Origin of the sequence: Dehalobacter sp. CP, assembly GCF_047652685.1 — a bacterium.
GTDB lineage: Bacteria > Bacillota > Desulfitobacteriia > Desulfitobacteriales > Syntrophobotulaceae > Dehalobacter.
In genome coordinates this window covers 2,367,454-2,482,796 of the sequence record NZ_CP157399.1, presented here as the reverse complement: position 1 = coordinate 2,482,796, position 115,343 = coordinate 2,367,454, and the positions used below count along the sequence as shown (strand labels likewise).

The window sequence follows — 115,343 nt, the reverse complement described above, 5'->3', positions numbered from 1 at the left end:
GGGACATGTCCGCAATTATTCGATCGTTGATGTGATTGCCCGCTTCAAAAGGATGCAGGGCTATGATGTGCTGCACCCGATTGGCTGGGATGCCTTCGGCCTTCCCGCTGAAAATGCCGCGATCAAGCATCAGACACCGCCGGCAGAGTGGACCTGGAAAAATATTGCGAACATGAAGCGACAGCTTCAGGAGATGGGTATTTCCTACGATTGGGACAGAGAAGTTGCAACCTGCCACCCCGAGTATTACCGCTGGACACAATGGATTTTTAATCAGTTCTATCAACATGGTTTGGTCTATAAGAAGAAGGCCGCTGTAAACTGGTGCCCGTCCTGCGCGACAGTGTTGGCGAACGAACAGGTCGTGGACGGCGCCTGCGAGCGCTGCGATACACCTGTTACCAAAAAAGATCTGGAACAATGGTTTTTCAAAATTACGGATTATTCGGAGCAGCTCTTAAATGACTTGGATAAGCTTACAGGCTGGCCGGAAAAAGTAAAAACCATGCAGCGCAACTGGATTGGCCGTTCTGAAGGGGCCGAAGCTAGATTTAAAATTGAAGGCACCACGGATATGATCACTGTATTCACGACCAGAGTCGATACGATTTTTGGCGTGAGCTATGTGGTTCTTGCCCCGGAACATCCGCTGGTTACACAGCTCGTCAAAGGAACACAGTATGAACAAGGCGTGCTCGCTTTTATCGAGAAGATGAAAGGCTTGAACGAAATTGCGAGAACCTCATCGGAAGCAGAAAAAGAAGGTATGTTTATCGGAAACTACTGCATCAACCCATTAAGCGGAGAGAGGATCCCGATCTGGATTGCCAATTACGTTCTTCTCGAATATGGAACCGGAGCTGTTATGGGGGTTCCGGGACATGATGAAAGAGATTTTGCCTTTGCCGGGAAGTACGGTCTGCCGATCGCGAGAGTCATTCTTGATCCTAAAGTTTCCACTGCAGATAAAGATATGCCGATGAAAGAAGCGTATATTGAAGACGGGACCATGGTCAACTCCCTTGATTTTGACGGACTGGATAACCGGATGGCCTGGGACAGGATGGCTGCCAAACTGGAAAAGCTGCAGCTTGGTGAGCGTAAAATCAATTACCGCCTTAGAGACTGGCTGATTTCCCGTCAGCGCTATTGGGGTGCGCCTATTCCGATGATTTACTGTGATACGTGCGGCGTTGTGCCTGTGCCGGATGACCAGCTGCCGGTGCTGCTGCCTGATGATGTCGTGTTCAAGGCCGGTGAAAACCCGCTGACCACTTCCCAGAGCTTTGTGCAAACAACTTGTACGAAGTGCGGAGGCCCTGCCAGAAGAGAAACCGATACGATGGACACCTTCATGTGCTCTTCGTGGTACTATCTGAGGTATTGTGACCCGCGGAATCCGGATAAGGCTTTTGACGAAAAAAACGCTGCCAAATGGATGAACGTCGACCAGTATGTCGGCGGTGTCGAGCATGCGATCCTGCATCTGCTCTATTCACGCTTTTTTACTAAAGCCCTGAGAGATTTTGGCTACCTCCAGGTGGATGAGCCATTTGCGAATCTGCTTACCCAGGGAATGGTCTGCATGGACGGTTCCAAGATGTCCAAATCCAAAGGAAATGTCGTCAGCCCTGAGGAGATCATCGGCAAATATGGTGCAGACACGGCTAGAATGTTCATTCTGTTTGCTGCCCCGCCTGAACGGGATCTGGAGTGGAGCGAACAGGGTGTTGAAGGTTGCTACCGCTTTTTAAACCGTGTCTGGCGGCTTATTGTCCAGTATCAAGCTGCTCTGGCTTCTGCAGGAAATGGCAGTGCTACACGTGAATCCTTCGCGGAGCTCGATGCCAAAGCCAAACAAATGCGTTTTACCACGCACAGTACCATCAGGAAAGTTACCAATGATGTCGGCAGCAGATTTAATTTCAATACCGCGATCAGCTCCATTATGGAATTGGTTAACGCGCTTTACCTATATAAAGAAGAAAAAGATGCCAACCTGGCCGTTGCCAGAGAAGGCATTGAAACACTGCTGAAGCTCTTGGCACCGTTTGCGCCACATATCGCCGAAGAGCTCTGGGCAGAACTTGGAAACACCGAAAGCATTCATAAACAGGCTTGGCCCATTGAAGATGAGACGGCGCTGATCGAAGAGGAGATCACGATTATTCTCCAGGTAAACGGAAAAGTTCGCGACAAGGTTCAGGTCCCAGCCGAAATTTCTAAAGAGGGACTGGAAAAGATGATTCTGTCTTCAGAAAAAGTCAAACAGCACCTTGAAGGAAAAACCGTCATCAAAGTGATCACGGTTCCGGGTAAACTGGTGAATATCGTTGTGAGGTAAGACGGTTTAAGAAAATAGCTGTTCAAGAGGGACAGACAAGCCTTCAAAATATAGAGACTTGACCGTATCGTTGCTCTGATAAACGCGGTATTCCCTGATATCCTGTTCGGCAAAGCAGTATAAATACACTTCTCTGCGCCAGGGATTCACAATCCAATATTCCAATATACCGGCCTGCAGATATAAACTTAGTTTTTTCAGCAGGTCTTTTTTTTGTGTTGAATCGGACAATACTTCAAGAACCAGGGTAGGTACGCCGGTATACCTGCCTTTTTCATTGATATTTTCAGTATCGCAAATCACAATCATATCAGGCTGGACAACATTTTTATTGTCACTGACTGAAAGGGTTACGTCGAACGGAGAAGTCAGCGGACGGCATTTCTTGCCTTTGAAATAGTTGTACAGGACATTGGATATTTCCATGATGATGCACTGGTGGTCATAAGTAGGAGAAGCCAAAAGGTAGACCTCTCCGTCAATATACTCGTAGCGATTTTCACTTGATTCAGAGAGCATTAAAAAGTCTTCATACGTGATCTTTTCTTGGCCCCAGGAATAGCTTTCAGCTCTTTCAGCAACGACTGAAACATCTTTTCCGGGCTCCTCATAGCGTCTAACGACTACTGTTTTTTTGCCGTTTTTCGTGATAATAATGTCTTCAAACCAGGCTAGCTTCAGATAGCGGCCAAAATTATTCTGGGCTTCAGTTGAGGTAATTTCCATTAGAGCACCTCCACATTAGCTAATATAAAAAATTAGCTAATGCAATTGTAACATATTTACCAATTGTGTCAAATTTAAATATACAGTTAAAACCAGCCACGATTCGAATAGAGAATCGTGGCTGGTTTGCCACGGAAAATGACACACGAAGTGCCTGGTGTCAACACGTTAGGGATAACAAAGTGTTCAACTGGCCTAATGCTGCGGTGCAATTCAGAAGATCAGAATGAGGAATTAATAATAAGGGTATGGCCTGTAAGGCCCGTACGGGTAAGGGCCATAAGCATAACGGGAGCCGTAGGCCAGGCCTGCCCCGTAAGCAAAAGGAATACTCAGTGCTAAAGCGGCTATAGCCAGGAACGGAAGAAACAGAAATCCCGGGTTATTGGAATGAAACAGAATACCGTCCTGACGGACTTCAACAATTTGTCCGTGGTAGGTTTTACCGTCAAAGAGACTTACTGTGGCCTGATTCCCTGCATAAGGAGCAACAAGTTCATAATTCAGATGGGTTCCTCTAAATAATGTCATTGGGAGCGAGAGCACCTCCTTGTAAAAATTTGCCAGTTTCGGCTGATATATTCTATGTTTTGGAATAGAAATGGGAACATTCTCATGATCAGGTTTAAAGTTTAAGCGCGCTGATTAACTTGGAAACGGCAAAAAAATGTGATCCACACAAAGGAATTTGGAAGTAAATGGAGAATAATGGAAAAAGAGGGGGGTATGGACGTTTGGAGAAAAAGCTGAGGCTGCTTTGGTGGGGCATTTTGGGTGTATTACTGGTTCTGGCCGTTGTGAAACTGTTTTTGCCAGTAAACAGCCCGGTTGAAGTTAATCAGGCAGAAGAAAACAGGGAGATTGTGGTTTATATTTCGGGTGCAGTTGTGCATCCCGGTCTTTTGCGCCTCCCTTTGAATGCCAGGTTGGATGATGCGCTGCAGGCAGCGGAATTGACAGGTGAAGCTGACCTTGAAGTATTGAATCCTGCCCAAAAGCTCAAGGATGGACAAAAAATAATTGTGGCCTCAAAGAGTACCGGGACGGGTCAATTAACCGGAAATGAGGTCCAAAATAAGACTCAAAATAAGACCGAGAACAGCGTAGCTCAGTCGGCGGGTACAACAGACGGATTATCGACAAAAGTCAATATCAATACCGCAGGTATTAATGAACTGGATACTATTCCGGGGATCGGTCCGGCCTTAGCCCAGCGAATTATTGATTATCGTACGGAAAACGGGTGGTTCTCCGCACCGGAAGAGATTCAAAATGTTTCGGGGATCGGTTCAAAGACCTATGAGAAAATGGAGAAGTATATCTCTGTCGGTCCGTAACGTGATAAAACAGTATGTCTGAGGCAAGTCTGTGGGCCACAATATCCGCGTGCCATGAAGGACACAATCCGCAAATAGCCGCGCTGCGTTATCCTGCTCCGCTCATAGCGGAACTGCAGCTCTCAGACTGATCATAGGGTGTTTGCATACTAAAATGAAAAAAAGGTCATGAAGGGGCATGAAAGCGTCATGAAAGATAAACTGGTCAGTCAGGCTATAGCTGTGCTGACAGGTGGATTGCTGGCCGTTCAAAGTGAAAAAGAAGCAAGAATATTCATATTGGCCATCTGCTTGCTTTTAGTCATAGGAATCGTGGTTATCTGGAAACCACTCGATTTTTTTGGCAGGGCTTCCAAACCTGAAGCGGTACTGCTGGCCTGCGGGCTTTTAACAGGTTTTTTGTATGGGATGCCGGCAGAGAACAATATCGCTTCTCCGCTGCTTATAGAAAGAATTGAGATACAGGGCAGACTATCGGATTGGCGGATTGATGATAAGACCGGTCAGGGGATTTTCATCCTGGAAGATGTTTATCCCGGAACGGAAGAACGCTTGGGGGAAAAATACAGTTTTCGTGTTTACCCCGAAGAAGATGGGGTGTATATGAAGGGATGGGATCGGGTTAAGCCCGGAGACACCATCTTGGTCACAGCCAGGCTGGAGCATCCCAAACCTCCGGGAACAGAGGGCGAATTTGACCTTCCGCTTTATTATGCTGTAAGAGGCTTAAGTGGCACGATTACAGCCTTCGGGGAAGCTGATGTACTGGAGGAAGGTGTTCCGGGTTTTACCTGAAGGATACGTCAGCATGTACATGATATTCTGACTGCGTCCTGGCCGGAGCAAGCCGGTATTCTTGAAGGAATTTTGTTTGGGGATTCCAGCGGGATCTCTGCGAAAACACTGGAGATGTACAAGGCCGCAGGAGTCATGCATGTTTTTGCGGCTTCGGGATCTAATGTGGCCTTTGTGATGGCCCTGGCATGGCTGTCTCTGTTTGGCCTGCCCCGGAAAGCCAGGATTGTCGCAACGATTGGGGTTATCTTGTGTTATGCAGTCTTATGCAGCGGTAATCCGCCTATCTTAAGGGCAACCATTTTAGGAACCTCAGTCTTGATCGGCCGCTTAGGCAGTGGAAAGATGTCGCCGCTTAGATGGCTTCTCTTTGCTGCGTTGATTCTTTATTTATGGAATCCTTTATTTTTGCGTGATATAGGCTTTCAGCTTTCCTTTGCTGCTACTTGGGGAATGCTGGTTCTATCACCCCAGTTGATGAAAAATGCCTGGTTCGGCAGGCTGCCTGAATTACTGAGACTACCTGCAGCAGTATCATTTGGCGCTCAGATTGCCGTGATACCCATTATGACGAATGTTTTTCACAAACTGTCTTTGGCTGGGCTGATCACCAATATATGTATCCTTTTTATGCTCGGCGCGGTTCTGCAGATCGGGCTTATTGGAACGGTATTATCTTTTGTTCCGGGTATCCCATCCATTTTTTTTCAAGCTGCAGTATGGCTGCTTGAGATCTCTGACCATATATTGACGCTGATTGCATCTTTCCCCTGGGCCTATTTTTGGGTATTGAATCCCGGCATGATCTTCTGGATAGCCTGGTATGCACTTTTGGCAGGGGTGTTATTCGGTACGGAAAGAATAAAATTTATTTGGAGCGTACAGATCAGAAGACTCAGATCAGCTGCGAAGAGATTACGATTACTGCCCTGCCTGAGCAGAATAGGTGACACACTCAAGCCTGGTAAGAACGAAAATAAGCCGCACCATACGAAGCCGGGATATTTTAATCTGTGGGCTGCAAAGTTCCTGGATTCTACAAAACAACTAAGTTCTGCGAAACTGTTAAGTTTTATTAAATTTAGATATGTCTTCGCTTTGCTTATGATGATGCTGCTCTGGCACCCCTGGTCGGCCGGCAAGGCCCTGGAAATTTCGTTTATTGATGTGGGCCAAGGGGACTGTATCCTGATTCAGACGGCCCGAGAGAACCTGCTTGTCGATACCGGTCCCCGTAAGGAGAACTACAATGCAGCAGAAAAAATTGTGCTTCCTTATCTGATGGAAAAAAGAATAGGTAAATTGGCTTTTCTTTTTATCACGCACGAGGATGCTGATCATTTGGGAGGGGCGCAATATCTGCTGGCTAATTTGCCTGTGGCAGAAGTCGCAGTTCCCGAAGCGGGTGATAGAATAACAAATGAAGAATGGCAGTCGGGAATTCCGGCGGAATATTTCCGGAATTACAAAAAGTTTGTAACCCTCAAGGCAGGAGACCGTATCCACTTCTTTTCCGGGTTGCAGATCGAGATCATGGCCCCGGTCGAAGAAATAAAGAACACCGGAGCTGACCCAAATAATAATTCTTTGGTTTTGCAGCTGGAATATCTCGGATGGAAAATTCTGCTTACAGGGGACATGGAAGTAGAAGAAATGGAATCTATATTAGACAGAGGGGCTGACTGGAATTCGGATTTTATAAAAATTCCGCATCATGGCGGAAAAGGCTCACTGGATACAGCCTGGTTTGACAGAACCAATCCCCGGGCGGTGTTTGTTTCTGTAGGCAAAAACAGCTTTGGCCATCCTTCCCGGGAAGTTATCAGCTATTGGGACCAAAGAGGTGTACCCGTATATCGGACAGATATGGACGGTACAATACAATTAATCATCAATAAAAAGGGCTGTAAGATAACGACAGGCAGGTAAACTACTCATTTCTTTTTTATGTAAATTTATGCTATAATCAACAACTGAATGAATAATTCATACGTTGAAAAGGAGTTATCGATCATGGAAAAACCGATTGTGACGATTGAAATGGCCAACGGGGATGTCATGAAGGCCGAACTTTACCCTGAAATAGCCCCGAATACTGTCAATAATTTTATCTCATTAATTAAGAAGGGCTTCTATGACGGTCTGATTTTTCACAGAGTCATTCCTGGTTTTATGATTCAGGGAGGATGCCCGCAGGGTTCGGGAATGGGCAATCCAGGCTACAGTATCAAAGGAGAATTTTCCGGCAACGGCTTCATTAATGATCTGAAGCATAGCCGCGGAGTCCTGTCAATGGCCCGCTCCAGAATGGCAGATTCAGCTGGTTCTCAGTTCTTTATCATGGTTAATGATGCACCTCATCTAGACGGCCAATATGCAGCTTTCGGCAAGGTGATCGAAGGCATGGAATCTGTCGATCATATTGTATCTGTCGAAAGTAACTATCAGGACAGGCCCAATCAGGAACAGGTAATGAAAAGCGTAACCGTCGACACCAAAGGTGTAGATTACGCTGAACCGGAAACCGTCTAAATATTTTCGGTCTGAAACATTAAATTTGTCCAGTAAAGACTTAATTTTAATACGGAAATACAAAAAAATATCAAAGAACATGAATAAAAAGAGGAAGTGCATGGAAATAATACCAAATGAACATCTCTTTTCTCCTCCTCTTTCTTTCCCCTTCATCCGTTGAGGGGGACTTTTTTTGTTGTAAGATCCCAATGATCTTTGGTTGAAAAGTTATTTGTTCTGCGTTATAGTAGAGATAATTCAAAATAATTACTAAATAGGTCATTTTGTGAAGAGAGAGGAAGATATTTCTATGGATCTTGCAGAAAACCATGTAAAAAGCTATGAAGAAATCTTGGAAGCCTACGTGATGGTATTAGCCAATTTAAAAGAAATAATGCAGGAAGACGTTATGGTGCTGATTACGAATAGGACGGACGCGCTCTGTCACTACTCCGGCTATAAACTTAATACGAAGGTGGATTCAAGTTTTAAGGTTAGTGATCACCCTCACCTTGTTGAAGCGATGAGAACAGGTAAAATCAGATCGGATATTATGTCCAAAGAGAGATACGGTATCCCGTTTGCGTCATTCACATACCCAATTAAAGCACCCGATGGAGAAATCATTGGTTGTGTCGGAATCGGTAAAAGCCTAGAAAAAGAGGGCAGAGTTGAAGAAATTTCTCAAGGTTTAGCAGCAACGCTTCAGCAAGCAAACGCCGGATTGCAGGAAGTTGCCTCAGGATCACAAGGGCTTTCTTTCAAAATCAGCAATGTGGTAAAATCCGCAAATGAATCCGCCGTGAAAATTAAAGAAATTAATAAGGTCATTAGCGCCATTTCTGATATATCCTCACATTCTAACCTGCTGGGTTTGAATGCCGCAATTGAAGCGGCCCGCGCAGGAGAACAGGGAAGAGGCTTTGCGGTGGTTGCGGAAGAAATGCGTAAACTTGCCGCCCAAAGTAACGACTCAGCTAAAATGGTTAACGAAATACTTACTCAGATGAGAGAATCTATTGAAGGCATTATCAACGAAATCAACCAAATTGGCGGTATTGCTGAAAATCAGGCAGCAGCAACACAGGAAATCACCGCTGCAATCGAGGAAGTAAGTGAAAACTCACAAAACTTGGTTGAATTATCAAAAATAACCTTTGATTACAAATAAGAGAATTTCTTCTTAACTTCAAGGAGAAAATAGGATATGACATTAGATATAATCAAACATGATATAGAGAACCATGGTATTCCCTCCGTTTATCTCTGGTACGGCGAGGACCGTTATTCTCTCACCGAGGCTTTGAAACTACTGAAAAATTATTATCTGCTGGATGATCCTTCCGGCAGCAATACAGAACTTCTTAACGGAAAAGAACAAACCCGGGAAGAAATGATCCAGGCTGCCAATATGACAGCCTTTTTTTCCGGAAAACTAGTGGTTGTTGACGATCTTTCATATTTCAGTACGGGCAGGACCAAAGGCACTTCCGAACCGGAAAAAAGCACCGAAGAAACAGAACGATCCGATTCAGGGAGAGAAAGCGACCCGGATATCTTGCTGGAATACTGTCTGAACCCTAATCCGTCCACTTGCCTGGTTCTGATATCGGAAAAAGTAAACAAAGGCAGAAAACTGTTTAAGGAAATCAATAAAAACGGGAAAACAGTGGAATTTGCTTTTCCGAGGGGCCAGTCGGAATGGATGGCCTGGCTGCAAAAAGAAGCGCTTCAAAACGGGAAGAACCTGAGTGTTCCCGTCGCTTCGTTTCTTCTGGAATGGGCTGGTCACCAGACGGGGGCGCTCAGTCAGGAACTGGCCAAATTAGCTCTATATACCGGAGAAAAACAAAACATAGAAATTGAAGATATCCGGAAAATAAGTTTGCCGATGATCGAGACGACGGTCTTTGCGATGTTGGATGCCATCGCGGCAGAGAATACCAAAGACGCATTGGCCAGGCTTAGCGAAGTGCTCAGTCAGGAACATTACCTCAAGGTGCATACCATGATTGTCCGCCATATCCGGCTGTTGCTGGCAGCGAGCATTTGGCGGGCCCGCAAGGGCACAGTCAATGATTTTATGGGCACTGCAGGAATCAGGACATTCTTTGAAGGAAATAAACTCTTTCAGCAAGCGGGCTCTTTTTCAGCCAACAGATTGGCTGAGGCCATGGAAGATTGTCTTCAGACTGAGCTGGCGTTAAAAAGCAGCGGAGGGAACCCTCAGCTGCTACTGGAAATAATGGTTATACGATTATGTAAGAAATAACGTAATCATAAAAAGAGGATGCCTCAGGGTTCTGAGATATCCTCTCTAATGTCTATGGAGCGTGAAGCGTTTAAATAGCCTTCACGGATGCTGCGACGTCCATGGAGGGACTCGTGCAGCGTTGCTTAGCTGGCTTTATTACTCAAAGCCTGAAATTTTTTGGCCATTCTGGATTTTTTGCGAGCTGCTTTGTTTTTGTGGATCAAACCTTTGGCAGCAGCTTTATCAAGTGCACGGGAAGCCTTTTGCAGAGCTTCAACAGCATTTTCAGGATTATTGTTTACAGCTTCCTCAAAACGACGAATAGCGGTTCGTAAGGAAGATCTGGCAGCAGTATTCTTGGCATTCTGTAATTTGCTTAGTTGGACCCTCTTGATTGCTGATTTAATATTTGGCATACAGTCACCCCCTTCGAAACATCTAACTACCGCACGTTTTTTAGACAAAAGTTATTTTATCATATTTTAGCAATACTATGCAACTAAATTCTAAAAAAAGAATAACCCGCCTTTACGGATTACCATGTCAACCCTAAATCTTATACCATCCTGAAATATATTTTACTTTTTTACTATAGTGATACAGAACAAATAGGTACAGAACAAATATATTTCTAATTGACGAATCTCAAAACTCTGTGATAATATAGATTCAAATCAATAACATTATTGTATAAAAGTAATGATGGGGTAAAGTAAACGGTATGAGCTTTCCAGGGAGGAAACGTCTTAGACTGAAAGCGTTTCTATCGCATTGATCGTTGAAGGTTCACCCCTGAACTTCCGGACTGAAACCTTTGGGTAAGTAGGCCTGGACGGAGGCTCCCACCGTTAAAAGGGAGGGGGTATAAGGAAGAATAAAGTCCCGTACCTACTGAAAAGTGGGGTCTGCTTAGACCCAAATAGGGTGGTACCGCGAAGCACTTTCGTCCCTTCAGGGATGAGAAGTGTTTTTTTAGTTGGCTGCAAGGAGCGGCTAGCAAGGCCACGGATGTCCACGGACCACACCTAAGTTTCAGCAGGGAAAGATTTCTTTATTCGTACTCTTAAGAGAGGGCTGGAGTGATCCGGCTAACTGGGGTGGTACCGCGGAAGGCCACAGCTTTCGTCCCGGCGAAGGCTGTGGCTTGTTGTTTTCTGGTGTATCAGAAAAATATGAATGTAGGAGTGAAGGATGATGAAAAGAAAGTTCAAAGGTTTCACAGGGAGTATGGTAGTAGCTTTATTATTGGCGGTCAGCCTGATATTGGGGGGCTGCAGCTCCGGGAAGAGCAGTACGGCAGGCAGTGAGACAGCAGAACCTTACAAAGTGGGTGCGGTTCTCGATATCAGCGGGACTTCCTCTTCTTTGGGCACACCTGAACGCGATACACTGTTGATGATGGTGGACAAAATCAATGCCGAAGGCGGTATTCAAGGCCATCCGATTGAACTGATCATTGAGGACAATAAAAGTGATGAGACTGAGGCTGTACTTGCTGCGAATAAGCTGATCGAAAAAGGCGTCCTTGCAGTTTTAGGCGGCAGCTCCAGCGGAACCTCGATGGCCATCATTAAAACTGTCCAGGATGCGCAAACTCCGATGATTTCTCTGGCAGCAGCCAGCAGCATCGTTGAACCGGTTGCTGAAAGACAATGGGTATTTAAAACAGCCCAGAGCGATATTGTCATGATCAATAAAATCATGGAATATCTCAAGAAGAATAACATGACGAAGATTGCCTTTATGTATATGAACAATGCCTATGGCGACAATGGCAAGAAGGCCATCAGCGCTGCAGCTCCCCCCAATGGGATCACCATCGTTGCCGAAGAAAAATTTGACGCGACAGACAATGATATGACGCCGCAATTGACGAATATCAAGAGCAGCGGAGCTCAGGCAGTCGTCGTATGGGCGATTCCGCCTTCGGCCTCCATCCTGACGAAGAACTATAAAGATCTTGGACTGACGATTCCGCTCATTCACAGTCATGGCGTCGGTAATCAAAAGTTCATCGAACTTGCCAAGGACGCTGCTGACGGAGTGATCCTTCCAATCGGCAAGCTTCCAGTGGCCGATCAGATTGCGGATTCTGATCCGCAGAAAGCAGTGCTTACAAGTTATATCAATGATTACCAAAACAAATACAATACCGCACCCAATTCATTCGGTGGTTATGCGGCAGATGCTTTAAGTCTCTTGGTCAAGGCGATCGAAAAAGCTGGTCCGGACCGCAGCGCCATTCGGGATGAACTGGAAAAAACGCAGGGACTTGTCGGCGTATCCGGGGTATTTAATATGTCTGAACAGAATCATAATGGCTTAAGCGAGGATTCCGCCGTTTTGGTTCAGATCGAAGACAGCAAATGGAAAATATTACAGTAACGAGGGCGAAATTACAGTAACGGAGTGAAACCTGATGGGAGAACAACTACTGCAGCTATTATTCAGCGGGCTTACGCTTGGAAGTATTTATTCCATTATTGCCCTTATCCTGGTCATCACCTATAAAGTAACAGGCATATTAAATCTAGCCCTTGGGGAATTTCTGGTTATCGGGGCACTTCTGACGGTCAGTTTCAAATCAATGGGGATGCCGCTAATAGCGGCCTCCCTTCTCGCCATGGTTGTTGTCGCTTTGTTGGCGGGGGTGCTCGAAAGGCTGACGATCAACCAAGCCAGGGGAGCCAGCAGCCTGACGATGCTGATCATTACAATTGGTATTTCCATATCCTTAAGGGGACTGGCTCTCCTGATCTGGGGAACGGATACCTACTCTCTGCCCTCCTTTACGGCTAGCGGACCAATCATGGCAGGCGGGGCGGCACTCAATCCTCAGAGCATCTGGGTATTTTTGCTGGCAGCGGCAACACTGATCTGCGTCAACACTTTTTTTGGACGGACGTACTGGGGAAAAGCAGTTAAAGCTTCCGTCCTCAGTCCCATCGGAGCCCAGCTGCAGGGGATCAATCTGAGTACGATTTCCCTAGCCGCATTTGTTTTTTCAGGTGCTCTGGCTACCGCCGCAGGAATCTGCATCGGACCGGTGACGATGGTCACGTATGATATGGGCTTTATGTTAGGCGTCAAAGGTTTTATCGCGGCAACAATTGGCGGATTGGGCAGTATATCCGGAGCTGTTCTGGGGGGATTAATCCTGGGGCTTTTGGAAGCCTACAGTTCCGGACTGATTTCCTCCGGGTTGAATGATGCGATCTCTATTGTGATTCTTCTTGCAGTCCTTTTAATCAGGCCGGAAGGGATCCTGGGTGCAATCAGCGAGCGTAAAATTTAATCTTAAAACAGGGTTTCCTTTTGGTATTGATTTGATTTCTTTTGAGTAAGATTTACAGCATCATATGGTAAGGAGCGTATCTTTGGTGAAAAAGATTATATTTAAATTCAGCGGAGCTGTCATCATGCTGGTATTGTTGATTATCCCGCTCCTGCTTAACAGCAATTATCTTTATGGATTACTGATTGTTATCGGCCTGTATGCGATCGTTGTCCAGGGCTTGGGAATACTGATGGGTTATGCGGGGCAGGTGTCGTTTGGTCATGCGGCGTTTTTTGGTTTAGGCGCTTATACGGCCGCGATATTAACGACGCGTTTTCATTGGCCGTCACTGTTAGCCCTTTTGGCAGCAATTCTTTTTCCCGGAATTATTGCGGTCCTAATTGGCCGACAGACCCTTAAATTGCGCGAGCTATACCTTGCCCTCGCGACGCTCGGCTTTGGGATTTTAGTCCATATAGTATTTACCGAAGGCGGAGAAATAACCGGAGGGCCGTCCGGGATCAGCGGTATTCCGCATCTGGGCATTGGCAGTCTTATTTTAAACAGTGACAGGAAATTCTATATCCTGATCTGGATCATTCTGGTCCTGATACTGCTGGGAATACGAAATTTAGTCCGTTCCAGAACAGGCAGGGCCTTATGTGCGATCCGAGAGAGTGAGTATGCGGCAGAAAATGCCGGTATTGACTGTGTTAAGCTTAAGCTGCAGGCCTTTATTTTCAGTGCGCTGCTTACGGGTTTGGCAGGGGGCCTTTATGCTTTCTATATGACCTTTATCAGTCCGTCACCGTTTACTTTTCATGCTTCCGTCCAGTTTGTACTGATGGCAGTGATTGGCGGCCTGGGTACCTTTTGGGGACCTTTGCTTGGGGCTGTGGTCGTCGTGGCCTTAAACGAGATATTAAAAGAGTTGATACCGCTCATCGTTCCCGGAGCCGGCGGTGAATACCAGATCATTATTTACGGAATCATCCTGGTTGCACTCATGATATACCGTCCTCAGGGGTTAAGCAGTATCGGGGAATTCTTTCAAAGTTCAAAAAAGAGTCTGGTTCAAGATGGAAATGAAGTCAACTAACCTATATACAGAACGATGATTCAAATATCAAATAATGATAGATTTGCGTATCAATGCTATAGAAGGAGGGAAAGGGCCATGCTTCTGGAGCTACACAGAATTACAAAACATTTTGGCGGCATTATGGCTGTCAAACATGTGTGCTTTGGGGTTGAAGAAGCAAAAATCACAGCGCTTATAGGGCCTAACGGTGCAGGAAAAACGACGATTTTTAACTTGATTACCGGAATGTATCAACCGGATGAGGGTGAAGTGTTATTGGAAGGAAAGATGATCACCGGAATGAAGCCGTATAAGACAGCTCAGGCTGGAGTAAGCAGAACTTTCCAGAACCTGCAGCTTTTCGGCAGCATGACTGTGCTGGAAAATGTTATGACTGGTGCTTACCTGCAGGGAAAAAAAGGCTTCGTCAAGTCGTTTCTTTCTTCCCCTGAACGCTCTGCGGAAGAAAAGAAAATCAGGGTTGAATCCCTGAAACTGCTTGAAGAGGTTGGTTTAGCGGAGTCAGCTGGTCTGCCGGCAGCAGTTTTGCCGTTTGGACAGCAAAGACTGTTGGAAATTGCCAGAGCCCTTGCTTCTCAGCCCAAACTGATCCTGCTTGATGAACCAGCTGCAGGATTAAATGCTGCTGAATCTGAAATCCTGACAGAATATTTGAAAAAACTTCGCAGTCAAGGTATGACCATGATAATGATTGAACATGATATGGAAACGGTCATGGAAGCTGCTGATAGGATTGTTGTCCTAAATTTCGGGGAGGTGATCACCCAGGGAACCCCGGCAGAAATTCAGGCTCACCCGGAAGTGATCAAGGCCTATCTCGGAGAGGATGAGCAAATTGCTTAGTGTAAATGGTCTCAATGTTTATCATGGCTATGTGCATGCGCTGAAAAATGTATCCCTGAATGTCAGGCAGGGAGAATTGCTGGCGATTCTCGGAGCCAATGGCGCAGGCAAAAGTACCCTGCTAGGGACTCTCGCGGGGTTATACAAGCCTGCTGCAGGAGAAATCATTTTTCAGAACAAAAAGATAGCCGGCAAGTCACCGGAAAAAATCGTCAGAGCCGGTATCGCTCTTATACCGGAAAAAAGAGAGATATTCAGCGGGCTAAGCGTGATGGATAACCTGATGATGGGGGCTTTTCACCGTTATCGTCAGGACAAGGCGGATATCCCAAACGATGTGGAGAAAGTCTTGAAATTATTCCCTCTGCTGCAGGGAAGAGAAAAGGATTTGGCCGGTTCTTTAAGCGGCGGTCTACAGCAGATGCTGGCAATAGGCAGGGCCCTTATGGCCAGGCCCTCACTGCTGCTGCTCGACGAACCTTCCATCGGGCTGGCCCCGCTTGTCGTACGCGAGATCATGGCGATCCTGGTCGGGATGAAAGAGTCCGGCGTCACGGTCGTACTGGTCGAACAAAATACAAAAGCCGCCTTGAAAGTGGCGGACAGTGTACTCGTCATGGAGCGAGGTAGGATTGTTCACTACGGAAGCTCCAAAGAAGCAATCTCGGATGCTCTGCTTCAGGAGGCTTATTTGGGCCGGACCCGGATGTGAATATATTGCGGATTTACCCAGCGTATTTATCGCATAATTTCTACCATAATGATTTCAATGGAATAGATAAACCAGTGAAATATGGATGATCTACAACATCTTCATCCATGCCTGCTGCAGCTAAGACGTAGGAACCATCCCTGAGTACAAAACATTCGAGGGTTTTCTCAGCCGGATCGACCAGCCAGTAATGCGGGATCTTGGTCTTCTGGTAAATCTGCAGCTTCTGCAGACGATCTTTGCGCCTGCTGGATGGGGAAATGATTTCGACTACGATTGTTGGCTGGCCATTGATACGGGCTTCTTTGATGATCTGTTTTTGCTGCCCGGAAACGTAAAGAATGTCAGGCTGGACCACGTTGATATCTAATAATGTTACATCAAGAGGTGCCACAAATACTTCGCCTTCGGGATCATTTCCCCGAAAATGATCTTCAAGAATCCATGTCAACCGAAGCAAAACACGCTGATGGCTGACATTTGGAGCAGGCTCTTTTACCATAATGCCATCGAGAATCTCGATGCGGTAACCGGGTTCATCAGGTATTTTCAGATAGTCTTCGTAAGTCAGCTTCCTGGAAGATTCTGCGGTATATTCGTTTGATTTTTCCTGCACGGAAGAGGCGGTATTTGTGAGTGCGTTGAGAACATCTGCCAGTATATAGCGGTACTGCTTGCCGTTCAACTCGATAAACGGTATTTTTTTCTCACGTGTATATTTCCAAATAGTCTCGGTTGAAAGATCGAGTGCTTCAGCCAGCGCCTGGGCAGTCATAAGCTCCTTATCCATCGACATATCATGATCACCTCAATCAGATTATACAAATTAATACAACCAAAAACAACTAAAAATAATAAAAAATAACATGTACTTAGAAAATAATAGTAAAAAGCAAATAGTATCTTGTCGTCATCCTCAGCAAGATTCAAAAAAAATGCTGGTAACAGTCTGAAAAACTATTACCAGCATCATATCGGTTCAGGGTTACGTATTTTTGGGGTTTAGCCCAACATTATACGGTTGAGCCAAAGCATTTAGATCCGTTCGACCCTGACGCCGGAATCATGGTCATTCAGGTTCACCTTAGTCAGGTCTGCGGTACTCGGTGTTTTTTCGATACTTTCAGCGAGCGTTTCTATTTTGATGTATTCCTGATAGCTTTGAATCGCACTCGTGACTTGGTCATCCCCATCGAAATAGATCCTGATGCGGTCCATCATTTCAAAATCATTACTCTTGCGCATCTGCTGGACTTTGGAGACGAGCTCTCTGGCCAGACCTTCATCGATAAGCTCTCTGGTCAGCGTGGTATCAAGAATAACGAACAGGTTGTTTTCCATTGTGACCGTGAACCCTTCTTTGGCTGAAATCGACACGATGACATAGTCCTTGACGATATTTAGCTGTTCTCCATCCACATCCGCTGAGAGCGATTCTCCAGCCTCCAGGGCAGCCGCAGCCGTTGAAGCCTCCAGGCTTTCCAGTGCTTTGCCGAGGAGTTTGATTTTCGAGCCGAAGACGGGTCCGGCAGTTTTGAAGTTTGGCTTTAGAATGAAATTCATGAAGTCGATTAAGTTATTCGCAAAAATAACTTCTTTTACATTGAGCTCTTCCTGAATCAGTGGAATCAAATCGGCGATCAGGACTTCATATTTCCCGTCAACTAGGATTTGCTGGATCGGCTGACGGACTTTGATCCTGACCTGTTCCCGGGCAGATCTGCCGAGGGTGACTAAATTCCTGACCAAATCCATTCTGTTTTCGACGTTCTCATCGATCATAGTCGAGACATATTCCGGATAATCTGCCAGGTGGACCGAAGTCTCACCGGTCAGGTTACGGTAGATTTCTTCCGCCAGATAAGGTGCGAACGGTGCTGAGATTTTGGCGATGCCGACCAGGATTTCATACGTGGTGTTATAGACGGCCTTCTTGTCGTCCGACAGGCCGGAATCCCAGAATCTGCGGCGGGAGCGCCGGATATACCAGTTGGAGAGGTCCTCGCTGACAAATTCCTGTATTTTTCGAACTGCTTTGGTCAGATCATAGACAGCGAGATTGGTCTCAACGTCATTGAGCAGGCCGTGATATTTGGAGAGAATCCACCTGTCGAGCTCCGGCCGCTTTTTGTATTCAATATAGAAATCGCTCGGGTCAACCTCATCGGTATTCGCATAGAGCGCAAAAAAGGTATAGACGTTGCGGAGTGTCCCAAAGAACTTGCTCTGGACTTCCTTGAGGCCTTCGATATCAAAGCGTTTAGGTGTCCAGGCCGGAGACACATAAAGCAAATACCATCTGAGCGTGTCGGCGCCGTACTGGTCAAACAGTTCAAACGGGTCTACCGTGTTGCCTTTGGATTTGGACATTTTCTGTCCCTGCTTGTCTAAAACCAGATCGTTGACCAGGACCCGCTTATACGGGGAACGGCCCATCACAAAGGTCGAGATCGCGAGCAGGGAGTAGAACCAGCCGCGGGTCTGATCAATCCCTTCACAGATAAAATCAGCCGGGAACAATTCATGGAAGTTCTCTTTGTTTTCAAACGGATAATGATGCTGAGCATAGGGCATCGCACCGCTGTCAAACCAGCAGTCGATCACTTCACTGACCCGGGTCATTGGTTTACCGCACTTCTCACAGAGGATATGAACATCATCGACGTAAGGCCGGTGTAGTTCGATGGTTTCGTCAATTGTTTCAACCGCTTTTTCCACAAGCTCTTTTCTGGAACCAATGGAAGCAGTATGGCCGCATTCGCAGCGCCAGATATTCAGCGGAGTCCCCCAGTAGCGGTTACGGGACAATGCCCAGTCATTGACATTTTCAAGCCAGTTGCCAAAACGTTTTTCACCGACAAAGTCGGGATACCATTCTACCGTTTTGTTATTGGCTACAAGCTGGTCTTTCAATTTGGTCATCGCGATGTACCAGCTAGGTTTGGCGTAGTACAGCAAAGGGGTCTGACAGCGCCAGCAGTGCGGGTAATTATGCTCCATTTTTTCCTTTTTAAACAGTTTGCCTTCGGCATGCAGCCACTTGATGATATCCAGGTCGGCATCCATCACAAAGCTGTCCTTCCAAGGCGTTGCGATGAATTTGCCCGATTCGTCCACCGGCTGAAAAACCGGCAGGTTGTACCGCTTTCCGGTGTTATAGTCGTCCTCGCCAAAAGCGGGTGCGGTATGAACGATCCCGGTGCCGTCCTCTGTCGTGACATAATCGGCAGTTGTCACAAAAAAAGCTTTTTTGTCGGCGGTTAAAAACGGCATCAGCTGTTCATACTCCATATATTCAAGCTCAGTGCCTTTTAATTCCTGCAGGACTTCATAATTGCCGCCGAGTACTTTCGGCGCAAGCGTCTTTGATAAATAATAGATCTCATCATTGCTGCGGACTTTGACGTAGGTCTCAGTCGGACTGACTGTGAGTGCCGCATTGGAGGGCAGGGTCCACGGTGTGGTCGTCCAGGCCAGGAAATACTCGTCAACTCCTTTGCGCTTAAATTTGGCGATGACGGTATTTGTTTTAATTTCTTTATAGCCCAGCGCGACTTCATGGGAAGCAAGTCCGGTTCCGCATCTGGAGCAATACGGAAGAATCTTGTGACCTTCGTACATATAGCCTTCTTTGAAGAATTTGTCCAGAATCCACCAGACGCTTTCAATATAATTGTTATCCAGGGTAATATACGGATGATCCAGGTCAATCGAATAACCCATCCGGACCGTCATTTCGCGCCACTGCTTTTCATACGTAAACACAGAGTCGCGGCATTTTTCATTGAACTGGGCGATCCCATACGCTTCTATACCTTGTTTGTCGGAAAGATTCAGCTGTTTTTCAACTTCGATTTCCACCGGCAGTCCGTGCGTATCCCATCCGGCCTTCCGTTTGACCTGAAAACCTTTCATGTTCTGATACCGGCAGACGGAATCCTTCAGGGTTCTGGCCATGACATGGTGAATACCCGGCTTGCCGTTGGCTGTCGGCGGACCCTCATAAAACACGAACGGTTCCGCGCCTTCACGGTTTTCAATTGTCTTCTGCAGAATATCAATCGAATTCCAGTAATCCGATATTTGTTTTTCCCGTTCAGCAACGGGCTTTTCAGCTAAAGATTTAAATTTTTCCATAGAGATTCTCCTTTATCAATTCATTAATGACTGTTAGTTCTTCGTCAACGCTCAAGTTATAATATGAAAAAAGTAAAAATCCCTAAGTATAAATAACTTAGGGACGACTAAACCGCGGTACCACCCTGATTATATGTCTGAGGTACATTAAAATACGTCAAACACATCACTCTTGCCCGTTAACGCAGGGCAGGCGGAACTTCTTACTGGGACCCTGTTAATTGATCACTTGACAGTGACAAGGTACATATTTCTGAAGTTCAGCTCCCGGGTGATTTTCACTTGAAAGTCAGCCGCAATCTCTCAGCATTCGATTGCTTTCTGTGGACTTTCTTTTAAGCTACTGTCCCATTCCTTGCTGCTTGATACTTGAATTGTCTTCAAATTATATCTATTATATGACATCTCAGGCGAAAATGCCAAGTACATCTTAAAAATTCTGCACGGTATAAATTCAACGTTAATGCAGGTGTAAATATTAAGGATATTTCAATGTTCTAAGACGGGTTTGTCCTTCATATTCCTAATTATGGAAAGGAGGAGATTATCCTGTTTTTTTGGAATACCCGTCTGAAAGCTGTTGGGGTCATACTACTCTTGGCACTGCTTGCATTTTCTGTTTACTTCTGCATTTCCAATGATAGTTTTCAGTATACCATAAAAATACTTTGCGAAAAAAGTTTTCCGTTTGAGCTTCTACTTCTGGAAGGCGCCCCGGGGATGTCTTATCCGCAGCGGACTTATATCAATGATACACGGAATTCCGCTGCAGGGATCGGGATGTATCTGCTGACCGGAGTCAACATATCCGATGCCCGGACGTATTTTTTAAGTTTTTATGCGCCTCCTTCCGAAGGGCCGACCTGGCTGGGCTGGGCCTATTATCCCAATGATCCTGAAATGGAGGGACCGCTGCTCGAGCCCCTTGATAATCCGTTCTATCATGACCCTGAACCAGTTAAAAGTGCGCAGGATGTCCTGGTGGGTATCTATCACACCCACAGTGCAGAGTCCTATTCGGGGGATGGCGGTGCAGATCGGTCAGCTGGAGGTGAAAACGGAGATATTGTGGAGATTGGACGGCTATTGGCTGAAAAATTGAACCAGGCAGGGATCAATACGGTACATTCCGAGGAGGTTAATGATGCTATCTATATCCAGGCCTACAGTCATTCCTATCTCGTAGCAAAAAAATTACTCGAGGAAAACCCAACAACCCGTTTGCTGATCGATCTTCACCGAGACGGACTTCCTTCCCAGGTGGGCAAAGATACTGCAAAGATTAACGGACAGGAGTGCGCCAGGGTCATGATTGTGATCGGTCAGAAAAATCAAAACTGGGAAAAGAATGATGCAATTGCGCGTGAAATTATTAAGATTGCGGAGAAAAATTACCCGGGACTGTTTTTCCCGAAAATTCGCTATGCCTCAGAAGCACGCTATAACCAGTATCTCACGGACGGGGCAATCCTGCTGGAAATTGGCAGTCAGCTAAACACGTTGGAGGAAGCACAGGCTGCAGCCGGACCCATAGCCGAAGTATTGAAGGAATATCTCGGTAAATGATATAATCTGCAGTAAGTGCATTTCTTTGTATATAGAAAGGTCCTTCAGCATCACATGACAAACAATCAAAAAATGATGAAAGCGGCAGGCTTCATGATGGCTGCCAACCTTGTTTCCAGGCTTCTCGGTTTTGTCAGGGAATCCCTGATGGCAGGACTGTTCGGAAAAACGGCGGCTACAGATGCGTATAATACGGCTTTTATTCTTCCTGACCTGCTCTACTGGCTGTTGGTCGGAGGGGTGTTGAGTGCTGCCTTTATCCCTGTCCTATCCGAATATATTGCCAAAGAAAAGGAAAAAGAAGGATGGAAAGTCGTCAGCTCGGTAACCAATGCGACATTTCTTCTGCTCTGTATCCTGGTTATCGCAGGCATGCTGCTGACTCCGAAGTTTATTGAGATGCAGGTACCCGGATTTAGTCCGGCGAATAAGGAACTTACCATCTATCTTACCCGTATTTTGCTGCTGCAGCCGGTCATTCTGGCTTTGAGCGGGATTACGATGGGCATCCTGAACTCGTACAAAATATTTTGGCCGTCCGCGCTGGGGACGGTCCTTTACAATGCCAGCGTCATCCTATTTGGAGCGCTTTGGGCTAATTCCGGTGAAGCCCGGAGTATCTCCGGTTTTGCGTTTGGGGTCGTCATCGGTGCTGCAGCTAACTTTCTTGTTCAGGTGCCTTCCCTGCGAAAGGTTGGCTTCCGCTACTATCCAATGATCGATCTGAAACATCCCGGGGTCCGGAAGATTATGGTCTTGGCTGTCCCGATGATTATCATGTACACCTTGAATCAATTTCAAGTCATTGTGAATTCCAACCTCGGTTCTGCGCTTGATCCGGGAAGCTTGACTGCGGTCTGGTACTCTTACCGTCTTTTCCAAGTCCCGGTCGGAATCTTCGCGCTGGCCATCGGTGTCGCTGTTTTTCCGACCTTAACAGAGCAGGCTGCTCTGAAAAAGGCCAAAGATTTTCTCGAGACGATCTCGAGTGCAATTCGGCTGATTATCTTTATTACGGTTCCAATATCGATTGGGATGGTCGTTCTGCGCTTTCCTTTGATCCGGGTTCTGTTCCAGCATGGTGAATTCAGTGCGGGGGATACGGATATCATGGCTGTGCCGCTGCTGTATTTTTCGCTGGGGATTACCGCTCAGGCTATTATTCAGATTCTGCCGCGCGCTTTTTATGCAATGCAGAACACCTGGATTCCGGTTATTCTTGGTCTCGTCGCCATGGCTGCCAGCATAATCTGGATGTACATTTTAGTAGGTCCTTTGGCTTGCGGCGGCTTGGCCCTGGCTGTAACTCTCGGAGCCATTATGCAAATGCTCTTGCTGTTTATCGTACTGCGCCGCAAGCTCGGCAAAATTGACGGGCGCAGAATTGCAGCCGTGTTTGGTAAAACCCTGGCAGCCGCTTTGGCTATGGCAGCTGTCGTCATGATTTGGGCGAATCTGCTGACCATTTGGGTCGGAATTGGCAAAATGGGCTCCACGATTGTTTTAATCAGCGGAGCACTCGTAGGCATGCTCGTGTTTTTTATAGTTGCCCGTCTGCTGAAGATGGAAGAGTACCAAATGGCCATCGAGATGCTGATCAAACGACGCAAATAAGGAGGACCGGGGGACAAAAGGACTCCCCCTGTCCCCCGGAATTCCGGAGCCGCCTTGCTTTTCAAGGCGGTAGTTTGGTATAATGATATGCTGGCATTATATTCGGGGAGAGAAGAAAATCCATGGCAAACGCTTCATCTAAAATCAGAAATTTTTCGATTATTGCCCATATCGATCACGGCAAATCTACTCTTGCCGATCGGCTGATTGAGTATACCGGAACCATGTCCACCCGGGAACTCAAGGAGCAGGTTCTCGACTCCATGGATTTGGAACGGGAGCGTGGTATTACCATCAAACTGCAGGCAGTCCGTTTGCGCTACAAGGCAAAAGACGGAGAGGTCTATGAGCTGAATCTGATCGATACTCCCGGACATGTTGACTTTTCTTACGAAGTTTCCCGGAGTCTGGCTGCCTGCGAAGGGGCTTTGCTGGTGGTCGATGCGGCCCAGGGTATTGAGGCCCAGACTCTTGCCAATGTCTATCTTGCTTTGGAAAATGACCTGGAGATCATTCCGGTTATTAATAAAATAGATCTGCCAAGCGCAGAACCTGACAGAGTCAAACAGGAGATTGAAGATGTGATTGGGATTGACGCGAGTGAGGCGATCCTCGCATCGGCCAAAATGGGGATTGGGGTCGAAGAGATCCTGGAAGCCATTGTCAAGAGGATTCCTCCGCCGAAGGGCGATGACGAAGAACCTTTAAAGTCATTGATTTTTGACTCAAAGTTTGATTCCTACAAAGGTGCGATCCCTTATATTCGATTATTTGACGGTAAAGTCTCCAAAGGAACGAACATCAGGATGATGTCCACCGGAAAAATGTTTGAAATCACCGAAGTTGGTGTTTTTACCCCAGGAATGACGATTGTCGATGAGCTGAGGGCAGGCCAGGTTGGCTATATCGCAGGCAGTATCAAGAATGTTGGGGATACCCGCGTTGGGGATACCGTGACGGATAACGACCATCCGGCTGCGGAACCGCTAGCGGGTTACCGCAAAGCGGTGTCGATGGTTTTTTGCGGCCTTTATCCGGTTGAAACCTCCGACTTTGACAGGCTGAAGGATGCGCTGGAGAAACTTCAGCTGAATGATGCGAGTTTAATGTATGAAAATGAAACGTCCGCAGCGCTGGGCTTTGGTTTCCGCTGTGGCTTCCTGGGTCTCCTGCACATGGAAATCATCCAGGAGAGACTTGAGAGGGAATTCGGTCTCAGTATTATCACGACTGCACCGAGCGTTGTTTATAAAGTCAATACCACGGCCAAGGAACAGATCTTTATTGATAACCCTGCGCTTCTGCCGCCTGAAGGAAAGATCGAATCGATTGAAGAGCCTGTGGTCAAGGCTACGATTATGGTACCCTCCGAGTACGTAGGTACCATTATGGAACTGAACCAGGAGAAAAGGGGTACGTTCCTAAACATGGATTACATCACCGCTTCCCGGGTTAGTCTTTATTATGAGCTCCCGTTAAGCGAAATTGTTTACGATTATTTTGATCAGCTCAAATCCCGAACCAAAGGGTATGCGTCTCTGGATTATGAACTGATTGGATACAAGGAAGCGGATCTTGTGAAACTCGATATCATGCTGAACGCTGAAATTGTCGATGCACTCTCTTTCATTGTCCATAAAGACAAAGCATATTCCCGTGGACGCAAACTTGTTGAAAAGCTGCGCAGCCTGATCCCGCGGCAGATGTTTGAGATACCTGTCCAAGCCGTGATCGGAGCAAAGGTCATTGCCAGGGAGAATATCCGGGCTATGCGCAAAGATGTTCTGGCCAAATGCTACGGCGGTGACATTTCCCGGAAACGCAAACTGCTGGAAAAGCAAAAAGAAGGCAAGAAACGCATGAAACAAGTTGGCAGCGTGGAAATACCCCAGGACGCTTTCATGGCCGTGCTCAAGATGGACGATTAATTTTTTGCTTTGCTCGGGTTAGACCCTAGGCACCTCCTGCACCGTCGCCGTGCTCCGCTTGGTGTTGACCATCCATTACGGTGACTTAGTCTGCAGCCTGGGAACGTAAATATTAAAAACCGCTGTATTAGGTGATTAGCATGACTTCTTTATATGTTCATGTTCCGTTTTGTATAAAAAAATGTTCCTACTGCGCATTCTATTCGGTGCCTTATACTGCCCCCATTATCGCAGACAGTAGAATATCCGGTAGCGTAGATGAAGCTGATCATATGTTATTGTCAGACCCGGCCTCCGATTTGGTCTCCGTCTATTTGCACGGACTGGAACGGGAGCTTGAGCTGCGAGCGAAGGAAGCCCCCCAGGGGGTTTCTTCTCTTTTTATCGGGGGTGGAACACCCACCGTTTTGAATGCAGGTCAGTTTGACCGGCTGCTCAGTCTAATTTGCCGGTATTATTTTCAGTCCCCGAACCGGACAAACCCAACAGATATTTCTGATCCAATAAAGAATCCCCTTAGCGATGCTTCCGGAAACGGTCAGGTTATCGAAAAGACAATTGAGTGCAATCCCGGTACACTCGACCGGGAAAAAATGATAATCTGCCGGACGTACGGGATTAACCGGATATCCCTCGGCGCTCAGAGCTTTGATGACCGTCTGCTGAAAAGCATCGGCAGAATTCATACCGCGGAAGATATTCACAGGAGCGTCACCCTTGTCAGACAATCGGGGATAGATAACCTGAATCTTGACCTGATTTTTGGACTTCCGGGACAGAAAATGGGAGATTGGCAGAATACGCTTCGCCAGGCCATCGCGTTGTGGCCTGAACACCTTTCACTCTATGCACTTACGCTTGAGGAAGATACCCCGCTGCATAAAGAATATGCATACAGTCAGGCAGGCAGTCCGGACTGCAAAGAAACCCTGGATGGCTTGAACAGCCGGAATCGCCTGGATCGTCTGCCGGATGACGATTTGCAGGCCGATATGTACGAATGGGCGGTTTCTTATCTTCAAAGCTGCGGCTATGGTCGCTATGAAGTTTCCAACTTTGCGAGGCCCGGTTTTGAATGCAAACATAACCGGTCTTATTGGCGAGGGCAGGATTATATCGGTCTTGGACCGGGGGCAGTCTCGTGCCTGCACAATGCTAGAACCAAGAATACGGAGGATATTGCGGGGTATGCACGGATGCTGGAATCAGGACAAAGGCCTTTGGACCCTTCTGCAACCGAAGTACTGACCAGAGAGCAGCAGATCTCTGAATTTATGATGCTGGGGCTGCGTACGGCAGATGGAATCGACACCGTAGAATTTTCTGCCAAATTTCAAACAGAAATTCAGGATATTTATGGACAAATTTTGCAAAACTATATTGATAGAGATATTTTCCGGCTTGCCGAAGGCAGGTTGAAAATTAACCCTGCCTGCTTTTTCGTGCTCAATGCGGTTCTGGTGGATTTCATTTTGTAGCTGAATTTAACGATGCTCTAAGCTGAATTGCAGCTGCATTGTACACGATTCGATGATGATTCCTCTTGACATTATTTTACCATCATGCTAAATTATGTTCAGATGATTAGCACTCACCTTGGTAGAGTGCTAACAAATCAATCGGAGGTGGCACTTTGATGGAAATGGATGAAAGAAAACACAAGATTTTAAAAGCGATTGTGCAGGATTATATTGCCACCGCGGAGCCTGTCGGTTCCAGAACCGTTTCCAAAAAGTTTGAGCTGGGGGTGTCTCCGGCGACGATCCGCAATGAGATGGCAGATCTCGAAGAGTTGGGACTTATTGAACAGCCCCATACATCTGCAGGAAGGATTCCTTCCGACTCGGGCTATCGCTATTATGTCGATTATCTGATGGATCCTTTAAGCCTGAACCATGATGAAAAGAAAAATATCAACCAGGAGATCACCAGCAGACTCAGCGAAGTGCAGGAAGTCATCGAATACACCGGAAAGCTTATTTCTCAAGTGACGAACCTGACCAGCATTGTACTTGGACCAAAAAGCCGAAGCGGTATTCTAAAGAATTTGCATTTTCTCCCCTACGAGCAGGGGAAGGCCATCATGGTGACCGTGAAAGAGAATGGTTCGGTAGAGAATAATATTGTCGATATCGGTCCGGATACAAGCCCGGAGGAACTTCAGATTCTGGCGAATATTTTCAACCAGAAAATGAGTGGAACCAGGGTACAGGATCTGAAAAAAGGCCTGATCAACGAAATATACAGCGAGCTCTCCAGAAAACGCCGCATTATTGATGGAATGATGGGTACTCTGGAAAGAATGTTTGATGATAAGGATGGAGAGTCCGAAGAACGGGTCTACCTTGGCGGGACATTAAATATGCTTGATCAGCCTGAATTCAGGGATATCAATAAAGTGCGAAGTCTCTTTTCCGTATTTGAGGAGAACAATAAGCTGAAGGAGCTTCTAAGTCATGATCAAAAAGGATTAAGTATCATGATCGGAGCGGAAAATGCTGATCAGGTATTTAAAAACTGCAGTATTATATCTGCAACCTACCAGGTTAACGGGAAACAGATTGGTTCAGTAGGCGTTTTGGGTCCGACCAGAATGGATTACGGCAAGGCGATCGCGATTGTAGACTATATGACAAACAGCTTGACCGAATTGCTGACAGAGAGGTACCGGAGGCCCCGGACTTAGATCAAGAAGGGAGGCAACTGCGTGAACAAAGAAAAAACAAATCAAGCGTCTGCAAACGCTCAGGAAGATAAAGAATACCAGAACATTGGGCAGGAGAATGAAGAATGCCTGACTGAGGAGATTGATCCTGTCGATCATTTGCAGCGCCTGCGTGAGGAAATTGAAGAGCATAAGTCCAAAGCGGAAGACTATTATGCCCAGATGCAAAGACTGAAAGCTGAATTTGACAATTTCCGCAAAAGAACCCAGAAGGAAAAAGAAGACACTGCCCGGTATGCTTCGGAAAGGGTCATACATTCCTTGCTGCCGGTCCTGGATAATTTTGAAAGAGCAATTGCTTCCAGTCGAAAAAACAACGATTTTGAAGCATTATCACAGGGTGTGGAAATGATCGAAAGAATGTTTCTGAAAGTCCTGGAAGATGAGGGGCTCAAGATCATTGAAACCGTCGGCCAGGAATTTGATCCGAATCTCCATGAAGCCCTGCTGAAAGAAGAATCCGACCAGCCGGAGAATATGATTCTGGAAGAACTTCAAAAGGGATATTATCTGAAGGATAAAGTGATCAGGCCCAGCCGGGTCAAAGTTTCAGGCTGATAGTATTAAGCTAAATCTCAGTCTGATCAAAGAGTATATGAGTTAAAAGAAACGAAAAATACGATATGAGAATTTGCAAGGAGGAAATCAAATGGGTAAAGTAATTGGTATTGACTTAGGAACCACCAACTCTTGTGTTGCAGTGCTTGAAGGTGGTGAACCTGTTGTAATCCCTAATCCTGAAGGAGCGCGCATTACACCTTCAGTCGTCGGCTTCTCCAAGAACGGCGAGAAACTAGTAGGTCAGGTGGCCAAACGCCAGGCTGTTTCCAATCCGGACAACACGGTTAGTTCGATTAAGCGTCATATGGGCACAAACTATAAAGTGACTTTGATGGATAAATCCTATACACCGCAGGAAGTATCTGCAATGATCCTGCAGAAGCTCAAAGCTGATGCGGAAGCTTATCTAGGGTCTTCGGTCACCCAGGCTGTCATCACCGTTCCGGCGTATTTTACCGACGCTCAGCGTCAGGCTACCAAAGATGCCGGCACGATCGCGGGTCTTGAAGTTCTGCGTATTATTAATGAACCTACTGCAGCAGCACTGGCTTATGGACTTGACAAAGAACATGACCAGACTGTACTCGTTTACGACCTTGGCGGCGGAACATTTGACGTCTCGATCCTTGAACTGAGTCAGGGAATGGTCGAAGTTAAAGCGACAAACGGAAACAACCTTCTCGGCGGTGACGACTTTGACCAGCGTTTAATGGATTACATTGTTGCCGAATTTAAAAAGAGCAACGGTGTTGATCTTGCCAAAGACCGGATGGCCCTGCAGCGTCTGAAGGAAGCTGCTGAAAAAGCCAAAATTGAGCTTTCCGGCGTTGCCCAAACCAATATTAATCTGCCGTTTATTACGATGTCTGCTGAAGGGCCGCTTCATCTGGATATGAATATCACCCGCGCCAAATTTGAAGAGCTTGTAGCAGATTTGATCGAAAAAACGATGGGACCTACCCGTCAAGCGATGGAAGATGCCAAACTTTCCTTCAACGAAATCGATCAGGTGATTCTTGTCGGGGGATCTAGCAGAATCCCTGCAGTCCAGGAAGCCATTAAGAGAATCAGCGGCAAGGAACCGCATAAAGGTGTTAACCCGGATGAAGTCGTTGCGCTCGGCGCGGCTATCCAGGGCGGGGTTCTGGCTGGTGAAATGAAAGATATTGTTCTAGTCGACGTTGCCCCGCTTTCCCTCGGGATTGAAACCCTGGGCGGTGTATTCACCAGGATCATTGACCGGAATACGACCATTCCGACCACCAAATCCCAAGTCTTTTCGACTGCAGCCGACAGCCAGACTTCGGTAGATATCCATGTGCTTCAGGGTGAGCGCGAGATGGCTGCTTACAATAAGACGCTCGGCCGCTTCCAGCTTACCGGAATTCCGCCTGCCCCAAGAGGTGTGCCGCAGATCGAAGTCAAATTTGATATTGACGTAAACGGTATTGTACACGTTTCGGCGAAAGATATGGCAACCGGTAATGAACAGAAAGTAACCATCACGGCTTCAACCGGCTTAAGCAAAGATGAAGTTGAAAAGATGCGTCAGGATGCCGAGGCCAATGCTGAGAAAGACAAACAGGCCAGAGAACTGATTGATGCCAGAAACCAAGCAGATTCACTCGCGTACCAGGCTGAAAAGACCCTGAAGGACTTTGAAGGCAAAGGTGACGCCGCCGAGCGGGATGCGATTAAGAAGGCTGCTGAAGAACTCAGAGCCACGGCCGGCAGCGATAATGTCCAGGAAATTAATACAAAATCGGAAGCGCTGACCAAAATCCTCTATCCGTTTGTGGAAAAAATGTATCAGCAGCAGGGAGCACCCGGTGCAGGTCCGCAGGGACCTGGCGCGGGACCAAACCCAGGACAGCAGGATACCGGAGCCGGCAAGGCAGATGACAATGTTGTCGATGCTGAATATACCGAAGTGGACAAGGATAAATAAACAGAATCAGTATGAATCAGATCATTTGTTTAATCGATTGATCATGAAGAGTCCGCAGATAACAACGATATTAAAACACAAAAAGTACCGGTATTTAGCCTTAAAGCTAAATACCGGTACAACGCGCCTTGAATCTTAACATATTAATAATAATGGTAGTATAATGATACATTAGAAAGAGTCTATAGGTAATCAAAAGGGTCTAAGGGTGCAGCAGTATCTTTGGACCTGCTTCGGCATTCGGAGGAATGCAGGTCTTATTTATGTCTCATGCGGTCTTGTATTGATATTTAGGGAGGAGTTTCAGCTTAAATTATGAAACGCGATTACTATGAAGTTCTGGGTGTCAGCAAATCTTCCAGCGTGGATGAAATTAAAAAAGCTTACAGGAAGATAGCAAAGGAAAACCATCCCGATGTCAAACCGGGAGATAAGCAAGCGGAAGAACGCTTTAAGGAAGCTACTGAGGCTTATGCGGTATTGAGCGATCCGGATAAGAAAGCAAAATATGACCAATATGGCCACGCCGGGGTGGACTTTAACGGACAGGGCTTTGGAGGATTTGGCGATTTCTCTGATTTTGCTGATTTCGGCCTTGGAGATGTTTTTGAAATGTTTTTCGGCGGGGGTATGGGCGGAGGCTCCAGAAGAAAAGGCCCGGTGAAAGGCGCCGATTTGAGATATGATCTGTCCATCACGCTGCATGAGGCTGCCTTTGGCATGAAGAAGCAGATTGAAGTTCCGGTCTCAGTATACTGTACCGAGTGCGGAGGAAGCGGTGCAGCTCCCGGCACGAATCCGACCACGTGTTCACAATGCGGCGGTACCGGGCAGATCAGGGCAACTCAGCGTACACCGTTCGGGCAAATCGCTACGACCAAGACTTGTGCTGCTTGTGGCGGAAAAGGGACAATGATCAGCTCTCCGTGCAGCAAATGCAATGGCAAGGGTAAAGTAAAAGAAGTAAAAAAGATCGAAGTCAATATCCCGGCAGGCACGGAGGATGGATTAAGTCTGCGTTACAGCGGTTATGGCGAGGCCGGAGAAAGAGGAGGACCGTCCGGAGACCTGTATGTTGTTCTGCTCGTTAAGAAGGATGAATTCTTCCAGAGAAACGGCAATGATATCTACGTTGAAATTCCGATCACTTTTGTTCAGGCCGCCCTGGGTGATGAAATTGACGTGCCTACCCTTCACGGCGATGTCAAAATAAAGATACCCGAAGGAACCCAGACATCGAAAGTCTTCAGAATCAAAGGAATGGGTGTTCCTTACCGGAGAGGCAGCGGGTGCGGTGACCAGCATGTCAGGGTGATTGTAGCAACGCCTACCAAACTCACGGAACGGCAGAAAGAGTTGCTCAGCGAATTTGGAAAAATAACGACCGAAGGCCAGCAGCTTGGTAAAAAATCGCTTTGGGACAAGGTGAAGGATAATGTCCGGGATGCTATCGGTTAATTGCAGTTTAACGGCGAATAAGATCTGAGAAAAGGGAGTTAGCCATGAATTGGACTGAGATAGCGGTAACAGTATCATCTGAGGGAGAGGAGGCTGTTACCGATCTTTTATATCGGATAGGCAGCAAGGGTGTGGTTATCGAATCGCCTGAGCTGATTAATGGGTATGTTGAATCCGGGATCTGGGATTATCACATCTATGCGGACTTGGAAGTAACGGGAAAGTGTGTGGTCAAGGGCTATTTCCCGGAGGATGAAAGCTTAAGTCCCAGGATCGCCTCCTTACGGGAAGAACTTCTGCTCTTCAAGGAATTATTTCCGGACTGGATAGTGGAAACGAATTCCGTGATGGTGAAGGAAGAAGACTGGGAGAACGAATGGAAGCAATACTTTAAACCAGTCCGAATCGGCAAACGCTTCCTGATCAAACCGACCTGGGAACAGGTGGATACGCAGGATCAGGTGGTCATCATTGAGATTGATCCTGGGATGGCTTTTGGGACGGGTACCCATCCGACAACCGCTCTCTGCCTGGAGGAGCTGGAAGACCATATTCAGGAAGGTTCGGACGTCTTTGATATTGGCACCGGCTCCGGGATCCTGGCTGTGGCGGCCGCCAAGCTTGGCGCAAACGTCCAGGCCGGAGACATTGACCGCCTGGCTGTGCGGATTGCGCGGCAAAATGCAGCGCTGAATCACATGGAAGATAAAATTAAGGTCGAAACGGGAAACCTCGGTGAGGTCTTTACGGGGAAAGCTGATGTCGTCATCGCCAATATCATCGCGGATGTAATCATTGAACTCCTGCCTTCCCTGCCTCAGCTGATGAAACCGGAGGGTATCCTTCTTGCTTCCGGCATCATTGATACCCGGGAAGACAATGTTCTGGAAAAAATGAATGCGGCAGGTCTCCGCTGTATCGGAAGGCTTGAAGATGCAGGCTGGGTACTGCTGAAAGCTACGTTTGCTTGAGTGTATTGAGAGAGGGAATCCTATGCACCGTTTTAAAATCTCGTCCCGCGAAAAGGACACTTTTAACATAACCGGAGAAGAACTTCATCACCTGACGCATGTGGTGCGGCTTGAATGCGGCGCTAAAGTCATGGGCTTTGATAATTCCGGCGGTCAGTGGGTCGGGGTCATTGAAGAACTAGCCAGGGACTCAGCTCGCTGCAGAGTTGTTGAAGAGGAATTCCCTGACGTGGAAGCAGAGGCAAGGGTATACCTTGTCATGGGACTGGCCAAGGGAGAAAAGATGGAGTGGGTCATCCAAAAAGGGACTGAGCTCGGAATGGCCGGATTTATCCCTTTAAGGATGAAACGGTCTGTCCTGCAACTGGAAGGAACTAAAGCACGGGACAGGGTAGTCCGCTGGCAAAGAATCGCGGCTGAGGCTGTGAAACAATCTCACCGGGTCATCGAACCGGAAATTATGGAAGTAGCCGATTGGACGCAACTGAAGGGACTGCTGCCGGCAGAGACGCAGTGGCTGATTCCTTATGAAGATGAAAAGACGCACTCCTTAAAGGAAGTGCTTCAGGGATATGAACCCAGATACCCGATTGCTGTACTTATCGGGGCCGAAGGGGGCTTTGCGCCGGAAGAGGTGGCCTGGGCCGAGGAAAAACTTCAGGCCAGGAGTGTCTCTTTGGGACCGCGTATTCTGCGGACAGAGACGGCGGCTCTGGCAGCTCTTGTGATGACGCTCGCTTACTTCGATGATCTCGGGTAAATCTGGGGTAAGTTTGTAGGACATAATATCCGCGTGCCATGGATGGCATAATCCATTCAAAAGCCGTGCTCCAATCACAGCGGAATTGCCCCCCAGCCTGATCATATGGTCGTTTATGTCAGTCTATAAGCCGGAAATAATTCTTATGTTTTCTATACAGGCAGTTATTTGAAGAAGGTTGTATTTGTTGCGAGGGAAAGAAGCCAAGCGTATGAATAACAAAAATAATCAAAAAATAACCGGGAGTAAGGCGAGTTCGGAGAACTTTGATAGCATAGGAAGTGCAGGGAGCTTTGAAGGCCCGGAGGGCTCAAAAACCCTGAAAGGCTTGAAGGTAAGTTTTCTGACGCTTGGCTGCAAGGTCAACCAGACTGAAAGCGAAGCACTTTCTCAGCTGCTGGCCGGTGAAGGTTATAAGACCGTCCAGGAGGCTGATTCTGCCGACGTGATCATTATTAATACCTGCACCGTAACCGGTACAGGGAGCATGAAATCCCGTAAGCTCATCCGCAAGATGGTCAAGGATCATCCGGAGGCGATCATTGCTGTCATGGGCTGCTATGCCCAGCTAAGTCCTGATGAGGTTGCAGGGATCGATGGAGTCGGTCTGATCATGGGAACTCAGGACCGGAGTTCCCTGCTTCAGTTTTTACGCGATATTCAGGACGAACGTGCTGTCGATGCTTCAGCAAAGAGGCCGATCGAATCTTTAAGACCTCTCCGAAAGGTCAAAAGCTTTGAGGAAAGCGTAAAATATGAGGAGCTTCCGCTGATCAAAAATGAGAACAGGACACGGGCCATGCTGAAGATTCAGGATGGCTGCAGCCAGTTTTGTACATACTGCATCGTACCTTATACCAGGGGGCCGTCACGCAGCCGTGATCCTGAAAATGTCTACCGGGAGGCCAGGGAACTTCTGAAGGCAGGATACAAGGAAATTGTACTGACCGGTATTCATATCGGCGCCTTTGGCAGGGACTTTGCCCATAAGAATATGAATCTGGGACTTCTGGTCAGTGAGCTGGTGAAGCTTCCGGGGATGAAGAGACTCCGGCTTGGTTCGATTGAACCGATGGAGTTTTCGCTGGAATTGCTGGAGGTTATTGCTGTCAATGCAGCAGTATGTCCCCATTTCCATATTCCGCTTCAGAGCGGTTCCGACAAGATCCTGAAAAAAATGAACAGACCTTATACGACAGAGGATTATGCTGCTTTGCTGAAGCAGATAAGGGCCAGAGTTCCAGACGCGGCAATCGCCTCCGATATTATGGTCGGCTTTCCCGGAGAAACAGATCAGGATTATCAGGACAGCCTGCGTTTTGTTGAGAGCTGCGAATTTTCCGGTATTCATGTTTTCCCTTATTCCCGGAGGCCCGGTACGCCCTCGGCGGATATGCCGGAGCAGATACCCAACCGTATCAAAACAGCCAGGGTCAGGGAACTGATTCAGATCGGTCAAAAGAGCCGAAGAAAATACGAGAGAAAATTTATCGGAAAACAGCTTGAAGTAATTTTGGAAAATGTGGATCAAGACGGAAGAGCCCGCGGACATACCCAAAATTATCTGGAACTTCGAATTCCGTCCAGCCTGGCTGAGAGTGATCTCATCACTTATACTGTCCGCGAGGAGGATCTGGTTTCTGTCCCGGGAAACGCTGCTAGCCGAGAAATCAATGAAGCTGAATAAAGCACAATTTGTCAAATGGTGTTTAATCTTCTAATATTTTATAATATAATAATTAACAAATGATCCTCAAAATACAAGGAGCTACAATGAAGAAGATCGGGAATTGGAAGAAGCCCCTTATTATTGTTTTAATTGTAGTCATTGCGCTGGGTGTATTATTATTAAAAGCACCATTGTACGCACAAGTCCGAAGCTATGCGGTGATGTGGGCTTACACCAAATATGAAAATTCCAAGAGCCTGATGGATAAACAGCAAGTCTCTGTTCAGATCCCGGGCGGTTCCAGTACGGAAGCAAAAGACTGGTACCCGTTTGTCATGGTATTTAACGATAATGAAGGTTTTTCGCAGTACACCGGAAGAGACCTTTCCCTGTCGATGATCTATAATTTTGGCGCGTTCAGCTGGAATTACGGTTCGTCCACGCTTTACAAGGATGATTCGCCTTATTATGCGAGCTTTTATGGCGGATATCTGATCAAGGACAACTCTGGGCAAAGCAAGTATGGTTTTTCTGCAGATGGAAAGCTGAATATCAGTGAAATAACGGCTGTAACGGAATATGATTATAAGAAGCTGGTCCTGGACAGCCTGGGCTGCCCTGTCGAGCAGCAAAAAATGGATGTTCTTTCCTCCGAGGTCAAGAGCAGAGTCGCATATGCGGGTTATGAGGGCTGGGAACAAATCGATGCAATCATCCTGGTAAACAGTCCGGCCCACAAATATGAAGGCAGCCGTCGCGCTTACATTCAGTACGGCAATCCGCTCAAAAAAACCAGCCTGGAGGATTTCCCGCTGATTGCATCCCGTACAAGAATTTATGTGAGATATTTTGAGGAGTTTGACAGTACAGTCCTTTTGTATATCTTTACTCCTTTTGCAGAGACGCTGGAGCAATGTGACCAGAATATTCTCAGCAAGACAGTCATTGCGAAAAGCGAATAACCCGGCAGCAAAGGCCGCCAGGATAAAAAATTGGAGGTTCGGCCTATGGACAATTGTATTTTTTGCAAAATCGTGAACAAGGAAATTCCTTTAGCAATCGTCTTTGAAAACGAAGATATCCTGTGTTTTAAGGATATTAACCCCGTGGCGCCTGTTCACATTCTGGTTATTCCGAAAAAACACCTGACCAGTCTGAATGATCTGACAGAAGATGACATGGCTGTGACCGGCAGGATTTTTGTCCTGATCAAGCAGCTTGCAGTAGAATTCGGGGTCGCGGAATCGGGCTACAGAGTTGTTGTAAACTGCGGGCCTGACGGAGGTCAGGAAGTCGGACATCTGCACTATCATCTGATCGGCGGCAAGCCGCTGGGCAAGAAAATCGGCTAAACATCTTTTGGAAAAACCGTCAGATTAGGACTGAGTTGTGTTTTGATATGCCAAAAAAGCAGGCTCCTTCCAGCTTGACGTGTCCATATTCATCCTTTATAATTATTTCGTATCATTTACCAGTGGAGGGAGGGATAAAAAATGAGTGAAGTCAGAGTCGGTAAAAATGAATCCCTGGATTCCGCACTCCGCCGGTTCAAGCGAAATTGTCAACGTTCGGGGGTATTATCGGAAGCTCGCAAACACGAGCATTACGAGAAGCCAAGCGTTAAGAGAAAAAAGAAATCTGAGGCTGCGCGGAAACGTAAATTCAAATAAGGGAGTTGGCTCCAATTGTCCCTGAAGGATCGTCTGGTTGAGGATATGAAGACAGCTATGAAGGCCAAAGAGGAGGGGAAGGTTAGACTTTCTGTTATCCGAATGGTACGGGCTGCCATCAAATACGCTGAGATAGACAAGAAAATGGAGTTCAACGATGATAATCAGGTTATCGAGGTTCTTGCCCGCGAGTTAAAAATGCGGCGGGATGCGATGGAACAGTTTGCCAACGCGAACAGGCCCGACAAAGTTCAGGAGCTCGAAGAGGAAGTCGCCATCCTAATGGAATACTTACCTCAGCAGCTCACTGAAGGGGAAATCCGCGAAATAGCTAAAGAAATCATCGCTGAAACCGGTGCCCAAGGCCCCAAAGATCTGGGGAAAGTCATGGGAATTATTACGCCGAAGATAAAAGGAAGAGCCGAAGGGAAGCTTGTGAATCAAGTCGTGAGAGGACTCTTGGGTTCCTAAAAAAGAGTAGTGAAAAACTGCCGCTAAAACATAAGCGGCAGTTTTTTTGTTTTAATTGGTATACTCTGGGTTTAAGCCATAACCCTAACCGCTCTTCGTCTATTGTGCCATGGACGTTGAAAAGCCGCGCTTCTTATCGAATGCCATGTCGTCCATGACGCATTCGACCCTAGGCACATTCAGTGCCGCCGCGTGCTCCGCTTGGCCGAGAATAGGCTACATGACGTTAAATCTGACGTTAAATTTTGCGTCCATTAAGCTATCATATTAAAAATGAGCGAGCATCTGCTCTTTCATTTTCCTTTGCTCTCCCCTGTTCCTCTGGGTCTCCCGCTAACTGCTTGGACTATTCTCTGCTCCTGGTGCATAGACATGCTATGAAGGGAGTGGTAAGCGTGCTGAAAAGGCTTCAGAAACATGCTGGTGAGATCCTGGAGTTTCCGACGGATGTCCTGGATAACGGACCTAAAATAACCATTATCGGACGCAGTGAGATCATCATAGAATATTTTGATGAAGTGGTCGGATTTTCGGATCAGGAAATTACTTTGCGGACTTCCGAGGGTAAACTCTGCCTTAACGGAGATAAATTTATTCTTACCGCTGTGCAGGATCATGAGATCAGTATCCGCGGCCGGTTAACCGGACTAAGCTTTGGGGAGGGCTGAAGGTGTTCGGAAAATTTGGCAGATACCTGCACGGAAGGGTAACCATTCAAGCGCAGGGTAAGAATTTAGCTGGATTTATTAATGAGGCGCTTAAAGACAGGATTGAATTTTATAATGGAAAAAAATTGACGGATAGCTTTTTGGCCGAGATCAATGCCGCAGATTTCAGACGTTTGCGCAAGGCAGCCAAAAAAGCAGGAATCAAAATCAACATCCGGAACAGATACGGGTTTCCGTTTGTAGCGCTACGCTGGCAAAAACGCAAGGGTCTGATTTTTGGTGTTTTTATCATCATTGCAGCACTCACGGTTCTTTCTCAGTATGTACTTTCCATTAGTGTGGAAGGAAACAGCAGAGTTTCAGCGGATCAGATTATTGCTGAAGCCGGGAAAGCCGGCTTAAATAAATGGGTGCTGAAAAGTTCCCTTGACCTTGATCAGATGAGCAAACAAGTTCAAGAGAGCATACCTGACCTGGTCTGGATGACGATGGAAGAGCGCGGAACGAATATCAAAATCAGAGTCGTCGAAAAAACCCTGCCGCAAACTGTTTTATTCCAGGGAGATCTTCTGGCAGCCAAAACAGGCTATGTGGAAGATGTGATCGTCATTCAGGGGCAGGCGCTAATTGCTGAAGGACAGCTGGTTACTGCCGGACAGGTTTTGATCAAGGCTGCAGGAGGAATGACGGAATACAGCTTTGATGTATCTGGTCAGAACAGAGCCAAACAAAACGCGACCGATGCTCCGGCGGCCAAAGGCTTTGTCCGGGCAAGGGTCTGGTACAGCGCGGACAAGATTATTCCCATGGAAGAAGATAGGACGGAAAAGACAGCAAATAGGACCAATGGCTGGGGAATAAAAATAAATAATCGTGTAATAATGATAATGAATCAGGACAGCCCCTATTCAGATTCGATCCAAGAAACCTGCACATATGCATTGCCCGGTTGGAGGAATTGGCGTTTTCCTGTCGAATTGTTAAAAGTACATTATGAAGAAACTCAAAAAGCACATGTAAGCCGTACAGCAGCAGAAGCAAAGAAGCTTGCCGAGACCCTGGCCAGGGAGGAATTGAAACAAAAACTGCCTTCAGGGGTCAAAGTACTGCACGATAAAGTCCGGATCCTTTCATCCAAAAAAGGAACGGAACATGTCAGGGTTGAAATTGAGACCTTTGAAGATATCGCGGTATATAAAAAATAAGCAAATATCCTTGCATTTGGAGGAACTCACATTTGCGTAATGAATCGAAACTAAACCTGAAAGACAAAGATGAAGCATTAAACCTGTTCGGTCTCGAGGATGTCAACTTAAGATTTCTGGAAGAGCGTCTTGGTTGTCAGATTGTTTTTCGCAGTGAAGAGATGACGATTTCAGGTGAAGAACAACAGGTCAAGCTTGCCGAAGCAGTCCTCAAACAGCTTCTGGACTTAATTCGGAAAGGCAATACACTGACTCTGGCCGATGTAACTTATGTTGTTTCCCAGGTGGAAGAGGGCAGCGTGAAGGATATGGCTCAAAACCTCACCCATATCATCGCGACGACGCAAAGGGGGCGGCCGATTAAACCCAAGACGCTCGGACAGGCCAAGTATGTTAAAGCCATTGCCAAGGATTCACTCGTCTTTGGCATCGGACCCGCCGGGACAGGAAAGACCTATCTGGCGGTGGTCATGGCGGTCAAGGCGCTGAGGGCCAAAGAGGTGAACAGGATTGTTCTCACCCGGCCTGCGGTGGAAGCCGGAGAAAAACTCGGTTTTTTGCCCGGGGATTTGCAGGAGAAGGTCAATCCGTACCTCAGGCCGCTCTATGATGCGCTCTATGATCTTCTTGGACCGGAAACGACCGCACGGTATATTGAGAAAGGCACGATTGAGATTGCTCCGTTGGCCTATATGCGCGGGCGTACGCTAGACGATTCATTTATTATTCTGGATGAGGCCCAAAATACATCTCCGGAGCAAATGAAAATGTTTCTGACCAGGCTCGGATTTGCCTCCAAAGCAGTGGTTACCGGTGACATTACTCAGGTTGACCTTCCCCGCGGTAATTATTCAGGGCTGATTGAAGTACAACATATCCTGAAAGGTATCGGAGATATTTCCTTCCATTACTTTACTTTGGACGATATTGTACGTAACCCGCTTGTACAAAGCATTATTCACGCTTACGATGCGCAAGATATAAAAGAGGACAAGCAGTCCGGTAAGGATTGATGGGACTTGAATAAAAAATTGAAAACAATGCTTTTGCCTAAAAAGACCAAGAATGCTATGACAAAATACCAGATAGCATTATTTCTGCTGTTCTTTATTCTTTTAACCGCGATATTGGCCTCGGATCTTTTTCAGTCCAAATTAAATATTGAATCCGGTGAGCCCAGTCCGGAATTGATCACGGCACCTTATGAAAAGAAAGTGACGGATCTTGCCAAGTTCCAGGAGGAACAAAAAGCAGCAGCGAATGCAGTCGGACCTGTTTATATGGCCGATGACGATCAAATTTCCAACTTGTCAAAAGATTTGGATCGGACATTTGAGATTCTGGCGGATCAGAAAGATTCTAAGGACAGTCTTACAGAAAAAATGGACGAGCTCCGCAAGAAAGTCCCTTATAGCGAATTGTCGAACAGCACGCTTGAAGCGCTGCTGAATTTGTCTGATCACGAGATTGTATCTGCCTCCGGAACTAGTTCAGTTGTCATCCTTGGGATAGCAAGCGATGCCGAGACCGGAGCGAGATATCAGGCAGAAGTATCACTTTTACAGGACCGAATGAGTGAACAGATCAATCAATCCAATGTAACTGAACCTGTGAAAGAACTTATCAATGAATTTATTGAACAGTGTGTGATCAAACCGACACTGACCATCGATGAAGAAGCGACAAAGAAAATGCAGGATATTGCCATTTCTAAGGTTAAACCATCCATCCGGACCTATCGAGAAAATGAAAAAATTATAGGACCGGGGGAAATTGTTGATGATCAGATTTATCAGGCCCTGCAGGCGTACGGATTGATCAAAGTAGAATCTCCATGGAAGCCGGCTTCCGGTATTGCAATGATTGTCTTGGTTTCGATGATTATTTTGATTTTTTTCGCCTACCAGTTCAGCCCCGACACGTTTACCCACTGGCAAAGGATGGTGCTGATCGGACTTCTGATGATTGTTGCGCTGGCCATGGGTAAAGCCTTTATGGCGATCAGTCTTGGGGACAATGATTTAAACACTTTGACGGCTATCCTGATACCTGCGGCCTGGGTTACGATGACGGTTACACTCCTGCTTGGCGTTAAGATCGCAGTTCTGGTAGGCGTCATTCTGGCTATTTTCACCGGGATGATGGCAGATCCAGGGAATATGGGAGCAGCAGGTTCGCTGGCAGCCTTATTTTCTTTGCTTAGCGGCATCGTCGGAATACAGGGTGTTGCTAAACTGGACCGTCGTTCTGAGCTGGCCAGGGCAGGATTGTTTGTGGCTTTGGTAAACATTGCCCTTGTAAGCGGTGTTGCCTTGATCCTTCAGATTAGTCCGACCGATTGGCTGATCGGATGCATGCTGAGCGTTGCCAACGGATTTCTGACGTCTGTTCTTACCATGGGTGTTTTGCCTTGGCTGGAACAGGGCTTTAACATTACATCGGCGGTAAGGCTGTTGGAATTATCCAACCCGAATGCGCCGCTGTTGAAAAGCTTATTGATCGAAGCTCCAGGGACCTACCATCACAGCGTCCTGGTTGGGAATCTGGCTGAAACTGCCGCTGAAGAAATTAAAGCTGACCCTGTGCTGGTCAGAGTCGGTGCGCTCTATCATGATATCGGCAAGCTGAAAAGACCGTACTTCTTTATAGAAAACCAGTTTTCCAAGGATAATCCCCACGAAAAGATTGCCCCGACGCTTAGTTCCCTAATTATCATTTCCCATATCAAAGACGGACTAGAAATGGCCAAAGAGCATAAGCTTCCATCCAATATTCAGGATATTATTGCGCAGCATCACGGGGACAGCACGGCATCGTTCTTTTACCATAAAGCACTCGAAGAGAATCCAGATATTTCGGAAGAAGCTTTCAGGTATGACGGGCAGCGTCCCCAGTCTAAAGAGGCGGCGCTGGTTCTTCTGGCGGATAATGTTGAAGCAGCCGTTCGTTCCCAGAAGGACAGTTCGCCGGGAAAAATTGAAGGATTGGTGCGTAAGATTATCAAGGAGAAATTTGATGAGGGTCTGCTTGACCAATGTGACTTAACCTTTAAGGATCTGGATAAGATATCTATAGCATTTGTTAAGGTTCTAAGCGGAATATTCCATTCCAGGATCGAGTACCCTGAATTGCCGTCCGCCAAGACCAAAGTGGCAGAGGAAGCGGGCACGGGTCAGAAACAGGAGGAACCCAAAACGCAAAAAGAGAATGAGTCTCCGACTAAGCAGGACAGCGAGCCTGGTTCGTCATCTGAAAAAAATAATTCTCACGGATAGGGGGGAGAAAAAGACTTGCTCTTTAAAGGCAGGTCTTTTCTGGGAAATGGAACTAGATATCAGTTGGGAAGAGGATTCTGTTGCAGAAGATGAACAAAATAAAATAGCAGAACTGCTTCGTACGGGCATTCAGAAAGCGCTTCTTGAGGGAGGCGGCCCGGATGACGCTGAGATCGGACTTGTCCTGACCGATGATGAATCCATTCATCTCCTGAATAAGACGTACCGCGGAATTGACAGCCCTACGGACGTCCTGTCTTTTGCCCTTCGGGAAAAGGGGGAAGGGGAGCCGGAGATTTATTATAATCCTCAGTCGGACAAAGATAAGAAAGAATGGCTTGAGTATTCTCTCGAAGAAATTATTGACGAAGAAGATGAAAATATTGACGAATACGAAGAAGATAATTTTGAGGAGTACGAAGAGGATGACGATGATTTCAGCTACTGCGATACGACTCTCGGTGATATCGTGATTTCTGTCGAAAGAGCCCGTTCTCAGGCCATTGAGTATGGGCATTCCTTTGCCAGAGAGATTGTTTACCTGGCAGTGCACGGAACACTGCACCTTCTGGGGTACGATCATGGCAGTGAGGAGGATTCCAGTGTCATGCGGCGTCTGGAGGAACAGGTTATGGATCAGCTGAGCCTGCTGCGCTGACAAGGGGGAAGAATAATGCCGGATATCCGTAAGCCTGCTGGTTTTATCGGCAGCTGCAGAGGGGCTTTGCACGGGATTGCTTACTCGCTGAGAACAGAAAAACACCTCAGATTTCATTTTTTTGCCGCTGCGGTTGTTGTTCTGGCAGGCGCTTACTTTCGTCTTTCAGGCGTTCACTGGCTGTTTATTATTTATGCCATTGGCAGCGTTCTGGTGGCGGAGTTGTTCAATACCGCGCTGGAAAGGGCGATTAATCTGGCTGAACCCGGGTACCATCCCCTTGCCGGCCTCGGCAAGGATGTTGCTTCCGGTGCCGTACTGGTTGCCGCTATCCAGGCTGTCGTTATTGGGATCATTATTTTTGGATCTTATTTGATAAAGATTTTTTAGGGTAGGTCTGTGGGCGACAATACCACCTTTCGGTTGTTGCGTCCTCCTTGACGCGTCGCTTCTTGCCATTGCCATCCATGGCATCGCGACATTAGGCCATCCGTGGCCGTCAAAAGGCCGCGCTTCGCACTCCATGCTCCGCTCACGGCGGAACTGTAGCCCACAGACTGATCTTAGGATTGTTTAAGGAGGTCTGCAAGTCGTAGCGTTGTTATTATCTAAGACGGGGGGCGGAATGAGATGAAGAACGAACAGGCTGTGGATATCAATCAGGCTACGGAGCTGATTCGCCAGGCGCATCAGGCTTGTGAAGAGGCTTATGCCCCTTACTCCTGCTACAAGGTTGGCGCCGCCGTTCTCTGGGAATCCGGAAGGATTACTTCCGGTGTCAATGTCGAAAATGCTTCCTATGGCCTGAGTGTCTGTGCGGAACGCAATGCCGTGTTCCATGGGATCGGATTGGGGGAAAGGCGGATCAAAGCGGTTGCTATCGCAGTTCCGCTCGAGGAGATGCCGTCCCCATGTGGTGCCTGCCGGCAGGTGATCCGGGAGTTCGCCTCGGACTGCCTTGTTTTGCTCAGCAATGGCAGCGGAGAAATCAGGAAAATTTGTTTGAAGGATCTTCTCCCTGATTCGTTTGGCCCGGAGTTTTTAAAAAGCATTTAGGATAAGAGACCACATGATATACAGCTATAGGATATACAACGATAGGATACACAATTTTATGATACAAGATTTTATGATACAAGGAAGGTAAAGCATTTGAACAAACAGGAGAAAAAAGGTTTTCGATCGGGTTTTGTTGCGGTGATCGGACGGCCCAATGCCGGGAAATCGACCTTGCTGAATACGCTTTTGGGTCAGAAAGTGCTGATTATATCCGATAAGCCGCAGGCAACCAGAAACAGAATCCGGTGTATCCTTACCGAAGAGCGCGGGCAGGTCATCTTTTTTGATACGCCCGGTATTCATAAACCGAAGCACCGCCTGGGCGAATATATGGTCGCGGCCGCCAAAAGCACTTTGCAGGGCGTCGATTTTGCGATATGCGTCGTCGATGCCTCCGTACCGTTTGGATCGGGGGATGAATACGTGCTTCAGGTCATTAAGGACAGCGGAGCTCCGTGCATTTTGGCCTTAAATAAAATTGACCTGATTTCCAAGGATCAGTTGCTGGAGAAAATAGCCGGCTTTGCCAAAATAGCAGATTTTAAAGAAATCGTTCCAATTTCAGCTTTACAGTCCGAGAATACCACGAAGTTAATGGATCTGATTTTTGAAGCGCTTCTGCCTGGCCCAATGTATTTTCCGGATGATGTCGTCATAGACCAGCCGGAGAAGTTTGTCGTTGCAGAGCTGATCAGAGAAAAGCTGATGAACCTGACCAGAGAAGAAGTTCCGCACTCGGTCGCGGTCGTGGTCGATAAGATGGAAGAGAAAAAATCCCTGATTAAGATAGAGGCTGTGATCCTCGTCGAGCGTGATTCCCAGAAAGGAATTGTGATTGGCAAGGAAGGAAGTGTCTTAAAAGAAGTCGGAAGGCTTGCCCGGGAAGAAATTGAAACGCTGCTGGGCAGCAAGGTATTCCTTGAACTTTGGGTCAAAGTCAAGAAGGACTGGCGCAACCAGAATAACCAGCTCAGGGATCTGGGATATAATCTGAAGGACCTGAAAGAATAAATGCCGCGGGGTACATTAGGGTTATTAAAAAATAAGGTATCTTATCATATTAGCGGTACGGGAAAGTATAAAAGAACGCTGAAGGGAAGGTAGACTTATGAATATCGCCGGAAAAATTGACCATACGCTTCTGAAATCTGAAGCTACGGAGAAGGATATCGTCGGTCTTTGCCATGAGGCTGTCAAACACGGTTTTGCTTCCGTTTGTGTAAACCCCATATATATCTGTACCGCCGCACGCCTGCTGCACGGAACGAGTGTCATACCGTGCACGGTCATAGGTTTTCCGCTTGGAGCTGAGTTTACCGAAATAAAGATGCAGGAGATTCTGGCAGCGAAAGCCCATGGCGCGAGGGAAGTTGATGCCGTGATGTGCATCGGCAAAGCCAAATCCGGCGATTGGAAAGCCGTGCAGCGTGACGTGAATTTGATGGTTCAGACGGCCCAGGGCTGCGGTCTAAAAATAAAAATGATTATTGAAACGGGGCTTTTGGACGAGGACGAAAAGCGGAAGGCGGCTGAAATTATCCGGGAAGCTGGAGCAAACTATATCAAAACATCGACGGGCTATTTTGGCGGCGCAACAGTTGAAGACGTCAAAAACCTGAAAAACTGGGCAGGCCCTGTTGTTAAAGTCAAAGCATCCGGCGGAATCAAGACGAAAGAGTTTGCTTTGGAACTGATCAAGGCAGGTGCCGACAGACTCGGAACCAGCTCCGGGATCGTAATAATCCAGTAGTATCTAGTTCTTAGATGTATTAACTGTTTAGTCAATAGAAATTACATAAATAGGAATGCTATCCAAATAGATAGCATCTATTGAAAATATAATAGGGAATAAAGACACGACCGGGGATGATGTTGGGAGATGGCGGTCTATCAGGCGGATGCGATTGTGATCCGCAGCAGGGAGTATGGTGAGTCGGACAGGCTTATCACGCTTTTTTCAAGGGAAAAAGGAAAGCTAGAGGCTGTGGCCAAGGGGGTTCGAAAACCCAAAAGCACCCAGAGGGGCGGGACGCAGCTTTTTACGTATGCCGATTTTTTGTTGTACAGGGGGAAGACACTGGATACGGTGAATCAGGCTCAGCCCCGGGAGAACTTCATCCATCTCTGGGACGATTTTGACCGGACGATCACCGCGTCGGCAATGGTCGAGCTGCTGGATATTTCTACTGTCAGGGAACAGCCTGATCCGGAACTGTTCACTCTTACCTTAAGCTTTCTTTTTTTGCTCAAACATCTTGACCCGTATATGGCTCAGGCTGCTTATGCGCTCAGGCTCATGCACCTGCAGGGTTATCTGCCGTCGATGGAGGGTTGTACCGAATGTGGCGGAGACCTTTCCGGCGAGCAGGTCTATTTGAGTGCGGAGGCCGGAGGTTTTCTTTGCGCGGCCTGTAAAAACAACCGGATCGTCAGAGCGCTGAACCCGGGAAGCCTGGCCCTGATGCGCCAGTTGTACCAGGCCGATCTCGTGAAGATTGATCGACTGCGCTGGAACAAAAAAATGCGGCAGGAAATCCTCGAAAGCCTTTGCCATTACTGTGAACAAAAATTTGAACGCAAACTCCTGGCCTGGAGACAAGGCAGTGAGTTCTGGAACAAGTGAGTTCTGGAAGGTGAGTTCGGTGAGTTCTGGAAGATTGACAGTGAAGCTTTATTGGCATATAATATCTCAGATAAAGGTTATACTGCATGTAAGCAGCTTTCTTTTTAGGAAAATATTTTGTCCGCATAGATGGAAAAGATGCCTGCGATAGCCGCTAAGAGAGTCCGGGAGGGTGAGAGCCGGACAGGTGAAAACAGGTTGGGCAGTCTGGAGCGGACCAGGTTCAAAGAGGATTCCAAGTTACGTGACAAAGTTACGTAAGTATATTGGAATCAAGCAGGGTGGAACCGCGGGAAATGCTCTCGTCCCTGCAGCAATTATTTGCTGTATGGATGGGGGTTTTTATTTTTGAACGGAGGAAATCATATGAAATTTCAAGATCTTATTCTGGCCCTTAACCAGTTTTGGGGGGAGCAGGGATGTATTATTGCTCAGCCCTACGATATTGAAAAAGGCGCAGGAACGATGAACCCGGCCACTTTTTTACGGGCACTGGGACCGGAACCCTGGAATGTGGCTTATGTGGAGCCGTCCAGGCGTCCGACCGACGGCAGATACGGTGAAAATCCGAACCGTCTGCAGCACTATTTTCAGTATCAGGTCATTCTGAAGCCTTCGCCGGATAATGTCCAGGAGCTTTATCTGGAAAGCCTGGAGCGGCTCGGAATCAATCCGGCCGACCATGATATCCGGTTTGTGGAAGACAACTGGGAATCCCCTACACTGGGGGCCTGGGGCCTTGGTTGGGAAGTTTGGCTGGACGGCATGGAAGTCACCCAGTTCACCTACTTTCAGCAGTGCGGCGGTATTGACTGCAAACCCGTCTGCGCAGAAATTACGTATGGGATAGAAAGGCTGGCGACCTTTATTCAGGGCAAGGAGAGCGTTTTTGATATTGAGTGGGTCGGAGACATTAGCTACGGTGATATTTATCTGCAGAATGAAATTGATTTTTCACGCTACAACTTTGAAGTGGCTGACATTGATGCGCTGCGGCAGTGGTTTGATATGTACGAGAAGGAATCAGAGCGGACCGTCCAGGCAGGCCTGGTCGTGCCGGCCTACGATTATGTACTGAAATGCTCTCACGCGTTTAACCTTCTGGAAGCCCGGGGGGCGATCAGTGTGACGGAAAGAACCGGGTACATTGCCAGAGTAAGACACCTGGCCCGTCTGTGTGCCCAGGCCTATGTCACCCAGCGAGAAACACTCGGGTTTCCTTTACTGAAAAAAAGGGGGGAATAAAAATGAGCAAGGACTTTTTACTGGAAATCGGCATGGAAGAAATGCCCGCCAAATTTGCACCAGGTGCAGTGGCCCAGCTGGAGAACAATGCCCGAAAAATGCTGGCGGAACTGCGTTTAGCGTATAAGAATCTGCAGTGCTACGTGACACCGAGGCGTCTGGCGCTCTATGTAGAAGCTCTGGCTGAGAAACAGCAGGATATCAGTGAAGAAGTCAAAGGACCTGCCCAGAAGGCAGCATTTGATGCTGAAGGCAAACCGACCAAAGCGGCTGAAGGATTTGCGCGCGGACAGGGCGTCAAGACCGAAGACTTTTTTCTGAAAGAAATCAATGGTGTGCCCTATGTGTATGCTGTAAAATCCCAAAAAGGCGAAGAAACCGAAAAGCTGCTGCCACAGGTCTCGCTGAATCTGGTTACGAGCCTCAACTTTCCGAAACCGATGCGCTGGGGAGATTATGAGATCCGCTTTGCACGCCCGATCCGCTGGCTGATCTCGCTGTTTGGTGACGAGGTGATTCCTTTCAGCTATGCCGGGGTTCAGGCCGGAAGAACTTCGCGCGGACACCGTACGCTTGGCAGCTATATCCGGATTGTTCAGCCGGCTGAATATCTGAACGCGTTGGAATCGGTCTTTGTGCTGGCTGACCAGGAGAAAAGAAAACAGAATATCTGGAGCCAGATCCAGCTGTTGGCCGCTAAGGTCGGCGGCGAAGTCGACCAGGACGAGGACCTGCTGACTGAGATCTGTCATCTGGTGGAATATCCGACCGCACTTTTGGGCGAAGTTGATGTCAAATATATGGTCCTGCCGGGAGAAGTCATTACCACGCCGATGAAGGAACATCAGCGTTATTTTCCGGTCAGGGCGGAGGACGGCAAATTGCTGCCGTACTTCATTACGGTACGGAACGGCGACAGAACCTCGCTCGATATCGTGAAAGAAGGCAATAAGAAAGTGCTCAAAGCCCGTCTGGAAGATGCCGCTTTCTATTACCGGGAAGATCTGAAAAGTCCGCTGCATACCTTTGTTTCAAAGCTTGACAGGGTCGTGTATCATGAAAAGCTCGGCACAGTCGGGCAAAGGGTCGACCGGCTTCAGAAACTGGCCGTCGTGATTGCGAACGAAATGGGTCTGGATACAAAAGAAACAGAACGGGTCAATCGGACGGCCTATCTGGCCAAAGCAGACCTTGTGTCGCATATGGTTTACGATTTTCCTGAACTTCAGGGAATCATGGGTGCGTACTATGCCGGAAGCAATGGCGAAGACCCGGCGGTTTGTGCCGGAATCCTTGAACATTACCGGCCGCGTCATGCCGGAGACGCGTTCCCTTCCTCTGTAACCGGGAAAGTGGTTAGTCTCGCTGATAAACTTGATGCGATCGTCGGTTCTTTCGGGATCGGCATCCAGCCGACTGGTTCGCAGGACCCGTATGCGCTAAGGCGTCAGGCGCTTGGAATCGTCGGCCTGATGGTTCAAGATGAACTGGACCTGTCTCTTCTACGGCTAATCGAAGCGTCTTACAGCATCTTCAGCACACAGCGAATTACGTTGGAGCCGTTAGAGAAGATCAGACCGGCCCTTCTGGACTTCTTCGTCCAAAGGGTCCGCTACCTGCTCCAGGAATCCGGACTGCGCTATGATACGATTGACGCTGTCATGGCCCACGGAACAGAAAAGCCTGCTCATCTGATGAAAAAGGCCGTGGTTCTCGCCCAAGTCAGGGATGAAGCTGACTTTGTCTCCTACAGTAATGCCTATGTCCGTTGTGTGAACCTCGGTAAGAAAGCAGCTGCCGTGGCATGGCAGGTTTCCGATTTACAAGTAAGCTCGGAGTTGGCGCTCGCCGAATGTCTGCACGAAAAAGCTCCACTGATCCGGAGGGCTGTGAACGATGTGGATTTCAGGAAAGCCTACGCATTTGCTGTTGAGATTGTGCCATTGATCGAAAAACTGTTTGAAGACGTCATGATCATGGTCGAAGATGAAAAGCTCAGAAATGCTCGTTTAGGATTGTTGAAGAGCTGTGTGGAAGCCCTGGGCTGTCTCGGAGACCTGACACTTCTAGCGTAGGTTCAGCCTCATTTTTCAAAGGGATGACATTGATCCCCTTTACGTCTCTGTACGTCTCTGTATGTCTGATTCTTCTGAGGGTTGATTTAGATTATTTCTGGAGGCATTTTGGATATTTTCTTAAAATGTATATTTTGTTTTTCTTTTTAATGATAAGGCTTTCCTTTTTTCGAATATGTTATATAATATAGAAATATGACATACTATATCATTGGATTACCGTCAATGTGCTACGATATTTGAACTTTAGTTTCTATTTTCCGGAGGGTGAGAAAAATGCAGCTTTCCGAGCGCCAGGAGAAGATCCTCGAACTTGTGAAAAAATCCAGCCCGATGACGGGAGAACAAATAGCCAGTCAACTGAATTTGAACAGGGCGACCTTAAGACCTGATCTGACAATTCTGACCATGGCGGGTGTATTGGAGGCGCGTCCCCGAGTCGGCTATTTTTATAATGGAAATGCGGGACCTTCACCTATCGCCCAAAGGGTCAGGCAGCTCAGAGTCGGTGATTTCAAATCGATTGCAGCTGCTGTCAAGGAGAGCGTCTCGATTTACGATGCAGTCGTATCCATGTTTACCAACAATGTCGGCAGTCTGATCGTGATTAATGATGAACGTGAGCTTAAGGGGATGGTTTCCCGCAAGGATATCCTGAAGGCTTCACTTGGCAATATGGATCTGCACGGGATGCCGATCAGTGTCATCATGACCAGGATGCCGAATATTATCATGGCTGCATCCGATGAATCTGTACTCGAGGCCGCCAAAAAGCTGGTACAGCACCAAATTGATACGCTTCCGGTCGTCGAAAGCTATATCAATGAGGGAGGCCGCGAAAGTTTTGAGGTAGTTGGCAGATTTACAAAGACCAATGTAACCAGCCTGTTTGTAGAACTGGGACAGGATAAATTTCCAAATACCGCAAAGTGGTTTTAGAGGAGAAAGCGAGGGGGTGTTTTGGTGACCGATCAAATCCCGGTAATTTATGTAATTTCCGATGCGCTGGGAGAGACGGCAGAGTTTGTCAGCAGAGCGGCAGCAGCACAGTTTAACGGAATAAAGACAAAAATTCGCCGGGTGCCTTATGTTCTGGATGAAACGCATATCGATGACATCTTGGAAGAAGCGGTAGAGGAACAGGCAATTCTCGTTTACACGCTGGTCCTGACAAATTTGAGGCTCTACATAGAACGACGGGCCAAGGAAAAAAATCTAATCACTATCGATATTTTGAGTCCGCTGATTTCGGCATTGGCTGATAAAACCGGACTTGATCCCAAAAATATACCCAATGTTACGCACCGACTGGATGAACAGTACTTCCGGAAGGTAGAGGCTGTGGAGTTTGCAGTTAAATATGACGATGGCAAGGACCCGCGAGGGCTGCTGTATGCTGATGTCGTCCTAATAGGCGTGTCCCGGACCTCAAAAACACCGCTAAGCATGTACCTTGCCCATAAAGGGATTAAGGCTGCGAATATCCCGCTGGTGCCGGAAGTGACACCGCCCCGGGAACTGTATGAAGTTCCCCGAAATAAGGTCTTCGGGCTGATCTTAGGCCCGGAAAAGCTGAACCAAATACGCAGTGAACGGCTGAAAACGCTGGGACTTGGAGCATCTGCCGATTATGCCAATCTGAACAGGATTATGGAAGAGCTCGACTATGCCAAACAGATCATGAAGAAGATTGGCTGTGTAATCATAGATACCACCAATAAAGCGGTCGAAGAAACCGCAAGTGTGATTCTGCAGAAAGTAACAATAAACGGGGAGTTGAGAAAAGATGGTTGACAAAAAATATGTGTACTTGTTTCGTGAAGGCAGTGCCGACATGAAAAACCTTCTTGGAGGCAAGGGAGCAAACCTGGCTGAAATGACCAACATCGGACTGAATGTCCCGCAAGGCTTTACGATTACCACGGAAGCCTGTCTCGAATACTATGACTGCGGCGAGCAGCTGCCCGGAGGATTATGGGAACAGATCCTTCCCGCGATCCAGGATGTCGAGAAAGCAAGCGGCAAGAAATTTGGCGATCCCGAAAACCCGCTTCTGGTTTCGGTCCGTTCCGGTGCGAGGGTTTCCATGCCCGGGATGATGGATACAATCCTGAACCTTGGTCTGAACGAAGGTACAGCCAGCGGCGTCAGCAAGGCAACAGGCAATGAGAGATTTGCTTTTGACTGCTATAGACGCTTTATCCAGATGTTTGGCGATGTCGTACTTGGAATAGCCAGCCACAAATTTGAGAATATCCTGGAAGAAGTCAAAGAAAAGCAGGGTGTAACGTTCGATTCCGAGCTTTCTCCGGAAAGTCTGAAAGGACTTGTGGTCAAGTTTAAAGCGCTTGTTAAGCAGGAGACCGGCGTACCATTCCCTGATGATCCGTATGAACAGCTTAAGGAAGCGATCACCGCCGTTTTCAAATCCTGGAACAACCACCGGGCGATCGTGTACCGGAAAGCCAACGGTATTCCGGACAGCTATGGCACCGCTGTCAACGTCCAGTCGATGGTATTCGGCAACATGGGTAATGACTCCGGCACAGGCGTGGCCTTTACCCGGAACCCGTCAACCGGTGAAAAACACTTGTATGGGGAATATTTGATGAATGCCCAGGGTGAAGACGTCGTTGCAGGTATCCGTACACCGCTTTCGATCGACAGCCTGCAAAATGACAATCCGGAAATTTACCGCCAGTTCAGCGAGATCGCCAAGAATCTGGAAAACCATTATAAAAACATGCAGGATATCGAGTTCACGATTGAGAAAGGCAGACTCTACATACTCCAGACCCGTAACGGAAAATGTACGATTTCTGCTGCAATCCGCATTGCTGTTGAACTTTGTCAGGAAGGCCTCATCACCAAAGAAGAAGCAGTCGAGAGAATTGATCCGCATCAGCTGGAAAAACTGCTGCACCGCAGAATCGATGATGCCGCGAAGCTCGATGTTGTAGCGACAGGACTGCCTGCCTCACCGGGAGCAGCTTCCGGCAAGATTATCTTCAGTGCGGATGAAGCTGAAAAGCTTGGCCAGACCGGAGAAAAAGTCATCCTCGTTGGTACGGAAACCACCCCGGACGATATTCACGGCATGCTTGCAGCCCAAGGGATTCTGACCAGCAGGGGAGGCATGACCAGCCACGCTGCTGTTGTAGCCAGACATATGGGCAAACCTGCAGTCTGCGGTTGTGATGCTTTGAAAATTAACCTTGCCGACAAGATCTTTATGATCGGCGATGATGCTTATCCCGAAGGTACCGAGATTACGATCGACGGCGCAACAGGCCGGGTCATCAGGGGAACTGTTCCGATGAAGGATCCTGACTTAAGCGGTGAATTCCAAAAAATTCTGGAGTGGTCCGATGGAATCAGAAAGCTTCAGGTTATGGCCAATGCCGATAATCCGCCTGATGCCGCCAAAGCAAGAGAATTCGGAGCCCAGGGCATCGGACTTTGCCGGACGGAACACATGTTTATGGATCCTGCCCGTATCCCGATTGTCCAGAAGATGATTCTGGCTCAGACGCTCCCCGAAAGAGAAGCTGCCTTGGCTGAACTTCTGCCGATGCAGGAAGGCGATTTTTACGGCATCTTGAAGGCCATGCACGGACTGCCGGTGACGATCCGTCTGCTGGACCCGCCTCTCCATGAATTCCTGCCAAATGGCGAAGAACTTGCTCTCGAGATTCAGGAATTAAAACTCACGGCCAACCTGCAGGATGAAAAAGTCCAAAAGGAAATCAAGGCTAAAGAGGTTCTGCTGAAGAAAGTCCGCGGTCTCCAGGAGATGAATCCGATGCTCGGCCATCGCGGCTGCCGTCTTGGAATCTCGTATCCGGAAATCTACGCGATGCAGTCCAGAGCTATTTTTAAAGCTGCAGCTAGACTCGTGAAAGAAGGAGTTGACGTGCGTCCGCATGTCAAGATCCCGCTCGTCATTCATCATAAAGAACTCGAGATTCTGCGCAAGCAGACCGAGGAAATCGCCCAGGAGATCATCAAAGCCGAAGGCGTCAAGATCAACTACCAAATCGGAACGATGATCGAAGTGCCGAGAGCGGCGCTTACCGCAGACGAAATTGCACCGTTCGCCGAGTTTTTCTCGTTTGGGACCAACGACCTTACCCAGACCGTTTTAGGCTTTTCCCGTGACGACGCCGAAGGCAAATTCCTGCCCGACTATCTGAACCAGAATATCTTGGCCAATAACCCATTTGCAGTCTTAGACCGGGACGGCGTCGGCAAGATTATGAAGATCTGCGTCGATCTCGGACGTAAAGCAAATCCGGGCATCAAAATCGGAATCTGCGGTGAACACGGCGGAGATCCTTCCTCGATCGAATTTTGCCAGGAAATCAACCTGGACTATGTCTCCTGTTCACCCTTCCGCGTACCAATTGCCCGCCTAGGCGCTGCGCAGGCTGCCTTAAAGAATCGCGCTTAAGCGGCACTGCACGATATCAAAACCTAGACCCATGGGAATGACGTCATCAACAACATTGAGGCGTCATTTTTTTTGTTTGGGTGGTTGTAGTTGTAGGCTGTATTGTGATACCCATACCTACCTACCCGAATATTGAGAGGTCTTGTCAGTATAATGTATTTACGTAATGCGGTAAGTAATCAGCCTCAGAGCGCAGTTAACTGACAATTTAACGTGAAAGATGACTTTTACAGTATTTTGTAAATATTTTATTTTATGATACAATTTAATGCTTTAAGCAGGATTTTTAAACTTAATGTTGAATTAAACAGTTAAAGAATTGAAAGAACGTCTGAAGGATTTTTGTGAAAAATAAAAGACGAAGTACAGAATCTTAGCTTATTCCGCCAGAAAGTGGCGGAATTGTGGCCTCAGGTGCTATTTCTTTTGTTTTCACGTCTGATCCCTTTTGATTCTTGTGAAGAAGGTGGTTGTAGATGTCCCAGTCGATCAGGTTAAGAACGGAGGAACATGAATTTCAGCGGCTCTCGCCTCTGGCAGCGAAAAGCGCCGAAGCAAGGAGAGCGAGAGAAGAAGTCGAATGCAGCGTTCGAACCAGGTTTCAACGAGACAGGGACAGAATTTTGCACAGCAAGCCTTTTCGCCGCCTGAAACACAAAACGCAGGTCTATATTGCTCCTGTCGGAGATCACTATCGGACCAGGATGACGCACAGCCTGGAAGTCGCACAGATCTGCCGGACTATCGGCCGGGCGCTGAGCTTAAACGAAGATCTGATTGAGGCAATTTCCCTGGGTCACGATGTCGGTCATACACCTTTTGGACACGTCGGAGAAGAAACGCTGGCCTCCCTGATCGGCCATTTTGAACACAATGAACAGTCGGTCAGGATTTACACTGTCCTTACCGGAAACGGCGAGGGTCTAAACCTCACGGAGCAGGTTCTGGACGGAATTCTACACCATACCGGTCCTGGGATGCCTAATACATTGGAGGGGCAGATTGTAAGGATTGGAGACAGGATTGCCTATCTCTGCCACGATTTTGACGATGCTTTGCGCGCTGAGATTCTGTCCGTGAACGACCTTCCGGCCACGATCAGAAAAGAGATCGGCTCCAGCACCAGCGAAATGATCACGACCATGGTCCTCGATATGATTCAGGCTTCCGAAGGCAAGGACACGATTTGTCAGTCCGCAGAAATCTCTGCAATCATGAAAGAATTCCGCGACTTCATGTTTGAGAGAGTATATTACAGCAGCTCACTGCAGGAGGAACGCAGCAAAAGCCGATTGATTTTGGGAATTCTTTTCGATTACTACCTGCATCATCCGGAAATTCTGCCTGAAGACTATCTGAGATGGACAGGGGGAGATCTGAAACAAGCCATCACTGACTATGTTGCGGGTCTGACAGACAACTATGCCATCAGCATCTTCAAACATCTTTTTATTCCTAAAGAGTAGCAGGGAAATAAGGTACTAAACAAAAAGTGCAAAAAATTGTCTCAAAATAAGAAGGAAAAATAAAAAGTTTATCGAAAAAGATAAAGGCTTGTCAGAAAAACGTAAATCCATGAAGGGCGTGCTGGTATGGATCATAAAATATCTGAGGATTTTATCGAAGAAGTACGCCGCCAAGCTGACATTGTTGAAATTATCTCTGAACATGTGGTGCTGAAACGTACGGGCAAAAACTATCAAGGGCTTTGTCCGTTTCATTCTGAAAAGACGCCGAGTTTCAATGTAAATCCCGATCGTCAGATGTTCTACTGTTTTGGCTGCCACACCGGCGGAAATATTTTTTCTTTCCTGATGAAGAAAGAAGGCTTAGCCTTCATCGAAGCTTTGAAGAAGGTAGCCGGGAAGTATGGGATGGAGCTGCCGGAAAGAGAGCTTTCTTCGGAGGAAAGGAAGAACGAAGCCCAGCGCAGCCGCTGGCGGGAGATTCATGAGTGGGCTGCCTGCTACTACCACGACGTGCTTCTGCATCGTCCCGAAGGACAGGATGGACTGGCTTACTTTGAACACAGAGGGATTGGCCCCGAAGTCATCCAGGATTTCCGTCTTGGGTTTGCGCCGGACAGGTGGGATGGCTTGATCAGGGAGCTTGCAGACAAAGGAGTCGCACCGGAAGAACTGGCTGAATTTGGGCTCGCTGTCCGCAGGGAAACCAGTGAGCAGGAAATCAGTTATTACGACAGATTCCGCAACAGAGTGATTTATACCATCCTCGATGTCAAAGGGGCTCCGATTGCTTTTGGCGGAAGGGTGCTCGATGATTCTACACCTAAATATTTGAATTCACCGGAAACAAAATTTTTTCATAAAGGACGCAATCTTTACGGCATTCATCTGGCTTCCCGGGGAATCAGGGAGGCAGGGTATTCTTTACTCCTTGAAGGGTATATGGATACAATCGCAGCGCAGAGAGCAGGCTTCACAAATGCTGTCGCCTCACTCGGAACCGCCCTGACTAAGGATCAGTCCAGGCTGCTTAAAAAATATTCAGGCAAGATCGTAATTGGCTATGACTCGGATAAGGCAGGGATTCAGGCAGCCCTGCGGGCCGGTGAGATCCTTCTTGATGAAGGTCTGAACATTCAGGTGCTGCTGTTTGAGGATGCCAAGGATCCCGATGAATTCCTGAAAAAGCACACCGTCGCTGAATTCCGCAAAAAACTCGAAAATACCATCACTTTTATCGAGTTTAAATATAAAATGCTGATCCGGGACACCCCCCTGCGGACCATACCGGATAAAGCAGAGCTGATCAGAAAGCTTGCTCCCGATATCCTTAAAGTTTCAAGCGTTGTTGAGAAAGAAGGATATGAAAGATATCTAAGTCTGGAGCTCGGTCTCACGCTCGAAGCAGTTCAGCACGAGATCGACAGCTTGACGAAGAAAACCAGAGAAAACAGGGGCAATTTCAAAAATTTTTCGCAACAACAGGATATTTCTGTAAAAAAAAGAAATACTATAGAAGGGACGGACATTGACAGTTCTCAGGAATCTTATGTCCATTTAGGAGTTTTCCGGGCCGAACAGACCATTCTCAGAATCATCCTGGAGAATCCCAATTATAAAAATCAAGTAGCTGACAACCTGGATAAGGAATTTTGGAGGCTGCAGGAACATAGATATATCTTCGAGAATTTCCCGGAAAACAGTTTGAATCTTATCAATAATGATAGCTGGTATGAGAAGGTTCAAAGGCGTCTTGCCGAAATATATGAATTGTCCATCGATTTCGATAAAGCCGATATGCTCCTTAAGGACTGCATTGCTTTGATTAAGGAGACAAAGAAGAAAGAGACGATCGAAGATTTGCAGGCCAAAATGATTTTATTGGAAAAAACTGGGGATATGACTGGGGCGTTTGCCCTGCTCCAGGAGATAGGAGAGCGGTTGAAACGTGGCGAAAAATAATAAGAAACAATTTGTTGCGAATTATCCGCTGGAAGGGGAGAATTCCGTGACCGTAGATGAAATGAAGAAGGAAAATGTCTCGACTTTAATTGAGCTGGGCAAAACCAAGGGTAATCTTACCTATGATGAGATTGCCAATGCTTTGCAGAAGGTCGACCTTTCTGAGGATCAGATTGAGGAGATCTATGACCAGCTGAGCGGGCTCGGCATTGATGTTGTTGATGACAGCGTCGAAGTGGTCATCGACAAAGAAACAAAAGATCTTGCCGACGAGATCGCTAATGAGACAGACATTGACCTTTCCATTCCTGAAGGTGTGGGGATAGACGATCCCGTCAGGATGTACCTGAAGGAGATCGGCCGGGTTCCTTTGCTGACAGCGGAAGATGAGATTGAACTGGCTCTCAAGATGGAGGCCGGGGATGAAATGGCCAAGCGCCGTCTGGCGGAAGCAAACCTGCGTCTGGTGGTCAGTATTGCCAAGCGCTATGTGGGCCGCGGCATGCTTTTCCTGGACCTGATCCAAGAGGGCAATCTTGGTCTGATTAAAGCTGTGGAAAAATTTGATTACCGCAAAGGCTTTAAATTCAGTACGTATGCAACCTGGTGGATCAGACAGGCCATCACGCGCGCGATCGCCGACCAGGCCAGAACGATCCGCATACCGGTCCATATGGTCGAAACGATTAATAAACTGATCCGGGTCAACAGACAGCTCCTGCAGGAACTGGGCCGCGATCCAACCCCGGATGAAACAGCCAAGGTCATGGAGATACCGGAAGAACGTGTGCGGGAGATCTTGAAGATCGCTCAGGAACCTGTTTCTTTGGAAACACCGATCGGGGAAGAGGAAGATTCCCACCTCGGAGATTTTATTCCCGACGAGGATGCTCCGGCTCCCTCTGAAGCCGCGTCATTCATCCTGCTCAAGGAACAGCTTGAAGAGGTCCTTGAGACGCTCACCCCGAGAGAAGAGAAAGTCCTCAGACTGCGTTTCGGACTCGATGACGGACGCACCAGGACCTTGGAGGAAGTTGGCCAGGAATTCGGCGTAACCAGAGAAAGAATCAGGCAGATCGAGGCCAAGGCGCTGCGCAAGCTCCGCCATCCAAGCCGCAGCAAAAAATTGAAGGATTATTTAGACTAAAATCAGGACTTTCTTAAAAATTTTTCTTATGTTAAAGACGATAAATAAGACTAAAAAGGATTAAGAAAAGTTGAGATAAATCCAGATAACGCAAGATAAAATTGATAAAACATGCTTGACCGTCGCGCAATAATTCCGTATAATAAACGTCGCAGGCTTTCCTCGATAGCTCAACGGTAGAGCAATCGGCTGTTAACCGATAGGTTGCTGGTTCGAATCCAGCTCGGGGAGCCATATTTTTTGGGCCTATAGCTCAGCGGTAGAGCGGCCGGCTCATAACCGGTTGGTCCCTGGTTCGATCCCAGGTGGGCCCACCACCAAAAATAATGAATTTGAAATCAAAAACAAAACTCTGGTGCAAGCCGGAGTTTATTGTTATAGGGATGATAACATTGAGGAATACAATGGTTTCAGAACAGCAAGATAATAAGCTGGAAAATAAAACGGCCATAAAGCTTGGCTCCCGCCTGGAGACAATTGCGTCACTGGTGCCCGCCGGCGCCAGGGTCGGGGATATCGGTACGGACCACGCCTATCTGCCTGTCTATCTGGTACAGGCCGGAGTGATTTGCCAGGCTGTCGGGGTAGATGTTCACAGCGGGCCTTATGAATCTGCTGTCGAAAATGTTAAAGCCTATGGACTACAGGACAAAATCCAGATCCGGCACGGAGACGGACTGACTCCGCTGGAGTCTGGGGAAGTCGATACATTGGTCATTGCCGGTATGGGCGGTGTGACGATCCTGGAAATACTCGCCACGAAGCCGGAAGTGCTGCAGAACGTCCAGACACTGATCCTTCAGCCGCAGGGCGCTGAGAATAGAGTCAGATTGGAGCTGCTTTCCGAGGGTTGGAGGCTGAGCGAAGAATGTCTGACTGAAGAGGACGGCAGGCTGTATACCGTCATTTGCCTGTCCCGCTTAGAAGGCCTGGATAGAGAAGAAGTCGAACAGCGGATGAAGCAGATCATTCAGGATATTGCCGCGGACTGTACCGGAATGCCTGCGTTGGAAGCAGCAAAGGATCTGGAACAGACGCTGCGTAATTTTATCTGGCAGCTCGGACCGCTGATCATCGAACGCAAAGAACCCCGCTTAAACAACATCATTGCCGACACCACGAGTAATCTCAGAAGAGTCGTTCTGGAAATGATGCGCACAAACAGGGTTACAGTTTCCCAGAAAGCAGAACAGATGAGGCAGGAAATCGCCATGATGGAGGTAATAAAAAAATGGCTGTATCAGTAGGCCAGGTTGAACAACTCATCGAAAAGATAGCGCCGCGTTCCTGGGCAGAAGACTGGGACAATCCCGGACTCCTGGTCGGCAGCAGCGCGCAGCGAGTCAATAAGATTCTATTGACGCTGGACGGAACCATGGAAGCCGTCGAAGAAGCTGTTTCGGAAAAAGCTGAACTGATTGTTTCCCACCACCCGCTGCTGTTTAAATCGCTGAAGAATCTCCGAATGGACAATCAGGCGGCGTTGGTCCCCCTATCGCTTTTCCGCAATGGGATCTCATTTTATGCTGCCCACACGAATCTGGACCAGTCGTATCTGTCGTCGAGCCTGATGTTTGCTAAAATGCTCGGATTGCAGAAAACAGAGTTCCTGGAAACCACCTCTGCTGAGAAACTGATTAAGATCGTCACTTTTGTTCCGGAAGAACACGTCGAGACTGTCCGGAAGGCTCTAACCGCCGAAGGCGTCGGCAGTGGAATTACCGATGGCGAGCACAGTGATGCCTACAGCGAATGTTTCTTCCAGACGAACGGTGAAGGCATGTTCCGGGCGCTGGATGGAGCCGAGCCAACGATAGGAAAAGTCGGAGAGCTGACCAGAGTACCCGAGATCCGGCTCGAGAGCATTGTCGAAGAGCACAGCCTTGGCAGGGCGGTCAAGGCTTTGCATAAGGCACATCCATATGAAGAACCCGCTTACGACCTGATACCACTCCGGAATACCGGAAAACCTAGAGGATACGGGGTGGTCGGGACATTACCGAAACCTGTCAGACTGCCCGATTTGTGGGAAGGATTTCTGAAACAGCTTACGGAGAAGTATGGCCATGACTGTTCTTCGGTGCGATTGGCCGGAGATCCTGACAGAAAGATCAAAAAAATTGCCATATTAAACGGCAGCGGAAGCAGTTTTGTGGCGAAGGCTGCCTTTAAAGGCGCTGATTTATATATCACAGGGGAAATCGGCTACCATAACGTGCTGGATTGTCTCGAATCAGGTATGGCCGTCGGTGAGCTCGGGCATTTTCTTAGCGAAATCCCAATGATCCATGCGCTTTACGATTATATTAGAGCCGATCGAACAATGAATGACGTAGAACTGGTTATCAGCGCGGCGAGCAAAATACCGTGGTTGAAACGTGGATAAAGTTATCAACATGACTGAATTGTCTAAAAGATAAATTTATAGTTGGCTCCAATAGCGTCCTGGTTATTTTTGGACGCATGATCATAAGAGCTCAAAAGTTATGCACAATTTGTTCACAACTTGTGCATAACTAAGAATTAAAATAATTACAAAATTATAGGGAAAATTTGATTATAGTGTTATAAATTGTAGCTTGAATTTTGTTTTTGGGATGATATACTGTGATTACGCCGTAATTTGTCGAAGCAACTAATGTCGAAACAAATCATTGCACTCCTGATATACGCTTATGAAATAAGCAACAAATTGATTACGGCGATTTACTTTAGATACGTTTAAGAATTATTTGACCAAAAACAGATAATCTAGTAAGATTGGATAGCGAAGTCAACCGGATGGTCGCGGGGACAAGTGCCGAAAGGTCGTCTCTGAGGAAAGTCCGAGCTCCACAGGGCAGGGTGCCGGGTAACGCCCGGCGGGGGGAGAATCCCTTCGAGGAAAGTGCAACAGAGATATACCGCCGCTGCCAAGCGGTAAGGGTGGAAAGGTGAGGTAAGAGCTCACCGGCAGTCAGGTAACTGGCTGGCCCTGCAAACCCCACCTGGAGCAAGACCAAATAGAGGAACGATGGAGCTGCCCGCTCTGTTCCCGGGTAAGGTCGCTTGAGGCTGTCGGTAACGGCAGTCCTAGATAGATGATCATCACCTCGCAAGAGGTACAGAACTCGGCTTATAGGTTGACTTCGCTTACATACTTTGTTTATGAAAATTGAATGTTATTTCACATATTGGTTATTGACAGAAGGTAACATGTTACGTATAATAACAACGTAACATGTTACCTTCTGTTTATGGAGGCGAAAAATGATGAACGAACTGGAACAACAGGCTGATATTTTCGGAACCATCTTTGTATTGTCAAACAGGCTGCAGGTACTTGGGGATGCTTTTGATAAGAATATTACCATTAAGCAGTGGCTTTTTCTGGTCAGTGTGGTCCATTTTGAAGAGCCGCCGACGGTTAGTGAAGCGGCTGATTACATCGGTTATTCCAGGCAGAATGCCAAACGCTTGGCAGCGACGCTCGAAGAAAGCGGATTTATAATCATCTCAAAAGATAAAAAAGATGCCAGAGCTTTGAGAATTGCACTCACCCCAAAATTCAACACCTATTTTGGGGAACGGAGACAGAGAGAATTGGTATTCATGCAGAAGCTTTTTAACGGATTTGACCCTGAATTAACGGATGGATTTTATCAAGGTTTAGTCAAGCTCGGCCACAATATTGAAATGATGGAGACTGAAAATGAAGAGATTAAGGAGTAAAAAAATGATAACGTTAGGTGTTGTTACAGGTATTCTTGCATCGATTATTCTGCTGGCCGTCGTCTACTTTAGCCAACCTTATTCGTCTTTAAAATCAGACTTTAATAAGACGGCTGCCCAACTTATTTCTGAGACCCAACCGGAAACAAAAATGTTTTCGCAGCAGGATATTGCCCGTTTGCCTGAGCCTGTCCGAAAATATTTTATTCACTGCGGCTATATCGGTACTTCCAAAATGTCCTGGATGAAAACCAAATTTAAAGACGTACCTTTTTCCACCGGCGTGGATAAGGCAACGCTTACCATTGACTATATGCAGTATAACTTTGTTGAAACGCCGAACCGCTTGGCTTTCATCGACAGTGCGATGTACGGAATCCCTTTTCAGGGCTTCGATAGCTACAATCAAGGCGTGGGCTCTATGAAAGGCGTGATCGCCAAAGCCTTTACGCTGTTTGACCAAAAGGGTGTCGAAATGGATAAGGCCTGTCTGGCAACGGTGCTCGCAGAGAGTTTGTATGTACCAAACATTGCCTTACAAGACTACATCACTTGGGAAGCGATTGACGATATGCATGCCAAAGCGTCGATTACTTCCTTCGGCATAAGCGCGAGTGGCATCTTTACCTTCAATGAAGCAGGAGAAATACTTGAATTTACCACCAATGACCGAATGGCTGTAAGTTTTGACGGCAGTAAGCAAAGCATCCCCTGGTCTGCGGTATATGAAGGTTATGAGAGGAATGAGAACGGTATCTTCAAACCGACCATTTTAAAGGCAGTCTGGCATTATCCGGAAGGAGATCTGATTTATTTTAACGGGGAAATTTTATCTTCATCAACGTAAATAAAACCGTTATGTAAAATTCCTCGTCTAACAATCCAAAAAATATTTATCGTTTAGCTTCAAGCCGTTCTAGTCTTTCAGAAACACGTTGATTGGTTTCGATCTGGCTCTCGCGGAAATCGAATAAAGCATTGACTTTTCCAGAAAGATCATGCTCCACACGCGCTTGGCTTTGGCGAATGTTGATAATGTCCGCCTTAATCGTTTGGATGTCCTGCTGCATCTGCTCCTGGCTAACAGCAATTGTATCTATACTCGTCCAGATTTGCTGCTGGCCGGCCTTGAACTCTTGCTGGTCAGACTGAAGATGCTGTAAGCCAGACCGAATTTCTTGTTGGTTAGACTGAAGTTGTTGTAGCCCTTCTTCGAATCGATCCTGTCGGCTATCAAGTCGTTCCATTCTATTCCCAAGAGAACCCAATTGATCCAGTACCAGTTCCTGAAATTGATCGTTATCCATCTGTTTTACCTCCTTTCAGTAATTTTACTTCCTGAGACATCCTTATTATACCATATAATGGAATATAAGGGAACATATGTTTGTGCAAAATATTTTCGTTTTTGCCTTTGGACAAAGATATAAGTACATTTTATAGTGTTTCTAGTGTAATGAAAACGGCTCGAGCCCTTTGATATGAGCTTATTTTAAAATCAATCTTAAATTCACTTACTTCCCCGATAATGCTCCCGGTAATGTCGGCAATACTCGCTGTGATTACCGGGATGTCTATGTTATGTTCACGAAAAGCTCAGTTTGTCAAGGTTTGTAACGTTTTTCACGACAGAAATGATCTGAATTATATTTTATAATAAGATAAAGATATAAAAAAGGAGGGATATCGTGTCGGAGAATAAACTATTATTGTCATTTTTACTGGAGTTAAGTGAAGCCCTGTCGAATTATGGGCAACCGCAGATCCAAGAAGAACTGCCAAAGTTGTTTTGCGAAGTTATCAAGGCAGATGGTTGTGCGATTTATGAGCAAAAGATTAATAACTATATTTTACATAAACAATATTCTGCTTCGGTTTCTTCTCACTTTGCTTCTTTCTGGCAGCAGATAGGATGGAATTTATCGACTGCTGCTGTATATATTGACGCTCCAGAAACAGCCGGTCGCTATTTTCAGGGCGGAATCTGGCAGAGATGCCTGTTGTTGCCTTTGCTAAGAGAAGATAAGATTGAGGGAGTTTTGCTGGCAGGCTGGGCGGGGGCCTCTCCTTTAGACGGTTTATTACAGGAAGAGCTACGGCTATTGCAGCCTATATCCCAGCTTTTATCAGATATCTATTGCACCACGCATCTGATCACTGCCCTGAAAGAGAGAGAAAAATCCCTGTCCATCCTTTATCAGAAAGCTGAACAAGAGCTGGAAAACGGTCGCAGACAGGTATCTCTAGCCCTTCATGATGAGGTGGGACAAGTGCTGACCTCAATATTGCTTCAATTGAATATTCTGCAACAATCAGAGGATTTGGACTATGTGAAAGGGCGTCTTGGTGGTCTTTCTCATATTACGCAGCAAACCCTTGAGGAAGTCCGGCGTATTTCCCATAATTTGCGGCCTGCTCTATTAGAAAATTTAGGTTTACAGGCGGCGTTGGAATCTCATATTAAGGAATACACAGATTCCACGGGAATTGCGGTGGAGTTTAGGCACCATAATCTGGAGGAACGCTTACCCGATGATGTGGAGATCATCGTTTACCGGGCGGTGCAGGAAGGACTGACCAATGTCGCCCGCCATGCCGGAGCCAGTTCCGTTATGATTAATTTGACGGTAAAAAGCAACAAACTTCTGCTGCAAATTGCAGATAATGGTAAAGGCATGGAAGAAAGAAAAAGCAGTGGCCTCGGTCTTTTGGGGATAGAGGAGCGGGTGAAGCTGGCTAAGGGTAAATTCTGGTTGCTTAATCAAAAGGATCAGGGATTAACTCTCAATATCTTACTGCCCTTGGTTTAAGCAAGTAGGAGGTTAGCATGGAAAAGCAGACAACAATTTATTTGGTAGACGACCATAAACTGTTGCGGGACACCCTGCGGATGTTCCTGGAAAGTAAAGCGAATATTCGGGTGGTTGGCGAGGCAGGCAATGGAGCCGATGCGGTTGCGGAAGTACTCTATTTGCAGCCGGATTTGGTACTGATGGATATTTCTCTGCCTGATTTTGATGGAGTAGAAGCCACGGCCCGAATTATCAAAGGTCTGCCAAATATTAAAGTGATTGCTGTTACCATGCATCCGGAACAGCTTTATTTGCTAAAGTTTCTCGAAGCCGGCGGGATGGGGTATCTTCATAAATCTGCGGCTGACCGGGATCTGCTTAAGGCAATTGAGCAAGTTCAGCGGGGTGAGGTTTTCTTAAGCACAGATGGTGTGCAGGTAATAGCCGGCCAATACAGGGTTCAGAGTTCAATTCCATCGGCAGTACCCCAGAAGGAAATATCCCCTGAAGTTCTATCTTACAGAGAAAGACAGGTACTTGGTCTGCTTTCCCATGGTTATAGCAGTCGGGAAATCGGTGAGATACTTTTTTTATCCGCCAGTACCGTTGAAACTTACAAACGGCGTATCAGTGAAAAACTAAAATTATTTAAGAAAGCGGATTTAGTGGAATACACCATCCGTCATAAAATATTTGAAGATATGTAGCAGTTGTCATGGAATACGTGACCAAATAGGGAAAGAAGATCGATGGTTCTTCATGACAGACAGATAAATCTCTTTTTTGTAAACTAAAGTCAAATTGTATGCGCGTACGATTTAAAGGAGTTGTTTTTGGTGAGATGGATGAAGGAAAACAAAGGAACAAAGGAAGCTGAAATAATCGTAGCTGTTCCTAATGTCTGGCTGCGGCTACCGATTGTCGATTTGCTTTTCTTGATGAGGAAAGGGTATATTCACGTCAAAAGCATGACGGAATTATATGAAAGGGTGAAAAAAAAATCCGGCGGTATCTTAATTATTGACATTTTCGCCTATAAGGAAAGCTGTCCAGATACCATAGCCCGCCTCAAAACGGAAAACCCCACGCTTGCAATTGTTCTTCTCCTTTCCAGGGACGAGTCAGTCTATGCTCATTATTCAGAAAGCATCGACGCTTGTTTCATTGTTGAAAAGGAAAAAGCGGACAAAATGCTTTTGCCTGCCCTTCACCAAGCCTTGCAAAAACAACAAATGCTTTTAAACGAAAAGGAGGTAAATTTGATGGGAAAAGAAGATGGAAACATTCTCAGGAGAAATTTTGGCAGAAGAACCTTCCTTAAAGGCACGGCGGCTGCGGCAGCGATGGCTGGCGCGGTTGCGGCGTCTCCGGGAAGTACGGTACTGCAGGCTTTGGCTGCAGGTGATGACGCGCAAACTACTAGCCTAGAGGAGCAAATTTTCGCGGGTGCCTGCCCAGCCTGTTGTCTTGGCGGCTGTAGCCTCAATGTACATGTCAGGAATGGGAAAATCGTTAAAACATCTAAGCGGGATTTTCCAGATAAGAAATGGAATCGTATTTGTGGGAAAGGTCTTTCACACGCACAACGAACCTATGAAGAAAGGCGCCTGAAATATCCGATGCGTAGAGTCGGGGAACGTGGTGAAGGCAAATGGGAGCAGCTTTCATGGGATGAAGCCATTCGATATATTTGTGAAAAGTGGAAAGGTTATCAACAGGAGTTTGGTAATTCCAGTATTGCCTATTCCTTTGGTGGAGGAAATTCAACAGTATGCGTAAACAATTATTATAAGAGGCTGTTTAATTGGATGGGGGGCACCTTTCTTTTTCATATGTTTGATATGGCGGCAGTGGACTCTGGGGGTAGATCATTTGGCTACGGACCTTGGTTCTTCGGGAATGCTATTCCTGATATAATAAACGCCAAATACATCTTTATGTGGGGGACCAATCCTACCTCGTCGTACAAGCAAAATTGGCATTTTGTACAGGAAGCGGTTGAAAACGGGTCAAAGTTGATCGTTATTGACCCAAATTACACAACTACCGCATCTAAGGGAACCCAGTTTGTACCGATTCGGATGGCGACCGACGCTGCGCTAGCTATGGCAATGATTAATATTGTTGTTAAGGAAGGTTTAACAGATAAGGAATTTATTGCTCAAAATACCGTTGGCCCCTTCTTAGTAAAAGAAAGCGATGGTTTATATTTGCGCCAGAGTGATCTCGGAGGAGCAGCCAATGCTGAAAATAACGCGATTGTTGTCAGAGGAGCCGACGGGAAAGTCGGTTTGCCTTCAGAAATTCTCAACCCCGTTATTAATGGTACGTTTGAGATTAATGGCGTTAAAGTAACCACCGCTTATGATTTGCTGTTGGAAAGAACAGCCGAATGGACGCCTGAAAAAGCCTCTGAGCTTTGCGACATTCCCGTGGAGACCATCTATGAACTTGCTCGTATGTTTGCTGCCGGTCCTACTACCATATATACCTCTAATGGGATTGACCATACGGGTAATGGAGCACCAGCATATATGGCAATGTATGCTTTGGCTATGATAACAGGTCAAGTGGCGAAGCCTGGAGCAGGACTTAATGGTGATGAGTCCATGGCTTTAGGAACGATATTCGATTGTTCAAGTATTATCTACCCGCCGGGGAAAGTTCCCGGGCCAGTTGTTCCTTCACTTAAGTTACTTGATGTTTTGAATGAAGGCAAAATTGGTGATACTCCTTTAACGTTAAAAAGTTTATATCTTAGCACTTCAAACTTTCTTCGGGCTCAGTCCGAGAGAAAAGCTGGGATTGAAGCATTCAAAAAGCTGGACTTGGTTGTTATTGCCGATCAATATATGAGCGATACCGCCAAATATGCAGATATCGTTTTACCTGTATGCGGATACTTTGAATATGAAAGCGTACTCACTATGTTTAACCCATTTGCTAAAATGACTGAAAAGGCAATAGACCCTCTTTATGAGAGCAAACCAGATTTGGAAATCATCAATTTACTAGGAAAAGGTATGGGTCTTGGGGATGAGTTCGTAGTTACCAGAGATGAGTTTTACACAAAACTTATGGATAACGATGCCTGTAAGGCGGTCGGCATTAGTTGGGAGAATTTGAAAAAGGAAAAGACAATGCGCTATATGCCGGATGACTATATTCATGGAGCATATGCCAGGTCAGGTGGCGGAGCCGCATTTATGACTGGTGCAGAAGCTCACTCGGGAAATGGTTCTTTCCCGACTGCTACCGGACGTGCCCAATTCTATCAGGAAGCCTTTAAACCCTATCTCGATTATGGTCAAAAAATTGATCAGAAAAAAGAGAGTTTGCCTTATTGGGAACCGCCAATAGAAGCTTGGCAAGATAATCCGTTGTCTTCCAAATATCCTTTAATCTTCGCCACAGAACGGAGTAGATTAAAAGCAAATACCGGTTTTACCCATGTTCAGTGGTTATTAGAAATAATGCCAGAACCTTTTGCCAAGATCAATCCTCAGGATGCGGCTGCGCGTGGGATTGTCCAAGGAGATACAATAAAGGTTATTAATGATCGGGGTCATATGGTTTTGAAAGCATTTGTGACTGCAGCTGTTCGCCCTGGAATGATAGTTCTCAACCATGGGTTTGAGCATGATCAGTTTATTGATGGAGACGAAGGTGATTTAACCTCCAGAGCGTTTAATCCTGCGGTCCCCAATAATGCCTACTATGATGTCTTGTGCGAAGTTAAAAAAATGTAAAGGGGGAATAAACAATGCGTTATGGAATGGCGATAGATTTAAAACGTTGTATTGGTTGTCATGCCTGTTCGGTGGCCTGTAAGTCCAATAACAACTTGCCTAATCATATTTGGTGGAACAAGGTATTGACCGTTGGCGGAGAGGGAATGGATACGGCATCGGGCACATACCCTAATGCAAAAATACAGTATGTACCGATGAACTGTCAGCACTGTGAAAATCCTGCTTGTGTCAAGGCTTGTCCTGTAGGAGCTACCTACAAACGGGATGAGGACGGAATTGTCATTCAGGATTATGATAAATGTATTGGCTGCAGGATGTGCATGGTGGCCTGCCCTTACAGTGCCCGCAGCTTTAATTGGAGCAAGCCGGAGTATTATTTAGAGCATACGCTGGGTGATATCGATGCCCCGGTGCATCAGTATAATGTGGTGGAAAAGTGTACTTTTTGCGTGAACCGGATTGCCAGAGGTGCAGAGCCGGCGTGTATGGAGCTTTGTATCGGTCGTGCCCGCTACTGGGGAGATTTGGACGATCCGAACAGTGAAGTCAGCAAAGCGATCCAAGGCCGCAACTATGTCAAGATGCTTGAAGAAAAAGGTACCGGCCCGTCCGTGTACTATTTAACTTAAGAAAGGGGCTAATAAAATGAATGCAAAAGTGGCGAAGCAAGGTGGTTCAAAACTTTGGTTGATTATTTTCGCCCTTCTGTCAGTGATTGGCCTGGCTTGCTGGGTTTTGCAGCTGACCAAGGGTTTGCAGCTGACCAATTTGGATAACAATAATTGCTGGGGACTTTATATTATCGGGTTCATGCTTTTCACAGGTATAGCAGCAGGTTCTCTGATCTTTTCCTCCTCCGCCTACCTTTTCAAAGGGATGGCGGAATATAAGCCTTTTACAAGGATAGCGGCCTTCGTCGGGGCTATCGGCAGTGTAGTTGCCGCCGGACTCTTCATCATTGTGGATATCGGCAATCCGGAAAGAGTCTGGAATATTATTCTTAGCGCTAATATTGAATCCCCGATGTTTTGGGATACTGTGATTTTAGCAGCCTATGTTGTCATCGGCATTGTATTTACACGTCAGTTAATTATGGCGGAACAGGGCGAAAAAGAGGAGAAGGCCTTGTACGGCATTTCTCTGGTAGCCTTTATTGCGGGTTTATTCGTGACGGTTACCTCCTTCGCCTTCTCGATGCAGGTAGCCAGACCCTTGTGGAATAACCCGGTAGAACCGCTGTCATTTTTGGCGGCAGCCCTAGTGGCAGCGTTGGCATTGCTGATTATCCTCTTTGCGATACTTAATAAGAGCGGTTATATAGAGATAAGCAACGAAAAACTATCTAAACTGGGCAAGCTGGCCGGAGCATTTCTCGCGGTCGAATTGATGGTAGTCTTCGGTGAAGCAGCGATCGGTTTGTATGCCGGTGCTGGAGATGAATATAAGATCCTTAACTGGTTGGTACTCGGTAAAGGGGCACCACTCTTCTGGATAGAACTAATTGCTATTGCAACAGGTGTGGTTCTCCTGCTCAACAAGGGAACGCTCGTCGCAGGAGCGGGGGTCGGGATTCTTGCGATCTTCATGATTAAATACACACTTTTACAGGCCCAATTACTTAATCCACTGCTTTCTTATCCCGGTCCTGAAGGTTACGTTAGCGGTCAGGGAATCTACCTACCTTCAATAATTGAAATCGGACTAGCAGTAGGTATTATTGCCTTGGGTTGTCTACTGGTCATGATCGGTCTCAATAAGCTTGATCTCGGTGCGAACACTAATCAAAGCCTGGATAAACATAGGCTTGGCGCGAGATCTGAGCAGGCTTAGTCAGAGAATATCTCTTTTTTCGGCAAACCGGCAGGCTGATTGGTTTCAGCCTGCCGGTAAAGCAATTAATAATTAAGCGGTAAAATCTTCAATATAGAAAATGGATAGGAGAGAAAAAATGGTAAACACGCAAGAAGTAAACACGCAAGAACAAGAAATTCGAAGATCTTTGGCAGCATCCGATATGTATCAATTGTTGTCTATGTTTTTTCGCCTACCCACAGTGGAAATGGCTACTGCCTTGTTAAACGGAAGTCTAGCGGAAGATGTTATAGCTATTTACTGCGAGCTGAATTTCTCAATAGAAGAGATTCAACACATTAAAACCAAATTTACAACGTTCCAGAATGATGAAAAGACAAAGGAAGAGCTTCTTACAGAGATACGCCAAGAGTATACACGATTGTTTACCAATCCGAAAAAACCGGCAATGGATATCTATGAAACATTGTTTTGCTTTAATCCCGAAAAGAATGAAGGAAGCCCCAGTCTTTTCATTAGCCCGGCGGCTCTTGATGCAGAGCGTTGTTATAAGAAGGCTGGACTAATGATGACTAAGGAGGTCAACGAACCTGGTGACCATATGTCCACTGAGATGGAATTCATGATGTATCTTTATCTGGAAAAGGCCAGAGCCTTACAGGAAAACAATCAAGAAAAACTTGATAGGAGAGAGGCGGAAATCCAAGAATTTTCAGAAGTACATTTGAAGAAATGGGCAAAACAGTTCTTTAATCATTGCATTACCTTAAGTAACAGCGAGGTTTACCGTACTCTCGGAGAAATAGGAAGCGCTTTTATGCGAGAAATGCTGGTTAAAAACTATTAAAAATTTCTCCTAAGAAATAGGGGTGTTTGCATGAGATTCGAAAAAGGTTTTTCGATTAAGATAGCCGAGAATAGATGTTTAAACCAGACTCATCATGCAGTAGAATGCAATCATTGCATAGAGAATTGTCCCTCAAAGGCTATTTTATTACATGAACATAGCGTTTATCTGAATAAAGACTTATGTTGTGGTTGTGGGTTATGTTTTAATGATTGTCCAACCCAGGTCTTTAGCTCCAGTCTATGGGATGAGACCTCAATAGTGGAAGAAGTAGAGGAACAGAAATGGAAAGCTACAGAGTTTTTTTGTGGTAAACATTCGTCTCCTTTTAATAAAGACAAGACGTGGAAAATGGGAGCAGTACAATTACCGGCTTGTCTAAGTATGATTTCTAAGGGAGCTTGGTATGAATTCGGCTTAAAAACAGCAATTGAACTCCATTTGGACCAGTGTGAGGGGTGTTCTATGTCTTGCACTTTATCCCGGTTGGACTTCAATGTAGGGACAGCGGCTGAATGGTTGGAGGCTTCAGGGTGTACACCGGAAATCAGCTATATACACCAGAGTAGTAAGGGTAAAACCAAAAAAAATCTTAAAGCGATCGAAACCGGACTCAAAGTTACTTCACGACGGGATTTGTTTTTGTCTGTGATAGGCAAAGGCAGGCAGATAAGCGAAAACATACGTAACAATACAAAATCTTTCTCTAAGGAACGTGATCAAGAACGACGAAATAGTTATTTGCCTGATTGGCAGAAACGTCTGGCTGAAGTGTATCCTAATAACAGGATTAAAGGCGCTTCTCCAGCTTATTGGCCAACAATTCAAATAAATGACAAATGCGTAAATTGTGGAATGTGTACTAATTTTTGTCCCTCAAAGACCTTGAAAAATACTGTAGAAGGCGGTATCTGTACGCGCTATTTTACCAGTGGGTTGTGTTTGGACTGCCGGATTTGCCAATTGTTTTGTCCGAGAGAGGCTATAAGCAGAGACAGGGAAAAAGTTGAGAAACCCTTTGAAGCAACTACACTCTTCAGTGCGGCTGCTATAAAATGCCGGCGATGCACGAGTATTACCTTTGATAATACCAGGCATTTATGTTATTGGTGCCGGGAAGAAACCGCTATTGATGATGAGATTAAAGAAAAATACAGAAAACTATTACTTTAGATGGTGGGAGTTAAGTGAATAAGGAGAAGCAAAGAGACAAAAAGCTCATAGGTATTACGGTATTGCTACTCATTTTTGCTGTCATTTATCAACATTTTGCTAACGAAAAAGATACCTTGTCGGTTCTAAGACAGGGAGAACCGGCGGCAGCACGTTTTGAAAATGCAGGTGGAAACTATCCCAGCTATAAATTATGGGATGCCCAAGAAAACTTTTTGGGATACGGTGTAATTGCCGGTGCTTCTGGTTATGGCGGCAAACTCTCAGTACTCAGTGTCTTGAATCCGGCAGGACAAATCACCAAGGTTTCTCTAACCGAAAATAGTGAAACGCCTTTGTACTTGAATAAAGTCCTAGCCACTGGATTTTTGCAAAAGATTCTTGGAAGAAATCCTGAGCAAGGATTTGGGGATATCAATGCGGTGTCCGGAGCAACCATAACTTCGGAAGCGATTATTGCTGCGGTGCAAAAGGGTTCGGTCCAAATAGCGAATGAGCAACTGGGTATGAAAATTCCCAACGATGATGGCGTTAATCCAACCTGGAAGGATATGGCGGCCCTAGCCTTAGTTTTGACGGCAATCATTTGCTCTGCCAGAAAGATTAAAAAGTTACGCCCATGGCTGTTATTTTTATCCGTAATTTTCATTGGATTTATTTTAAATAATTCTTTAACTTTCAGTAACTTTGTCAGTCTTTTCTCGGGTAACCTGCCGTCATTTGTAGAACGCCCGATTTGGTACCTGATGGTACCCGGTATCCTGATTATTACGCTGTTCCGGGGGGAGAATTTTTATTGCAGTTGGCTTTGTCCTTTTGGTGCGGTTCAGGAGGGAATATATCGCAGTCTAAACCTGTTTAAGTTTTCCCCTTCTCAAAACATCCAATCAAAAGTCGGTAAATATCGCTGGTGGATGTTGTGGGTAGCGGCCATGACCGCGTTAATTTTTAATAATGCCGGGATTGCCAGCTACGAACCGTTCTCTGTTTGCTTTGACGGCAGTGGGAATATTGCTCAATGGATCATCATGTCGATCATCCTGTTGATGTCAATTGCTTTGTTTCGTTTCTGGTGCCATAGTTTTTGTCCAGTAGGTTTGATGCTGGATTTTATGGCGCGCCTTCAACGGAAATTAAAGAGAAAGAAAATAGAGATTAGGGAAAATGCAAATTGTAATCATTGTGACAATGCTTCTTGTCCCCAAAAGATTTCCGGGATGAGTCGACAGGATAAGTTATACCTTGTTCTTGTTTCCATAGTAAATATAATCATTCTTATTGCTTTATTACTTAATATTAGCAGTATGTCCTAGTTTAGATTCACAAAAAAAGAATGGGTATCGGAATGTCCGAGCTCATGCTTATATTCATAACTGGGATAAAAACAGGCGTATTGCCATCTTCATCTGACATCAAATATTTTCCTTCTGTTATGAAAAAACTGGTGGACAATGACTTGTTCATCAGTTTCTTTTAAAGATTAGTTTCAATCTAGTATTCATTTATTATTCACATTGGATAGCGTAAATGGTTTTGTCAAAATTATTAGATCAAACGTACATTCATATTCACGGTTGGATGATCTTCAATGGAATCTTGGATGAGATTATTACTATAGGATTTTTGGGATTTTTGGTGTTTTAGATAATGAGCATAGTGTTGCAGCCATAAGGCATGAAATTCCTTATCAATCTTAAAGTCTAGGAGCTTATCTAATAAATCTGAATTTAGATTTTCTTCTACTAAGTCGGCGTATATTTCCAATATCTGATTTTCTAAAGCAAACCCAATCTTACAGATATTTTCCTGCCCGGCTAATTCAATCGCCTCCCCGATAATGCTCCCGGCAATGTCGGCAATACTTGCTGTGATTAGCGGGATGTCTACGTTATGTTCACGAAAAAGCTCAGTAAAAAATTTGGCATGCTTTTTATCAGCTTCAACGATTTTGAATAGAGCTTTGTTAAATACCGGGTCGTCGTTTTCAGACAATTGGGACTGATAATAATGGATCTGAAGGTTCTCCAACTCGTAGATCCTTTTTAATTTTGCTGTTCGTTTTTCATCCATTTTAAATCTCCTATAGAAGAGTAAGTATTCATTTAGAAGAGTAAGTATTCATTAGTTTTCTCTGGTTTTATAAAAATTATTTGCCAATTATCTTTCAAATTGCATGCCGAGAATAATGGCACTATCTCATAAATCAGATCAAATTGATTTCACTAAGCAAGAAATGTTGGATACTGCGATAAAATTTATTGCTTAGTTGGCAGAATAACAAAAAATTGGTATTGATACCCGCGGTAATAAGTGGTATGTTTTTTATGGCACAAAATCAAAATGGGGTGAATGTAATGGTTGAAAAAAAGAGAAAGAAGAAAAAACTGAAAAAAGTTTTTATGATCATAGCACTGGTAATCGCAGGCATTGTTGCCGGGACGGCAGCATTTGCCTTCTATTTCGCGAAGGGAGGCAATCTGCCCGGCGACAGTGTGAATTTGAACGATCGGGTCAGTATTCTTTTGATAGGGACGGATAAAAGGCCAGGGGCAAGTTCTTACAATTCGGACTCGATTATTGTAGCCAGCTTTGACCCGAAGACGAAACTTATTTCCTTACTGTCCATTCCGAGAGACACCCGGGTAACGCTCCCCGGATCAAAAAGCTATTGTAAGATCAATGCCGTTCCCATGTTAAAAGGGATTCCGGAGCTGGAAAAACAGGTTACCGAACTGACCGGTATTGAGCTGGACGGGTATGTCCTGACGAATTTTAATGGGTTCAAGGACATGATCGATACGCTGGACGGGATCACCATTGACGTGGAAAAAGACATGAAGTATGAGACCGGGGATAAAGAGGACGGCTATATCAACCTAAAAGCCGGGGTACAGGAATTAGACGGGACAAAAGCGCTCCAATATGCCCGTTTCCGTCATGACGCAACCGCCGATATCGGGAGAACCGCCAGGCAGCAGAAAGTACTGACCGCTGTAGGTAAAAAAATGCTTCAGCCTGCCACCATATTAAAATTGCCCGAGCTAATTCCGGAATTAATGAAGGCTGTGGAAACAGACTTGTCTCTGAAAGATCTCCTAAAACTCGCCGGGGCGGCCAAGTCCTTTGAAGATGCAACGATCGTGACCCAAACACTGCCCGGCGATGCGATTAATCTTGACGGGTTAAGCTACTGGGAGGTAAACAGAGACGCAGCCAAAGAAGTCGCTCAGAACCTTCTTTTGGGTAAAACCACCGATAAAGTCTGGGACAGTACGGTCCTTGCCTCCTTGGATCCGGAAGTTAAATCCCACCTTGCGGCCCCATCTACGGCAGCTGGGATTGATATACCGGAAATACCCGGCGTAACTGCACCTGAACCGGGAGCGATACCCGTGACGACGATCCAAACGGAGCAGTATTCGGGGACAATCACCTGGTCGCCTGCCGACAGTACCTTTGTTGCAGGTCAGGAATATACAGCGACGATTACGCTCATTCCTAAAGCAGGGTATACCTTAAAAGGCGTCGGTGCGAACTTCTTTACCGTACCGGGAGCAACAGCGCATAATGCTGCAGGATCCGGGGTCATTACGGCGGTGTTCCCGGCGTCATCACCTATAGCGTCAGCAGCCACCATCGACATTTCGGGAATAGCCGGGGTTACACCGCCCGCACCGGGAGCGGCACCTGTGACAGCGATCACCGAAACGGAGCAGTATACGGGGTCGGTCACCTGGACACCGGCCGACGCCCTCTTTGTGGAAGGCCAGCAATACACAGCGACCATCACACTGGTTCCGAAAGAAGGATATACCTTGGAAGGCATTGGCGCAAACTATTTCACAGTACCGGGCGCAACAGCGACAAATGCGGCCGGATCAGGGGTCATAACAGCGGTGTTTCTACGATGATGCCGTATACCAATACCGTATTAACCAGCCGGGGTTGTCCTTTTCAGTGTGAATTTTGCTAAAATAGCGGTGCTTATGTTCATAAAGTATTTTGAAATAAACCGATTAAACATGTAATTCAGAAAGAAATTGAAGAACTTCCAACAAAACTGCCTTTGAAGTCGGATTGAAGAGATCCTGATTTCAAAGGCAGAATACTGCGTACGGCGGAACGGTTTTGGTCACGTTTTGTTTGTAATGGTGATTCGGGGGAGAGCGGTCTTTTGTCCGCTGCTATTCTGAGTTACCGGGAAAATGGAGGTTATATTCATAACCGGGATAAAGACAGGCGTATTGCCATCTGCATCAGACAGGACCAAGATGCCATATTCATTTTTATAAACCAGTCCTGAAGCCTGAACGATAGACCCCAAATACATTTGGACATCTGTTGAAACCGGCACATAGTCGTGATAAGCAGTAATCAGGTTTTTGTCACAACCGTCTGGGAACTGTGGCGGGGGCAGGTAGGTGATCGAAGGATCGTATACCGTTCCATCGCCTGTATAAATTGCGGCAATGGCATTGAGCGGAATCGCTTCTTGCTGTCCGTTATCAAGCAAAATAAAAATCATTCCATAGGTTCCTTCGGGGGATACATACAGTTGATACGGAGTTCCGGTGATCGCGGAAGGACTAAAACCTGTTAAAAAAACGGACATGGTATTTGTCGGATACAAGGTGATCAGCTGCTCAATAAGGTGCGCCAACTGCGCATAGCTGAAGCAAAGCGCGGTATCCGGTTTCACCGGGGTGTAAGTTAAAACTAATCTTGGATCAAATGGTTCGTAGTTGATGCTATTCGTGGCAACGGCAACGACAGAAGTGCCGTCAGAATTTGTCAGTGCGATGCCGTTGTTGGAATAAGCTCCGTTCAGCCAATCATTGATCAGCGTTGTGACATCAATTTGGACAGTGGTATATAAATCTTCTGTTGTAATATCAATCCCGGATGGTGTTGCGGTGAAAGCAGGACGTGTATTGTAAGTCACGGTGGCTGTACTAAATGGATCGGTTACTCTGTTGACAACAAGCGGACTTGGAGCAGCACCGCTTTTAACAATCACAGATAATTCGAGCAAGGCGCTGTCAACGGAAGTGACCGGTAACACAGGCAAAACAATTTGCAGGAAACTGATGCAGTTTTGAAATGAAGGATCTGTACCGGAATAAACCAGTGGGTAGGATGAAAAATTCATGTCGGGCAGGTAAGATGATACGAAAGTCGTATCGGGTATATTCAGGGTTAACGTAGCCATTTTCATACCTTCTCTCAAAATTAATGACTGTAACTGAAAATTCGAGTTTGTACATCATATGCTTTTTGGGACAAGATGTTTCAGGCTACGATTGATATTTCCCTTCTGTTACGAAAAAACCGGTGAACAATGACATGTTCATCCGTTTTTTTTTATATAAGTCTGAATATCAGAAAGAGGGTGCAAAGTTCGTCTAGGGTAAGGTTGGGACTCTCTGGAAAAGAATGTGACTTTTTCCAGAGCTCACTCGTTTTATGGATGAAAGGAGAATTTACCCTATGCAAGAATTGTCACCGCGGCTTACTAACACTTTTTCAACAAAATACAGTAGTTATGGCGAGATGCTTTTTAAAATCGCCATGGTTCATCTTGGAAGTAAAGAAGATGCGGAAGAAGTCATGCAAGACGCATTTTGTAAACTCTTGTACAACTCACCTGGGTTTAACGATGATCAACACGAAAAGGCCTGGCTGATCAAAATTACTGTAAATCTTTGCAAAGATAGGCTTCGGAGTGTATGGCACAAACGCGTTATAAAAATGGAGGCGATAGAAGAGTACTATGAAGATCCTATTGACAGTGATGTCATGAAGGAGATTCTTAAACTCCCTGTAAAATTAAAAGCAGTGATCTATCTGTTTTACGTTGAAGATTATTCGATTAAGCAAATATCAGAAATTCTTAAGATAAAGGAATCAGCAATAAAGATGCGCTTACATCGCGGTCGTGAAATCCTTCGAATTGAATTAAAGGGAGAATGAAAGATGAATGGAAATGATATTAAACGTGTGATTGCCAAGCTTGAACCTGACCGGGAAATGGCGGATAGAATATCAGAAAAACTAGTAAAAAAGCCGAAGCGGAGAGTTAGTATAAAACCTGCTGCTGCCATCGCTGCCGCACTTGTTATCATGATTGGGGCTGGGACTTTTGTTAATTCTAATTTCGGCAAAGTTGATCAAAATAAAGTTGGAATTTATATCCCGCAGGTACAAATATCTGAGAACACGGAAGTAAAAGCCAAAATGATCGGGCTAATCGTCTATCAAGGCAGAATATATACGCAAAGCGCCTTGCAAATTGATGCGAACAATGCGGAGAAACTGATTGGAGAAAAGCTGGGTATGACCAAGGCCAATATAACCGAATGGAGCAAGCAGGATGATTACGCTGTCGAATTGGCCTCGACGGTAGGGGTACAAGCAGTTTATACGGTTAAAGGCTATGATAAAAGTTATAGAATCATGACCTGTGAAAAAATCAACGGTGAAACTTATGCGTTTTTTTATGAGTGTTTGAACGGGTTGACAGTTAAAACCGGAAATGATATTTTTGAAAAATTTAAAATGGAAAACAATATTGAATCAGTGAAATATGAAAATTTCGGCAGCTGGAACAATGGTAAGAATGAAGTTCAATCTCTGACGAATCCGGATGGCGTCAATCACTTTCTTGCTGCTCTGGAAAACGCTGTTCCCAATACGCGGGAGAGTTTACCCGACTTATTTGAAGATCAAGGTGAAACCAGTCAAAAATTTATATACGTAACCTTGAATGACGGCAGTAAAGTCCAACTAAGGCTTTTTAAAGAGGGATATGTTTACTACAACGGTGTTGATTTATTCTTTAAAGTAGACAGCAATGCTTTTATGAGTTTTTGGAATGAATTGATTTAAAGAGGATCGCATTGACAGGAAAGAATGCAGGGAATACACGAATACGGTCCCTATTACGGTTGCAGATTCATAGGATGCAATGACCTGCGACAGACCTTATCGAAAGGGATCAAGTGAAGATGAAGATACCCGGCCGAAGGGTTAAACGTGCAGATCCCTTTTTCGGTAAAAGATATAGGTGGAGATGCAAAAGATAGAAACAAGCCCAAGCGAGAGTATGACAGCCGTTAGGTTGAGCCCATTGCCCTCTGCCAAATCAACATAACTAAAATATTTAAAAGGAGAGAGCAGGTTAAGAGCGTTCAGCTTGTCTGTTATGTCGGTTATTTTGGATATCACGAATGCAGCGAAGAGTATCCCCGCGGCAAGGGAACCGGAAGTTTTTGGATTCTTGAGGAAAGCTGACAGTGCTGTTCCAAGCGAAAGGAAGATAAGCTGAACGATAAACATGCTCAACATGAACATTACGATTTCACTTGAAATGTCATTTCCCTTATTGTAAGCAGCGACCATAACAAGGGAAGAAACAAGCGTTACAATATTCAGAATAACCACATTCACAAAGGCCGCAAGAAGCTTGGAAGTGATAATGGTATCTCTTGAGACGGGTTTGATCATCAGGAATTCGGTTGTCTTGTCTCGTTCCTCTTTGGCAACGATACCGGCTCCGAGCAAAACAGCATGGATGGCAGCTGCAATCTCAATGTAAAGAAACAACATTGCAAAATACCCGGACATCGTGGTTACATCAAATGAGCCCATTCCCAACAGTGCTTTGATGGAGTAGGGTATATTGTCAAAAATTTTGTTGTACTGTCCGCCTGCCGAATAGGCGGTATATTTGCCCATGCCGCTTAGAACCCCCAAAAACATACAAACGCACCATATGATCAACGCTTTTTTGTTGGCTTTTAATTCTCTTAAAAAAATATTCATGATCCGACCTCCCTTTTAGTGAAACCCAAAGTTAATCAGCTCACGGCATGGATATCTTTTTTGGCATAAATGATATAGGCTGTTACCGTTGCGATAATAACAATAACAGCGCCTGTGATAAGGTAGGGAGCTTCATAGTTTGAATTTCTGATAATGTAAGAAGGATTAAAATATTTAAATGGTGAGAGAAAGCGTGCGGCATCATTTTCACCGGTGGCTAAAAACGCTCCGATAAAGAAAAATCCAAAAACGACCCCGAGTGAAACCGGAAGTACGGATTTTAACTTTGGAATGATCACCGTGACCGCAGCCCCGATCGAGAAAAAAATGAGCTGAATGAAAAGTAGCGTGAGATTGATCATAAAAAGCAGCATAACGCTGAAATCAGCTGTCTTAACCATGGTGGCAAGGATGGAGGCAGCCGCATAATAAATTAAGTTCGTGATTATGAGCATGGTTAGTGCAGCCAGAAGCTTGGAGCTGACAATAGCCGAACGCGAAACAGGCTTGACGAGAAGGAAATCCGCTGTCCTTTCCCTCGTTTCTTTGGAAAGAATGGAGACGCCGAGATTCATGGCCTGAATGGCACCGCACAATGTGATGAAGGAGAATATCATCGAATAAAAGCCCAAAAGAGAGGTGATGCTGTCAAGCGAAATACCGAGTATTGCCCTCACCGACGCCGGGTAGCCGCCCAGCAGCCTTTTAAAATCTGCCGCATCATTCGCAATTGCTGGATAGACAGAAAAGTAAATCCCAGCGAGCGCAATCAAAGTGCATGTCCATAGAATCGTCGATTTTCGCAGGGAGTTAAGCTCGTGCCAGAACATATTCATAACGATCAACCCTCCTTGGCATAATAATGCATGAAGATCTCTTCAAGGTCAGGTTCGTAAATGGATATGTTGACAAGCTCAAGCTCCGCAATTTTTTTCATCATAGAATTAATGTTGCCTTTGAAAATAAAATCAGCCGTATTCTCTTTGATTTCAAGCCGGCTTACACCACTGATATTGAAGATCTCTCCGGCTATGGGAGATTTTGCTTCAATTTTAAAACTCTTATAGCTATCTGCCTGAAGCGTGCTCATTTTTTCAAGTTTTATGATTTTACCGTCTTTGATGAACGCTACCCTGTCGCACATCCTCTGAACTTCGCCGAGAATATGCGATGAAAAGAATACGGTCGCACCCTTTTGATTCTCCTGCGCGATAATGTCGAAGAATTTTTGCTGCATCAGCGGGTCTAAGCCACTGGTTGGCTCGTCGAGTATGATCAGCTTAGGCTCGTGGAGCAGCCCCTGGACAATGCCAACCTTTTTTTTGTTGCCAAAAGAGAGATCGTCGATCTTTTTCTTAAGGTCGAGATCCATGATCTCCGCAAGCTCCTTGATTCTCTTCATACAGTCCTTTTTGTAAAAGCTCGCGGAATATTTGAGTAGATCGATAACCTTCATGTTATCGTAATAAAATACCTCACTTGGCAGATAGCCCACTTCTTTGCGTATTTCCGGGAACTCACTGCAATTTTTACCGAAGATTTCGGCGCTTCCCCCGGTGGGGTAGATAAGCCCGAGCAACGTTCGGATGGTCGTCGATTTGCCGGCGCCGTTCGGCCCGATAAACCCAAAGATCTCGCCTTCCGTGACATCAAGATTCACGTCAACGATGCCTCTTGCCTTGTTGTAACTTTTCGTGAGATTCTTCGTTTGAATGACAGTCATTAATGTTGCCTCCTCCTTGTCTGTTAAGGATACACACATCATTTTTGAATGAACATAATACTTTCCTTAAGTTAGACCTATTGTATCACAGCCGGTTTTTTTTATGTTATTTTAGCAGTAATTTTTTGCAATACAGAATATTCGTACAAAATATTCGTAGTTGCATCAAAATTTTCCTTCTGATATAATAGCCTTGTTCGTAAATCAAAGGGGAGTAGCTGGATAATAAAGTCGTCAAGACGGATTTCGATCCCGGCTTTATTGCAATTGACCATTGTAAGCGAGACCTTTGCCCTTGGGGGTGAAGGTTTTTTTATTTATATTTAAATAAGATATGAATGAAGTCAGGTGAAAAATATGTTCGGTTATGTCGTCGCCAATATTGAGAAGCTAACTGCCGAAGAAAAACTACACTATCGGTCGTGCTACTGCGGTTTATGCCGAACGCTGGGAGAGCGTCACGGCACCCTCAGCCGTATCACCCTAAACTATGACATGACTTTCCTCGTACTGTTTCTTTCAGCGCTTTATCAGAAAGATACCACCATTCAAACTGGGCGGTGCATCATGCATCCCCGCAAACCTCACGGCTATTGGCATAACGAGATCTCAGACTATACCGCCGATATGAGTATTGTCCTGACTTATTTCAAATTTCTCGATGATTGGAAGGACGAACGGAAGATCCTGTCGCTGGGTGAAGCCAAGCTGTTCGAAAAGAAATACAGGCAGGCTGCTATTCGCTATCCCCGGCAATGTGCTGTCATCAGTGAGTGCTTGAGTACCCTTTCCGACATTGAAAAATCAGGGGAACTGAAACCGGATCTTCCTGCAGGTTGCTTCGGCAGGCTCATGGGTGAGGTCTTCGTTTTCCAAGAAGATGACGATGCCCAAGACTTACGTAACTTTGGAGAAGCGCTTGGCAAATTCATTTACATTATGGATGCCTGTCTTGATCTCAAAAAGGACATCCAAAAGGAATGCTATAATCCGCTGACGGCGTTGTCAACAGATCATTTTCCGCAAATATTAAACCTGCTCATGGCCGACTGTATGGAAAAATACCGGCAACTGCCAATCAAACGCGATCAAAACCTTATTGAAAACATTCTCTATTCAGGCGTTTGGACAAGGTATGAAGCAGCGAATAAGAAAGCAAAGGGGAGATAAGAAAGAATGATATCCGATCCTTATCAAGTACTTGGTGTTCCTCAGACGGCTGCGGATGGTGAAATAAAAAAAGCCTATCGCAAACTGGCCAAAAAATACCACCCTGACCTGAATCCCGGCAATGCGGAAGCGGCTAAGAAAATGAGTGAAATCAATGCCGCTTACGAACAGATCAAAAGCGGAACCCCCTACCCAAACACCTATTACAACGGGAGCAACGCTTCCAGAGAATATGCTTCCTCAGCGTATGATTCGGTAAAACACTATATCAATCTGGGCTATTTTCGCGAGGCACTGAATATTCTGGCCAGGATGAGTGACCGAAGTGCCGAATGGTACTATTGCAGTGCCGTCGCCAATGCCGGTATCGGCAACATCATCATTGCGCTGAACCACGCCGAAACAGCCGTACGCATGAGTCCCGGCAATCCGGAATACCAACGCATCTTAAATATGCTGCAACGCGGCGGACGCGTTTATCAGCAACAAAGACGCGGCTTCGGCATGCCGAATGACACGCTGGACAAACTCTGTTTTGGCTTATGTATCGCGGACCTTTGCTGTCCGTTCTGTTGATGAGAATTGCGTAAGGAGTGTGTGCAATGGGTAATTTGAAAAATAAGCTGACACGTTTGATGATTGGCCGGTACGGCATTGATCAGTTGTATTATGCTTTACTTGGAGTCTGGTTTGTATTACTGATCGCCAATACGTTTATCCGTTCCGGTATCATCAGTATTTTGATGGGGGCCGTTCTGGCTGGAATGATCTTCAGAACCTTATCCCGGAACATCTATAAAAGACGCCAGGAAAACGATAAATTCATGAAAATGTGGAATAGGATTAAGGCTGAAGGTTCTTTGACGATACGCCGAATCAAAGAAATTAAAACCCATCGTTTCCGCAGATGTCCGCACTGTAAAAGAGTACTTCGGCTGCCGCGGCGAAAAGGCAAACATACAGTAAAGTGCCCTTGCTGCCATCATGAATTTGAGCTCTGTATCCGCTTATAATTAAAAACAAATAAGTTTGATATAATAGTAGTACTTATAAACGGTAAGAACTAAAAAGAATAACCTTGGAACTTCAAGTCATTCCAAGGTTATTTTTTTCGATTAATATTTTGCTTTCATGATCTGTTTAATATCTTTCTTTCATTACCGTCAGGAATTGCGCTTCAATCCGACTCAATCTGAGTTTATCTATAAACAACATAAATATATCGATAAATGATAAATTAATATTGACTTACAATAATATGCCATTTACAATAGAACCAAAATAGATAGAAAGGGTATGATACAATGTGGAATCCAAGTAAGTCCGTAAGACTATCTTCCATTTGTACCAAGATCGCCATTGTCCTGGTCATTTGCGCAGCTTTTGCTATGCCGAATTTAATCCCTACATATGTAAACTACACAGGAAAAAATCCTGAAATCATTCATTCCTTGCTCCTAACGGTCTATGCCTGTGTTCTGCCGGGGATGTTATCCTTGATCTGCCTTGGCAGGCTTCTTTCCAACATCAGGCGGGAAGAAGTATTTGTAGAAAAAAATGTCAAGCTCCTGCGGGCGTTGTCATGGTGCAGTTTTGTCGTCTCCGCCATTTTGTTCATCTCAGGATTTTATTATATTCTTTTTGTGATTATAGCCGTTTGTGCCGCTTTTTTAGGGCTGATCCTGAGAGTGATCAAAAATGTTTTTGAACAGGCGATTGTTATTAAAAGAGAAAATGATTTTACGATTTAGGGGGAGGGATTCTCATTGATTGTCGTTAATCTCGACGTTATGATGGCAAAAAGAAAAATTTCTGCCGGTGAGCTGGCGGATAAAATCGGAATCACTCCGGCTAATCTTTCAATTCTAAAAAACAACAAGGCCAAGGCTATCCGCTTTTCGACCCTGGAAGAAGTTTGCAAGGTTCTGAATTGCCAGCCCGGAGATTTATTAGAGTACCGGAAAGGAGAACAGGAAAATGAATAACAGGGAGATGAATAACAGTACGGATACGGCAACCTATACAAGGAGTGATATTGTTTTCGCATTGGCCATGCTGGTCTGCGGCTTCTTATATTGGAACTTGATCCCGGCTGCCGGGCTTGGCGCAGGGGTTACCTTATTTGCAGCGGTATTCTGTCTGTGTACCGTCCTATATCTGAAATCAGGTGAGTTCCGTCAAACAGGAACGAGCTTGTTATGCTTCATCATTATTGTCATGTCGGCCCTGGTTTTCTTGCTTTTTGACAATATCCTGATCAAAGGACTGAATTTTATCTTTCTTACAGCCGCTGTCATCTATTGGATCAGCCTGTCTACGGGCAGAAACCTGGAGAAAAGGATTTCCGTTTATATCCTGGGCGATTTTTTTAATCAAGTTTTGGTCATCCCATTTTGCAATTTGGCCTGCTGCTTTGGTGCGGTCAAGGGACTGTTTGGCAGAAATCAAAAGGGAAAATCTCTTCTGGCCGGCGCGGTTGGTATTCTTGTGATGATTCCGATTCTGGCCGCAGTCATCAACCTATTGACACGAGCTGATGCTGTTTTCGCAGGGGTGATCGCCAATCTGCAGTTTTCGGTATCGATGAATATTATTGTCCAGATATTGATGGGAATTCCCGTCGCTTGTTATCTGTACGGCTTGATTTACGGCGACCGGCATGGGAGGAATACGGGATATGTCACCGTCGAGACTGTTGACAAAACGGCCGCCGCTTTCCGTTTTTCCCCGGGAGTGACCGTATACACCGCCTTGACAGCATTGAATCTTGTCTTTATGGTCTTTTTTCTTTCTCAGGTCACCTATCTTTTCTCGGCATTCAATGACCGTCTCCCGGAACTCATGACGCATGCGGAGTATGCCCGTAGAGGCTTTTTTGAACTTTGTGCGGTAGCCGGAATCAATATGGTCGTGATTACGGTGGCCCATCTTATTGTGAAAAGGGACAAGGTCAAGATCCTGCAAATAGAAACAGCCATTTTATGTCTTTTTACCTTGATGTTGATCATCACGGCCATCAGCAAGATGGTGATGTACATTAATTATTTTGGTTTGACCCCGCTGCGTGTCTATACGACCTGGTTTATGCTTGTGCTGCTCTTTCTATTCGCGGTGATCGCTGTCAGACAGTTTAAAAAATTTAACGCAGCCAGGATCATGCTGGTCGGATTTGTAGTGCTTTTCATGGTCCTGAGCTACGGAAACATCGACGGACGAATAGCTGCCTATAATATTGACAGGTACAGTAACGGAACACTGGAGAATCTCGATGTGCAGGCTTTGTCCAGCCTGTCTGAGGCAGCAGTCCCGTATATCTACACCTTATACCAGGAAACAACGGATCAGAGCCTGAAGGCGGATCTTAAAGCAGCCATTGATCAATCAGCTGGATCTGCGCTCGGAGCGTCGCGTCAAGAGACATTCCGGGATTTCAATTTTCAGCGGCATATGGCGGAAAGCATCAGAAAGATGCTCTGATAGCTCCGACAGCCTCTTTTGATTGTGAAGGCATTACTTACAGTCCCAGTCATCAATAAGGAGCGGACACTATCAATGATCGGCGTCATGGGTTGAACCTCCGCAAAATGGCGCAGTGCGGCCGGCATGGTTTCGGTCGGCGCAAATGCGGAGCTTGTAAATATCAATATCATCAAAAGATAGCTGAACACGCCTGACCCCTCAAGGCTTTTCGCAAGCAGGCCAAAAGCGACACTGCTGACGATACAAAATAATAGGAAAGACCAGAGACTTAAAGGTATTCCTTTAAGCCTCTGGGTCCTGCGAGAACTTCCCGGCCTATATACAAGGTACCGTCATCCTTGGTTTTGACATGCCATTTAACCAGTGTAATATTGCCTTCCGCGATCTCTATCCCCGTGATCGAACGGGGATGAACACAACTGCCGTCATTAAAATAAAGCGGTTTCCCCGCATCAGGGAACATGGGCCTATGGGTGTGACCGGCAATCAGCATGTGCTTTTCCTGGTTGACCCATTCAGTAAGGTTTTGTTCTATAGAATCTTTCTTATGATAATTTTTAGCTGTACTGGTGGGGTCTTTAAAACCGAACAACTCAAGTTTCTTCCATACATATCTGACCAAAAATCTTCGTAACCCCCAAAACGTATAATCCAACATACTGCCTTGGTGCCCGTGGATCAAAAGAATTTTCCGCTCTGAATCCTTATACCGTAAAACGAGCCCTTCGCGAAATTTAACATTCTCAAATAAAGGAACGTGACGCTTCTCCTCGGCATCATAGTACCGGTTAAAGCATTTCCGTACAAAATGATCGTTGTTTTTCACCATGTCATGGTTTCCGTAAATGAAATAAACGCGGCCTTCATTATAAAATTTTTGCAGGAGTGAAAGTGTGTCCTTATGAACAGGCACGATGTCCGACATGTTTTTATACTTCCACAGTTCGTCACCGTCACCAAGCTCGATATACGTGTACTGTTCCTTATAATAATGCGTTAACGCTGCAAAATACAGATTCTCATTCCCGGAAAAATCATCAGCCCAGCTGCCGTCACCCCTATGGACATCGCTCATTAAGATCATCTTTGAGGAATCGTCAATAGGGATTTCTTCAGCAGATTGAAAAGCTTTGGATATACGATCCACAGCGTTCATAGGATACCACCCGCCCAAAAGCATCTTCGTTTAATGTCAATATATTCAGGGGGCAGTATCAAGAGTGCCGGTCTTCTTTCGACTATATAATCGATAACAAAAACTGCCAGTGTAGAAAAGGTAAATATGTTAATAATAAGTGTACATTCCAAAAGGAAAGGAGGGAAAAAGTAATGGCAAAATATAGACTTCCCGTAGACAAGAGTCAGGCAGCTAGTGTAATGGGTGTAAGCTTAGGCCCTGATACATCCGCTAGACAGAATGGTTCCGTAGGTGGATACATGGTGAAGAAGACTTTTGAAAGCCTTGGTATGCGTTAACAAAAACTGATTTTCGAGAGCAAATGATAAGCCGGAAGGGAACCGTGAGAGAATACGGTTCCCTCTTCTTTAACCTTAAATAGGATGCCTTAAAATTTACATCATTATGCCGGTAAAAAATTCCTAAAAGTATCTGGAAGAAGTCATAGATATCCTCATGGATTTATTGAATAAGAATCTCTTTCGGTAAGTCGAATGTACCTTCGGGGATAGAACCTGCACCGACGTTAATGTCTGTATATTCTGAGGTGTTGGTCTGCCCATCCTGAACCAGTTCAAACTTAATGACGATTCCGTATTTTGTACTTAACCAATCTTTATAATTCCCTTGGGCGCTGGTTACAGAAAGTATTTTGCATTCCAATCCGTTAAGCGTTTGTGTCCCGATGATTTGGTAACTTACATCAGCGTTTTCATCTGTATCTAATGCCGCTAAATAGTCCATGGGGGTAATATTGTCATTCCCTTTATATTCGGTAATATTTATCTTAGCAGCCACATTTTGTCCTGGCCGGTAGGAAACGATTTCTCCCTTTTCTAAATCGAAGATGGAGATCGTTCTTTGCCCATCCGTAATCGTATCCGTTTTCATTTTGGTATCTTGGAACCAAACGCTGCTTTCGGAAGATACTCCCGCATTCGTTGTTACAAGATGATAAGAAATCTCTCTGAGACCTGTACCTTTCATAATTAAGTTTGAAACCACTTCCTGATCACTGGTGTCATCGGTTCCAGCGGAGGAGATTGCAGCCGAAGGAGCAGAAGAATTGTTTTTAAAGCTGCAAGCGGAAAGGATCAAGGTACTTATGAGCAATAGGACGGTAATCGTAAGAAGCTTCTTGTCAGTAATTTTCATGATTTACCTTCTCCAAACGTAATAGGTTATTGTCGGTTAAGAAGATATTCGTCATGGATAAGAGAATACCCTTTGAATGAAGCTTAGCCCACCAATTTTAATAGACAAACCTTGGTGCAATTGTTAGAGAAAGAAGATACAATAAAAGCAATAAAAGACGAAGCCTATAAAATATTCTGTTGTACATAAAATAACGAAAAATAACGAAAAGAGGTTAGATCATGAGTGACCAAATGAGGAACGACCATGAGAACGACCATGATGATTTTTATCAATCTCTAAGGAAAAAGATCAAGGACTACTTCACAAGCGAAGAAGGTAAAACGAATAAGTATGCAGAGTATATCCTGATTGCCCCCGACTTATTTCATCTTCTGTGCAAATTGACTGTAGACAAGGAAGTCAACGTAGACGATAAAGCAAAACTGGCGATTGCGATTGCTTATTTTGTTTCACCGATTGATTTAATCCCTGAGCTCTTTGTAGGCCCGGTAGGATTTGTTGACGATATATCCGTGGCTGCTTATGTCCTGAACACCATTATTAATAACACGAACCCGGAAGTTGTCCGCAGGCACTGGGCCGGCGAGGGCGATATCCTGATTAAAGTCCAGGAAATCATAAAAGTTGCCGATCATATGGTTGGCACCGGACTGTGGAAGAAAATTAAAGGGATGTTTAGTAAATAACGCAATAGGGTATAACAAAGAATGAAGATAAAATGGAGCGTAATATCATGCAATATACGATACTAGGAAAAACAGGACTCCAAGTTTCAAGGCTGGGGCTTGGCTGTATGCGGTTCCCGAAAAGTGAAAAAGAAGCGATAGAAATGGTGCGGTATGCGGTGGATCACGGAGTCAATTACCTGGACACCGCTTACATGTATCCAAACAGTGAAATAATTACCGGGAAAGCGCTTCAAGGGGGCTATCGGAATAAGGCGTTGATCGCCACCAAAAGCCCTATATGGAAAATCGGCAGTCACAAAGACTTTGAGAAATACTTGGATGAAGAGCTGGAACGCTTGGGAACCGATCATATCGACATGTATCTTCTTCACAACATGAATCATGACAATTGGGAGAAAGTCAATCATTTTGATGGCCTTACTTTTCTTGATAAAATGATCCAAAAGGGTAAAATACTGCACAAGAGTTTTTCTTTTCATGGGACACTGCCGGCATTCAAACAGATTGTGGATACCTTTGACTGGGAAATGGCGCAAATTCAGCTGAATATTCTGGATGAAAATCAGCAGGCCGGGATCGAGGGGTTGAGATATGCGGCAGGCAAGGGCCTGGCGGTCGTTATCATGGAACCGCTAAGGGGCGGCTACATGCTGGCGAACGTTCCTGAAGCAGTCGTTGATTTGGTTCATCAATATCCGGAAAAGAGATCCTTGGTCGCGTGGTGTTTCCGCTGGCTTTATAATATGCCTGAGGTTTCCGTAATTCTTAGTGGGGCCAGCACGCTGGAGCAGTTGAAGGATAATTTGCGGATCTTTGATGAATCTGCAGTCAACGTAATGTCCGAGGCTGACCAAAACCTGATCAAAAAAATCCGGGAAGCTTTCGAGTCCAATAACAGCATCGGCTGTACAAGCTGCCGCTATTGTATGCCCTGTCCCCAAGGCGTAAGCATTCCTGAAATATTCAGACTCTACAACAGCCACCAGCTTATGAAAACGCATTGGGTGGACAAAGGGATGTACAGGGAAAACTTGCTCCCCTCCGGTTCCGGTGCTGATCAGTGTATCTCTTGCGGAAGCTGTGAGGAACATTGTCCGCAGGCGCTGAATATCCCGGTCTTGCTGAAGAAAGTACATGCGGAATTTACGGCGAAGACGACAGGTGGTTGGAGCTGATTTTGTAGAGAATCTATGTATCTATAGGATATTGGCGCATGGTTTTCTTAATAATCCTTCGATTTCCTCAGCAGGCATTGGTCGGTAGAAATAATAACCCTGAACCTCGTTGCACATGTTCCGGCTTAAGAATTGTACTTGTTTCTCGGTTTCCACCCCTTCGGCAATAACCTCCAGGTCTAGATTTTTAGCAAGATTTATGATGACTTTGGTGATTGCTCTGTCTTTTTCATCTTTTTCAATACCATGAACAAAATGCATATCCATCTTCAAACGATCGATCGGCAAATTCTTTAGCCTGTTTAAAGAGGAGTATTCTGTGCCAAAGTCATCGATAGAGATGGTAATCCCTAATTTCTTAAAATCGTTTAAAACCTGAACAATATTTGTTTCATTTATCGCAGAACCTTCTGTAATTTCCAATTCCAGATACTTGGGTTGAAGTCCGGTTTCTTGAAGGACATTTGCGATCTGCTCAACAATATTCGGGTCACGAAGTTGATTTACCGAAATATTAACAGACATCCGCACCGGAGGATAACCTTTTTCCTGCCAGATCTTATTTTGCCGGCAAGCTGTTTTAAGTACCCATTCTCCGATCGTGTTAATGATCCCGCTTTGCTCGGCAATCGGGATAAATACTGCCGGGGATACCATTCCCAACTCCGGATGCTTCCATCTTAACAAAGCTTCCATTCCGATGATTTTTGCTTCCGGAAGATGGACCTGAGGCTGGTAATACACCAGCAATTCTTCGCGTTCTAAAGCTCGGAACAGACTGTTTTTCAGTATCATTTTATTCCGAATGTCCTCTTTCATCTCGGAAGAACAGAGGGCATACTGGTTTTTCCCTTTTTCTTTGGCCTGATACATCGCAATATCTGAGTTTATAATCAACGTTTCCGTATCTTGTCCATCGATAGGATATAGCGCAATCCCTGCACTTGCTGTAACAAAGAATTCCTTACCTCTTAATACCGCCGGTTCTTTGAATAAACCCATGATTTTATCGGCAATGATCATAACATCTTGATAGTCGGAAATATTATTCAGCAAAATCAGAAATTCATCGCCGCCAAAACGGGATACCGTGTCGGTTTTGCGGGTGCATTCCAATAATTTCTGCCCGACTTTAGTGATCAGTTCGTCCCCGCCTTCATGGCCCAAAGTATCATTAACCGTTTTGAAAGAATCAAGATCCAGGAAAATCACCGCGAGCATCTTTTGAATCCGGCCGGCTTGGTGGATCGCTTGCGTGACCCTGTCCTGGAACAACACCCGGTTGGGTAGCTTTGTCAAATGATCATAGTAGGCTAGTTGTTTAATTTCTTTTTCCGCCTGGACTTTCGTCAGAGCGTCTCCCAAAATATTTGCAATGACCTTGAGTAAATCAATCTGGTCTTCACGCCATTTTTTAGGGGTTCTGCGGGAGTCAATCCCGAATGAGCCTAATATCTGACCGTTTCCAGCAATGGGCAGGCAAATGACTGATTTTGTATGAATCATTTTGCCCTCTGATATCTGATTCATGAGGATCGAGTCTTCCGCTCCCGGGCATTCTATCGCTTCTCTGATAACACGATCATGCCGGTACCAAGCAAACGGAAGGGTAACGCGATGTAGCTCCCGGTCCAGTAAATAAATCCATGCCCTGTCCATCTCAAAAAACCGTCCGCATTCCTCAAGCGCCTGACTGATTTTCTGCTCTAAATTCATTTGATTTGCTGTAATGAAATCCGAAGAAATCTTCGAGATTAATTTCTGCAGCTTCATCTGCTCAGCGTTTTCTTTCAGTCTGCGAATGTACAGTTTGTTGACATAGAGAGCCAACCCAAGAACGACAAGGAAAAACAAGATTCTTGCCAAATAGTCTTGAGCATTGATCTCAACGTTAACCTTTGGCGCTATGAACCAGCCCAGAATCTGGGTAGATATGATGGAAATTGCCAATGAAGCTAAGATAATGCGTTGATTGAACACCAGGGCAATAATTACAAAAATAATTGGAAACGCCCAAACCGTAATACTTCCGGATTCAATAAACCTTAAAGTGAAAATTGGAATGGAGAGAACACTCGCCACAAAATAAGTAATATCTTTTTTATCTTCCGCTATAGGCATCCACTTCACGAACAAAATGATAAGTCCTAAAAAAAGGACAGCGATACTTGTCAATATGACGGGCGTCAAATCGTTCGTCATGTCAAAAAGAAAAAACGAAACAAAATTAATAAAGCCGCAGGCAAACATAGCATAGGCCATATAGCTGATAATATTGCCGCGGGTGGATTCATTTAAGATGGTTTCTTCATCAGTGATGATCTTTTCCGGCTTCATCAGTCCATATTTTTTAATTGCGTAGTAAATGACGATGAGCGACATCGAGATAATAAAAGGAGCCAATTGGGGAAGCGGCATTTTCCAAAAAGTACTGGCGACAATATCCGTAAAGGATGCAAAGATTAAAGTCGCAATAATCCAAGATAGAATGAGCCTTGCCTTTTTCTTACTATTCCAGGAAGAAGCTTTTCTCCCCCATAACCAGATCATTCCTGCGGAAACGATGCAGAAAATAATATAATAATAATTGAAAAAAGAATTAAAGCCGCTATTCGGAACATTAATCCAGCCATTGGCTGTATGGATTAATTTATACTTCGATTCCGCGGAACCGGAGAGCCCATAAATATACATTGTCAGGACCGAGGGGAAATAAAGCAGAAGGTACAGCCACCATTTGTTTAGCAAATTTTTTTTCTCGGTTAGAATGATACTGAAATGAAGCAGGATGCTGAAAAACGAACCCCAACCAACGACTGAGATCCTGCGCCAGATTAAGCTAAGTTCTTGAGTCTGGGCAGAAACGCAAATGGAAAACCCGAAAGCCCATAGACTCAAGGAAATGCACAGCGCAAAAAAAGCTTTGTTCAATCCGGCTTTCGGGTCAAGATAAAGTGTATAGGCCCCAAGAAAGCTGCTCATTACACAAGAAAAGAAAAATAAAACTGAAAAGAAATGTGATGATTCCATATTTCCCTTCTCTGATGAAAATACTGCTAAGATCAGATTTACATCATTTTCAATAAAGTAATCAATGGCTATTCAACAAATTATTCTACTTTTAACTACATTTTCCTTCATCATTTTTCAGAAAGCATCAACTATTTTACAGAATTGCCTTATAATGCAAATGAATGTTCAACTTTATGTCAAAAAAATAAAGGCTATAAAGCCTTTACCTTGTTGTCAATAATTTTTATTTTTAAGCTATTATTTGTCAGTTCATCTCTCATTTCCCTGATAGCTTGCCAAGTCATATCTTGTTTTTCGGAAAATTCATTTTGTTTTTTGGTAAATTCATTTTGTCTTTCAGTAAATTCATTTTGCTTGTCGCTCAGCATTTTAATCTCTGTTCGTAAAGCCTTTTCCATGGAGTTTAGCTTTTCCAGAATTAAATCCGATTTATCCATACGCTCATCCCCCTGCTTCTAGGATCTATCATATCACCATGCGAATACTTCTACAAGAACTAACTTTACCATTTATAACCATTTGAGCAAAAATATTTTCTTATAGTTGATTGTTTAATAATGGTGACAAAGGAGGCGCTGGTTTAGCGGAACCAAACTTCACAACCATCAAATGGGTTGGCTGTTCCTAAATTCAAGTGCCCGTTTGCTGTTTTAAACAAGATCCTTGCGCCGTAGTTATGAGGATTTCCCAGGCCGTTTAAGGTAATGGGAGACCAATGAATGCCATCCTTAGACTTAAACAAATCAAATCCATTAAATGGATAGATTGCATCGCCTACTGTAAGCAGCACTGTAAGAATGATTCGCAGAAGTTCTTCTAAAAATCCCGGCAAATTTAGAATTGCAGGAATGATAGCGGGAACGAGCGGTTTAAGGAGTACAGACCAGTCAAATGTGCCCAGGAAGAACTCCCCATTGTATTCTTCCAGCTGCCAGCAGTATAAATTAAAGGGATTTCCTAAACCCGAGGGTTTATGGCTCAAAGCTTTGCCGCGTGTGCCCGTGGTGGGATTGGTAGGCTTTTTAGCCTTACTCCCGATTACCAGCTGCCAATGATCCTGCGCGTCTATCCTTACCAGATCAAAGGGTTTAAATGCAGAGAGATTCATCGGCTGTTGAGCAAGAAGGGGGAACATAATGGCGCCAACATATAAATGATCTTGAAACGCTCCAAGTGTTAAGGGAATAATATTAAGTGCATCACCGGCCCCCTTATCAATCACCAATTTCCATTCATTAATAATTGGTCCTGTGCCTTCAGTTCTCCAAAGTTCAAATCCTTCCACCTGATTAGAGGTAGCGGCATAAAGGTGTCCTTTAAAGCTTGCCATCATCATCACTTGCCCGCTTGGGTTTTTACCTTGGATAAATCCGGGATTGCCTGGATCCCCAGTAACCTGCTCCCATCTGCCATTTGGAAAGTGAACGGCAGGAGGGATATATTCATAAATCAGAGCAGTTAGAGTTTGAGAGATCTCATCTACAGTTGACATATAGAGTTTTTGGTTGGTATGAATCACCATCGCCCTTGTGGAAGTACCGTTAAGATTATCATTGGGTATTTCAAGCCAGGACAATCCATCTGTTGACCTAAATGTCCTTACCTTACTCTGACAATATCCACCGACATAAAGAGCCGTTTGACCGTTTAGGTCGGTATAACGGATCATATACCGAAAACCTTGGATGATATTGAAATCAGCTGGAGCTTTAAAAACTTTCTCCCAACCGGCATGGGGAAGTGCTTTGTTATAACGCCAGATTTCTGCTCTGTTATCGACAACCTCAGGGGTTAGCTCCTTCGGGATTTCGAAATCCCCCAATATTCCTGCATTCTTAATCGTCAGGAGAATGTTATAGAGAATATTTCTTCCGGTTCCTACATAGAGATATTCTCCCATCTCAGCCATTGACCAGGCATAGTTGTTTTGCATGGCGTTGTTGGGGTTTGTATCAAAACCGTTTAGGGGAGTTATTTTTTGGAAACCATATTTATTGAACACTTAATCACCCTCCAAAAATTAGGACAGACTTTTCCCTGGTACATCATATGAACATTGTCCACTTCTGACACAATTTATGTGTATAGTTCTCGTACCAATCAGGATTACATACCGGTTCTCAACACATTCATCCGGAATTGCAGAAAGTAATTGTAAGCTGGCTAAAAGATTTGTAAAATAAGAATAAAAAGGGAGCGATAGCATGTTAATCGTCACGACCGAAAATATCAAAGGTTACAAAGTAACGGATGTTAAAGGCCAGGTGTTCGGTCTCGTTGTTCGCAGCCGGGGATTAGGCGGGAATATCATAGCTGGGCTGCGCAGTCTTATCGGTGGAGAAATCCATGAATACACCGCCCTGCTTGAAGATACCCGTAAACAGGCGATAGACCGTATGGTTAAGAATGCCCAGGCTATGGGAGCAAACGCTGTTGTGATGATGCGGTTTGATTCCAGCGAAATTGGACAGACCATGAGTGAAATTGTCGCCTTTGGGACTGCGGTTGTGGTGGAGAAAGAAGTTTAAGATGAGAATAGCGGCTGAAATCTATATATTATTGGAAGTTGGTATATTTCTTATCATTGCCTTCCTTTCCTGGTTTCTTTGGGATAAACGTTATCGAAAAAATCAGGGAAACGATATACCCAAAGGGTATATGGCTACGGATGAGGTTTTTATCGACCCAGTTAACGGGAAGAAACTTAAAGTCTATTATGAACCGGAAACCGGTAATCGGTTTTACAAAGAGGTTAAAGACTAACTACAGGCCGCTGATGAAGTGGGTATACGATCCTTCATCGCGGCTTTTTCTCGCCTTAAGCAATTTCTATAATTTCTTAATTTATAAAGGATTATAAATTATAGGACAATAATCAACTATATTAATATAATTAATTATTATATTAATATAGTTAACACACTAGTTGACAAAATTAATATTTGTTGCTATTCTTAATTTGTAAAACCTTAGAGTGGTTCCAATTTGGGGGTGAAAATGATTCAATACAAAGCGCCGGGTTTGTGTCCGATTTGCGGACATAGCCTGTATGTCAGCAAACTGAACTGTATGAACTGCAACACTACCCTGGAAGGGCAGTTTATCCCATGTAAATTTTGTCAGCTCCCTCCCGACCAGCTTGAATTTATTGAAGTCTTTATTAAGTGCCGGGGTAACATCAAAGATGTGGAAAAGGAACTGGGAATTTCTTACCCTACCGTCAGGGGACGCCTGGACAGCGCCATTCAAGCATTGGGATATAAAGTGGATGGTTCGGATCTGCAGGAGGAAAGAGAAAACCGCAAGGAAATTCTGGACGCCCTGGATCGCGGAGAAATCACTTCGCAGGAAGCCGCCAGCCGCCTGAAAAAGGCTGGAAAATAAGAAGAGTGGAAATAAGAAAGGGAATGGTGTCATGAGCAGCGAAAGGTTAAAAGTCCTGGAAATGATCCAAGAGGGTAAAATTACTGCTGCCGAAGGGATGGAGCTTCTGAAAGCCATCGAGGAAAGTGCGCCTGAAGTCAGTCCTGCCGTGTCGGTTTTTGCGAACCGTTTTTTACGAGTCCGGGTAGAAGGGGAGAAAGCGCCGAAAGTCAACGTCAATATTCCGATGAACCTGGTTAAATCGGTGACAAAGCTGGCCAATGCGGCGATGGCCTTCATCCCGCCGGAAGCAAAAAGTGAAATCGACAAAAGAGGAATCGACCTTGAATACCTTCTGAATGAACTTATCCAGGAATTAGAACAAGGATCTTCCGGCGGTAAACTGGTAGATGTCGATGTCGATGATCCGCACGAAGGAAGGATGAAAGTTGAGGTATTTGTGGACTAAGCGGCCGCGAAAAGCTTTTCTGATCGTGGTCAGCATCAGAAACAAAAACCGCAGGAAATGGCTGATTCCTATTCCGGTTTGGGTAGTGGAAGATACATTCGAGGCCGTACAGGATATCGCCTGGGTAGGGGAGCGGATTCTGAAGCTTTCGGGAAAGCACGATGAGAATAAACAAGCCGACAGGGATAAACGCGCTGACAGCCAATGGCGCCAATATATCATAGGGATGCCTGTGAGCGCCGTGCTTCAAGCCGTAAGCGGCATCATCCGGGAGTTGCGCACCTGCGGCAGATTCAGGATGATTGAGGTTGAAGACAAGGCCATTCAAATTTATGTGGATTTATTTTAATAAGGGGAACAGAACATGCACAAATGGGTCCTGACATGTTTAATCAATGTTTTGGCATTGATCATCGCTTCTTATATCGTACCGGGGATTGCGGTAAGTAATCCGCTAGCACTGCTGGGGGCCGGACTGCTGCTCGGCGTAATCAACCTGCTTATACGGCCTGTGATCCTGCTGCTGACCATTCCTTTCAGCTTACTGACTTTCGGATTATTCATCCTGATCGTCAATACCTGGATGGTCATGCTGACGGCAGCCTTGATGCCCGGTCTGGGGATTCACGGGTTCTTCGCAGCCTTTGTGACCTCCCTCATTGTTTCGCTGTGTAATTGGCTGGTCAAAGATTTAAAAGAAAAGAAAAGATAAAGATCGTATAAGAAAAAGAGCGGACAAAACCGCCTGCCTGAACAGAGATGTCGAATTTTGTTTGATGCAGCGTAGCCCTTCGGGAATATATCCTGAAGGGTTTCTGTTATTCAGCTTACCGGATCTTTTCTTTTGCCTGGAACAACGAGACTGCCTCTTCGATCGTATGGCAACTGTTCAAGCTCACCTGACTACAAATGTTAACTTATTCAATTGATCAATCATAGAATAAAACCAAGATTTACATCTGGATATGGATTGTCCGAATACTTAAAAGGAATGCACAGACCGATGAAGAATGTTATAATTATAGGAAGAATGATCTTTTATTATTTTTAATGTGGATTTAAGGTTATTTTCGTATGATTTTGTAGAAATAGGGAATAACCGATCCTTTTAGGAGCGTTGATGGACATTGGGAATGAATAAAATCCTCAAGCTGCTTGGGCTGAATATTGGCATAGCCGCCGTGCTGATTGTTATCTTTTCCCCGGGAATTGTCGGATTAAAAATAGGGGGATCCGGCGCATTTGTCACCGCTTTGAGCTGTACGATCTTATTTATCTGTGCAGTCCTGTTTCTTTATGGCAATTACAAAATGTTGATGGAAAAAGTAAAAATGGTTCAGACCAAAGAGCTTGATTCTCCGGAGGAATATGCAGCAGCCTTACGGCTTCATCGCCATAAAAAGACGTTTGCCGAAACCATCGATCTGCTGACCGGACAAATTGAGAGAATTGAAAAGAAACAGGAAACTATTATAGATGTCCTGCAGCAGAAATTCAGCCCGTCAGAAATGAGCTTCCAAAAGTTTCAGGCAGTGGTCACCGAAGTGGGAGAAGTTTTCTATATTAATATCAAAAGCATTATCAATCGGCTCAATGCCTTTGATGAAGAAGATTACATATTTATCACGCGCAAAGCAGGAAAATCGCTTTCGGAAGAATTCAGGAAAGAAAAACTCAGTGTCTATCATGAGCATATGGCATTTGTCAGCAATGCGGCACAGCAAAACGAACAAATCTTGCTGAAACTGGATAAGCTGCTGCTTGAAATATCCAAATTAACCAGTCTGGAAAGCAGTGAAATTGAAAATATGCCAGGCATGGAAGAAATTAATAACCTGATTCAACAAGTCAAATATTATCGGTAAAGGGAAGGGATCAAAAGAATGGCAAGAGTAGGTTCTCCAAAAAAGCTCCTGATTCTGCTGGGTGCTGCGGTTTTTGTCTTCACTGTTGTCTACTTCGGTATTTCGCTGACGAAGAACTTAGGGAAAGATGATGTCCAGGTAAATGCTGAAAAAGCAGGAAAGACCCTGGAAAGCATCGTCCAAGACATCAAAGTGAATCAGACTGATCTCGTCAAGGGACAAGTGAACCTGGATGCGGCTAAACTGAAAGATTCCCTGCCGAATATCTCCAAATATCCCGCGCAGGTAGACAAGACGACGGATGCCTATGTGGAAATATTCTCTTCCACGGAAAAAGCGGGCAGCGGTACGGACGGCTGGTTAACGGAAGTCGCCACAGACTTTAATAACGCTGGAATCATGGTGGACGGAAAACCGGTATCGGTCAGGATCCGGGGGATTGCCTCCGGTGTGGCTGCCGACTACATTACTTCCGGCAAGTATGTGCCGGATGCGTTTTCACCTTCCAATGAACTTTGGGGTGAAATGATAAAGTCTGAGGGCGTACAGACCCAGCTGGTAGAGAAGAAGCTGGCCGGAAATGTAGCCGGAATCCTGATCTCCAAGTCGAAAAACGAGGAACTGATCAAAAAATACGGCGCCATTAATATCAAAACAGTTACAGATGCAGTCTCGGCCAATGAACTGGCCATGGGATATACCAATCCTTTTGCCAGCTCGACAGGATTGAATTTCCTGATAACGGCCTTGGATACATTTGACAGCAGCAATTTGTTAAGTGATAAAGCAAAAAAGGGCTTTGAAACGTTCCAGAACAATATTCCGTTCGTAGCCTATACCACCCTGCAGATGAGAGATTCTGCCAAGTCCGGTGTACTGGACGGATTCATGCTGGAATATCAGACATATGCCAATTCGCCGGAGCTGCAATCGGATTACGTCTTCACACCGTTTGGGGTAAGACATGACAGCCCGGTTTATGCCATTGGCAATTTATCTTCAGAAAAAACAAATATCCTGAAAACCTTTATTGATTTTGCCAAGCAGGACAAATACCAGAAATTGGCCACCAAGTATGGATTCAATCATTTGAATGAGTATAAGTCCGAGCTGGGACCGGTTAACGGAAGCGTCATCAGCAAAGCCCAGGAATTGTGGAAAGAAAAGAAGAACGGTACCAAAAATATTTGTGCCGTTTTCATCGCCGATGTTTCCGGAAGCATGGCCGGGGAGCCTTTGAACAAGCTGAAACAGTCCTTGCTGCAGGGAGCAAACTTTATCGGCAAAGACAATCGGGTAGGTTTGATTTCTTATTCCAACAATGTCACGATTAATCTTCCGATCCAACCGTTTGATATCACCCAGCGTTCTTATTTTGTAGGGGCTGTCAATAGTCTGGAAGCCAATGGTAATACGGCAACATTTGATGCGATCGCAGTTGCCACTCAGATGATTCAGGAACAGACGGCATCCAATCCGGATCTGAAACCAATGATCTTTGTCCTGAGTGACGGGGCAACCAATAGAGGCCATAGCCTGGATGAAATCCGAAGTGTGCTCGAAACGTATCAAATTCCGATTTACACGATCGGCTATAATGCCAAAATTGAGGCGCTGCAAAGCATCTCCAGTATTAACGAGGCTGCGAGTATCAACGCCGATACCGATAATGTCGTCTATCAGCTCGGCAACCTTTTCAATGCACAAATGTAAAAAACGCCAAGATACTATAATATAGGACGGATAAATAAGGGAGGACAAGGAAATGTCTTTTTCGATGGAAGTCGCCAATGAAGCGGCCATTAAACAGGAAGTGATCGAACAGGTTCAGCCGGTGCCTGAAGAGGTGGCCCAGCTGCAAACTTTAGCCAATACTAACGTCGCGGAAATCATGTCTTTGGACGTCGCATCGCTGGAGAGCAGACGGCAGATCCTGCAGTCTCTGGATTCTTTCGGGACGGCCACCATGAAAAACTCATCTGAGAAGAATTCCCTGCTCCAGATCACTGTGGGCAATTTAGCCAAAGACGGAGACGAAGGCGGCGTCGTCGCTCAGGGATTGATGGAACTTCACCGGGAATTAAAGGACCTGGACCCGAGTATCATTGATTTTACGAAAACAGGATTCCTCGGTAAAATTTTTAACCCGATCAGAGCCTATTTTGATAAATATGAGAAGGCGGATTCAGCCATTGCCGATATTGTCGTTTCTTTGGAAAAAGGAAAGACGACCTTAAAGAATGACAATACAACACTGGAGATTGAGCAGCAATCCATGCGGGATCTGACCAAGAAACTCCGCAAAGAAATTGAGCTCGGAACACTGATGGACCAGGCGATTGAGAAGCAAGCAGAAATAGCGAAGGCCAATAACGAAGACCCGGAAAAAATCAAATTTATTACGGAAGAAGTGCTCTTCCCTCTCCGGCAGCGGCTGATGGATCTGCAGCAGATGATCGTCGTAAACCAGCAGGGCATCATGGCTATTGAAATTGTGATCCGCAACAATAAAGAGCTGATCCGGGGTGTCGACCGGGCTAAAAACGTTACAATTTCTGCTCTGCGAATCTCGGTAACGATCGCGAGCGCTCTTTATAACCAGAAGATCGTCTTGAAAAAGATCCAGCTCTTAAACGAAACCACCAATAATATCATCAGCAGTACTTCCAAAATGCTCAAAGAACAGGGAATGGAGATCCATAAGCAGGCGATGGAAGCAAATATTTCCGTCGATACCCTGAAAAGCGCCTTTGCAGATGCTTTGTCCGCTCTGGATTCCATCAGTACCTATAAGCAAGAAGCCCTTCCCAGAATGCGGGATACGATCAATCAGTTCAAGGAACTAGCTGAAAAAGGGGAACAGCAGATCCAGCAGCTGGAAAACGGTCATAAATTGTCGTTCCTGTAAGTCACAAAACTTATGAATAAAGGACATTAGCTTGATTAGGCGCACCCTGATGATGAATGATCGTTTGCGGAATGAATACTGCTTTTTTGGGAGAAAATGAAGGAAAAACCAAAGGAGAACCGTTATGACAGAAGCAATCATTCCGCAGCCGACTTTCCCTGCGCAGCACCAGGATTTTCAGCCCGGACTGGAAACATTAATGAACCCGAGCCCTGCCTTTGAGGATCCCAACTATCAGCCGGGAGGCAAACTCCGGGGGAAAATTGCCCTGATCAGCGGAGGGGACAGCGGGATCGGCAGGGCCGTTGCGATTCTCTATGCCAAAGAAGGCGCCGACCTGGCAATTATCTATTTCAATGAACATCAGGATGCAGAAATGACCAAGGCAAGAATAGAACAGCTTGGCCGTCGCTGCCTGCTGATCGCAGGGGATGTCGGCGACGAGATGTTCTGCAATCAGGCCGTCCGGGAAACGATCCAAACCTTTGGTCATCTGGATATTCTGGTCAATAATGCCGGGGAGCAGCATCCCCAGAACTCTATTCTGGATATCACTTCCGAACAGCTGGAAAGAACATTCAGGACAAACATCTTTGCCATGTTTTACCTGACCCGCGCCGCACTGCCTCATCTCCAAAAAGGCGCTGCGATTATCAATACGGCTTCAATTACCGCCTATCAAGGTGAAGTCCGTTTAATCGATTATGCTTCTTCGAAAGGTGCAGTCGTATCTTTTACGCGGTCTCTGTCCGAATCCTTAGCCAAACAGGGAATCAGGGTCAACGGCGTAGCACCCGGCCCGATCTGGACTCCGCTTATTCCCGCTTCTTTCAGTGCCGAGGAAGTTCATACCTTCGGCAGTACGAACCCGATGCAGCGTGCCGGCCAGCCGGTGGAGCTTGCTCCCGCCTACCTTTTTCTGGCCGATGCCGATTCCGCCTATATGTCAGGCCAAATCCTGCATATCAACGGCGGGACGATTATCAATAATTAGAAGAAGCGAGGTTTATAGGCCTGTTCGCTTTGCAAAACAGTTTTAAGCAGGCGGCTTAATAAAAATGCTGCTGTTTCCGTGGAAAGGTGTTCCACGGAATTTTTTTGTCAAGACAAGGAGGAACCATTGACACATATATCGTCAGATGATATATTATATATCGTTAAAAGATATATCGGAGGATGATTGGTTTGGATAATCATACACCTTTGACAGAAGCCTTGTTTTATATCTTATTGGCAGTTCGCACACCGAATCATGGCTACGGGATTATTCAGGATATCAGCGAAATGACCGGCGGAAGAGTCACATTAGGACCGGGGACCTTATACGGGGCGATTAATTCCATGCTTTCAAAAGGGTGGATCCGTTTATACAGTGAGGATAAGGAATCCAGAAAGAAAAAAGAGTACCTTCTAACGGGCCGGGGTGTGGAAGTCTTTCAGCACGAAGTTCAAAGGCTGAATGAACTTGTTAAGAATGCAAAAAAGATGGATGAGGGGCGGAACTAAAAGATGTTAAAATTCAGAATGTATTATGACAAAGATGCCGAACAGGATTGGCTTCAAAAAATGTCTTTAGAAGGATGGGCTTTGAAAAGATTTTTCCTTGGATTTTATACGTTTGTGCCTTGTGAACCCGGTGAATACAATTATCAGATAGATTTACTGGATAATTGGAACGGCGACAAGGCTGATTATGCATCTTTCATGACGGATACGGGCGTAGAAGTCATCGGTCAGTGGTGGAGATGGGTCTTTTTGCGGAAAAAGGCTGCAGACGGGCCCTTTGAGATGTATACGGATGCCCAATCTAAAATCATGCAATACAGTAAGATCAAGCGTTTTTTCACCGTTTTTTTGGCCATAGAAATCATCTGTTTCTTGGTGGAGTTGATGGCAGCCATTGATAGCGGTGAGGTTCTCTTTGGGGCTTTTACAGTGTTACTTGGGATCATTGCTTTAGCGATGTTAAAGATCGTGTGGAAATGCCAGTGGAAAATTGAGCAGTTAAAACGTGAGGAAATATGAAGAAGTGACAGCCTTGGGACAAGGCTGTTTTTTTATGACAAGCGCTGATAGCATGGGGAAAATAAAGGAGAACGAATTTATTTGGAGAATTTTACTAAAATGAAGTCCTTATTGCATAGGGGCCTGAAAATTTTGAGATTGCTGTTGTTGTACGGCTTGTCTTCCCTTTTCTATAGACGTCAAGTCCTTTGGACTAATCATGGATAGCAGCTGTTCTAATTCTCCGACGTGTTGTCTTTCTTCATCAGCAATATGGTGGAGAACCTTTTTTGCTCTCTCATCATTTGTTGCCATAGCATGCGATTCATAGCCGATAATTGCTTCGTACTCCCCTGCAATATCAACCCGAAGGGCCTGGGCCAACTCCTCATTGGACATTTGCTTAGGGACATTGGCTACAAATGGATTTCCAAGTAAAGCCATAAGATCATATCCTTCCTATGAAAATGAGTTTATCTTATAGTTTGCCTGTTTATGAAAGCGGTAATCAGGTATTTATTGGTAACGATTACGGCAGCCAGCAACGAAGGTGAGTAAATATAAAAAATAATAGGTTTTGGGGAGATAAGATGAATGTGCACCGGATGAAAAAAATGAAATATGGGTGGGTTTGCCTTGCGCTAATCCTTTTGCTGGTGTCAGGCTGCGCTGCGCAGCCTGAGTCTGCCACGGGTCCTGCCGGTGCTGCTGAACCATCTCCGGCAACTGAAAACACCGGCAGCCAAGGAGACACAGCGCCGGGGCTACAGGAGACCGGAGCTTCAAGTGAGAATAGTGCAGCTATCTCGGATGAAAAAAGTGACAGCATGCACAGCGGGAAGTTTTTCGCCAAGAACGGCAACATCCTGATTTATTATGCCGAGCTGCAGGACGGGATTTATATGGTGGATACCGTAAAGAATACAGTACGGCGACTGGTAAAGACCCACTCCGTGCATAAGCTCTACTTTGACGGCACCTATGTCTACTATGTGCCCTACTATTATCTGGGACGGGGTATTTACCGGGTTGACCTTAAGGGAAACACAGAAAAGATCTGTACGAACTCTTCGCTGCAATTGTGGCTGACAGAAGATAAGATCTATTTTACCGATCAGATCGGTTTTGACGATATTAACCAGACCCCGCGCGGAAATTTGTGTACGATGAATAAAGACGGCACCAACATCCAGATCTTGATCAAGAATGTCGGCAATTACTTTTCCATCCAGGACGAATGGATTTATTACACCCACATGAATAACAGGGACCTTTACCGGGCGGCCTTGGACGGGAGCCGCAGTGAATTGCTGGCCGAAGGGCGCACCTATATCACTGCTGCCGACAATGACTATCTGATTTATACGGATTACGAAGACAGTGAAACGCAGCATTTGCTGAATAACCGGACCGGTGAAAATATTATCCTTGGACAGTTTGGAGGAGGCTCCCGTTATAACGGCCAATTCTACATTGTGACTGAAGAGCGGGGTCCGGATGGTATTCCTTCTTCCGCAGGCTGGTCGGTCTTCCGGGTCGATCAAAAAGCAGGAAAAGCCGTGAAACTTGCTTTCCTGAAAATGGACCGGTTTGGACTCGATAGCATGAGCTATGTGTATGGTGATTGGCTCTATTTTTACACGATGGATGGCGGGCCCACCGGTCAAAGGGGGACATACCGGGTAAAATGGCCTTGCGATGATTATGAAGCCGAGTATCTCGTCGACGGATATCTTTTTTATTTGGACGGCTATGGCTATTATATTGAGGAAGACGAAAATGCCCAGCCCCCTACTTTTGCCCGGATCAATCTGCAAATCGGGGAAGTCAGCCGCTGGCCGTTTCAGGAATAGGCAGAACCCAATGGTAGTGTAGTCATCGCCAAGCCAAGGTGGAAGTAAATTCATAAAAGAGTACTCGAAAGAGACTCGTCGATATCGCATGCAAAAGTCTCAATAATAGTATCATTATTGATGTTAAAAAGAAGAAGGATAACTGTTCGCTAAGGGGGAAAAACAGAATGAAGGAACGCTTTGCCAATTGTATAAACGCCAATAAAAGGCGCAGGTGTTTGGGTGTCTTTGGCGTTTTCTTAGCAGCAGTTTGTCTGATCGGAGGGCTCACAGCCTGCAATCAGGCATCACCGGCGATGGAGTCGGGACAGGATAAAACGTTGGATGTTTATACGAATTCTGTTACTGGCGGCAGCCTTGTTTTTCCGGAAAGCTGGCAGGGTAAATATGTCACCGCGCCGATCCACGAATATGACGATCGAACGTTTATTCAAGTCTACAGTAAAAGTAATCACGATAAATACAAAGAATACAGACCTGACTTCGGCTTTCTGTTCAGCATTCTGCAGATCCCCGAGGATGAGCTGAGAGGCTACGGATGGGATGGCGGCGAATGGGGAACAAACATGATCCCGTTCGCTCAAAAAAAAGTAGACGGCAAAGACTGGATTTATTTTGTCCGGACCCCGACTGATAGGCAATATGATCCCGGCGATGACACCTTGAAAAACGACTATCTGCAGCTCCAAAGCGAAATTCCCCTTCTGTTGCAAAGCTTTTGTCAGAGAGGCCAACTGGAAGCATACGCAACAGACATCAAACTTCTCAAGTACCGCAATGCCGAAGTCAAAAATACGGTGGCGATTCCGCAAAGCAACAAGGAATTGGTTGAGCGGATTTCTACCTTGTTAACCGATGCTTCTCCCACCAAGATGCAGAGTATCAACGTTGTCCCCGATGCCAAAAGTTATGTCAAGGTCATACTGTCCCCGCAAAATATCTATTACCTCTATGAGAAGGGCGGCAAGTACTATGCGGAAAAGCCCTATGTCGCCATTAGCGAACTGAAGGCCAAAGCCTATCAAGAAATTCTCCTCTCAGCCTTTGGGGTGATTCCAGCCGATCCCGACACCCTGGATAAACAACAGCTTTTGAAGCCGGTTCAGGAGATGATTGCACTTTATGAGCAAGGTACGCCGCCGGAAAATGGAAGTGAACTTAAGTTTGAACAGTACCAGCTGGAAACATTTGATCCGGTCGTGAAAACCAGCAAAGATTTTGAATTGGACGAGGGAGCACCGCCGGAATACGAATACACGGCAACCGTTCGTTTCGGGGTGCAAAAGCAAAATGAAATGATCATGCAGCTGAACCGCATTTCCGATACATCCGCTTCCGGTGGGGCAGCGCAATGGAAAATAATCGGTGTAAGCTTTCAGGTACCTGTTGCAAAGAAAGACAGTGCCTGGTTATTTGATCTGGCAATCGCCAACCGGTTCGATTATGTTCCCGAATTTGAAGAAGGGAAGGCTCCTGCCGAAAGCCCGGATTACTTGTATTATGCCTTCATTCTTTTTGACATTAACGAATGGAAAGCGGGTCACAATTATCTTACCAAGCAATACGTGGAGGATGTGATCACATCCCATTTTCCAGTGAAGAAAGTCATTCATCAGTCTTCAGACCGAGACTGGAATTTTGACGGCAAGGTCTATACGGTTAAGCCCGGCAGCTATAGACTCGAGCCGATCTACGGCTTACAGCAAGTCCGATCGTTCAAGCAGAACGGCAAAACGATCTATGATGTGGTCGTGGAACAATATGGCTTTGATGAATTTGCTTACGTCTCCATCTATGACTATCAGCTTCTCGCCCCGGATGACAAACAAACTTTAACCAAACCTATGCAATATGTGCTGGAGAAAAAAGGTGAAAAGATTAAAAGCGGTAAGCTAAAGGTCTGGCAAGCAATCCGGGAAATGATCAACGAGGGCGATACGGCTAAACTTAACAAGGTCAGTACGGAGCGTTTTAAATTCTATCTCAATGAGAAGACAAATGAAATTGTTTTTCTTGAGCATGATGTCAGAGCTTATTAAAAGAAAATAAAATATTTAGCGGCTGCGATACGGGGAACGGTCTAGATGGGTACGCAAATCTCGCACAGGTGATTGTCAATCATGGCAGGTATGTATCTTTCAAGGATAGGTCTGGAAACGTCCGGCTGCTGGCCTTTGGCTGATAGCTCGGAAAAGATTTCACTCCACGCTTCCTGAACTGCTTCGGCGGTGTGAGCAACCGTAAAAACGGCGTATCTACCGCCGGGCAGTTTCGCTTCGTTTACACCAGCATCCGTTATTGTATAGTCATCGGCGACAACAATGCAGACATCATAACGGCAACTTTCAGACGGTGTTGTTTCGGGATTATCCCGTGAAATTCCCAAAATGATTGCAGATTTTGTAAACAGACCATTGGCCTTGACCCATACCTTGAATTTCTCCATAAGCGTATAATTCTGTACACCATAGGGGCCAACCCGCCGCATATATGCTATGCGGTTTGCCGGCATTTCTTGAAGCTGATAAGCCATTGTCACCACTCCTTTTTCATTAACATATTTGAACGGTAACATGCTTTAAAATGTATTTCAACAACTCTTTTTATTATGTTTTTCGAGAGTTTCATGCGGCAGACGGCACGACGGACGAGATGATGATGAGCAGAACGGGGAAGGTGGGATACGGCCAGGGAGAAAATTTTCACGCTGTCCGGCTTCCGTACGGAAAAGGCAAAGCAGCAATGTACTGCATTTTGCCGGGCGAAGACGAAACCCTCCGGGATTTTATCGCGTCACTGAACGCCAGTAAGTGGAAAGCAATAAAAGAAAGCATCTCAGAACGGGATAATGTGCTGGTGCAGCTGCCGCGTTTTAAACTGGAATACGAATCAAAAATTTAAACGACAGCCTGACCGCTTTGGGGATGGGCGAAGCCTTTACGGAGAAAGCTGACTTTTCCGGTATCCAAAGTGACATTTGTATCAGCCGGGTACTTCATAAAGCGGTCATCGAGGTCAACGAAGAGGGCAGTGAAGCCGCCGCAGCGACTGCTGTGGAAATGACGAAGGGTTTAGCGAACCTTTGGCTTTCATCGCCGACCGGCCATTTCTGTTCATCATTGCGGATGATGAAACGGGGACGATTCTATTTATGGGCAAGGTGCATGAAGTGAAAATATAATAGCCCTAAGAAAAATATTCTCAAAACCAAAGAAAAAAGAAATAACTATAAATAATGGTATAATTATGAATATTACTACCAAATGGAATAAGTGATTGGCTTCTATCATATTTACGGAGGAATCATCATGCTCTATGAAATCCATTTAAAAACGAATAAAAAGGAAGAAATGTTGGATATTACGGCTCAGATTGAAAAATATCTGGTGCAGGAAAACATCCAGGAAGGGATTGCCGTTGTCTTTTCGGTCCATACCACAGCAGGGATCACGATTAATGAAAACGCTGACCCGGATGTACAAGCGGACTTCTTGCGCAGGCTGGATAAGATCTACCCGCAGCATGATCCTGAAGACAGGCATTATGAAGGGAACTCTGCCGCCCATCTAAAAAGCAGTACGGTAGGCCCCTCCCAAACCGTGATGATTCAAAATGGCAAGCTCCTCCTTGGCCGATGGCAGGGAATCTACTTTTGTGAATTTGATGGTCCCAGAGAACGGACTTTTTTGGTAAAGATTCTTCCGGGGTAAAGCAAGAGCCTTATTGAATTCACAATCAATGAGCGGTTAGGATCAAATCGTTAAGGGGGTAGGATAATGGAATTCAACAGCCTTAACCAGTACATACGCTATATTGAATTAGACAGGGAGCGTGTCCCCTCCTTTGCGGAATACCCCTTTCATTTACCTGCCATCAAGAACTTAGACAGGTTGTCTTTTCACCCCAAAGTAACGTTCATCGTCGGGGAAAATGGTTCGGGGAAATCAACTATTTTAGAATCAATCGCGGTTGCGTTTGGTTTTAATGCGGAAGGCGGGACAAAGAATTTCAATTTTACTTCCAGAGCGACGCATTCAGACTTGAATCAATATATCAAAATTATCAAAGGAGCCAAAAGGCCCAGAGATGGTTTCTTCTTCAGAGCAGAGAGCTTTTATAATTTTGCCTCCAATGTTGAAGATTTAATGTTGGAAGGGGCTTATGGCGGAAGATCGCTGCATGAACAGTCGCATGGCGAGTCATTTTTTGCGGTTTTTCAGAATCGGTTTTGCCGGGAGAGTATCTTTATTCTGGATGAACCGGAGGCGGCGTTATCTCCTTCACGGCAAATGTCGATGCTGACAAGGATGCATGAATTGATCAACGAAGGGTCTCAGTTTATCATTGCCACGCATTCCCCGATCATCATGGCCTACCCGGATGCCTTGATCTATCAGATTCGTGACGGATTTGAGCAGGTACGCTATGAAGAGACGGAGCACTATCAAATCACGCGTTCTTTCTTGAATAACACGAAAAAAATGCTGGATATTTTATTGGAATAAATGGAGATCGTTTTCTGGTACCAATTCAATCCGGCGGAAAAAGGGATTTGCGTTACTTCCTCCTAACGTTGAGTTAGACTCGCGAGCCAAAAAAAGCCCCTCCTTGTAATAAACAGTTTTTGTTATTTAAACTGTCTACACAAGGGGAGCATATCAGTTTGATCGGTGTTCTGCTTATTTTTGTCTTTATTATTCCTGTTTTGGTTTAATGTTCTCAGCGATTACTTTTACTGTTTCTGCGAGTGATTGATGGGCTTTCGATAATTTCCAAATTGCGATGATTGTAAAAACATAACTGACAATAATTCCAATCATGAAAATAAAATACAAGCCAAGAGCAGCACCCGAAAATTCCATAATAACACCCCCTATTATTTATTTATCAATCAATAGTTAAATAATTCTTTCTATAAATGGAATATCCTTCAAAAAAACAAAAAAATCTCGGGTAAGATGGATACGATTCTAAATCTGGGGTTAAACGACTACTTGGGTATTCGAAGAGACTGCCGATTATCTGTGGTATGATTGATGATTTTATTATACAAATAAATGGAAATTCGAGATTTCTATCAATGAAAGGGTAAACGATGAGTGGCATAGAACAAGAGATACAGCGCCGGCTATTCGAACTGCAGGATTTGAAATACAAAGAGTTTGCGTGCAAACTTATGCCTACAGTGAACCCGGAAACCGTGATCGGCGTCCGCACACCGGATCTGCGGAAGCTCGCCCGGGAATTTGCCAAAACGCCGGAGGCTTCGGAGTTTCTCCAAATCCTGCCGCACGCCTATTATGAAGAAAATAATCTGCACGGTTTCCTGATTGAAACGATCAAGGATTATGAGACCGCAGCTCGCGCCGTTGACGCCTTTCTGCCGTACATCGACAACTGGGCAACCTGTGATCTGATTTCACCGAAGATATTTAAAAAGCATTTACCAGAGCTCTACGCAAAAATCAAAGTCTGGCTGATATCCAACCGGACCTATACAGTGCGTTTCGGGATGGGAATGCTGATGAGCTTCTATCTCGATGACGATTTCCGGCCGGAGATGCTTGATCTGGTGGCGGGTATCCGGTCGGAGGAATATTATGTCAACATGATGATTGCCTGGTATTTCGCAACAGCATTGGCTAAACAGTACGAAGCGGCTTTACCGTACATTCAGGAACAGCGTCTGGAGAAGTGGACGCATAACAAAGCGATCCAGAAAGCGATTGAGAGCTACCGGATCAGCGACAAAGCAAAGGCGTACCTGCGAACGCTGAAAATAAAATAACGGGTTAAATCTCAAATGTACCGTATTTTTTAAGGATGAAAGATATAATAACGCCAAAAATCGTTAAAATGATTAGCGCAAACAGATTGGTGAGAGGTTCCAATTGTATTTGAGGGGCAATATTCAATAAGGGCATAAACAATCCCATCGAAGCAAACCCAACGGCGTTGCTCACGATGATGCCTTTTAAAATGGCAAAATCCTTACCGGTCATTTTCATGACGATAACTAATATTATGGTTGTGCCAATACCCAAGGCCATTGTTCCGACTATTCCTAAAAATATCCCGATGGGTGAATTAACTTCACTCCAATTTAGAAAAACATCTGCGGCTATATTCCATGGAGATGTCATCGGAATTCCCAAAGCGATAATTATATAGGATAAGACGTCCATGATCATTGTGCCAATAATACCTGCAATGGTAGCAGCTCCAATAGAGTCTTTCATTTTTGGATACCCCCATAGTATTAAAATTTGTTATTAATGTTTCTCTGTTTAAATGCTTTTTATGTATAAGGTAGACATCGTTATTCCATGATTGGGGGCTCTGGCGTCAACTCTTTTTATCCGGGCCTACAACTTGTTCTCCAATTTTAAAAAGGAAAAACGACAATGATAATAAGTGTAAGCAGGCGAACAGATATCCCGGCATATTATGCAAAATGGTTTTATAATCGCCTAAAGGAAAAGTCTGTTCTTGTCCGTAACCCGATGAATATTCATCACATCAGTAAAATTGACCTTTCGCCGGATGTCGTTGACGGTATTGTTTTCTGGACGAAAAATCCGGCGCCGATGCTTGAACGGTTGGACGAGCTGAGAGCCTACACCTATTATTTTCAGTTTACCCTTAATGCCTACGGAAAAGATATTGAACCGAATGTACCGTCAAAAAATGATATTGTGATTCCAACATTTCAAGAACTGTCTAGAAGAATTGGCAAGGACAAGGTGATTTGGCGGTACGACCCGATTCTGTTCAATGCGGATTATACAACGGCGTATCATCTTAAGTTTTTTAAGTCGCTTGCAGCAAAGCTCGCCGGTTACACAGAAAAATGATGCTGCGCATAATCCGGAATCTCCATTGCTGTTTGGCAGTGTCGGCGAAAATGATGTGGTAAAGACCCGTGATCTTAAATCGTGCCGCAATTGTCAGTCCGAATTGTTTTAGGAGCGATTGGGAAAAGTCCATACCTTAGAGTTTTATTGCAAATTATTGTAAAAAAGAAAAGGAAATAGAAAAATAAAAGAGAATTAAACAAAATTGGGTATTTTAGCCAAGTGGAAATTCCCGAATAAATGTTCGGAAATTCCATAGTTATACGTAATAGGATGCAATAGCCGTACATCCATGTGCGAATAGTAGTAGAAGATTTTCGCTGGGGGTTAGTTAATATGATAAGGATAACTGAAAATCAAATTGAACCAGTTGCTAAGCTTCTGACAGAGTGTTTTATTGATGACCCCTTAACTGTATTACAGATAAAAGGAATAATTTATCAGGAAGAATTTCTTACAAAGCTCTTCCAGATTCAATTAGGTGTTTTTGTAAAAACAAGAGATGTTTACTCGTTAGATGATAAGTCTAATTCAGTAATAATAGGCTATGAAAAAAAGAAATTAAAAATGTTAAAGCAAATTATACTTAGTATACAGGCAACACAAAAAATAAGGAAACAAGTTAGTAAAGAGGATTTTGAATTATACGCAAATAACGTCAGATCAGTTTCAAAAGCTATTAATTTAAACTGGCATAAACAATTTATTAAAAAGAACTATTATCATATAAATGTTGTTGCTGTTGCCCATGAAGAACGGGGTAAAGGCAAATTAAGGGCATTGATTACCCCAATTGTTGAGAATTGCCAAGAAAAAGGTATTCCAATTATCTTAGAAACAGATAATTCCAATCATATTCCAATGTACGAACATATGGGATTTCAACTAATTAAAACTATGGAAGATAGCCGTATCGGACTAAATCAATATTGTTTTATCAAATATTCTAATACTTAAAGATTTCTGGGAGACGCCGTCCATGGCGTCTTAGGCTGTATTACCAAAATCTGAGATATATGAATGTAATGCAAAGAAATTTATTTGCCCAAAATTATTTACATTTACATTTCCATTTCTATAGTATACTTAATTCTAAATAGTATCTTTACGAATGAAATGAGCGAATCGAATATGACAACATCAATCAGTACGGATGTTCTAGCAATCATCATTCTTTGCTTCGCAATATATTTGGCTAAGCGGAACATTGTTGTTAATAATTATAAGAATAAAATTTATATATTTGTGTCATTGATTACAATTATTTTGCTTCTATTAGAAATAACGACTATTTTAATG

General features: G+C 45.4%; 113 protein-coding genes, 2 tRNA genes, 1 other RNA gene, 2 pseudogenes and 2 other annotated features (2 of these 120 only partly in view). Of the genes and pseudogenes, 97 read left to right on the top strand and 21 right to left on the bottom strand.

From position 1 onward, the window contains the following. A protein-coding gene (leuS, locus tag AAH944_RS12345; RefSeq protein ID WP_415535155.1) for a leucine--tRNA ligase crosses the window boundary here: on the top strand, positions 1-2,344 show its 3' portion. Its footprint begins 149 nt before the window's first position; only the last 2,344 of its 2,493 coding nucleotides appear in the window; its start codon lies beyond the left edge, outside the window; the stop codon is at positions 2,342-2,344. A gap of 6 nt (positions 2,345-2,350) precedes the next feature. Here leuS and AAH944_RS12340 read toward each other — a convergent pair whose 3' ends face one another. Continuing rightward, positions 2,351-3,070, bottom strand: coding sequence for a type II toxin-antitoxin system prevent-host-death family antitoxin (locus AAH944_RS12340; RefSeq protein ID WP_415535154.1), 720 nt, complete (start codon positions 3,068-3,070; stop codon positions 2,351-2,353). 234 nt (positions 3,071-3,304) lie between these two features. Beyond that, entirely contained in the window at positions 3,305-3,601 is a 297-nt protein-coding gene (locus AAH944_RS12335) for a hypothetical protein (protein WP_415535153.1), read from the bottom strand. Positions 3,602-3,804: 203 nt separating this feature from the next. Here AAH944_RS12335 and AAH944_RS12330 point away from each other — a divergent pair, with 203 nt between their 5' ends. The 6 genes from AAH944_RS12330 (at position 3,805) to holA (ending at position 9,988) form a co-directional block, all read left to right on the top strand. Beyond that, the gene (locus AAH944_RS12330) at positions 3,805-4,407 is read left to right on the top strand and encodes a helix-hairpin-helix domain-containing protein (RefSeq protein WP_415535152.1); all 603 of its coding nucleotides are present in this window, start codon (positions 3,805-3,807) and stop codon (positions 4,405-4,407) included. A gap of 189 nt (positions 4,408-4,596) precedes the next feature. Continuing rightward, complete coding sequence (locus AAH944_RS12325; protein ID WP_415535151.1) at positions 4,597-5,202, top strand: DUF4131 domain-containing protein; 606 nt, start codon at positions 4,597-4,599, stop codon at positions 5,200-5,202. 72 nt (positions 5,203-5,274) lie between these two features. After that, on the top strand, positions 5,275-7,131 hold the full coding sequence (locus AAH944_RS12320) for a ComEC/Rec2 family competence protein (RefSeq protein WP_415535150.1): 1,857 nt from the start codon (positions 5,275-5,277) through the stop codon (positions 7,129-7,131). Between the two features lie 84 nt (positions 7,132-7,215). Beyond that, on the top strand, positions 7,216-7,734 hold the full coding sequence (locus tag AAH944_RS12315; RefSeq protein ID WP_415535149.1) for a peptidylprolyl isomerase: 519 nt from the start codon (positions 7,216-7,218) through the stop codon (positions 7,732-7,734). Between the two features lie 292 nt (positions 7,735-8,026). Further along, positions 8,027-8,887 carry a methyl-accepting chemotaxis protein gene (locus AAH944_RS12310; protein ID WP_415535148.1) on the top strand — a complete coding sequence of 287 codons (861 nt, stop codon included), beginning with the start codon at positions 8,027-8,029 and terminating at the stop codon, positions 8,885-8,887. 36 nt (positions 8,888-8,923) lie between these two features. Continuing rightward, the gene (holA, locus tag AAH944_RS12305; protein ID WP_415535147.1) at positions 8,924-9,988 is read left to right on the top strand and encodes a DNA polymerase III subunit delta; all 1,065 of its coding nucleotides are present in this window, start codon (positions 8,924-8,926) and stop codon (positions 9,986-9,988) included. Between the two features lie 125 nt (positions 9,989-10,113). Here the strand turns inward: holA and rpsT are convergent, their stop codons facing one another. Then, entirely contained in the window at positions 10,114-10,386 is a 273-nt protein-coding gene (rpsT, locus tag AAH944_RS12300; RefSeq protein WP_415535146.1) for a 30S ribosomal protein S20, read from the bottom strand. Between the two features lie 274 nt (positions 10,387-10,660). Further along, positions 10,661-10,924 (top strand) — a binding site (T-box leader). 240 nt (positions 10,925-11,164) lie between these two features. Between rpsT and AAH944_RS12295 the strand changes: the two genes are divergently transcribed. From AAH944_RS12295 to AAH944_RS12275, 5 genes are all read left to right on the top strand, one after another. Next, complete coding sequence (locus AAH944_RS12295; RefSeq protein WP_415535145.1) at positions 11,165-12,355, top strand: ABC transporter substrate-binding protein; 1,191 nt, start codon at positions 11,165-11,167, stop codon at positions 12,353-12,355. A 34-nt stretch (positions 12,356-12,389) separates the two neighbouring features. After that, the gene (locus tag AAH944_RS12290) at positions 12,390-13,265 is read left to right on the top strand and encodes a branched-chain amino acid ABC transporter permease (protein WP_415535144.1); all 876 of its coding nucleotides are present in this window, start codon (positions 12,390-12,392) and stop codon (positions 13,263-13,265) included. A gap of 85 nt (positions 13,266-13,350) precedes the next feature. After that, the gene (locus AAH944_RS12285) at positions 13,351-14,346 is read left to right on the top strand and encodes a branched-chain amino acid ABC transporter permease (protein ID WP_415535143.1); all 996 of its coding nucleotides are present in this window, start codon (positions 13,351-13,353) and stop codon (positions 14,344-14,346) included. A 78-nt stretch (positions 14,347-14,424) separates the two neighbouring features. Further along, complete coding sequence (locus tag AAH944_RS12280) at positions 14,425-15,192, top strand: ABC transporter ATP-binding protein (RefSeq protein WP_415535142.1); 768 nt, start codon at positions 14,425-14,427, stop codon at positions 15,190-15,192. Continuing rightward, the gene (locus tag AAH944_RS12275; RefSeq protein WP_415537883.1) at positions 15,185-15,904 is read left to right on the top strand and encodes an ABC transporter ATP-binding protein; all 720 of its coding nucleotides are present in this window, start codon (positions 15,185-15,187) and stop codon (positions 15,902-15,904) included. Before AAH944_RS12280 ends, AAH944_RS12275 begins: the two co-directional genes overlap by 8 nt. A 40-nt stretch (positions 15,905-15,944) precedes the next feature. Here AAH944_RS12275 and AAH944_RS12270 read toward each other — a convergent pair whose 3' ends face one another. Next, positions 15,945-16,700: a Uma2 family endonuclease gene (locus AAH944_RS12270; protein ID WP_415535141.1), complete on the bottom strand. Its 756-nt coding sequence runs from the start codon at positions 16,698-16,700 to the stop codon at positions 15,945-15,947. Positions 16,701-16,939: 239 nt separating this feature from the next. Next, entirely contained in the window at positions 16,940-20,041 is a 3,102-nt protein-coding gene (ileS, locus tag AAH944_RS12265; RefSeq protein WP_415535140.1) for an isoleucine--tRNA ligase, read from the bottom strand. Positions 20,042-20,137: 96 nt separating this feature from the next. Next, positions 20,138-20,406: a binding site (T-box leader), on the bottom strand. 232 nt (positions 20,407-20,638) lie between these two features. Between ileS and spoIIP the strand changes: the two genes are divergently transcribed. The 41 genes from spoIIP to AAH944_RS12060 all read left to right on the top strand — a co-directional run bounded on the left by spoIIP (position 20,639) and on the right by AAH944_RS12060 (position 63,773). Then, complete coding sequence (spoIIP, locus tag AAH944_RS12260; RefSeq protein WP_415535139.1) at positions 20,639-21,607, top strand: stage II sporulation protein P; 969 nt, start codon at positions 20,639-20,641, stop codon at positions 21,605-21,607. A 54-nt stretch (positions 21,608-21,661) separates the two neighbouring features. After that, positions 21,662-23,221: a murein biosynthesis integral membrane protein MurJ gene (murJ, locus tag AAH944_RS12255; RefSeq protein ID WP_415535138.1), complete on the top strand. Its 1,560-nt coding sequence runs from the start codon at positions 21,662-21,664 to the stop codon at positions 23,219-23,221. 122 nt (positions 23,222-23,343) lie between these two features. After that, positions 23,344-25,149: a translation elongation factor 4 gene (lepA, locus tag AAH944_RS12250; RefSeq protein ID WP_415535137.1), complete on the top strand. Its 1,806-nt coding sequence runs from the start codon at positions 23,344-23,346 to the stop codon at positions 25,147-25,149. Between the two features lie 140 nt (positions 25,150-25,289). Further along, positions 25,290-26,627, top strand: coding sequence for a radical SAM family heme chaperone HemW (hemW, locus tag AAH944_RS12245; protein WP_415535136.1), 1,338 nt, complete (start codon positions 25,290-25,292; stop codon positions 26,625-26,627). A 158-nt stretch (positions 26,628-26,785) separates the two neighbouring features. Next, entirely contained in the window at positions 26,786-27,835 is a 1,050-nt protein-coding gene (hrcA, locus tag AAH944_RS12240; protein WP_415535135.1) for a heat-inducible transcriptional repressor HrcA, read from the top strand. A 21-nt stretch (positions 27,836-27,856) separates the two neighbouring features. Beyond that, positions 27,857-28,432 carry a nucleotide exchange factor GrpE gene (gene grpE / locus AAH944_RS12235; RefSeq protein ID WP_415535134.1) on the top strand — a complete coding sequence of 192 codons (576 nt, stop codon included), beginning with the start codon at positions 27,857-27,859 and terminating at the stop codon, positions 28,430-28,432. Between the two features lie 91 nt (positions 28,433-28,523). Beyond that, positions 28,524-30,383, top strand: coding sequence for a molecular chaperone DnaK (dnaK, locus tag AAH944_RS12230; protein WP_415535133.1), 1,860 nt, complete (start codon positions 28,524-28,526; stop codon positions 30,381-30,383). Between the two features lie 315 nt (positions 30,384-30,698). Further along, positions 30,699-31,841: a molecular chaperone DnaJ gene (gene dnaJ, locus AAH944_RS12225; protein WP_415535132.1), complete on the top strand. Its 1,143-nt coding sequence runs from the start codon at positions 30,699-30,701 to the stop codon at positions 31,839-31,841. A 44-nt stretch (positions 31,842-31,885) separates the two neighbouring features. Continuing rightward, entirely contained in the window at positions 31,886-32,812 is a 927-nt protein-coding gene (gene prmA / locus AAH944_RS12220) for a 50S ribosomal protein L11 methyltransferase (RefSeq protein ID WP_415535131.1), read from the top strand. 22 nt (positions 32,813-32,834) lie between these two features. Then, on the top strand, positions 32,835-33,572 hold the full coding sequence (locus tag AAH944_RS12215) for an RsmE family RNA methyltransferase (RefSeq protein WP_415535130.1): 738 nt from the start codon (positions 32,835-32,837) through the stop codon (positions 33,570-33,572). A 211-nt stretch (positions 33,573-33,783) separates the two neighbouring features. After that, on the top strand, positions 33,784-35,259 hold the full coding sequence (gene mtaB, locus AAH944_RS12210) for a tRNA (N(6)-L-threonylcarbamoyladenosine(37)-C(2))-methylthiotransferase MtaB (protein ID WP_415535129.1): 1,476 nt from the start codon (positions 33,784-33,786) through the stop codon (positions 35,257-35,259). Between the two features lie 86 nt (positions 35,260-35,345). Beyond that, complete coding sequence (locus tag AAH944_RS12205; RefSeq protein WP_415535128.1) at positions 35,346-36,203, top strand: hypothetical protein; 858 nt, start codon at positions 35,346-35,348, stop codon at positions 36,201-36,203. A gap of 45 nt (positions 36,204-36,248) precedes the next feature. Continuing rightward, positions 36,249-36,593, top strand: coding sequence for a histidine triad nucleotide-binding protein (locus tag AAH944_RS12200; protein WP_415535127.1), 345 nt, complete (start codon positions 36,249-36,251; stop codon positions 36,591-36,593). 141 nt (positions 36,594-36,734) lie between these two features. After that, on the top strand, positions 36,735-36,911 hold the full coding sequence (gene rpsU / locus AAH944_RS12195) for a 30S ribosomal protein S21 (RefSeq protein ID WP_015044591.1): 177 nt from the start codon (positions 36,735-36,737) through the stop codon (positions 36,909-36,911). A gap of 15 nt (positions 36,912-36,926) precedes the next feature. Then, positions 36,927-37,382 (top strand): GatB/YqeY domain-containing protein, encoded by a 456-nt coding sequence (locus AAH944_RS12190; RefSeq protein WP_415535126.1) that lies wholly within the window; start codon positions 36,927-36,929, stop codon positions 37,380-37,382. A gap of 377 nt (positions 37,383-37,759) precedes the next feature. Further along, entirely contained in the window at positions 37,760-38,050 is a 291-nt protein-coding gene (locus AAH944_RS12185; protein ID WP_415535125.1) for a YabP/YqfC family sporulation protein, read from the top strand. Positions 38,051-38,052: 2 nt separating this feature from the next. Next, complete coding sequence (gene yqfD / locus AAH944_RS12180) at positions 38,053-39,255, top strand: sporulation protein YqfD (protein WP_415535124.1); 1,203 nt, start codon at positions 38,053-38,055, stop codon at positions 39,253-39,255. Positions 39,256-39,287: 32 nt separating this feature from the next. Beyond that, a complete protein-coding gene (locus tag AAH944_RS12175; protein WP_415535123.1) occupies positions 39,288-40,268 on the top strand; it encodes a PhoH family protein in 981 nt (326 codons plus the stop codon). Positions 40,269-40,325: 57 nt separating this feature from the next. After that, on the top strand, positions 40,326-42,530 hold the full coding sequence (locus tag AAH944_RS12170) for an HD family phosphohydrolase (RefSeq protein WP_415535122.1): 2,205 nt from the start codon (positions 40,326-40,328) through the stop codon (positions 42,528-42,530). 46 nt (positions 42,531-42,576) lie between these two features. Beyond that, positions 42,577-43,188, top strand: a complete 612-nt coding sequence (gene ybeY, locus AAH944_RS12165; RefSeq protein ID WP_415535121.1) for an rRNA maturation RNase YbeY — start codon at positions 42,577-42,579, stop codon at positions 43,186-43,188. 15 nt (positions 43,189-43,203) lie between these two features. Next, positions 43,204-43,578 (top strand): diacylglycerol kinase family protein, encoded by a 375-nt coding sequence (locus tag AAH944_RS12160; protein ID WP_415535120.1) that lies wholly within the window; start codon positions 43,204-43,206, stop codon positions 43,576-43,578. 240 nt (positions 43,579-43,818) lie between these two features. Further along, positions 43,819-44,244 (top strand): cytidine deaminase, encoded by a 426-nt coding sequence (gene cdd, locus AAH944_RS12155; protein ID WP_415535119.1) that lies wholly within the window; start codon positions 43,819-43,821, stop codon positions 44,242-44,244. 96 nt (positions 44,245-44,340) lie between these two features. Further along, entirely contained in the window at positions 44,341-45,258 is a 918-nt protein-coding gene (gene era, locus AAH944_RS12150; RefSeq protein ID WP_415535118.1) for a GTPase Era, read from the top strand. Positions 45,259-45,355: 97 nt separating this feature from the next. Continuing rightward, positions 45,356-45,997, top strand: coding sequence for a deoxyribose-phosphate aldolase (deoC, locus tag AAH944_RS12145; RefSeq protein ID WP_415535117.1), 642 nt, complete (start codon positions 45,356-45,358; stop codon positions 45,995-45,997). Between the two features lie 129 nt (positions 45,998-46,126). After that, positions 46,127-46,870, top strand: coding sequence for a DNA repair protein RecO (recO, locus tag AAH944_RS12140; RefSeq protein ID WP_415535116.1), 744 nt, complete (start codon positions 46,127-46,129; stop codon positions 46,868-46,870). 129 nt (positions 46,871-46,999) lie between these two features. Then, on the top strand, positions 47,000-47,131 hold the full coding sequence (locus AAH944_RS12135) for a hypothetical protein (RefSeq protein ID WP_415535115.1): 132 nt from the start codon (positions 47,000-47,002) through the stop codon (positions 47,129-47,131). A gap of 105 nt (positions 47,132-47,236) precedes the next feature. Further along, positions 47,237-48,115, top strand: coding sequence for a glycine--tRNA ligase subunit alpha (gene glyQ / locus AAH944_RS12130; protein ID WP_415535114.1), 879 nt, complete (start codon positions 47,237-47,239; stop codon positions 48,113-48,115). Positions 48,116-48,117: 2 nt separating this feature from the next. Continuing rightward, the gene (gene glyS / locus AAH944_RS12125) at positions 48,118-50,190 is read left to right on the top strand and encodes a glycine--tRNA ligase subunit beta (protein ID WP_415535113.1); all 2,073 of its coding nucleotides are present in this window, start codon (positions 48,118-48,120) and stop codon (positions 50,188-50,190) included. Positions 50,191-50,466: 276 nt separating this feature from the next. Next, the gene (locus tag AAH944_RS12120; protein ID WP_415535112.1) at positions 50,467-51,129 is read left to right on the top strand and encodes a helix-turn-helix transcriptional regulator; all 663 of its coding nucleotides are present in this window, start codon (positions 50,467-50,469) and stop codon (positions 51,127-51,129) included. A 24-nt stretch (positions 51,130-51,153) separates the two neighbouring features. After that, complete coding sequence (locus AAH944_RS12115; protein ID WP_025205226.1) at positions 51,154-51,984, top strand: pyruvate, water dikinase regulatory protein; 831 nt, start codon at positions 51,154-51,156, stop codon at positions 51,982-51,984. Next, positions 51,977-54,640, top strand: coding sequence for a pyruvate, phosphate dikinase (gene ppdK, locus AAH944_RS12110; RefSeq protein WP_415535111.1), 2,664 nt, complete (start codon positions 51,977-51,979; stop codon positions 54,638-54,640). The genes AAH944_RS12115 and ppdK overlap by 8 nt, the downstream gene beginning before the upstream one ends. A 476-nt stretch (positions 54,641-55,116) precedes the next feature. After that, positions 55,117-56,106 carry a deoxyguanosinetriphosphate triphosphohydrolase gene (locus AAH944_RS12105; protein WP_015044573.1) on the top strand — a complete coding sequence of 330 codons (990 nt, stop codon included), beginning with the start codon at positions 55,117-55,119 and terminating at the stop codon, positions 56,104-56,106. Positions 56,107-56,232: 126 nt separating this feature from the next. After that, positions 56,233-58,068: a DNA primase gene (dnaG, locus tag AAH944_RS12100; RefSeq protein WP_415535110.1), complete on the top strand. Its 1,836-nt coding sequence runs from the start codon at positions 56,233-56,235 to the stop codon at positions 58,066-58,068. Beyond that, positions 58,055-59,215 (top strand): RNA polymerase sigma factor RpoD, encoded by a 1,161-nt coding sequence (gene rpoD / locus AAH944_RS12095; RefSeq protein WP_020491508.1) that lies wholly within the window; start codon positions 58,055-58,057, stop codon positions 59,213-59,215. The genes dnaG and rpoD overlap by 14 nt, the downstream gene beginning before the upstream one ends. A 159-nt stretch (positions 59,216-59,374) precedes the next feature. Continuing rightward, positions 59,375-59,449 (top strand) — tRNA-Asn (locus AAH944_RS12090). 8 nt (positions 59,450-59,457) lie between these two features. Further along, positions 59,458-59,532 (top strand) — tRNA-Ile (locus tag AAH944_RS12085). Between the two features lie 66 nt (positions 59,533-59,598). Then, a complete protein-coding gene (locus tag AAH944_RS12080) occupies positions 59,599-60,462 on the top strand; it encodes a tRNA (adenine(22)-N(1))-methyltransferase (RefSeq protein ID WP_415535109.1) in 864 nt (287 codons plus the stop codon). Next, on the top strand, positions 60,447-61,601 hold the full coding sequence (locus AAH944_RS12075) for a Nif3-like dinuclear metal center hexameric protein (RefSeq protein WP_415535108.1): 1,155 nt from the start codon (positions 60,447-60,449) through the stop codon (positions 61,599-61,601). Before AAH944_RS12080 ends, AAH944_RS12075 begins: the two co-directional genes overlap by 16 nt. A gap of 383 nt (positions 61,602-61,984) precedes the next feature. Then, positions 61,985-62,349, top strand: an RNA gene (gene rnpB, locus AAH944_RS12070) — RNase P RNA component class A. A 115-nt stretch (positions 62,350-62,464) separates the two neighbouring features. Then, positions 62,465-62,926 carry a MarR family winged helix-turn-helix transcriptional regulator gene (locus AAH944_RS12065; RefSeq protein ID WP_415535107.1) on the top strand — a complete coding sequence of 154 codons (462 nt, stop codon included), beginning with the start codon at positions 62,465-62,467 and terminating at the stop codon, positions 62,924-62,926. A gap of 4 nt (positions 62,927-62,930) precedes the next feature. Further along, complete coding sequence (locus AAH944_RS12060) at positions 62,931-63,773, top strand: DUF6544 family protein (protein WP_415535106.1); 843 nt, start codon at positions 62,931-62,933, stop codon at positions 63,771-63,773. 46 nt (positions 63,774-63,819) lie between these two features. On the opposite strand, the gene AAH944_RS12055 is transcribed toward AAH944_RS12060, so the two are convergent. Continuing rightward, the gene (locus tag AAH944_RS12055; RefSeq protein WP_415535105.1) at positions 63,820-64,233 is read right to left on the bottom strand and encodes a hypothetical protein; all 414 of its coding nucleotides are present in this window, start codon (positions 64,231-64,233) and stop codon (positions 63,820-63,822) included. A 381-nt stretch (positions 64,234-64,614) separates the two neighbouring features. On the opposite strand from AAH944_RS12055, the gene AAH944_RS12050 reads away from it, so the two are divergent. From AAH944_RS12050 to AAH944_RS12010, 9 genes and pseudogenes are all read left to right on the top strand, one after another. Continuing rightward, the gene (locus tag AAH944_RS12050) at positions 64,615-65,736 is read left to right on the top strand and encodes a sensor histidine kinase (protein ID WP_415535104.1); all 1,122 of its coding nucleotides are present in this window, start codon (positions 64,615-64,617) and stop codon (positions 65,734-65,736) included. Positions 65,737-65,753: 17 nt separating this feature from the next. Beyond that, positions 65,754-66,425: a response regulator gene (locus AAH944_RS12045; RefSeq protein WP_415535103.1), complete on the top strand. Its 672-nt coding sequence runs from the start codon at positions 65,754-65,756 to the stop codon at positions 66,423-66,425. 138 nt (positions 66,426-66,563) lie between these two features. Beyond that, complete coding sequence (locus AAH944_RS12040) at positions 66,564-69,467, top strand: molybdopterin-containing oxidoreductase family protein (RefSeq protein ID WP_415537881.1); 2,904 nt, start codon at positions 66,564-66,566, stop codon at positions 69,465-69,467. Positions 69,468-69,481: 14 nt separating this feature from the next. Beyond that, a complete protein-coding gene (locus AAH944_RS12035) occupies positions 69,482-70,099 on the top strand; it encodes a 4Fe-4S dicluster domain-containing protein (protein WP_415535102.1) in 618 nt (205 codons plus the stop codon). Positions 70,100-70,115: 16 nt separating this feature from the next. Beyond that, complete coding sequence (gene nrfD / locus AAH944_RS12030) at positions 70,116-71,300, top strand: NrfD/PsrC family molybdoenzyme membrane anchor subunit (RefSeq protein ID WP_415535101.1); 1,185 nt, start codon at positions 70,116-70,118, stop codon at positions 71,298-71,300. A 118-nt stretch (positions 71,301-71,418) separates the two neighbouring features. Beyond that, positions 71,419-72,129: a molecular chaperone gene (locus tag AAH944_RS12025; RefSeq protein ID WP_119776077.1), complete on the top strand. Its 711-nt coding sequence runs from the start codon at positions 71,419-71,421 to the stop codon at positions 72,127-72,129. A gap of 30 nt (positions 72,130-72,159) precedes the next feature. Then, positions 72,160-72,351, top strand: a pseudogene (locus AAH944_RS12020) (4Fe-4S dicluster domain-containing protein); the annotation flags it as partial. Between the two features lie 39 nt (positions 72,352-72,390). Continuing rightward, the gene (locus AAH944_RS12015) at positions 72,391-73,302 is read left to right on the top strand and encodes an indolepyruvate ferredoxin oxidoreductase subunit alpha (protein WP_415537904.1); all 912 of its coding nucleotides are present in this window, start codon (positions 72,391-72,393) and stop codon (positions 73,300-73,302) included. 14 nt (positions 73,303-73,316) lie between these two features. After that, positions 73,317-74,615 carry a 4Fe-4S binding protein gene (locus tag AAH944_RS12010; RefSeq protein WP_415535100.1) on the top strand — a complete coding sequence of 433 codons (1,299 nt, stop codon included), beginning with the start codon at positions 73,317-73,319 and terminating at the stop codon, positions 74,613-74,615. Between the two features lie 232 nt (positions 74,616-74,847). On the opposite strand, the gene AAH944_RS12005 is transcribed toward AAH944_RS12010, so the two are convergent. Further along, a complete protein-coding gene (locus AAH944_RS12005; RefSeq protein ID WP_415535099.1) occupies positions 74,848-75,372 on the bottom strand; it encodes a demethoxyubiquinone hydroxylase family protein in 525 nt (174 codons plus the stop codon). A 254-nt stretch (positions 75,373-75,626) separates the two neighbouring features. Here AAH944_RS12005 and AAH944_RS12000 point away from each other — a divergent pair, with 254 nt between their 5' ends. After that, positions 75,627-77,213 (top strand): LCP family protein, encoded by a 1,587-nt coding sequence (locus tag AAH944_RS12000; protein WP_415535098.1) that lies wholly within the window; start codon positions 75,627-75,629, stop codon positions 77,211-77,213. 221 nt (positions 77,214-77,434) lie between these two features. On the opposite strand, the gene AAH944_RS11995 is transcribed toward AAH944_RS12000, so the two are convergent. Then, a complete protein-coding gene (locus AAH944_RS11995) occupies positions 77,435-78,511 on the bottom strand; it encodes a DNRLRE domain-containing protein (protein ID WP_415535097.1) in 1,077 nt (358 codons plus the stop codon). A gap of 278 nt (positions 78,512-78,789) precedes the next feature. Between AAH944_RS11995 and AAH944_RS11990 the strand changes: the two genes are divergently transcribed. Both AAH944_RS11990 and AAH944_RS11985 read left to right on the top strand, forming a co-directional pair. Then, positions 78,790-79,272 carry an RNA polymerase sigma factor gene (locus tag AAH944_RS11990; protein WP_415535096.1) on the top strand — a complete coding sequence of 161 codons (483 nt, stop codon included), beginning with the start codon at positions 78,790-78,792 and terminating at the stop codon, positions 79,270-79,272. A 3-nt stretch (positions 79,273-79,275) separates the two neighbouring features. After that, complete coding sequence (locus tag AAH944_RS11985) at positions 79,276-80,187, top strand: hypothetical protein (RefSeq protein WP_415535095.1); 912 nt, start codon at positions 79,276-79,278, stop codon at positions 80,185-80,187. Positions 80,188-80,328: 141 nt separating this feature from the next. Here AAH944_RS11985 and AAH944_RS11980 read toward each other — a convergent pair whose 3' ends face one another. From AAH944_RS11980 to AAH944_RS11970, 3 genes are read right to left on the bottom strand one after another with little or no spacing between them, the layout of a single operon-like run. Continuing rightward, complete coding sequence (locus AAH944_RS11980; RefSeq protein ID WP_415535094.1) at positions 80,329-81,123, bottom strand: ABC transporter permease subunit; 795 nt, start codon at positions 81,121-81,123, stop codon at positions 80,329-80,331. A gap of 35 nt (positions 81,124-81,158) precedes the next feature. Then, complete coding sequence (locus AAH944_RS11975) at positions 81,159-81,959, bottom strand: ABC transporter permease subunit (protein WP_415535093.1); 801 nt, start codon at positions 81,957-81,959, stop codon at positions 81,159-81,161. Between the two features lie 5 nt (positions 81,960-81,964). Next, positions 81,965-82,846, bottom strand: coding sequence for an ATP-binding cassette domain-containing protein (locus AAH944_RS11970; protein ID WP_415535092.1), 882 nt, complete (start codon positions 82,844-82,846; stop codon positions 81,965-81,967). A 357-nt stretch (positions 82,847-83,203) separates the two neighbouring features. Between AAH944_RS11970 and AAH944_RS11965 the strand changes: the two genes are divergently transcribed. The 6 genes from AAH944_RS11965 to AAH944_RS11940 all read left to right on the top strand — a co-directional run bounded on the left by AAH944_RS11965 (position 83,204) and on the right by AAH944_RS11940 (position 87,493). After that, on the top strand, positions 83,204-84,016 hold the full coding sequence (locus AAH944_RS11965) for a DUF5685 family protein (protein ID WP_415535091.1): 813 nt from the start codon (positions 83,204-83,206) through the stop codon (positions 84,014-84,016). A gap of 6 nt (positions 84,017-84,022) precedes the next feature. Further along, positions 84,023-84,592 (top strand): DnaJ domain-containing protein, encoded by a 570-nt coding sequence (locus AAH944_RS11960; RefSeq protein ID WP_415535090.1) that lies wholly within the window; start codon positions 84,023-84,025, stop codon positions 84,590-84,592. Positions 84,593-84,618: 26 nt separating this feature from the next. Then, complete coding sequence (locus AAH944_RS11955; protein WP_415535089.1) at positions 84,619-85,029, top strand: hypothetical protein; 411 nt, start codon at positions 84,619-84,621, stop codon at positions 85,027-85,029. A 291-nt stretch (positions 85,030-85,320) separates the two neighbouring features. After that, complete coding sequence (locus AAH944_RS11950) at positions 85,321-85,767, top strand: DUF2975 domain-containing protein (RefSeq protein WP_021315597.1); 447 nt, start codon at positions 85,321-85,323, stop codon at positions 85,765-85,767. A gap of 15 nt (positions 85,768-85,782) precedes the next feature. Further along, positions 85,783-86,001 (top strand): helix-turn-helix domain-containing protein, encoded by a 219-nt coding sequence (locus tag AAH944_RS11945; RefSeq protein ID WP_415535088.1) that lies wholly within the window; start codon positions 85,783-85,785, stop codon positions 85,999-86,001. Beyond that, complete coding sequence (locus tag AAH944_RS11940) at positions 85,994-87,493, top strand: DUF4153 domain-containing protein (protein ID WP_415535087.1); 1,500 nt, start codon at positions 85,994-85,996, stop codon at positions 87,491-87,493. The genes AAH944_RS11945 and AAH944_RS11940 overlap by 8 nt, the downstream gene beginning before the upstream one ends. Here the strand turns inward: AAH944_RS11940 and AAH944_RS11935 are convergent. Further along, a complete protein-coding gene (locus AAH944_RS11935; RefSeq protein ID WP_415537879.1) occupies positions 87,454-87,714 on the bottom strand; it encodes an ABC transporter permease in 261 nt (86 codons plus the stop codon). The genes AAH944_RS11940 and AAH944_RS11935 overlap by 40 nt on opposite strands. A gap of 50 nt (positions 87,715-87,764) precedes the next feature. Beyond that, a complete protein-coding gene (locus AAH944_RS11930) occupies positions 87,765-88,652 on the bottom strand; it encodes a metallophosphoesterase family protein (protein ID WP_415535086.1) in 888 nt (295 codons plus the stop codon). Between the two features lie 173 nt (positions 88,653-88,825). Between AAH944_RS11930 and AAH944_RS11925 the strand changes: the two genes are divergently transcribed. Continuing rightward, positions 88,826-88,972, top strand: coding sequence for a small, acid-soluble spore protein, alpha/beta type (locus AAH944_RS11925; RefSeq protein ID WP_415535085.1), 147 nt, complete (start codon positions 88,826-88,828; stop codon positions 88,970-88,972). A gap of 163 nt (positions 88,973-89,135) precedes the next feature. Here the strand turns inward: AAH944_RS11925 and AAH944_RS11920 are convergent, their stop codons facing one another. After that, positions 89,136-89,828: a DUF4412 domain-containing protein gene (locus AAH944_RS11920; protein ID WP_415535084.1), complete on the bottom strand. Its 693-nt coding sequence runs from the start codon at positions 89,826-89,828 to the stop codon at positions 89,136-89,138. A gap of 221 nt (positions 89,829-90,049) precedes the next feature. On the opposite strand from AAH944_RS11920, the gene AAH944_RS11915 reads away from it, so the two are divergent. Then, positions 90,050-90,517 carry a YkvA family protein gene (locus AAH944_RS11915; RefSeq protein ID WP_415535083.1) on the top strand — a complete coding sequence of 156 codons (468 nt, stop codon included), beginning with the start codon at positions 90,050-90,052 and terminating at the stop codon, positions 90,515-90,517. A gap of 47 nt (positions 90,518-90,564) precedes the next feature. Next, complete coding sequence (locus AAH944_RS11910; RefSeq protein ID WP_415535082.1) at positions 90,565-91,695, top strand: aldo/keto reductase; 1,131 nt, start codon at positions 90,565-90,567, stop codon at positions 91,693-91,695. Positions 91,696-91,716: 21 nt separating this feature from the next. Here AAH944_RS11910 and AAH944_RS11905 read toward each other — a convergent pair whose 3' ends face one another. The 3 genes from AAH944_RS11905 to AAH944_RS11895 all read right to left on the bottom strand — a co-directional run bounded on the left by AAH944_RS11905 (position 91,717) and on the right by AAH944_RS11895 (position 96,730). Continuing rightward, the gene (locus AAH944_RS11905; RefSeq protein WP_415535081.1) at positions 91,717-94,725 is read right to left on the bottom strand and encodes an EAL domain-containing protein; all 3,009 of its coding nucleotides are present in this window, start codon (positions 94,723-94,725) and stop codon (positions 91,717-91,719) included. Positions 94,726-94,919: 194 nt separating this feature from the next. After that, positions 94,920-95,165 carry a hypothetical protein gene (locus AAH944_RS11900; RefSeq protein ID WP_415535080.1) on the bottom strand — a complete coding sequence of 82 codons (246 nt, stop codon included), beginning with the start codon at positions 95,163-95,165 and terminating at the stop codon, positions 94,920-94,922. 143 nt (positions 95,166-95,308) lie between these two features. After that, a complete protein-coding gene (locus AAH944_RS11895; protein WP_415535079.1) occupies positions 95,309-96,730 on the bottom strand; it encodes a hypothetical protein in 1,422 nt (473 codons plus the stop codon). Positions 96,731-96,932: 202 nt separating this feature from the next. Here AAH944_RS11895 and AAH944_RS11890 point away from each other — a divergent pair, with 202 nt between their 5' ends. The 12 genes from AAH944_RS11890 (at position 96,933) to AAH944_RS11835 (ending at position 105,358) form a co-directional block, all read left to right on the top strand. Further along, entirely contained in the window at positions 96,933-97,256 is a 324-nt protein-coding gene (locus AAH944_RS11890) for a heavy metal-binding domain-containing protein (protein ID WP_415535078.1), read from the top strand. Between the two features lies 1 nt (position 97,257). Then, complete coding sequence (locus AAH944_RS11885) at positions 97,258-97,491, top strand: hypothetical protein (RefSeq protein WP_415535077.1); 234 nt, start codon at positions 97,258-97,260, stop codon at positions 97,489-97,491. Between the two features lie 234 nt (positions 97,492-97,725). Continuing rightward, a complete protein-coding gene (locus AAH944_RS11880) occupies positions 97,726-98,112 on the top strand; it encodes a DUF2089 domain-containing protein (RefSeq protein ID WP_415535076.1) in 387 nt (128 codons plus the stop codon). A 31-nt stretch (positions 98,113-98,143) separates the two neighbouring features. Then, positions 98,144-98,560 carry an SHOCT-like domain-containing protein gene (locus tag AAH944_RS11875; RefSeq protein ID WP_026071858.1) on the top strand — a complete coding sequence of 139 codons (417 nt, stop codon included), beginning with the start codon at positions 98,144-98,146 and terminating at the stop codon, positions 98,558-98,560. Further along, positions 98,550-98,909, top strand: coding sequence for a hypothetical protein (locus AAH944_RS11870; protein WP_415535075.1), 360 nt, complete (start codon positions 98,550-98,552; stop codon positions 98,907-98,909). Before AAH944_RS11875 ends, AAH944_RS11870 begins: the two co-directional genes overlap by 11 nt. A gap of 15 nt (positions 98,910-98,924) precedes the next feature. Then, entirely contained in the window at positions 98,925-99,272 is a 348-nt protein-coding gene (locus AAH944_RS11865; protein ID WP_415535074.1) for a phage holin family protein, read from the top strand. A 415-nt stretch (positions 99,273-99,687) separates the two neighbouring features. Continuing rightward, complete coding sequence (locus tag AAH944_RS11860) at positions 99,688-100,425, top strand: hypothetical protein (protein WP_415535073.1); 738 nt, start codon at positions 99,688-99,690, stop codon at positions 100,423-100,425. A gap of 18 nt (positions 100,426-100,443) precedes the next feature. Beyond that, positions 100,444-102,138 (top strand): VWA domain-containing protein, encoded by a 1,695-nt coding sequence (locus AAH944_RS11855; protein ID WP_415535072.1) that lies wholly within the window; start codon positions 100,444-100,446, stop codon positions 102,136-102,138. Positions 102,139-102,190: 52 nt separating this feature from the next. Further along, on the top strand, positions 102,191-103,333 hold the full coding sequence (locus tag AAH944_RS11850) for a toxic anion resistance protein (RefSeq protein WP_415535071.1): 1,143 nt from the start codon (positions 102,191-102,193) through the stop codon (positions 103,331-103,333). A 124-nt stretch (positions 103,334-103,457) separates the two neighbouring features. Next, positions 103,458-104,327 carry an SDR family oxidoreductase gene (locus AAH944_RS11845; RefSeq protein WP_415535070.1) on the top strand — a complete coding sequence of 290 codons (870 nt, stop codon included), beginning with the start codon at positions 103,458-103,460 and terminating at the stop codon, positions 104,325-104,327. A 191-nt stretch (positions 104,328-104,518) separates the two neighbouring features. Beyond that, positions 104,519-104,839, top strand: coding sequence for a PadR family transcriptional regulator (locus tag AAH944_RS11840; protein ID WP_415535069.1), 321 nt, complete (start codon positions 104,519-104,521; stop codon positions 104,837-104,839). Between the two features lie 3 nt (positions 104,840-104,842). Continuing rightward, positions 104,843-105,358 (top strand): DUF2812 domain-containing protein, encoded by a 516-nt coding sequence (locus tag AAH944_RS11835; RefSeq protein ID WP_415535068.1) that lies wholly within the window; start codon positions 104,843-104,845, stop codon positions 105,356-105,358. A gap of 108 nt (positions 105,359-105,466) precedes the next feature. On the opposite strand, the gene AAH944_RS11830 is transcribed toward AAH944_RS11835, so the two are convergent. After that, positions 105,467-105,781, bottom strand: coding sequence for a demethoxyubiquinone hydroxylase family protein (locus AAH944_RS11830; protein WP_415535067.1), 315 nt, complete (start codon positions 105,779-105,781; stop codon positions 105,467-105,469). A gap of 161 nt (positions 105,782-105,942) precedes the next feature. On the opposite strand from AAH944_RS11830, the gene AAH944_RS11825 reads away from it, so the two are divergent. Continuing rightward, positions 105,943-107,190, top strand: coding sequence for a DUF5050 domain-containing protein (locus tag AAH944_RS11825; protein ID WP_415535066.1), 1,248 nt, complete (start codon positions 105,943-105,945; stop codon positions 107,188-107,190). A gap of 167 nt (positions 107,191-107,357) precedes the next feature. After that, a complete protein-coding gene (locus AAH944_RS11820) occupies positions 107,358-109,229 on the top strand; it encodes a DUF5301 domain-containing protein (protein ID WP_415535065.1) in 1,872 nt (623 codons plus the stop codon). A gap of 41 nt (positions 109,230-109,270) precedes the next feature. Here AAH944_RS11820 and AAH944_RS11815 read toward each other — a convergent pair whose 3' ends face one another. Beyond that, positions 109,271-109,723, bottom strand: coding sequence for an AraC family transcriptional regulator (locus AAH944_RS11815; protein WP_415535064.1), 453 nt, complete (start codon positions 109,721-109,723; stop codon positions 109,271-109,273). 122 nt (positions 109,724-109,845) lie between these two features. Between AAH944_RS11815 and AAH944_RS11810 the strand changes: the two genes are divergently transcribed. The 5 genes and pseudogenes from AAH944_RS11810 (at position 109,846) to AAH944_RS11790 (ending at position 111,695) form a co-directional block, all read left to right on the top strand. Then, positions 109,846-110,091 (top strand): serpin family protein, encoded by a 246-nt coding sequence (locus tag AAH944_RS11810; RefSeq protein WP_415535063.1) that lies wholly within the window; start codon positions 109,846-109,848, stop codon positions 110,089-110,091. 23 nt (positions 110,092-110,114) lie between these two features. Beyond that, a pseudogene (locus AAH944_RS11805) lies at positions 110,115-110,192 on the top strand (hypothetical protein); the annotation flags it as partial. Positions 110,193-110,272: 80 nt separating this feature from the next. After that, positions 110,273-110,371 carry a serpin family protein gene (locus AAH944_RS11800; protein WP_415535062.1) on the top strand — a complete coding sequence of 33 codons (99 nt, stop codon included), beginning with the start codon at positions 110,273-110,275 and terminating at the stop codon, positions 110,369-110,371. 127 nt (positions 110,372-110,498) lie between these two features. Beyond that, positions 110,499-110,900: a secondary thiamine-phosphate synthase enzyme YjbQ gene (locus tag AAH944_RS11795; RefSeq protein WP_415535061.1), complete on the top strand. Its 402-nt coding sequence runs from the start codon at positions 110,499-110,501 to the stop codon at positions 110,898-110,900. Between the two features lie 66 nt (positions 110,901-110,966). Beyond that, complete coding sequence (locus AAH944_RS11790; RefSeq protein ID WP_415535060.1) at positions 110,967-111,695, top strand: AAA family ATPase; 729 nt, start codon at positions 110,967-110,969, stop codon at positions 111,693-111,695. A 189-nt stretch (positions 111,696-111,884) separates the two neighbouring features. Here AAH944_RS11790 and AAH944_RS11785 read toward each other — a convergent pair whose 3' ends face one another. Further along, positions 111,885-112,052: a hypothetical protein gene (locus AAH944_RS11785; RefSeq protein WP_415535059.1), complete on the bottom strand. Its 168-nt coding sequence runs from the start codon at positions 112,050-112,052 to the stop codon at positions 111,885-111,887. Between the two features lie 233 nt (positions 112,053-112,285). Between AAH944_RS11785 and AAH944_RS11780 the strand changes: the two genes are divergently transcribed. Then, complete coding sequence (locus tag AAH944_RS11780) at positions 112,286-112,978, top strand: DNA alkylation repair protein (protein ID WP_415535058.1); 693 nt, start codon at positions 112,286-112,288, stop codon at positions 112,976-112,978. A gap of 4 nt (positions 112,979-112,982) precedes the next feature. Here the strand turns inward: AAH944_RS11780 and AAH944_RS11775 are convergent, their stop codons facing one another. Continuing rightward, entirely contained in the window at positions 112,983-113,429 is a 447-nt protein-coding gene (locus AAH944_RS11775) for a hypothetical protein (protein ID WP_415535057.1), read from the bottom strand. A gap of 165 nt (positions 113,430-113,594) precedes the next feature. On the opposite strand from AAH944_RS11775, the gene AAH944_RS11770 reads away from it, so the two are divergent. The 3 genes from AAH944_RS11770 to AAH944_RS11760 all read left to right on the top strand — a co-directional run. Then, positions 113,595-114,044 (top strand): DUF1848 family protein, encoded by a 450-nt coding sequence (locus AAH944_RS11770; protein ID WP_415535056.1) that lies wholly within the window; start codon positions 113,595-113,597, stop codon positions 114,042-114,044. A gap of 336 nt (positions 114,045-114,380) precedes the next feature. Beyond that, positions 114,381-115,001 carry a GNAT family N-acetyltransferase gene (locus AAH944_RS11765; RefSeq protein ID WP_415535055.1) on the top strand — a complete coding sequence of 207 codons (621 nt, stop codon included), beginning with the start codon at positions 114,381-114,383 and terminating at the stop codon, positions 114,999-115,001. A gap of 339 nt (positions 115,002-115,340) precedes the next feature. Then, positions 115,341-115,343, top strand: partial view of a GGDEF domain-containing protein gene (locus AAH944_RS11760; protein WP_415535054.1) — the beginning only. Its footprint extends 951 nt past the window's final position; 3 of the gene's 954 nt are visible here — the first part of the coding sequence; it begins with the start codon at positions 115,341-115,343; the stop codon falls past the right edge of the window.

Excerpts from the sequence above, each read along its gene's own strand:
- AAH944_RS12340 (WP_415535154.1), bottom strand. The coding sequence starts at position 3,070 with ATGGAAATTACCTCAACTGAAGCCCAGAATAATTTTGGCCGCTATCTG.
- AAH944_RS12335 (WP_415535153.1), bottom strand. The coding sequence starts at position 3,601 with ATGACATTATTTAGAGGAACCCATCTGAATTATGAACTTGTTGCTCCT.
- AAH944_RS12325 (WP_415535151.1), top strand. The coding sequence starts at position 4,597 with ATGAAAGATAAACTGGTCAGTCAGGCTATAGCTGTGCTGACAGGTGGA.
- AAH944_RS12315 (WP_415535149.1), top strand. The coding sequence starts at position 7,216 with ATGGAAAAACCGATTGTGACGATTGAAATGGCCAACGGGGATGTCATG.
- AAH944_RS12310 (WP_415535148.1), top strand. The coding sequence starts at position 8,027 with ATGGATCTTGCAGAAAACCATGTAAAAAGCTATGAAGAAATCTTGGAA.
- holA (WP_415535147.1), top strand. The coding sequence starts at position 8,924 with ATGACATTAGATATAATCAAACATGATATAGAGAACCATGGTATTCCC.
- rpsT (WP_415535146.1), bottom strand. The coding sequence starts at position 10,386 with ATGCCAAATATTAAATCAGCAATCAAGAGGGTCCAACTAAGCAAATTA.
- AAH944_RS12295 (WP_415535145.1), top strand. The coding sequence starts at position 11,165 with ATGAAAAGAAAGTTCAAAGGTTTCACAGGGAGTATGGTAGTAGCTTTA.
- AAH944_RS12290 (WP_415535144.1), top strand. The coding sequence starts at position 12,390 with ATGGGAGAACAACTACTGCAGCTATTATTCAGCGGGCTTACGCTTGGA.
- AAH944_RS12280 (WP_415535142.1), top strand. The coding sequence starts at position 14,425 with ATGCTTCTGGAGCTACACAGAATTACAAAACATTTTGGCGGCATTATG.
- AAH944_RS12270 (WP_415535141.1), bottom strand. The coding sequence starts at position 16,700 with ATGTCGATGGATAAGGAGCTTATGACTGCCCAGGCGCTGGCTGAAGCA.
- ileS (WP_415535140.1), bottom strand. The coding sequence starts at position 20,041 with ATGGAAAAATTTAAATCTTTAGCTGAAAAGCCCGTTGCTGAACGGGAA.
- murJ (WP_415535138.1), top strand. The coding sequence starts at position 21,662 with ATGACAAACAATCAAAAAATGATGAAAGCGGCAGGCTTCATGATGGCT.
- lepA (WP_415535137.1), top strand. The coding sequence starts at position 23,344 with ATGGCAAACGCTTCATCTAAAATCAGAAATTTTTCGATTATTGCCCAT.
- hemW (WP_415535136.1), top strand. The coding sequence starts at position 25,290 with ATGACTTCTTTATATGTTCATGTTCCGTTTTGTATAAAAAAATGTTCC.
- hrcA (WP_415535135.1), top strand. The coding sequence starts at position 26,786 with ATGGAAATGGATGAAAGAAAACACAAGATTTTAAAAGCGATTGTGCAG.
- dnaK (WP_415535133.1), top strand. The coding sequence starts at position 28,524 with ATGGGTAAAGTAATTGGTATTGACTTAGGAACCACCAACTCTTGTGTT.
- dnaJ (WP_415535132.1), top strand. The coding sequence starts at position 30,699 with ATGAAACGCGATTACTATGAAGTTCTGGGTGTCAGCAAATCTTCCAGC.
- prmA (WP_415535131.1), top strand. The coding sequence starts at position 31,886 with ATGAATTGGACTGAGATAGCGGTAACAGTATCATCTGAGGGAGAGGAG.
- AAH944_RS12215 (WP_415535130.1), top strand. The coding sequence starts at position 32,835 with ATGCACCGTTTTAAAATCTCGTCCCGCGAAAAGGACACTTTTAACATA.
- mtaB (WP_415535129.1), top strand. The coding sequence starts at position 33,784 with ATGAATAACAAAAATAATCAAAAAATAACCGGGAGTAAGGCGAGTTCG.
- AAH944_RS12205 (WP_415535128.1), top strand. The coding sequence starts at position 35,346 with ATGAAGAAGATCGGGAATTGGAAGAAGCCCCTTATTATTGTTTTAATT.
- AAH944_RS12200 (WP_415535127.1), top strand. The coding sequence starts at position 36,249 with ATGGACAATTGTATTTTTTGCAAAATCGTGAACAAGGAAATTCCTTTA.
- rpsU (WP_015044591.1), top strand. The coding sequence starts at position 36,735 with ATGAGTGAAGTCAGAGTCGGTAAAAATGAATCCCTGGATTCCGCACTC.
- AAH944_RS12185 (WP_415535125.1), top strand. The coding sequence starts at position 37,760 with ATGAAGGGAGTGGTAAGCGTGCTGAAAAGGCTTCAGAAACATGCTGGT.
- AAH944_RS12170 (WP_415535122.1), top strand. The coding sequence starts at position 40,326 with ATGACAAAATACCAGATAGCATTATTTCTGCTGTTCTTTATTCTTTTA.
- ybeY (WP_415535121.1), top strand. The coding sequence starts at position 42,577 with ATGGAACTAGATATCAGTTGGGAAGAGGATTCTGTTGCAGAAGATGAA.
- AAH944_RS12160 (WP_415535120.1), top strand. The coding sequence starts at position 43,204 with ATGCCGGATATCCGTAAGCCTGCTGGTTTTATCGGCAGCTGCAGAGGG.
- cdd (WP_415535119.1), top strand. The coding sequence starts at position 43,819 with ATGAAGAACGAACAGGCTGTGGATATCAATCAGGCTACGGAGCTGATT.
- deoC (WP_415535117.1), top strand. The coding sequence starts at position 45,356 with ATGAATATCGCCGGAAAAATTGACCATACGCTTCTGAAATCTGAAGCT.
- recO (WP_415535116.1), top strand. The coding sequence starts at position 46,127 with ATGGCGGTCTATCAGGCGGATGCGATTGTGATCCGCAGCAGGGAGTAT.
- AAH944_RS12135 (WP_415535115.1), top strand. The coding sequence starts at position 47,000 with ATGGAAAAGATGCCTGCGATAGCCGCTAAGAGAGTCCGGGAGGGTGAG.
- glyQ (WP_415535114.1), top strand. The coding sequence starts at position 47,237 with ATGAAATTTCAAGATCTTATTCTGGCCCTTAACCAGTTTTGGGGGGAG.
- glyS (WP_415535113.1), top strand. The coding sequence starts at position 48,118 with ATGAGCAAGGACTTTTTACTGGAAATCGGCATGGAAGAAATGCCCGCC.
- AAH944_RS12120 (WP_415535112.1), top strand. The coding sequence starts at position 50,467 with ATGCAGCTTTCCGAGCGCCAGGAGAAGATCCTCGAACTTGTGAAAAAA.
- ppdK (WP_415535111.1), top strand. The coding sequence starts at position 51,977 with ATGGTTGACAAAAAATATGTGTACTTGTTTCGTGAAGGCAGTGCCGAC.
- AAH944_RS12105 (WP_015044573.1), top strand. The coding sequence starts at position 55,117 with ATGTCCCAGTCGATCAGGTTAAGAACGGAGGAACATGAATTTCAGCGG.
- dnaG (WP_415535110.1), top strand. The coding sequence starts at position 56,233 with ATGGATCATAAAATATCTGAGGATTTTATCGAAGAAGTACGCCGCCAA.
- AAH944_RS12080 (WP_415535109.1), top strand. The coding sequence starts at position 59,599 with ATGATAACATTGAGGAATACAATGGTTTCAGAACAGCAAGATAATAAG.
- AAH944_RS12075 (WP_415535108.1), top strand. The coding sequence starts at position 60,447 with ATGGCTGTATCAGTAGGCCAGGTTGAACAACTCATCGAAAAGATAGCG.
- AAH944_RS12065 (WP_415535107.1), top strand. The coding sequence starts at position 62,465 with ATGATGAACGAACTGGAACAACAGGCTGATATTTTCGGAACCATCTTT.
- AAH944_RS12060 (WP_415535106.1), top strand. The coding sequence starts at position 62,931 with ATGATAACGTTAGGTGTTGTTACAGGTATTCTTGCATCGATTATTCTG.
- AAH944_RS12055 (WP_415535105.1), bottom strand. The coding sequence starts at position 64,233 with ATGGATAACGATCAATTTCAGGAACTGGTACTGGATCAATTGGGTTCT.
- AAH944_RS12045 (WP_415535103.1), top strand. The coding sequence starts at position 65,754 with ATGGAAAAGCAGACAACAATTTATTTGGTAGACGACCATAAACTGTTG.
- AAH944_RS12040 (WP_415537881.1), top strand. The coding sequence starts at position 66,564 with ATGAAGGAAAACAAAGGAACAAAGGAAGCTGAAATAATCGTAGCTGTT.
- AAH944_RS12035 (WP_415535102.1), top strand. The coding sequence starts at position 69,482 with ATGCGTTATGGAATGGCGATAGATTTAAAACGTTGTATTGGTTGTCAT.
- nrfD (WP_415535101.1), top strand. The coding sequence starts at position 70,116 with ATGAATGCAAAAGTGGCGAAGCAAGGTGGTTCAAAACTTTGGTTGATT.
- AAH944_RS12025 (WP_119776077.1), top strand. The coding sequence starts at position 71,419 with ATGGTAAACACGCAAGAAGTAAACACGCAAGAACAAGAAATTCGAAGA.
- AAH944_RS12005 (WP_415535099.1), bottom strand. The coding sequence starts at position 75,372 with ATGGATGAAAAACGAACAGCAAAATTAAAAAGGATCTACGAGTTGGAG.
- AAH944_RS12000 (WP_415535098.1), top strand. The coding sequence starts at position 75,627 with ATGGCACAAAATCAAAATGGGGTGAATGTAATGGTTGAAAAAAAGAGA.
- AAH944_RS11995 (WP_415535097.1), bottom strand. The coding sequence starts at position 78,511 with ATGGCTACGTTAACCCTGAATATACCCGATACGACTTTCGTATCATCT.
- AAH944_RS11990 (WP_415535096.1), top strand. The coding sequence starts at position 78,790 with ATGCAAGAATTGTCACCGCGGCTTACTAACACTTTTTCAACAAAATAC.
- AAH944_RS11985 (WP_415535095.1), top strand. The coding sequence starts at position 79,276 with ATGAATGGAAATGATATTAAACGTGTGATTGCCAAGCTTGAACCTGAC.
- AAH944_RS11980 (WP_415535094.1), bottom strand. The coding sequence starts at position 81,123 with ATGAATATTTTTTTAAGAGAATTAAAAGCCAACAAAAAAGCGTTGATC.
- AAH944_RS11975 (WP_415535093.1), bottom strand. The coding sequence starts at position 81,959 with ATGAATATGTTCTGGCACGAGCTTAACTCCCTGCGAAAATCGACGATT.
- AAH944_RS11970 (WP_415535092.1), bottom strand. The coding sequence starts at position 82,846 with ATGACTGTCATTCAAACGAAGAATCTCACGAAAAGTTACAACAAGGCA.
- AAH944_RS11965 (WP_415535091.1), top strand. The coding sequence starts at position 83,204 with ATGTTCGGTTATGTCGTCGCCAATATTGAGAAGCTAACTGCCGAAGAA.
- AAH944_RS11960 (WP_415535090.1), top strand. The coding sequence starts at position 84,023 with ATGATATCCGATCCTTATCAAGTACTTGGTGTTCCTCAGACGGCTGCG.
- AAH944_RS11955 (WP_415535089.1), top strand. The coding sequence starts at position 84,619 with ATGGGTAATTTGAAAAATAAGCTGACACGTTTGATGATTGGCCGGTAC.
- AAH944_RS11950 (WP_021315597.1), top strand. The coding sequence starts at position 85,321 with ATGTGGAATCCAAGTAAGTCCGTAAGACTATCTTCCATTTGTACCAAG.
- AAH944_RS11940 (WP_415535087.1), top strand. The coding sequence starts at position 85,994 with ATGAATAACAGGGAGATGAATAACAGTACGGATACGGCAACCTATACA.
- AAH944_RS11930 (WP_415535086.1), bottom strand. The coding sequence starts at position 88,652 with ATGAACGCTGTGGATCGTATATCCAAAGCTTTTCAATCTGCTGAAGAA.
- AAH944_RS11925 (WP_415535085.1), top strand. The coding sequence starts at position 88,826 with ATGGCAAAATATAGACTTCCCGTAGACAAGAGTCAGGCAGCTAGTGTA.
- AAH944_RS11920 (WP_415535084.1), bottom strand. The coding sequence starts at position 89,828 with ATGAAAATTACTGACAAGAAGCTTCTTACGATTACCGTCCTATTGCTC.
- AAH944_RS11915 (WP_415535083.1), top strand. The coding sequence starts at position 90,050 with ATGAGTGACCAAATGAGGAACGACCATGAGAACGACCATGATGATTTT.
- AAH944_RS11910 (WP_415535082.1), top strand. The coding sequence starts at position 90,565 with ATGCAATATACGATACTAGGAAAAACAGGACTCCAAGTTTCAAGGCTG.
- AAH944_RS11905 (WP_415535081.1), bottom strand. The coding sequence starts at position 94,725 with ATGGAATCATCACATTTCTTTTCAGTTTTATTTTTCTTTTCTTGTGTA.
- AAH944_RS11900 (WP_415535080.1), bottom strand. The coding sequence starts at position 95,165 with ATGGATAAATCGGATTTAATTCTGGAAAAGCTAAACTCCATGGAAAAG.
- AAH944_RS11890 (WP_415535078.1), top strand. The coding sequence starts at position 96,933 with ATGTTAATCGTCACGACCGAAAATATCAAAGGTTACAAAGTAACGGAT.
- AAH944_RS11885 (WP_415535077.1), top strand. The coding sequence starts at position 97,258 with ATGAGAATAGCGGCTGAAATCTATATATTATTGGAAGTTGGTATATTT.
- AAH944_RS11880 (WP_415535076.1), top strand. The coding sequence starts at position 97,726 with ATGATTCAATACAAAGCGCCGGGTTTGTGTCCGATTTGCGGACATAGC.
- AAH944_RS11875 (WP_026071858.1), top strand. The coding sequence starts at position 98,144 with ATGAGCAGCGAAAGGTTAAAAGTCCTGGAAATGATCCAAGAGGGTAAA.
- AAH944_RS11865 (WP_415535074.1), top strand. The coding sequence starts at position 98,925 with ATGCACAAATGGGTCCTGACATGTTTAATCAATGTTTTGGCATTGATC.
- AAH944_RS11855 (WP_415535072.1), top strand. The coding sequence starts at position 100,444 with ATGGCAAGAGTAGGTTCTCCAAAAAAGCTCCTGATTCTGCTGGGTGCT.
- AAH944_RS11850 (WP_415535071.1), top strand. The coding sequence starts at position 102,191 with ATGTCTTTTTCGATGGAAGTCGCCAATGAAGCGGCCATTAAACAGGAA.
- AAH944_RS11845 (WP_415535070.1), top strand. The coding sequence starts at position 103,458 with ATGACAGAAGCAATCATTCCGCAGCCGACTTTCCCTGCGCAGCACCAG.
- AAH944_RS11835 (WP_415535068.1), top strand. The coding sequence starts at position 104,843 with ATGTTAAAATTCAGAATGTATTATGACAAAGATGCCGAACAGGATTGG.
- AAH944_RS11830 (WP_415535067.1), bottom strand. The coding sequence starts at position 105,781 with ATGGCTTTACTTGGAAATCCATTTGTAGCCAATGTCCCTAAGCAAATG.
- AAH944_RS11825 (WP_415535066.1), top strand. The coding sequence starts at position 105,943 with ATGAAAAAAATGAAATATGGGTGGGTTTGCCTTGCGCTAATCCTTTTG.
- AAH944_RS11820 (WP_415535065.1), top strand. The coding sequence starts at position 107,358 with ATGAAGGAACGCTTTGCCAATTGTATAAACGCCAATAAAAGGCGCAGG.
- AAH944_RS11815 (WP_415535064.1), bottom strand. The coding sequence starts at position 109,723 with ATGGCTTATCAGCTTCAAGAAATGCCGGCAAACCGCATAGCATATATG.
- AAH944_RS11810 (WP_415535063.1), top strand. The coding sequence starts at position 109,846 with ATGATGAGCAGAACGGGGAAGGTGGGATACGGCCAGGGAGAAAATTTT.
- AAH944_RS11795 (WP_415535061.1), top strand. The coding sequence starts at position 110,499 with ATGCTCTATGAAATCCATTTAAAAACGAATAAAAAGGAAGAAATGTTG.
- AAH944_RS11790 (WP_415535060.1), top strand. The coding sequence starts at position 110,967 with ATGGAATTCAACAGCCTTAACCAGTACATACGCTATATTGAATTAGAC.
- AAH944_RS11785 (WP_415535059.1), bottom strand. The coding sequence starts at position 112,052 with ATGGAATTTTCGGGTGCTGCTCTTGGCTTGTATTTTATTTTCATGATT.
- AAH944_RS11780 (WP_415535058.1), top strand. The coding sequence starts at position 112,286 with ATGAGTGGCATAGAACAAGAGATACAGCGCCGGCTATTCGAACTGCAG.
- AAH944_RS11775 (WP_415535057.1), bottom strand. The coding sequence starts at position 113,429 with ATGAAAGACTCTATTGGAGCTGCTACCATTGCAGGTATTATTGGCACA.
- AAH944_RS11770 (WP_415535056.1), top strand. The coding sequence starts at position 113,595 with ATGATAATAAGTGTAAGCAGGCGAACAGATATCCCGGCATATTATGCA.
- AAH944_RS11765 (WP_415535055.1), top strand. The coding sequence starts at position 114,381 with ATGATAAGGATAACTGAAAATCAAATTGAACCAGTTGCTAAGCTTCTG.